101 protein-coding genes, 1 tRNA gene, 1 other RNA gene and 1 riboswitch (1 of these 104 only partly in view) are annotated in these 95357 nt (G+C 62.6%); of the genes, 58 read left to right on the top strand and 45 right to left on the bottom strand.

From position 1 onward, the window contains the following. The first annotated feature begins 241 nt into the window (after nt 1-241). Nucleotides 242-315: transfer RNA gene (locus RYZ20_RS05875), tRNA-Cys, on the top strand. 215 nt (nt 316-530) lie between these two features. Here RYZ20_RS05875 and lpdA read toward each other — a convergent pair. The 6 genes from lpdA to sucC form a co-directional block, all read right to left on the bottom strand. Then, nucleotides 531-1919: a dihydrolipoyl dehydrogenase gene (lpdA, locus tag RYZ20_RS05870; RefSeq protein WP_317671269.1), complete on the bottom strand. Its 1389-nt coding sequence runs from the start codon at nt 1917-1919 to the stop codon at nt 531-533. A gap of 108 nt (nt 1920-2027) precedes the next feature. After that, nucleotides 2028-3536 carry a 2-oxoglutarate dehydrogenase complex dihydrolipoyllysine-residue succinyltransferase gene (gene odhB / locus RYZ20_RS05865; RefSeq protein WP_317671267.1) on the bottom strand — a complete coding sequence of 503 codons (1509 nt, stop codon included), beginning with the start codon at nt 3534-3536 and terminating at the stop codon, nt 2028-2030. Between the two features lies 1 nt (nt 3537). Further along, nucleotides 3538-6540 carry a 2-oxoglutarate dehydrogenase E1 component gene (locus RYZ20_RS05860; RefSeq protein WP_317671265.1) on the bottom strand — a complete coding sequence of 1001 codons (3003 nt, stop codon included), beginning with the start codon at nt 6538-6540 and terminating at the stop codon, nt 3538-3540. Nucleotides 6541-6615: 75 nt separating this feature from the next. Then, nucleotides 6616-7014: a hypothetical protein gene (locus RYZ20_RS05855; RefSeq protein WP_317671263.1), complete on the bottom strand. Its 399-nt coding sequence runs from the start codon at nt 7012-7014 to the stop codon at nt 6616-6618. Nucleotides 7015-7163: 149 nt separating this feature from the next. After that, nucleotides 7164-8051, bottom strand: coding sequence for a succinate--CoA ligase subunit alpha (sucD, locus tag RYZ20_RS05850; RefSeq protein WP_317671261.1), 888 nt, complete (start codon nt 8049-8051; stop codon nt 7164-7166). Between the two features lie 4 nt (nt 8052-8055). Beyond that, complete coding sequence (sucC, locus tag RYZ20_RS05845) at nt 8056-9249, bottom strand: ADP-forming succinate--CoA ligase subunit beta (protein ID WP_317671259.1); 1194 nt, start codon at nt 9247-9249, stop codon at nt 8056-8058. Between the two features lie 232 nt (nt 9250-9481). On the opposite strand from sucC, the gene RYZ20_RS05840 reads away from it, so the two are divergent. After that, on the top strand, nt 9482-10573 hold the full coding sequence (locus RYZ20_RS05840) for a glycosyltransferase family 2 protein (RefSeq protein ID WP_317671257.1): 1092 nt from the start codon (nt 9482-9484) through the stop codon (nt 10571-10573). A gap of 53 nt (nt 10574-10626) precedes the next feature. On the opposite strand, the gene mdh is transcribed toward RYZ20_RS05840, so the two are convergent. Next, entirely contained in the window at nt 10627-11589 is a 963-nt protein-coding gene (gene mdh / locus RYZ20_RS05835; protein ID WP_317671255.1) for a malate dehydrogenase, read from the bottom strand. Nucleotides 11590-11842: 253 nt separating this feature from the next. On the opposite strand from mdh, the gene RYZ20_RS05830 reads away from it, so the two are divergent. The 12 genes from RYZ20_RS05830 (at nt 11843) to RYZ20_RS05775 (ending at nt 21250) form a co-directional block, all read left to right on the top strand. Then, complete coding sequence (locus tag RYZ20_RS05830) at nt 11843-12577, top strand: sulfite exporter TauE/SafE family protein (protein WP_317671360.1); 735 nt, start codon at nt 11843-11845, stop codon at nt 12575-12577. Nucleotides 12578-12678: 101 nt separating this feature from the next. Beyond that, complete coding sequence (locus RYZ20_RS05825; protein WP_317671253.1) at nt 12679-13542, top strand: HpcH/HpaI aldolase/citrate lyase family protein; 864 nt, start codon at nt 12679-12681, stop codon at nt 13540-13542. Nucleotides 13543-13554: 12 nt separating this feature from the next. Further along, nucleotides 13555-14100, top strand: a complete 546-nt coding sequence (locus RYZ20_RS05820; protein WP_317671251.1) for an NnrU family protein — start codon at nt 13555-13557, stop codon at nt 14098-14100. A gap of 12 nt (nt 14101-14112) precedes the next feature. Then, nucleotides 14113-14316, top strand: coding sequence for a DUF1737 domain-containing protein (locus RYZ20_RS05815; RefSeq protein ID WP_317671249.1), 204 nt, complete (start codon nt 14113-14115; stop codon nt 14314-14316). A gap of 24 nt (nt 14317-14340) precedes the next feature. Then, entirely contained in the window at nt 14341-15378 is a 1038-nt protein-coding gene (locus RYZ20_RS05810; protein WP_317671247.1) for a MaoC family dehydratase, read from the top strand. Between the two features lie 102 nt (nt 15379-15480). Beyond that, entirely contained in the window at nt 15481-16320 is an 840-nt protein-coding gene (locus tag RYZ20_RS05805) for a class I SAM-dependent methyltransferase (protein ID WP_317671245.1), read from the top strand. A gap of 128 nt (nt 16321-16448) precedes the next feature. Next, entirely contained in the window at nt 16449-17270 is an 822-nt protein-coding gene (locus tag RYZ20_RS05800) for a glycosyltransferase (RefSeq protein WP_317671243.1), read from the top strand. A 275-nt stretch (nt 17271-17545) separates the two neighbouring features. After that, nucleotides 17546-17929 (top strand): succinate dehydrogenase, cytochrome b556 subunit, encoded by a 384-nt coding sequence (sdhC, locus tag RYZ20_RS05795; protein ID WP_317671241.1) that lies wholly within the window; start codon nt 17546-17548, stop codon nt 17927-17929. A 10-nt stretch (nt 17930-17939) separates the two neighbouring features. After that, nucleotides 17940-18341: a succinate dehydrogenase, hydrophobic membrane anchor protein gene (locus tag RYZ20_RS05790; protein WP_317671239.1), complete on the top strand. Its 402-nt coding sequence runs from the start codon at nt 17940-17942 to the stop codon at nt 18339-18341. Nucleotides 18342-18358: 17 nt separating this feature from the next. Next, on the top strand, nt 18359-20164 hold the full coding sequence (gene sdhA, locus RYZ20_RS05785; protein ID WP_317671237.1) for a succinate dehydrogenase flavoprotein subunit: 1806 nt from the start codon (nt 18359-18361) through the stop codon (nt 20162-20164). Further along, nucleotides 20164-20454: a hypothetical protein gene (locus tag RYZ20_RS05780; protein WP_317671235.1), complete on the top strand. Its 291-nt coding sequence runs from the start codon at nt 20164-20166 to the stop codon at nt 20452-20454. The genes sdhA and RYZ20_RS05780 overlap by 1 nt, the downstream gene beginning before the upstream one ends. 16 nt (nt 20455-20470) lie before the next feature. Further along, a complete protein-coding gene (locus RYZ20_RS05775; RefSeq protein ID WP_317671233.1) occupies nt 20471-21250 on the top strand; it encodes a succinate dehydrogenase iron-sulfur subunit in 780 nt (259 codons plus the stop codon). Between the two features lie 53 nt (nt 21251-21303). On the opposite strand, the gene RYZ20_RS05770 is transcribed toward RYZ20_RS05775, so the two are convergent. Next, a complete protein-coding gene (locus RYZ20_RS05770; RefSeq protein WP_317671231.1) occupies nt 21304-22167 on the bottom strand; it encodes a YiiX/YebB-like N1pC/P60 family cysteine hydrolase in 864 nt (287 codons plus the stop codon). Between the two features lie 190 nt (nt 22168-22357). On the opposite strand from RYZ20_RS05770, the gene RYZ20_RS05765 reads away from it, so the two are divergent. Both RYZ20_RS05765 and RYZ20_RS05760 read left to right on the top strand, forming a co-directional pair. Then, on the top strand, nt 22358-22501 hold the full coding sequence (locus tag RYZ20_RS05765) for a hypothetical protein (RefSeq protein ID WP_317671229.1): 144 nt from the start codon (nt 22358-22360) through the stop codon (nt 22499-22501). Nucleotides 22502-22559: 58 nt separating this feature from the next. Next, nucleotides 22560-23420, top strand: coding sequence for an urea carboxylase-associated family protein (locus RYZ20_RS05760; protein ID WP_317671227.1), 861 nt, complete (start codon nt 22560-22562; stop codon nt 23418-23420). Here RYZ20_RS05760 and RYZ20_RS05755 read toward each other — a convergent pair. Next, nucleotides 23417-23767 carry an ArsR/SmtB family transcription factor gene (locus RYZ20_RS05755; protein WP_317671225.1) on the bottom strand — a complete coding sequence of 117 codons (351 nt, stop codon included), beginning with the start codon at nt 23765-23767 and terminating at the stop codon, nt 23417-23419. The genes RYZ20_RS05760 and RYZ20_RS05755 overlap by 4 nt on opposite strands. 226 nt (nt 23768-23993) lie before the next feature. Between RYZ20_RS05755 and RYZ20_RS05750 the strand changes: the two genes are divergently transcribed. From RYZ20_RS05750 to RYZ20_RS05730, 5 genes are all read left to right on the top strand, one after another. Further along, complete coding sequence (locus tag RYZ20_RS05750; RefSeq protein WP_317671223.1) at nt 23994-24335, top strand: AtpZ/AtpI family protein; 342 nt, start codon at nt 23994-23996, stop codon at nt 24333-24335. A gap of 2 nt (nt 24336-24337) precedes the next feature. After that, nucleotides 24338-25105 carry a F0F1 ATP synthase subunit A gene (locus tag RYZ20_RS05745; protein WP_317671221.1) on the top strand — a complete coding sequence of 256 codons (768 nt, stop codon included), beginning with the start codon at nt 24338-24340 and terminating at the stop codon, nt 25103-25105. Between the two features lie 56 nt (nt 25106-25161). Next, nucleotides 25162-25398: a F0F1 ATP synthase subunit C gene (locus tag RYZ20_RS05740; protein WP_009157477.1), complete on the top strand. Its 237-nt coding sequence runs from the start codon at nt 25162-25164 to the stop codon at nt 25396-25398. A 74-nt stretch (nt 25399-25472) separates the two neighbouring features. Further along, the gene (locus RYZ20_RS05735) at nt 25473-26033 is read left to right on the top strand and encodes a F0F1 ATP synthase subunit B' (RefSeq protein WP_411572315.1); all 561 of its coding nucleotides are present in this window, start codon (nt 25473-25475) and stop codon (nt 26031-26033) included. A gap of 4 nt (nt 26034-26037) precedes the next feature. Further along, the gene (locus RYZ20_RS05730; protein ID WP_317671216.1) at nt 26038-26592 is read left to right on the top strand and encodes a F0F1 ATP synthase subunit B; all 555 of its coding nucleotides are present in this window, start codon (nt 26038-26040) and stop codon (nt 26590-26592) included. A 52-nt stretch (nt 26593-26644) separates the two neighbouring features. On the opposite strand, the gene RYZ20_RS05725 is transcribed toward RYZ20_RS05730, so the two are convergent. The 4 genes from RYZ20_RS05725 to RYZ20_RS05710 form a co-directional block, all read right to left on the bottom strand. Next, nucleotides 26645-27424, bottom strand: coding sequence for a FadR/GntR family transcriptional regulator (locus RYZ20_RS05725; protein ID WP_317671214.1), 780 nt, complete (start codon nt 27422-27424; stop codon nt 26645-26647). An 82-nt stretch (nt 27425-27506) separates the two neighbouring features. Beyond that, nucleotides 27507-28172 (bottom strand): YiaD family glycine zipper/OmpA-like lipoprotein, encoded by a 666-nt coding sequence (locus RYZ20_RS05720; RefSeq protein ID WP_317671212.1) that lies wholly within the window; start codon nt 28170-28172, stop codon nt 27507-27509. Between the two features lie 113 nt (nt 28173-28285). Further along, nucleotides 28286-29128 (bottom strand): methylated-DNA--[protein]-cysteine S-methyltransferase, encoded by an 843-nt coding sequence (locus RYZ20_RS05715; protein ID WP_317671210.1) that lies wholly within the window; start codon nt 29126-29128, stop codon nt 28286-28288. Between the two features lie 68 nt (nt 29129-29196). After that, nucleotides 29197-30132: a Hint domain-containing protein gene (locus tag RYZ20_RS05710; protein ID WP_317671208.1), complete on the bottom strand. Its 936-nt coding sequence runs from the start codon at nt 30130-30132 to the stop codon at nt 29197-29199. Nucleotides 30133-30274: 142 nt separating this feature from the next. Between RYZ20_RS05710 and nth the strand changes: the two genes are divergently transcribed. Then, nucleotides 30275-30919, top strand: coding sequence for an endonuclease III (gene nth, locus RYZ20_RS05705; protein WP_317671206.1), 645 nt, complete (start codon nt 30275-30277; stop codon nt 30917-30919). Beyond that, a complete protein-coding gene (locus RYZ20_RS05700) occupies nt 30916-31902 on the top strand; it encodes an adenosine kinase (RefSeq protein WP_317671204.1) in 987 nt (328 codons plus the stop codon). Before nth ends, RYZ20_RS05700 begins: the two co-directional genes overlap by 4 nt. A 24-nt stretch (nt 31903-31926) precedes the next feature. On the opposite strand, the gene RYZ20_RS05695 is transcribed toward RYZ20_RS05700, so the two are convergent. Then, nucleotides 31927-32745 (bottom strand): sulfotransferase family protein, encoded by an 819-nt coding sequence (locus RYZ20_RS05695; RefSeq protein WP_317671202.1) that lies wholly within the window; start codon nt 32743-32745, stop codon nt 31927-31929. Between the two features lie 152 nt (nt 32746-32897). Between RYZ20_RS05695 and RYZ20_RS05690 the strand changes: the two genes are divergently transcribed. From RYZ20_RS05690 to RYZ20_RS05680, 3 genes are read left to right on the top strand one after another with little or no spacing between them, the layout of a single operon-like run. Next, nucleotides 32898-34472 (top strand): DUF5928 domain-containing protein, encoded by a 1575-nt coding sequence (locus tag RYZ20_RS05690; protein WP_317671200.1) that lies wholly within the window; start codon nt 32898-32900, stop codon nt 34470-34472. 11 nt (nt 34473-34483) lie between these two features. Further along, on the top strand, nt 34484-34864 hold the full coding sequence (locus RYZ20_RS05685; protein WP_317671198.1) for an HIT domain-containing protein: 381 nt from the start codon (nt 34484-34486) through the stop codon (nt 34862-34864). Nucleotides 34865-34871: 7 nt separating this feature from the next. Beyond that, the gene (locus RYZ20_RS05680; RefSeq protein ID WP_317671196.1) at nt 34872-35792 is read left to right on the top strand and encodes a cation diffusion facilitator family transporter; all 921 of its coding nucleotides are present in this window, start codon (nt 34872-34874) and stop codon (nt 35790-35792) included. Here RYZ20_RS05680 and RYZ20_RS05675 read toward each other — a convergent pair. Further along, nucleotides 35789-36544, bottom strand: a complete 756-nt coding sequence (locus RYZ20_RS05675; protein WP_317671194.1) for a hydroxypyruvate isomerase family protein — start codon at nt 36542-36544, stop codon at nt 35789-35791. The genes RYZ20_RS05680 and RYZ20_RS05675 overlap by 4 nt on opposite strands. Further along, on the bottom strand, nt 36545-37141 hold the full coding sequence (locus RYZ20_RS05670) for a DUF1285 domain-containing protein (protein ID WP_317671192.1): 597 nt from the start codon (nt 37139-37141) through the stop codon (nt 36545-36547). 69 nt (nt 37142-37210) lie between these two features. Here RYZ20_RS05670 and RYZ20_RS05665 point away from each other — a divergent pair, with 69 nt between their 5' ends. From RYZ20_RS05665 to RYZ20_RS05650, 4 genes are read left to right on the top strand one after another with little or no spacing between them, the layout of a single operon-like run. Beyond that, nucleotides 37211-38227, top strand: coding sequence for an AAA family ATPase (locus RYZ20_RS05665; RefSeq protein ID WP_317671190.1), 1017 nt, complete (start codon nt 37211-37213; stop codon nt 38225-38227). Continuing rightward, a complete protein-coding gene (locus RYZ20_RS05660) occupies nt 38224-39117 on the top strand; it encodes a DUF58 domain-containing protein (RefSeq protein WP_411572314.1) in 894 nt (297 codons plus the stop codon). The genes RYZ20_RS05665 and RYZ20_RS05660 overlap by 4 nt, the downstream gene beginning before the upstream one ends. Further along, nucleotides 39117-41852 carry a DUF4159 domain-containing protein gene (locus RYZ20_RS05655; protein WP_317671188.1) on the top strand — a complete coding sequence of 912 codons (2736 nt, stop codon included), beginning with the start codon at nt 39117-39119 and terminating at the stop codon, nt 41850-41852. The genes RYZ20_RS05660 and RYZ20_RS05655 overlap by 1 nt, the downstream gene beginning before the upstream one ends. Further along, entirely contained in the window at nt 41849-43954 is a 2106-nt protein-coding gene (locus RYZ20_RS05650; RefSeq protein WP_317671186.1) for a hypothetical protein, read from the top strand. Before RYZ20_RS05655 ends, RYZ20_RS05650 begins: the two co-directional genes overlap by 4 nt. On the opposite strand, the gene RYZ20_RS05645 is transcribed toward RYZ20_RS05650, so the two are convergent. Next, nucleotides 43951-44649: a DUF599 domain-containing protein gene (locus RYZ20_RS05645; RefSeq protein WP_317671184.1), complete on the bottom strand. Its 699-nt coding sequence runs from the start codon at nt 44647-44649 to the stop codon at nt 43951-43953. The genes RYZ20_RS05650 and RYZ20_RS05645 overlap by 4 nt on opposite strands. Nucleotides 44650-44730: 81 nt before the next feature. Here RYZ20_RS05645 and RYZ20_RS05640 point away from each other — a divergent pair, with 81 nt between their 5' ends. The 5 genes from RYZ20_RS05640 to RYZ20_RS05620 all read left to right on the top strand — a co-directional run bounded on the left by RYZ20_RS05640 (nt 44731) and on the right by RYZ20_RS05620 (nt 49980). Continuing rightward, nucleotides 44731-46164, top strand: coding sequence for an FAD-linked oxidase C-terminal domain-containing protein (locus RYZ20_RS05640; protein ID WP_317671182.1), 1434 nt, complete (start codon nt 44731-44733; stop codon nt 46162-46164). A 21-nt stretch (nt 46165-46185) separates the two neighbouring features. Continuing rightward, nucleotides 46186-47262: an FAD-binding protein gene (locus tag RYZ20_RS05635; RefSeq protein ID WP_317671180.1), complete on the top strand. Its 1077-nt coding sequence runs from the start codon at nt 46186-46188 to the stop codon at nt 47260-47262. After that, nucleotides 47262-48548 (top strand): glycolate oxidase subunit GlcF, encoded by a 1287-nt coding sequence (gene glcF, locus RYZ20_RS05630; RefSeq protein ID WP_317671178.1) that lies wholly within the window; start codon nt 47262-47264, stop codon nt 48546-48548. Before RYZ20_RS05635 ends, glcF begins: the two co-directional genes overlap by 1 nt. Nucleotides 48549-48618: 70 nt before the next feature. Beyond that, entirely contained in the window at nt 48619-49407 is a 789-nt protein-coding gene (locus RYZ20_RS05625) for a trypsin-like serine peptidase (protein WP_317671176.1), read from the top strand. A gap of 120 nt (nt 49408-49527) precedes the next feature. After that, nucleotides 49528-49980: an Hsp20 family protein gene (locus tag RYZ20_RS05620; RefSeq protein WP_317671174.1), complete on the top strand. Its 453-nt coding sequence runs from the start codon at nt 49528-49530 to the stop codon at nt 49978-49980. A gap of 45 nt (nt 49981-50025) precedes the next feature. Here the strand turns inward: RYZ20_RS05620 and RYZ20_RS05615 are convergent, their stop codons facing one another. Then, the gene (locus tag RYZ20_RS05615; RefSeq protein ID WP_411572313.1) at nt 50026-50370 is read right to left on the bottom strand and encodes a winged helix-turn-helix domain-containing protein; all 345 of its coding nucleotides are present in this window, start codon (nt 50368-50370) and stop codon (nt 50026-50028) included. A gap of 135 nt (nt 50371-50505) precedes the next feature. Here RYZ20_RS05615 and RYZ20_RS05610 point away from each other — a divergent pair, with 135 nt between their 5' ends. The 4 genes from RYZ20_RS05610 to RYZ20_RS05595 all read left to right on the top strand — a co-directional run bounded on the left by RYZ20_RS05610 (nt 50506) and on the right by RYZ20_RS05595 (nt 55108). After that, the gene (locus RYZ20_RS05610; protein WP_317671170.1) at nt 50506-51696 is read left to right on the top strand and encodes an MFS transporter; all 1191 of its coding nucleotides are present in this window, start codon (nt 50506-50508) and stop codon (nt 51694-51696) included. Between the two features lie 9 nt (nt 51697-51705). Further along, on the top strand, nt 51706-52320 hold the full coding sequence (locus RYZ20_RS05605; RefSeq protein WP_317671168.1) for a glycosyltransferase family 29 protein: 615 nt from the start codon (nt 51706-51708) through the stop codon (nt 52318-52320). A 73-nt stretch (nt 52321-52393) separates the two neighbouring features. Then, nucleotides 52394-53416 carry an aspartate-semialdehyde dehydrogenase gene (locus tag RYZ20_RS05600; protein WP_317671166.1) on the top strand — a complete coding sequence of 341 codons (1023 nt, stop codon included), beginning with the start codon at nt 52394-52396 and terminating at the stop codon, nt 53414-53416. 105 nt (nt 53417-53521) lie between these two features. Next, on the top strand, nt 53522-55108 hold the full coding sequence (locus RYZ20_RS05595; protein WP_317671164.1) for a DUF4139 domain-containing protein: 1587 nt from the start codon (nt 53522-53524) through the stop codon (nt 55106-55108). A 2-nt stretch (nt 55109-55110) separates the two neighbouring features. Here RYZ20_RS05595 and RYZ20_RS05590 read toward each other — a convergent pair whose 3' ends face one another. Both RYZ20_RS05590 and RYZ20_RS05585 read right to left on the bottom strand, forming a co-directional pair. Continuing rightward, nucleotides 55111-55530, bottom strand: a complete 420-nt coding sequence (locus RYZ20_RS05590; RefSeq protein WP_317671162.1) for a hypothetical protein — start codon at nt 55528-55530, stop codon at nt 55111-55113. Between the two features lie 29 nt (nt 55531-55559). Continuing rightward, nucleotides 55560-56231, bottom strand: coding sequence for a carbonic anhydrase (locus RYZ20_RS05585; protein ID WP_317671160.1), 672 nt, complete (start codon nt 56229-56231; stop codon nt 55560-55562). A gap of 173 nt (nt 56232-56404) precedes the next feature. Between RYZ20_RS05585 and RYZ20_RS05580 the strand changes: the two genes are divergently transcribed. The 6 genes from RYZ20_RS05580 to RYZ20_RS05555 all read left to right on the top strand — a co-directional run bounded on the left by RYZ20_RS05580 (nt 56405) and on the right by RYZ20_RS05555 (nt 62392). Next, on the top strand, nt 56405-56785 hold the full coding sequence (locus tag RYZ20_RS05580) for a hypothetical protein (RefSeq protein ID WP_317671158.1): 381 nt from the start codon (nt 56405-56407) through the stop codon (nt 56783-56785). Between the two features lie 60 nt (nt 56786-56845). Continuing rightward, nucleotides 56846-58261 carry a leucyl aminopeptidase family protein gene (locus RYZ20_RS05575; RefSeq protein ID WP_317671156.1) on the top strand — a complete coding sequence of 472 codons (1416 nt, stop codon included), beginning with the start codon at nt 56846-56848 and terminating at the stop codon, nt 58259-58261. Next, nucleotides 58258-59103, top strand: a complete 846-nt coding sequence (locus tag RYZ20_RS05570) for a C40 family peptidase (RefSeq protein ID WP_317671154.1) — start codon at nt 58258-58260, stop codon at nt 59101-59103. Before RYZ20_RS05575 ends, RYZ20_RS05570 begins: the two co-directional genes overlap by 4 nt. Before the next feature lie 67 nt (nt 59104-59170). After that, complete coding sequence (gene pseB / locus RYZ20_RS05565; RefSeq protein WP_317671152.1) at nt 59171-60169, top strand: UDP-N-acetylglucosamine 4,6-dehydratase (inverting); 999 nt, start codon at nt 59171-59173, stop codon at nt 60167-60169. Further along, nucleotides 60169-61311, top strand: coding sequence for a UDP-4-amino-4,6-dideoxy-N-acetyl-beta-L-altrosamine transaminase (pseC, locus tag RYZ20_RS05560; protein ID WP_317671150.1), 1143 nt, complete (start codon nt 60169-60171; stop codon nt 61309-61311). The genes pseB and pseC overlap by 1 nt, the downstream gene beginning before the upstream one ends. Next, nucleotides 61304-62392, top strand: coding sequence for a glycosyltransferase family protein (locus tag RYZ20_RS05555; RefSeq protein WP_317671148.1), 1089 nt, complete (start codon nt 61304-61306; stop codon nt 62390-62392). The genes pseC and RYZ20_RS05555 overlap by 8 nt, the downstream gene beginning before the upstream one ends. Here RYZ20_RS05555 and pseI read toward each other — a convergent pair. The 6 genes from pseI to RYZ20_RS05525 all read right to left on the bottom strand — a co-directional run bounded on the left by pseI (nt 62389) and on the right by RYZ20_RS05525 (nt 66680). Beyond that, entirely contained in the window at nt 62389-63444 is a 1056-nt protein-coding gene (gene pseI / locus RYZ20_RS05550; protein ID WP_317671146.1) for a pseudaminic acid synthase, read from the bottom strand. The genes RYZ20_RS05555 and pseI overlap by 4 nt on opposite strands. Nucleotides 63445-63484: 40 nt before the next feature. Beyond that, a complete protein-coding gene (locus RYZ20_RS05545; protein WP_317671144.1) occupies nt 63485-64111 on the bottom strand; it encodes an ElyC/SanA/YdcF family protein in 627 nt (208 codons plus the stop codon). Continuing rightward, nucleotides 64098-64664 carry a formyltransferase family protein gene (locus RYZ20_RS05540; RefSeq protein WP_317671141.1) on the bottom strand — a complete coding sequence of 189 codons (567 nt, stop codon included), beginning with the start codon at nt 64662-64664 and terminating at the stop codon, nt 64098-64100. Before RYZ20_RS05540 ends, RYZ20_RS05545 begins: the two co-directional genes overlap by 14 nt. Further along, entirely contained in the window at nt 64661-65347 is a 687-nt protein-coding gene (gene pseF / locus RYZ20_RS05535; RefSeq protein ID WP_317671139.1) for a pseudaminic acid cytidylyltransferase, read from the bottom strand. The genes RYZ20_RS05540 and pseF overlap by 4 nt, the downstream gene beginning before the upstream one ends. Then, the gene (locus RYZ20_RS05530; RefSeq protein WP_317671137.1) at nt 65340-66245 is read right to left on the bottom strand and encodes a lysophospholipid acyltransferase family protein; all 906 of its coding nucleotides are present in this window, start codon (nt 66243-66245) and stop codon (nt 65340-65342) included. The genes pseF and RYZ20_RS05530 overlap by 8 nt, the downstream gene beginning before the upstream one ends. Nucleotides 66246-66332: 87 nt before the next feature. Continuing rightward, nucleotides 66333-66680 carry a DUF2794 domain-containing protein gene (locus RYZ20_RS05525; protein WP_317671135.1) on the bottom strand — a complete coding sequence of 116 codons (348 nt, stop codon included), beginning with the start codon at nt 66678-66680 and terminating at the stop codon, nt 66333-66335. A 342-nt stretch (nt 66681-67022) separates the two neighbouring features. Between RYZ20_RS05525 and RYZ20_RS05520 the strand changes: the two genes are divergently transcribed. After that, nucleotides 67023-67457 carry a c-type cytochrome gene (locus RYZ20_RS05520; protein WP_317671133.1) on the top strand — a complete coding sequence of 145 codons (435 nt, stop codon included), beginning with the start codon at nt 67023-67025 and terminating at the stop codon, nt 67455-67457. A gap of 42 nt (nt 67458-67499) precedes the next feature. Here the strand turns inward: RYZ20_RS05520 and RYZ20_RS05515 are convergent, their stop codons facing one another. Continuing rightward, entirely contained in the window at nt 67500-67841 is a 342-nt protein-coding gene (locus RYZ20_RS05515; RefSeq protein ID WP_317671131.1) for a hypothetical protein, read from the bottom strand. Between the two features lie 72 nt (nt 67842-67913). Between RYZ20_RS05515 and RYZ20_RS05510 the strand changes: the two genes are divergently transcribed. Then, the gene (locus tag RYZ20_RS05510) at nt 67914-69044 is read left to right on the top strand and encodes an S-(hydroxymethyl)glutathione dehydrogenase/class III alcohol dehydrogenase (RefSeq protein WP_317671129.1); all 1131 of its coding nucleotides are present in this window, start codon (nt 67914-67916) and stop codon (nt 69042-69044) included. Nucleotides 69045-69092: 48 nt separating this feature from the next. On the opposite strand, the gene thiQ is transcribed toward RYZ20_RS05510, so the two are convergent. The 3 genes from thiQ to thiB are packed head-to-tail and all read right to left on the bottom strand — an operon-like array spanning nt 69093 to nt 72272. After that, entirely contained in the window at nt 69093-69788 is a 696-nt protein-coding gene (gene thiQ / locus RYZ20_RS05505) for a thiamine ABC transporter ATP-binding protein (protein ID WP_317671127.1), read from the bottom strand. Beyond that, a complete protein-coding gene (locus RYZ20_RS05500) occupies nt 69772-71316 on the bottom strand; it encodes a thiamine/thiamine pyrophosphate ABC transporter permease ThiP (protein WP_317671125.1) in 1545 nt (514 codons plus the stop codon). Before RYZ20_RS05500 ends, thiQ begins: the two co-directional genes overlap by 17 nt. After that, nucleotides 71292-72272, bottom strand: a complete 981-nt coding sequence (gene thiB, locus RYZ20_RS05495; protein WP_317671124.1) for a thiamine ABC transporter substrate binding subunit — start codon at nt 72270-72272, stop codon at nt 71292-71294. The genes RYZ20_RS05500 and thiB overlap by 25 nt, the downstream gene beginning before the upstream one ends. A gap of 41 nt (nt 72273-72313) precedes the next feature. Continuing rightward, nucleotides 72314-72422: riboswitch (TPP riboswitch) on the bottom strand. An 88-nt stretch (nt 72423-72510) separates the two neighbouring features. On the opposite strand from thiB, the gene aroC reads away from it, so the two are divergent. From aroC to RYZ20_RS05480, 3 genes are all read left to right on the top strand, one after another. Beyond that, nucleotides 72511-73611, top strand: a complete 1101-nt coding sequence (gene aroC, locus RYZ20_RS05490; protein WP_317671122.1) for a chorismate synthase — start codon at nt 72511-72513, stop codon at nt 73609-73611. A 65-nt stretch (nt 73612-73676) separates the two neighbouring features. Next, a complete protein-coding gene (locus tag RYZ20_RS05485; protein WP_317671120.1) occupies nt 73677-74288 on the top strand; it encodes a glutathione S-transferase family protein in 612 nt (203 codons plus the stop codon). 66 nt (nt 74289-74354) lie between these two features. Further along, entirely contained in the window at nt 74355-74987 is a 633-nt protein-coding gene (locus RYZ20_RS05480) for a TetR/AcrR family transcriptional regulator (protein ID WP_317671118.1), read from the top strand. 78 nt (nt 74988-75065) lie between these two features. Here the strand turns inward: RYZ20_RS05480 and RYZ20_RS05475 are convergent, their stop codons facing one another. The 5 genes from RYZ20_RS05475 to RYZ20_RS05455 form a co-directional block, all read right to left on the bottom strand. Then, a complete protein-coding gene (locus tag RYZ20_RS05475; protein ID WP_317671354.1) occupies nt 75066-75854 on the bottom strand; it encodes a cytochrome c1 in 789 nt (262 codons plus the stop codon). Between the two features lie 14 nt (nt 75855-75868). After that, nucleotides 75869-77182 carry a cytochrome b gene (gene petB / locus RYZ20_RS05470; RefSeq protein WP_317671116.1) on the bottom strand — a complete coding sequence of 438 codons (1314 nt, stop codon included), beginning with the start codon at nt 77180-77182 and terminating at the stop codon, nt 75869-75871. Between the two features lie 11 nt (nt 77183-77193). Continuing rightward, nucleotides 77194-77754: a ubiquinol-cytochrome c reductase iron-sulfur subunit gene (petA, locus tag RYZ20_RS05465; protein ID WP_317671114.1), complete on the bottom strand. Its 561-nt coding sequence runs from the start codon at nt 77752-77754 to the stop codon at nt 77194-77196. 268 nt (nt 77755-78022) lie between these two features. Then, entirely contained in the window at nt 78023-78739 is a 717-nt protein-coding gene (locus tag RYZ20_RS05460) for a response regulator (RefSeq protein ID WP_317671112.1), read from the bottom strand. After that, entirely contained in the window at nt 78739-79239 is a 501-nt protein-coding gene (locus tag RYZ20_RS05455; RefSeq protein ID WP_317671110.1) for a MarR family winged helix-turn-helix transcriptional regulator, read from the bottom strand. The genes RYZ20_RS05460 and RYZ20_RS05455 overlap by 1 nt, the downstream gene beginning before the upstream one ends. Before the next feature lie 155 nt (nt 79240-79394). Here RYZ20_RS05455 and RYZ20_RS05450 point away from each other — a divergent pair, with 155 nt between their 5' ends. Continuing rightward, nucleotides 79395-80264 carry a branched-chain amino acid aminotransferase gene (locus tag RYZ20_RS05450; protein ID WP_317671108.1) on the top strand — a complete coding sequence of 290 codons (870 nt, stop codon included), beginning with the start codon at nt 79395-79397 and terminating at the stop codon, nt 80262-80264. Between the two features lie 48 nt (nt 80265-80312). Here RYZ20_RS05450 and RYZ20_RS05445 read toward each other — a convergent pair whose 3' ends face one another. From RYZ20_RS05445 to RYZ20_RS05405, 9 genes are all read right to left on the bottom strand, one after another. Next, nucleotides 80313-80504 carry a hypothetical protein gene (locus tag RYZ20_RS05445; protein WP_317671106.1) on the bottom strand — a complete coding sequence of 64 codons (192 nt, stop codon included), beginning with the start codon at nt 80502-80504 and terminating at the stop codon, nt 80313-80315. 70 nt (nt 80505-80574) lie between these two features. After that, nucleotides 80575-81504 (bottom strand): DMT family transporter, encoded by a 930-nt coding sequence (locus tag RYZ20_RS05440; protein WP_317671104.1) that lies wholly within the window; start codon nt 81502-81504, stop codon nt 80575-80577. Beyond that, nucleotides 81501-82538, bottom strand: coding sequence for a tRNA epoxyqueuosine(34) reductase QueG (gene queG / locus RYZ20_RS05435; RefSeq protein ID WP_317671102.1), 1038 nt, complete (start codon nt 82536-82538; stop codon nt 81501-81503). Before queG ends, RYZ20_RS05440 begins: the two co-directional genes overlap by 4 nt. 43 nt (nt 82539-82581) lie before the next feature. Continuing rightward, the gene (gene fzlA, locus RYZ20_RS05430; protein ID WP_317671100.1) at nt 82582-83247 is read right to left on the bottom strand and encodes an FtsZ-binding protein FzlA; all 666 of its coding nucleotides are present in this window, start codon (nt 83245-83247) and stop codon (nt 82582-82584) included. A 96-nt stretch (nt 83248-83343) separates the two neighbouring features. Continuing rightward, complete coding sequence (recR, locus tag RYZ20_RS05425; protein ID WP_317671098.1) at nt 83344-83943, bottom strand: recombination mediator RecR; 600 nt, start codon at nt 83941-83943, stop codon at nt 83344-83346. A gap of 3 nt (nt 83944-83946) precedes the next feature. After that, on the bottom strand, nt 83947-84291 hold the full coding sequence (locus tag RYZ20_RS05420) for a YbaB/EbfC family nucleoid-associated protein (RefSeq protein WP_317671096.1): 345 nt from the start codon (nt 84289-84291) through the stop codon (nt 83947-83949). Nucleotides 84292-84301: 10 nt separating this feature from the next. After that, entirely contained in the window at nt 84302-86116 is a 1815-nt protein-coding gene (locus RYZ20_RS05415; protein ID WP_317671094.1) for a DNA polymerase III subunit gamma/tau, read from the bottom strand. Nucleotides 86117-86186: 70 nt separating this feature from the next. Beyond that, nucleotides 86187-86285, bottom strand: an RNA gene (gene ffs, locus RYZ20_RS05410) — signal recognition particle sRNA small type. Between the two features lie 64 nt (nt 86286-86349). Then, nucleotides 86350-88356 (bottom strand): bifunctional 2',3'-cyclic-nucleotide 2'-phosphodiesterase/3'-nucleotidase, encoded by a 2007-nt coding sequence (locus tag RYZ20_RS05405; protein WP_317671092.1) that lies wholly within the window; start codon nt 88354-88356, stop codon nt 86350-86352. A gap of 223 nt (nt 88357-88579) precedes the next feature. Between RYZ20_RS05405 and nudC the strand changes: the two genes are divergently transcribed. Next, a complete protein-coding gene (gene nudC, locus RYZ20_RS05400) occupies nt 88580-89533 on the top strand; it encodes an NAD(+) diphosphatase (RefSeq protein ID WP_317671090.1) in 954 nt (317 codons plus the stop codon). A 45-nt stretch (nt 89534-89578) separates the two neighbouring features. Next, nucleotides 89579-90049: an SRPBCC family protein gene (locus RYZ20_RS05395; protein WP_317671088.1), complete on the top strand. Its 471-nt coding sequence runs from the start codon at nt 89579-89581 to the stop codon at nt 90047-90049. Here RYZ20_RS05395 and RYZ20_RS05390 read toward each other — a convergent pair. Next, nucleotides 90046-90882, bottom strand: coding sequence for a prephenate dehydratase (locus RYZ20_RS05390; RefSeq protein ID WP_317671352.1), 837 nt, complete (start codon nt 90880-90882; stop codon nt 90046-90048). The two genes, RYZ20_RS05395 and RYZ20_RS05390, sit on opposite strands and share 4 nt — an antisense overlap. Before the next feature lie 169 nt (nt 90883-91051). Between RYZ20_RS05390 and RYZ20_RS05385 the strand changes: the two genes are divergently transcribed. The 5 genes from RYZ20_RS05385 to RYZ20_RS05365 all read left to right on the top strand — a co-directional run. Next, nucleotides 91052-91429, top strand: a complete 378-nt coding sequence (locus RYZ20_RS05385) for a c-type cytochrome (RefSeq protein ID WP_317671086.1) — start codon at nt 91052-91054, stop codon at nt 91427-91429. Between the two features lie 137 nt (nt 91430-91566). Next, the gene (locus RYZ20_RS05380; protein ID WP_317671084.1) at nt 91567-92100 is read left to right on the top strand and encodes a c-type cytochrome; all 534 of its coding nucleotides are present in this window, start codon (nt 91567-91569) and stop codon (nt 92098-92100) included. A 152-nt stretch (nt 92101-92252) separates the two neighbouring features. Next, entirely contained in the window at nt 92253-94124 is a 1872-nt protein-coding gene (locus RYZ20_RS05375) for an extracellular solute-binding protein (protein WP_317671082.1), read from the top strand. Between the two features lie 34 nt (nt 94125-94158). Then, a complete protein-coding gene (locus tag RYZ20_RS05370; RefSeq protein WP_317671080.1) occupies nt 94159-95313 on the top strand; it encodes a microcin C ABC transporter permease YejB in 1155 nt (384 codons plus the stop codon). After that, nucleotides 95313-95357, top strand: the 5' portion of a protein-coding gene (locus RYZ20_RS05365) for an ABC transporter permease (protein WP_317671078.1). 1062 nt of this gene lie beyond the right edge of the window; 45 of the gene's 1107 nt are visible here — the first part of the coding sequence; it begins with the start codon at nt 95313-95315; its stop codon lies beyond the right edge, outside the window. Before RYZ20_RS05370 ends, RYZ20_RS05365 begins: the two co-directional genes overlap by 1 nt.

Here is a 95357-nt window from a genome sequence, read left to right as displayed (position 1 = left end):
GACGTCCTGGCGCGGCTGCCGGACTTGCCCGTCTCGCGCCTCCCCGAATTGCTGCCGTGGCACTGGAAAACACAACAGGACGCCCTCAACGCACCCTGACCGTGGCCTTCGCCGGATGTTTACGTTTAGACGCCGTCCAACCGATCAGGTGAAGCCCATAGCATCAGCCACTTCGGCACAGGGTTTTCGGGAATATCGGCTTGCAGGCGGTTTTTCCATCGTGTAGACGAAGCCTATCTGCGGCGAGTGGGCAGGTAGGTTATGCAGCGGATTGCAAATCCGTCTAGAGCGGTTCGATTCCGCTACTCGCCTCCAGATTTCTTCCTGAAATCATTGGAATATGCCCAGAGTGACGCGGAGTTTTCTGCCCGTCGCCAAGCGCGCAGATTGATGGCTTCGACGGCTCTTGACACCAGCGATCGGGGCGCCGGGTTCAAAGATGTCCAGCCAGCGCGTCTGGGTTTTGACGGAAAATAAACAGAAAAAGGGTGGCCGGGTGGCCACCCCCCATTTTGAACTATCAGCTCTTTTCAGGCGTGGATTGCGCCGTCGCCACAGGCCAGCGCGGCTTCGCGCACGGCCTCCGAATAGGTCGGGTGCGCGTGGCAGGTCAGCGCGATGTCCTGAGCCGAGGCGCCGAACTCCATCGCGACACAGATCTCGTGGATCATGTCACCCGCTGCCGGGCCGATGATGTGGCAGCCAAGAATACGGTCGGTTTCCTTGTCCGCGATCAGCTTGACGAAGCCGTCGCCCTGGAACACGGCCTTGGCGCGGCCGTTGCCCATGAACGAGAACTTGCCGACCTTATAGGCGCGGCCCTCGGCCTTGAGCTGCTCTTCGGTCTGGCCGACGCTGGCGACCTCGGGGGTGGTATAGATCACGCCCGGGATCACACCGTAGTTCACATGGCCATGCTTGCCCGCGACAACCTCGGCGACGGCCATGCCTTCGTCCTCGGCCTTGTGGGCCAGCATCGGACCGACGATCGCGTCACCGATGGCGTAGATGCCTTTGACGTTGGTCGCCCAATGCGCGTCGGTCTTGACCTGACCGCGGTCGGTCATCTCGACGCCCAGTTCGGCAAGGCCCAGACCGTCGGTGTAGGGCTTGCGACCGGTTGCGACCAGAACGACCTCGGCATCAATCGAATGCTCGCTGTCGTCCTTGCGCAGCTTGTAGCTGACGGTGTTCTTGTTCTTGCCCTTGGCAACGCCCTGAACGGCAGCGCCCATAACGAACTTGATGCCCTGCTTGGCCAGCAGCTTCTGGAACGACTTGGCGACCTCGGCATCCATGCCGGGCGTGATGTTGTCGAGGAATTCGACGACCGTCACGTCGGCGCCAAGACGCTTGTAGACCGAGCCCATCTCAAGCCCGATCACGCCTGCGCCGATCACGACCATCGATTTCGGGGTTTTCTTGAGCGACAGCGCACCGGTCGAGGTGACGATGGTGTCTTCGTCAATCTCGATGCCCGGAAGGCTCGAGGGAACCGAGCCGGAAGCGATGATGATGTTCTTGGCCGAGTGGACCTCCTCGCCGACCTTCACCTGACCGGCCGCCGGGATCGAGCCCCAGCCCTTGAGCCAAGTCACCTTGTTCTTCTTGAACAGGAACTCGATGCCCTTGGTGTTGCCGTTGATGACGTCCTGCTTGTAGGCCTGCATCTGCTCCCAATCGACCGAGGGGGATTTGCCCTTCAGGCCCATCTTGGCGAAGTTATGCTCGGCTTCGTGCAGGCTGTGGGTCGCGTGCAAAAGCGCCTTCGAGGGGATGCAGCCCACGTTGAGGCAGGTGCCGCCAAGGGTCTCGCGGCCCTCGACACAGGCGGTTTTCAGGCCAAGTTGCGCACAGCGGATCGCACAGACATAGCCACCCGGGCCACCACCGATCACGATTACGTCGAAGTCTGCCATTGGAATAGTCCTTTGACTGGTCGCGGGGAGCCCCGCGCGCCCGATGCCGTTCGGCCAGTCGGGCGAAGATGGAAGAAGGGGCGGCGCAAGGGCCGCCCCGAAGTGCGATTACAGGTCCAGCAGCAGGCGGCGCGGGTCTTCCAGCGCTTCCTTGACGCGGACGAGGAAGGTCACGGCGCCTTTGCCGTCGACGATGCGGTGGTCATAGCTGAGCGCCAGATACATCATCGGGCGGATCACGATCTGACCGTTCACCACGACCGGACGATCCTGGATCTTGTGCATGCCAAGGATACCCGACTGTGGCGGGTTCAGAATCGGCGAGGACATCAGCGAGCCATAGACACCACCGTTCGAGATGGTGAAGGTGCCGCCCTGCATTTCCGCCATCGAGAGCTTGCCGTCACGGGCGCGCTTGCCCTTTTCAGCGATCGCTTTCTCAATCTCGGCGAATGACATCTGGTCGGCGTCGCGGATAACCGGAACCACAAGGCCGGTCGGCGTGCCAGCAGCCACGCCCATGTGGACGTAGTGCTTGTAGACGATGTCGCCGCCGTCGATCTCGGCGTTGACTTCGGGCACTTCTTTCAGCGCATGGCAGCAAGCCTTGGTGAAGAAGGACATAAAGCCCATGCGGACGCCGTGCTTCTTCTCGAAGCTGTCCTTGTATTCGTTGCGCAGCGCCATGATGCCCGACATGTCCACCTCGTTATAGGTGGTCAGCATCGCGGCGGTGTTCTGCGCGTCTTTCAGGCGGCGTGCGATGGTAGCGCGCAGGCGGGTCATCTTGACGCGCTCTTCGCGGGCGGCGTCGGACGGGTTGCCCGGAGCGCGCGGAGCGGCTGCCGGAGCAGGCGCAATCGACACAGCCGGAGCGGCCGAGGCATTCGCCACGTCTTCTTTCATCACGCGGCCATCTTTGCCCGTGCCCTGAACCGATGCCGGATCAATGCCCTTTTCCGCCATCAGCTTTTTCGCGGACGGTGCGTTCTCGACGTCTTTCGCGCCCGATGCTGCCGGAGCAGCGGCAGGGGCGGCAGCCGCCGGAGCGGCGGCGACGGAACCAGCCGCAGCGCCTTCGGCCACAACGGCCAGCTTGGCCGAGGCATCAACCGTGGTGCCCTCGGGGGCCACGATTTCGGTCAGCACACCTGCGACGGGCGAGGGAACCTCGACCGAGACCTTGTCGGTTTCAAGCTCGCACAGCATTTCGTCCTGCGCGACAGTGTCGCCCACTTTCTTGAACCAGGTGGAGACCGTCGCTTCAGCAACGGATTCGCCCAACGTCGGAACCATAACGTCAGTCATTTTGACCTCATTGGATTGGGGCGCTGCGGCGGCGCCGGAATTTTGTTTGGGGGCCGGGGCGGCGGCTGCCGCACCCTCGGTAATAACAGCAAGAAGGGCATCAACGCCGACGGTCACGCCTTCGGCTGCGACGATCTCGCCCAGGGTGCCAGCCACGGGGGCGGGCACTTCGACGGTGACTTTGTCGGTCTCAAGCTCGCAGAGCATTTCGTCAACGGCGACCGCGTCACCCGGTTTCTTGAACCAGGTGGCGACGGTGGCTTCGGTCACGGATTCGCCCAGGGTGGGCACACGGACTTCGGTGCTCATATCAGCCCTCCAATGCTTCGTTGACCAGCGCTTCCTGCTCGGCCTTGTGGCGGCTGGCCAGACCCGTTGCNGCTTCCTGCTCGGCCTTGTGGCGGCTGGCCAGACCCGTTGCGGGCGAGGCCGAGGCCGCACGACCGGCATAGCGGGCGCGCGTGTGTTTCGCTTCGATCTTGGTCAGAACCCACTCGATATTCGGCTCGACGAAGGTCCAGGCGCCCTGGTTCTTCGGCTCTTCCTGACACCAGATCACCTCGGCACCCTTGAAGCGCGACAGTTCGGTCACCATCGAATGCGCAGGGAACGGGTAGAACTGTTCGAGACGCAGGATGTAGACGTCTTCGAGGTCGCGCTTGTCGCGCTCGGCCAGCAGGTCGTAATAGACCTTGCCCGAGCAGATCACGACGCGCTTGACCTTGGCGTCGGCGGCCAGCTTGAACTCCGAGTTGCCCTGATGCTGCGGATCGGCGTCGTCCCACATCACGCGGCGGAAGAACGAGCCGGTGGTGAATTCGTCAGCCGACGAGGTGCACAGCGGGTGACGCAGAAGCGATTTCGGCGTCATCAGGATCAGCGGCTTACGGAAGTTGCGGTGGATCTGGCGGCGCAGGATGTGGAAGTAGTTCGCCGGAGTCGAGCAGTTCGCAACGATCCAGTTGTCTTCCGCCGAGAGCTGCAAGAAGCGCTCTAGGCGCGCCGAGGAGTGCTCCGGGCCTTGGCCTTCGAAGCCGTGCGGCAAGAGGCACACAAGGCCCGACATCCGCAGCCATTTCCGCTCGCCCGAGTTGATGAACTGGTCGAACATGATCTGCGCGCCGTTCGCGAAGTCACCGAACTGGGCTTCCCACATGGTCAGCGCGTTCGGTTCGGCCAGCGAATAGCCATACTCGAAGCCCAGAACCGCGTATTCCGAGAGCGCCGAGTCGATCACCTCGTAACGCGACTGGCCCGCACGGATATGGTTGAGCGGGTAGTAGCGATCTTCGGTGGTCTGGTCGATCAGCCCCGAGTGACGCTGCGAGAAGGTGCCGCGCGTGCAGTCCTGACCGGCAAGGCGAACCGGGAAGCCCTCTGTCAAAAGCGAACCGAAAGCCAGCGCTTCGGCGGTCGCCCAGTCGAAACCCTTGCCATTTTCGAACATCGCCTTCTTCGCATCAAGCTGGCGCGCGACGGTTTTGTGGATGTCGAAATTCTCGGGGTAGGAGGTCAGCGCGGTGCCGACTTCCTTGAAGGTCTCGGGCGAAACCGAGGTGACGCCAGCGTCATACTCGGCGGTTTGGCGATCGAGGTGCGACCAGCGCCCGTCCAGCCAGTCCGCCTTGTTCGGCTTGAACTGTTTGCCGATCTCGAACTCTTCGTTCAGATGCGACTGGAACGCGGCCTTCATGTCCTCGATCTCGCCTTCGGGGATAAGCCCGTCCGCGACAAGACGCTCGGTATAAAGCTGGAGCGTGGTCTTGTGGCCCTTGATGTTTTTATACATCGCCGGGTTGGTGAACATCGGCTCGTCGCCTTCGTTGTGACCGAAGCGGCGGTAGCAGAAGATGTCCAGAACCACGTCCTTGTGGAACTTCTGGCGGAACTCGGTCGCGACCTTGGCGGCGTGCACCACGGCCTCCGGATCATCGCCGTTGACGTGGAAGATCGGGGCTTCCACCACAAGCGCGTTGTCCGTCGGGTAGGGCGACGAGCGCGAGAAGTGCGGCGCGGTGGTGAAGCCGATCTGGTTGTTCACGACGATATGCATCGTGCCGCCGGTGCGGTGCCCTTTCAGGCCCGAGAGCGCAAAACATTCCGCCACGACGCCCTGACCGGCAAAGGCCGCGTCACCGTGCAGAAGGATAGGCAGAACCGCGATGCGGTCTTCGTCGTTCAACTGGTCCTGCTTGGCGCGGACCTTGCCCAGAACGACCGGGTTCACCGCTTCAAGGTGCGAGGGGTTAGCGGTCAGCGACAGGTGAACCTTGTTGTCATCGAACGAGCGGTCCGACGAGGCACCGAGGTGATATTTCACGTCGCCCGAGCCATCCACGTCATCGGGCTTGTAGGAACCGCCCTGGAATTCGTGGAAGATCGCGCGGAACGGCTTGCTCATCACGTTGGCCAGCACGTTCAGGCGACCGCGGTGGGGCATCCCGATGACGACTTCTTTCAGGCCAAGCGCGCCACCGCGCTTGATGATCTGCTCCATCGCCGGGATCAGTGCTTCGCCGCCATCAAGGCCGAAACGCTTGGTGCCCATATATTTGACGTGCAGGAACTTTTCGAAGCCCTCGGCCTCGACCAGCTTGTTCAGGATCGCACGGCGGCCTTCACGGGTGAAGGCGATCTCTTTGCCAAGCCCCTCGATCCGCTCTTTCAGCCAGCTTGCCTCCTCGGGGTCCGAGATGTGCATGTATTGCAGCGCGAAAGTGCCGCAATAGGTGCGCTTGAGCACGTCCATGATCTGACGCATCGAGGCGATTTGCAGACCAAGCACGTTGTCGATGAAGATCGGGCGATCCATATCGGCATCGGTAAAGCCATAGGCTTTCGGGTCCAGCTCGGGGTGGAGCGCGCTGTCACGCATCCCAAGCGGGTCGATGTCCGCGATCAGGTGGCCACGGATACGGTAGGCGCGGATAATCATCAGCGCGCGGATGCTGTCCAGAACGGCGCGCTTTACGGCCTCGTCCGAAACCTCGACGCCCTTCTCGGCGGCTTTCGCTTTGATCTTGTCGCCTGCACCTTTCAGCTCTTTCGCGGCCGGCCATTCGCCGGTCAGCGCGCCGGTCAGGTCGTCCGACGGCATCGGCGGCCAGTCGGGACGGTCCCACGACGCGCCCTGCGCCGACTTGGTCACGGCAAGCTGGTCATCGCCCAGAGTTGCAAAGAAATCGGCCCATGCGGCATCAACAGAGGACGGGTCCTGTGCGTAGCGCGCATAAAGCTGTTCGACGTAATCCGCGTTTGCCCCTTGCAGGAAGGAGGAAGCGTGGAACGTGTCGTTCGGAGATTGATCGTTCATGGTGTCACCTGGCTAACGGTGGTCGGTTGAGTGGCGGATACGGGCCGCACTTGTAATTTTTTAACTGGCGGGGCCTTACTGGCAGAAAACCTGGTTGTTGGTTCCGGGGGCGCCGGAGGCGGAGACCTGCGACAAGTTGGCCGAACCAAGAACCTTGCCCTGCGAGCGGCAATATTCGGCGGCAAGGCGCATCTGTTCGTCCGGCGTGAGTTGTCGGTCGGTCGTGAAGACTGCTGCCCCGGTGTAAGGGTTGATCACGGTTACCCCGACGCGCGCGGGCGCGGAAGGTTGGCCCGCGGGGGCTGCGGCGACAGCGACAGTTGCTGCGCGGTTCACACCGTCAGAATAGGTCGTCGGAGAATAGATCTGGGGCACGGCCACATAGCTGCTCATGCCGGTGTTGCCGGTTGCACCGCAGGCGGAAAGCGAGGCGAGGGCCGCAGCGGCCAAGGTCATACGAAGCGCAATCATCATAATCTCTCTCCCGTAACGGCAACATGCCGTGGCCTTCAAGCTGGGCTCGAAAGGGCAAAGCAGAGGTCGGCTCTGATTTGCGCTTGCGAGCGGGTGGTTGCGAGGCACCCAAGGGGGAGGGGCCGGCCCGAAGGCCGACCCCGAAAGACTTATTCGCCTTTGATCGCTTTCATCACGGCTTCGCCGAGGTGCGCGGGGCTTTCCGCGACGACGATACCGGCCGAGCGCATTGCCTCGATCTTCGATTCCGCGTCACCTTTGCCGCCCGAAACGATGGCGCCAGCGTGGCCCATGCGACGTCCGGGAGGAGCCGTGCGGCCAGCGATGAAGCCAGCGGTCGGCTTCCAGCGGCCTTTCTTCTTCTGCTCTTTCAGGAACTCTGCGGCTTCTTCTTCCGCCGAGCCACCGATTTCGCCGATCATGATGATCGAGGTGGTTTCCGGATCGTCCAGGAACATGTCGAGCACGTCGATATGCTCGGTCCCTTTGATCGGGTCGCCGCCGATGCCAACAGCCGAGGACTGGCCGAGGCCAAGATCGGTGGTCTGCTTCACGGCCTCATAGGTCAGCGTGCCCGAGCGCGAAACAACGCCGCACGAGCCGCGCTTGTGGATGTGACCCGGCATGATGCCGATCTTGCAGGCGTCCGGCGTGATGACGCCGGGGCAGTTCGGGCCGACGAGGCGCGATTTGCTGTCCATCAGCGCGCGCTTCACGCGCATCATGTCGAGGACCGGGATCCCCTCGGTGATGCAGACGATCAGCTCCATCTCGGCGTCGATCGCTTCGAGGATCGAGTCAGCCGCGAAGGGCGGGGGCACATAGATCGCGGTCGCGTTCGCGCCGGTCACATGCTTGGCTTCGTGGACCGAGTTGAACACCGGCAGGTTCAGGTGGCTGGTGCCGCCTTTGCCGGGCGTCACGCCGCCGACCATCTTGGTGCCGTAAGCAATCGCTTGCTCGGAGTGGAAAGTGCCCTGCGAGCCGGTGAAGCCCTGGCAGATGACTTTGGTGTTTTCGTTGACGAGGACTGCCATTTTCTTAGCCTTTCACCGCTTTCACGATTTTCTGGGCGCCGTCGGCGAGGTTATCCGCCGCGATCACGTTAAGGCCCGACGTCGCAATGATCTCTTTGCCGAGTTCGACATTGGTGCCTTCAAGGCGCACAACGAGCGGCACCTGAAGCCCGACCTCTTTCACGGCAGCGATCACGCCTTCGGCGATGATGTCGCAGCGCATGATGCCGCCGAAGATGTTCACAAGGATGCCCTTCACGTTCGGGTCCGAGGTGATGATCTTGAAGGCTTCGGTCACTTTCTCCTTGGTGGCGCCGCCGCCAACGTCAAGGAAGTTCGCCGGCTCTGCGCCATACAGCTTGATGATGTCCATCGTGGCCATTGCGAGGCCAGCGCCGTTCACCATGCAGCCGATTTCGCCGTCGAGCGCGATGTAGTTGAGGTCGTATTTCGAGGCCTCAAGCTCTTTCGGGTCTTCTTCGGTTTCGTCGCGCAGCGAGGCGATGTCCGAGTGGCGGTAGACAGCGTTGCCGTCGAAGCCGACCTTGGCGTCGAGAACCTTGAGGTTGCCGTCTTCCATCACGATCAGCGGGTTGATTTCCAGCATCTCCATGTCTTTGTCCATGAAGGCGCGGTAGAGGTTGCCCAGAAGCGCAACCATCTGCTTGACCTGACCGCCTTCAAGCCCCAGCGAGAAGGCGACGCGGCGGCCGTGGTAGGGCATGTAGCCGGTGGCCGGATCGATGGTGAGGGTCAGGATCTTCTCGGGGGTCGATGCGGCGACCTCTTCGATGTCCATGCCGCCCTCGGTCGAGCACACGATCGACACGCGCGACGAGGCGCGGTCAACCAGCAGCGCGAGATACAGCTCGCGGGAAATGTCGGAACCGTCTTCGATGTAGATGCGGTTAACCTGCTTGCCAGCCGGGCCGGTCTGGTGCGTCACCAGCGTCTTGCCGAGCATCTGCTTGGCCATTGCTTCGGCCTCTTCGACCGACTTGGCAAGGCGAACGCCGCCCTTTTCACCGGCTTCGGGCTCTTTGAATTTGCCCTTGCCGCGGCCGCCGGCGTGGATTTGCGCCTTGACGACCCAGAGCGGGCCGTCAAGCTCGCCAGCGGCGGTTTTGGCTTCGTCCGCTTTCAGAACTACGCGGCCGTCGGAGACCGGGCAACCGTAGCTCTTGAGGAGCTGCTTCGCCTGATATTCATGAATGTTCATGGCATTTTCCCATGCTGGTGCGATTTGGTCGGTTTTTGTCACAGAGAGGTCGTGTAACAAAACGATAAATGCCCTTCGGGGCGGTTTGGGCAGAGAAAAGAGGATTTTGTGATCACAGGTTTTGCGGGTGTGATCACATTTTACAGATTGTTGACCAGATCAGGTAAAGATTACGACTCACTTGGATGTTCCGGCCCGTTCGGGGTAAGGATTGCAAAAAGGTGGTGCTGGTTTGAGTAACAATCGGAAAACAGATGCGGGTTTGCCGCGGTGGGGTGTGGTCGCGATGGTGGATGAACCAGCGGCGCTTCTGGCGGCCTACGCGGCGCATCATCTGGCCGTGGGCGCGTCCGAGGTCTGGCTGTTTCTTGATCGCCCGAACCCGCAGGCCGAGGCGCTGCTTGGCGATGTGGAGGGGGTGCGGCTCCATCATTCGGGCGATGACGGCTGGGCGCGGGCGTGGAAGAACAAGCGCCCTGCGCGCCATCAGGGCCGCCAGAAATACAATGCCACGCGCGCGTTGCGGGAAACCTCATGCGAGTGGCTGTGCCATTGCGACGCGGACGAGTTCATTGTGCCGCTGGCGGGCCGTGATCTGGCGCGGGATCTGGCGCATGTGGGAGAGCAGAAGGCATGGGTGCGGCTGGATGTCGAAGAGCGCTGCTTTATCGGTGACAGGGCAGGGATGGATGCGGGCCAGTCGATCTTTCAGGGGGCTTTTCGCAAGCCGTGGCGTGATAGCCCCGAGGCGCGGGAGGCCTTCTATGGCGAGCGCGCGCTCTATATCGACCGTGGTGTCGGTGGGCATGTGGCGGGCAAGTCGATCACCCGCTCGGGGCGCGATTATGTGATCGGGGTGCATTATCCGCTGTCGCATTGGGACAGTTCGACCAATGATCTGCCCTATCGCCCCGCCAATGCCGCCGTGCTGCGCCATTTCGACGGGCTGACGCCTTTGCATTACCTGCTCAAGATGCTGCGCCGCGCGACCACCGAATACAAGGGGCAGCCGGTCCCCTATGGCGCGCCGCGCAAGGCGCAATTCGCGCGTGTGGCCGAAATAGCCGCCGACCCGCGGGCGCTGTTGGCGCAGTGGTGGAACGTGCAGGGCGTGTCGCCCTTCGAGGCGGCGGAACTGGGAACCAGCGGGCTTTTGCTGCAGGACGACGCGAGGATCGAGGTCCATGTGGCCGCGCTTTTCGGGGCGCAGGTTGATCTGTCCCCCGCAGCCTTTGATGCGGCCTTGATCGAGCACGAGGCCGATCTGATTGCGCGGGCTAAGGCGCAGTTCTGCTTTGATCCGGCGCCTTTGATGATGCGCTAAAGCAAAACGGCGCGCCATAAGGGCGCGCCGTTTCGTTTCCAGAGGCCGGATACTCAGGCCAGCGTCGGGTCGATGCCTTTGCAGGCGTCTACGAGGCCTTTGACCGCGTCAACCGACTTGTCGAACATCGCCTGCTCGTCTTTGTTGAGCTTGATGTCGATGACTTTCTCGATGCCGTTAGCGCCGATCACGGTCGGAACGCCGACATACATGCCGTTCAGGCCAAGAGCGCCGTCAACGTAGGCTGCGCAGGGCAGAACGCGCTTTTGGTCTTTCAGATAGGCTTCAGCCATTTCGATGGCCGAGGTTGCCGGAGCATAGAAGGCCGAGCCGGTTTTCAGCAGGCCGACGATTTCTGCGCCGCCATCGCGGGTGCGCTGGATGATTGCATCCAGTTTGTCCTGCGTGGTCCAGCCCATTTCGACGAGGTCGGGCAGCGGGATGCCGCCAACGGTCGAGTAACGTGCCAGCGGCACCATGGTGTCGCCGTGGCCGCCCAGAACGAATGCGGTGACGTCGCGCATCGACACGCCGAATTCGACCGAAAGGAAGTGGCGGAAGCGCGCCGAATCCAGAACGCCAGCCATGCCGACAACCTTGTTCGCGGGCAGACCCGAGAACTGCTGGAGCGCCCAGACCATCGCGTCAAGCGGGTTGGTGATGCAGATAACAAAGGCATTCGGAGCATATTTGCCGATGCCTTCGCCGACCGACTTCATGACCTTGAGGTTGATGCCAAGCAGGTCATCGCGCGACATGCCGGGCTTGCGCGGCACACCAGCGGTCACGATGCAGACGTCTGCGCCAGCGATGTCGGCGTAGTCGTTGGTGCCTTTGAATACGCCGTCGAAGCCTTCGGAGGGGCCGGATTCAGCGATGTCGAGGGATTTACCCTGCGGCGTGCCTTCCGCGATATCGAACATCACGACATCGCCGAGTTCTTTGATTGCAGCCAGGTGGGCGAGCGTGCCGCCGATTTGACCGGCGCCGATAAGGGCAATCTTGGGTCGGGCCATTTGAGTCCTCCAAAGTCAGGATGAATGGGTTGAAACTGACGCGCATGGGTTAGCCTCTTAAGGGGCTTGTGGCAAGGGCGCTGCGCTGCGGCACGGGCTTTGTATGCCGTTGTGCACCAAAAAATGCGGAAAATACTTGCGAAAAATTCCTCAAATCCGCGCTGGCCTTCGGGCGGGGTGGGCCGCTAAGGGGGATGTTAGCGCCGAAACCTTGCAAGGGCAGGCCGGGCGATTCTGGGGGGGCGGGATGGAGCTGGATACGATAGGCTGGGTGCTGGCGGTGATCGCCGCAATGTCGGTCGGACTGTCGAAGGGCGGGCTGCCGGTGATCTCGGGGATCGCGGTGCCGTTGCTGGCGCAGGTGATGAGCCCCGTGCAGGCGGCGGGGCTATTGCTGCCGGTCTATATTGTCTCGGATATGGTCGGGCTGTGGGCCTATCGGCGCGAGTTCGACCGCCGTGTTTTGCTGATCGTCGCCCCCGCCGCGCTGATCGGGATCGGCTTTGGCTGGGCGACCGCCCATATCGTGCCGGAACGCGCCGTGTCGATCCTTGTCGGGCTGATCGGCACCGTCTTTGCGCTGAACGCGATTTTCCGTAAACCTGTGGTGGCCGAACCGCGCTGGCCACAGGTCGGGAAGGGTGTGTTCTGGGGCGCGCTTTCGGGGTTTACGTCCTTCGTCAGCCATTCGGGCGGGCCGCCGTGGCAAGTTTACGCGCTGCCTTTGGGGATGACCAAGGCGGTGTTCGCGGGCACCTCGACGGTGCTGTTTGCCTTTATCAATCTGGCGAAACTGCCGCCCTATTTCTTTTTGGGGCAGGTCAATCTTGGCAGCCTTGAGATCGCGGCCGCGCTGATGCTGCCCGCCGCAATAGCGGTGCTGATCGGGGTCTGGGCGGTGAAGGTGATCCCGCAAGTTCTGTTCTTCCGTATTGTGATCTGGGCGTTATTGCTGATCTCGCTGCGGCTGATCTGGACGGCGATCTGACAAGAACGACGCAGGGTTTTTCTGCGTTGCGGCAAATCGGGGGTTGCTGAATCTGTCTTTGCGGTGTTCTTTGGCGCAACATTGTTGCGGAGGAAAGAATCATGGCCCATCGTCCCTATCGCTCGGTTCTCTATATTCCCGGCTCGAAAGAGCGCGCGCTTGAAAAGGCGACGGGGCTGGTGTGTGACGCGATCATCTTTGATCTCGAAGATGCCGTGGCGATTGACGAAAAGGTCAATGCGCGCGCTCTTTTGGCCGAAACGCTGAAAACGGCGGATTACGGCCAGCGGGCGCGGATCGTGCGGGTCAACGGGCTGGACACCGAATGGGGCGCCGACGATCTGCGCGCCTTTGCTGCGGCGATTGCGGGCGGTGCCAAGGTCGACGCGATCCTGATCCCGAAGGTCTCGAAAGCCGCTGATCTGGACGCGGTTGCCGCGCTGATCCCCGACGTTCCGCTTTGGGCGATGATGGAAACCGCGCTTGGTATGCTGAACGCCCATGAAATTGCGTCCCACCCGCGCCTTGAAGGCATGGTGATGGGCACCAATGACCTTGCGAAAGAGATGCAAACCCGCTTCCGCGCCGATCGTCTGGGCCTTCAGGCGGGGCTTGGCCTGTGCCTTCTGGCCGCCAAGGCCGAGGGGAAAATCATCGTGGACGGCGTCTATAACGCCTTCAAGGACGAGGACGGTCTGAAAGTCGAATGTGAACAGGGCCGCGACATGGGCTTTGACGGCAAAACCCTGATCCACCCCGCGCAGCTTGAGGTCGCGAATGCGGCCTTTGCCCCCTCGGAGGCCGAGGTCGATCTGGCCAAGCGTCAGATCGCCGCGTTCGAAGAAGCCGAAAAGAATGGCCTCGGGGTTGCGGTCGTGGATGGAAGGATCGTCGAGAATCTGCATATCGTGACCGCGCGGCAGACCTTGGCGAAAGCGGAGGCGATTGCCGCGCTCAACAGCTAAGAGGCAATCGACATGGCAGTTCTTATCCTCGGCGTCCTTTTGTGGTCGCTCGCTCATCTGGGAAAACGCATCGTTCCGGGCTTTCACCGCTCGCTCAAGGGGGCAGAGCGCCCGATGGTGACGGGGATGGTTGTCGTCGGCACCGTGCTGATGGTGATCGGCTACCGTATGACCGATGGCGCCGTGATCTGGGGGCGCTCGCCCGCGCTGGTGGGGATCCAGAACTTGCTGATGCTGGTCTCGGTTTACCTGTTCGCGGCGGCGGGGATGAAGACCGCTATCGCTCGCAAGATCCGCCACCCGATGCTGATCGGCACGGCTCTGTGGGGCTCGGCGCATATTCTGGTGAACGGCGATGTGCCAAGCTTTGTTCTGTTTGGCGGGATCGCGATCTGGGCGCGCCTTGAGATGATGCTGATCAACAAGGCCGAACCGAAATGGACGCCGCCCGCTGCGAAGGCAGCGAAATTCGAGGTGATCGCAGTGGTCGCGACGCTGGTGCTTTATGGCGCGATTGCGGGGCTACACTACGCGCTTGGCTATCCGGCTTTCGGCTAAGGGAGAGAACAGATGCAACTATACCGTTTTCTGTCCGCCGATGACACGAGCGAGTTCTGCCACAAGGTCACGGCCGCTCTGAACAAGGGCTGGTCGCTGTATGGCGATCCGCAATACGCCTTTGATGCCGCCAAGGGGATCATGCGCTGCGGTCAGGCCGTGGTGAAAGAAAAGGACGGGGAGTATTCCCCCGAGATGAAACTGGGCGAGCAATAAGCGCGCCGCAACGGAGGAACGATCATGGCCGCAAAGACCAATCCGGGCCGCTTTTTCGAGGATTACAAGGTTGGCGATGTGATCCGCCATGCCGTGCCGCGCACCGTGGCCGAGGGGGAGCGCGCGCTTTATCACGCGCTCTATCCGGCGCGCCACGCGCTCTATTCTTCGGACGAGTTTGCGGGGGCTTGCGGCCTTGAGGGCAGCCCGCTGGATGATCTGGCGGCCTTCCATGTGGTCTTTGGCAAGACGGTGCCGGATGTGTCGCTGAACGCGGTCGCGAACCTTGGCTATGCCGAAGGGCGCTGGCTGAAGCCGGTGTATCCGGGCGACACGCTGCGCTCGGAGTCGCAGGTGATCGGCGTCAAGGAAAACTCGAACGGCAAATCGGGCGTTGTTTATGTCCGCACGCGCGGCCTGAACCAGATGGACGAGGTTGTGCTGGAATACGTCCGCTGGGTGATGGTGCGCAAAGGCAATCTGGATGCGCCCGCGCCCGAAACCGTGCTGCCCGAGCTGGCGAAAGTTGTCGATCCGGCGGACATCGTGCTGCCCGAGGGGCTGACCTTCGCGGGCTATGATTTCGATCTGGCAGGCGAGCCGCACCGCTGGGGCGACTACGAGATCGGCGAAAAGATCGACCACGTCGATGGTGTCACGATCGAGGAAGCCGAGCATATGATCGCCACGCGCCTGTGGCAGAACACCGCCAAGGTGCATTTCGACGCGACCTTCCGGGACGATGGCAAGCGGCTGATCTACGGCGGGCATGTGATCTCGATGGCGCGCGCACTCAGCTTCAACGGCCTTGCCAACGCGCAGATGATCGTTGCGCTGAACGGCGGCGCGCACGCGAACCCGTGCTTCGCGGGCGACACCGTCAAGGCCTGGTCCGAGGTTCTGGACAAGGCTGAAACCGACGACCCGAGCGTTGGCCTGATCCGCCTGCGTCTTGTGGCGGTCAAGCAAGGGGCCGGGGCGTTTGCGCTGCGTGGCGACGACGGAAAATACGCGCCCGAGGTCTTGCTGGATCTGGATTACTGGGCGGTGATGCCGCGCTAAGAGCGTGCGGGATCGTAGTTCCAAGAAAGAGCCGGAGCTAGCAGGGGGTTAACCAGTTCCCGATACAGTTTCTGGCACATCTCCTCTCGCCTCGGGCTACGAATGCGCCGCTTTGAACAGTCAGAAGCTCTGAAATGGCTGCCGCCTATGCCGGAAGCCTTTGGCGGTCGATACCTGCTGGGCGGTTACTCCACCCGGCGGATCGACCGGATCATGTGGAAATACCTCGTCCGGCGAAACAACTGCGAGCGGGCGTGGGTGCGTATTTTGCAGCACATGCCCGAAACCCTGAATTCCGAGCCGCTGGATATTCTGGAGCTTTCAACCGCGCATGGCGCCATGCTTGAGGTTTGGCGCCACTATGGCCATCGCGTCGCCGGAACGGACTTTGCCTGGGCCACAGGGGATGCCAAGATCCAGCGCAAGGGCACCAAGAAGCCCTGGCAGTTTCAAGAGATGGAACTCCTGCGGGCGCAGGAATCCGAGTGCGAGCGCGCGGACGAGGTTGACGGCTGGCCCTATCAGCCGATCATCGAAAGCCTTGGGCTTGATGTGACTTTGCACGATGGCGGGCAGCTACCTTATCCGTTCAAGGACAAGAGCTTCGATTACGTCTGTGCCTATCAGGCGATCGAAGCCTATGCCGATCCGGCGCGCTGGCCGGAAATCGTTGACGAGATGGTGCGGATTGCGCGCAGGTGCGTTGTTTTGGGGTTCAACCCGCCCGAAGTCGCGATGCGCGCCGATGAAGAGATGTGGGGGCGGTGCCGCGCCGCATGGGACGATATGATGACCTACAACCGCAATGGCTTCGAGATCGACGTGTTCCAGCTGGGTGAAACCCGCGCGGGAATGCACCCGATTTTCTGCAAGTTTCGTGCGCAAGAAGACGCCGCCGGCGTGCCGGGCGAGACCCGAGAGCGGTCGGCTGATGCGCTTTAGGGGACACAGCTAAGTCAGAGCGGCCTTGATAAGGGGTTCTTTCGTTGAATGATGCCGCAACCGGGTGCTATCCTTTATATGATAGATGTATTTTGATCCAGGTTTAAAGGTTACATTGCATGTTGCGTGTGTTTATTCAGACCCGGTTTTCATTTCTGGGGCGCAGTGGCTGGAAGTCAGAGGCTTCGCAGGATCCGGCGCTGCTTTTTTCTGACGAGCGGTTGGAGGCACGCTTCGCCATGTTCGAGGCGATGACTGTCCCCTCGCTGCTGGCGCAGGGCGATGATGATTTCCATTGGGATGTTCTGAGCTCCGAGCAGATGCCGGCCCGATGGCAGCGGCGTTTGCGCGAAATGGTGTTGGACCGGTTCAAGGGCCGGGCCGAGGTCCATTTCGAGCCGCCTGCGAAAGCGGGGCGTTATTTTCGCAACTATCAGGCGCGCCGCTTTGACGGGGATGGGGCCGTGCCTCTTGGCGCGCAGGTCGTTCTGGATGATGACGATGCTTTGGCGACGGATTATGTGGCGCGGCTACGCAACGCGGGCGCCGAGGCGGCGCCGGAACTTGGAGAGGCGGGCTATACATATCTGTCCTTCCCGCTGGGATACTGGGTTCTTTTCGGAAAGAATTTGCGCACCGCGCCGCGTGTCGTGAAAATGCGCGAACGGTGCGTCAATCTTGGGCTGGCCGTTCTCGGGCCAGCAAACTTTGCGCAAAACCCGTATCTTACCGCCCATCGGGTCTTGCGCAGACGGCATCCGGTTCGATTTTTGTGCGGCGCACGACCGATGTATCTGCGCGCGGTGCACGGGCAGAACGACTCTGTTCCCGCGAGGCCGGACGGGGCTGTGCAGGTGTCGCAATTGCCCGAACATCAGCTCGCGCGGTTCCCGTCGCTACGCCCGTTTGTCGCGCTGGAAGCCCGCAGCAAGGGAGCCTCTGTTGCCTGAGAGGTGCCGGGCGCGGTGTGAAAGACTCGCTTTGGCGCGTGCGGAGTCCGGCGCGCTTGCGAGCGTTAACATGTGATCACGGGTGGAAAATTTGTGATCACAAAGATGATTTTTCGACCGGAAATGTAACGATTTCTCGACTTTGGGCGCATCGGGCGCGTGACTTGTGTGAATTATCGGCCTATTGAGAATATGCAATTCCGGCCAGCCCCGGACCGCGAGCGCCCATTCGCGCGCCCGCCCGTCCTCGGGGCATAGCGACAGAGGGACCCATTATGGCAGACGTGAAACGGGTGGAACGGCCCCTTTCCCCGCATCTCCAAATCTATCGCCCGCAGCTGACCTCGCTGACCTCGATCCTGACGCGGATCACGGGCAACGCGCTGATCGTGGGCGTAATTCTTGCCGCATGGTGGCTTCTGGCCGCGGCAACCAGCCCCGAATATTTTGAAGTGGCAAATGCTGTCGTGACCTCGTGGTTCGGCAAGCTGGTGTTCTTCGGCTCGATCTGGGCGGTCTGGTATCACTACCTCGCCGGTCTGCGTCACCTGTATTTCGACGCTGGCAAAGGGCTTGAGATCGCAACGGCCGAGAAACTCGGTCTGGCCTGCATTATCGGTTCGGTGGTTCTGACCATCGTCACTGTCATTCTGGTCTGAGGAGGCATTCATGCGTTACCTGACCGCACGCAAACGCGCCGAGGGCAAAGGCGCTTCGGGCACCGGCACCGAGCATCACTGGTATATGACGATGTCCGCCGTCGGGCTGGCATTCATCGTGCCGGTGTTCCTGTTCGTCTTCGGCTCGACCATCGGCGCCCCGCAGGAAGCCGTCATCGCGACCTTCTCGCGCCCCTTCCCGGCGATCCTGACCGCGCTTGTGACCGTCGTCGGTATGCGCCACTTCGCCAAAGGCGCGCAGATGATGATTGAGGATTACGCCCAAGGCTCTGCCCGCAAGGCCGGCATTATCGTCGCCTATTCGATTTCCTACGCTGTGACCGCGGTTGTGCTTTACGCACTCGCGAAGCTGACGCTGATCGGCTTCTTCCTTGGCATCATGGCGCACTGAGACGGGATTACTGACAGATGGCTGCTTATCAATACGAAACGCATGAATACGATGTCGTGGTCGTGGGTGCTGGCGGTGCCGGTCTGCGCGCGACGCTGGGCATGGCTGAACAGGGTCTCCGCACGGCCTGTGTGACCAAGGTTTTCCCGACGCGCTCGCACACGGTTGCCGCGCAGGGCGGGATCGCCGCGTCGCTTGGCAACATGGGGCCGGACAGCTGGCAATGGCACATGTTCGACACCGTCAAAGGGTCGGACTGGCTGGGCGATACGGATGCGATGGAATACCTCGCGCGCGAAGCCCCCAAGGCTGTTTACGAGCTTGAGCACTACGGCGTGCCGTTCTCGCGCACCGAAGAAGGCAAGATCTACCAGCGTCCCTTCGGGGGTCACACCACCGAATTCGGTGACGGTCCGCCCGTGCAGCGCACCTGCGCGGCGGCTGACCGCACCGGCCACGCCATCCTGCACACGCTGTATGGCCAGTCGCTGAAGAACAACGCCGAGTTCTATATCGAGTATTTCGCGATCGACCTGATCATGTCCGACGACGGGCAGTGTCAGGGCGTTGTCTGCTGGAAGCTCGACGATGGCACGATGCACGTCTTCAACGCGAAGATGGTTGTGCTGGCAACGGGTGGCTACGGCCGCGCCTATTTCTCGTGCACTTCGGCGCACACCTGCACCGGCGACGGTGGCGGTATGGTGATCCGCGCGGGTCTGCCGATGCAGGACATGGAATTCGTGCAGTTCCACCCGACCGGCATCTACGGCTCGGGTTGCCTGATCACCGAGGGCGCGCGCGGCGAGGGTGGTTATCTGACCAACTCGGAAGGCGAGCGTTTCATGGAGCGTTATGCGCCCCACTACAAAGACCTTGCGCCGCGTGACTATGTGTCCCGCTGCATGACGATGGAAATCCGCGAAGGCCGCGGTGTGGGCGAAAACGGCGACCACATCCACCTGAACCTGTCGCACCTGCCCGCCGAAGCGCTGGCAGAGCGTCTGCCGGGGATTTCGGAATCTGCGAAGATCTTCGCAGGCGTCGACGTCACGAAAGAGCCGATCCCGGTTCTGCCGACCGTGCACTACAACATGGGCGGTATTCCGACGAACTACTGGGGTGAAGTGCTCAACCCGACCGCAAAAGACCCGAACCGCGTTGTTCCGGGCCTGATGGCGGTGGGCGAGGCGGGCTGCGCCTCGGTCCACGGTGCGAACCGTCTGGGCTCGAACTCGCTGATCGACCTTGTGGTCTTTGGCCGCGCCGCCGCGATCCGCGCTGGCAAGGTTGTCGACAAGGACGCCGCCAATCCGGTGCTCAACCAGGCGTCGATCGACAAGGCCTTCGACCGCTTCGACGGTCTGCGCTATGCGAAAGGCGCGATCCCGACCGCAGAGCTGCGCCTTGAGATGCAGCGCACCATGCAGTCGGATGCCGCCGTGTTCCGCACCGACAAGACGCTGAAAGAAGGCGTCGAGAAGATGACGGACGTGGCCGCAAAGCTGGGCGATCTGGCCGTGACCGACCGGTCGCTGGTCTGGAATTCGGACCTGATGGAAACGCTCGAACTCACCAACCTGATGCCGAACGCACTGGCGACCATCGTCGGCGCAGAGGCCCGCAAGGAAAGCCGCGGGGCGCATGCGTCGGAAGACCACGCCACCCGCGACGACGAGAACTGGCGCGTCCACACCATCAGCCGCGTTTCCGGCAACAAGGTGGATCTGGAGTATCGTCCGGTCATCAAGGACCCGCTTACCACCGAAGCCGAAGGCGGCATCGACCTGAAGAAAATCGCGCCGAAAGCGCGGACGTTCTGATGGTGCGTGGGGTTGCATATGGCGCATTGCTGGCGGCGGGGTTCGCCCTTGCCGCTTGCGCTCCGCTTCCTGTCCATGAGGCAGAGCGGATTTGCGCCGAGCAAGCCATGCAAAAGCCGCTGAGTGGCGAAGCGAAGATGGGCATCAATCAGGATGGCAAGGTCATCAGCAACATCGATATGACGCTGAGCCTCTCCACCGATATGGGCCGCGACCCGAACGAGGTCTACACTCGCTGCGTTTATAACAGATCCGGTCAGCTTCCGACGCGACCGCTCTATTCCCGCTAACCGAAAGGGATGAACAATGGTTCAGTTCACGCTTCCCAAGAACTCGAAGATCCGCGTCGGCAAGACCTGGCCGAAGCCGGAGGGCGCGAAGAACGTCCGTAAATTCCAGATCTACCGCTGGGACCCGGATACCGGTGAAAACCCGCGTATCGACACCTACTTCCTTGATATGGATCGCTGCGGCCCGATGGTTCTGGACGCGCTGATCAAGATCAAGAACGAGATCGACCCGACGCTGACCTTCCGCCGCTCGTGCCGCGAAGGGATTTGCGGGTCGTGTGCGATGAACATCGACGGGATCAACACGCTGGCCTGTATCTATGGCCTCGACGAGATCAAGGGCGATGTCAAAATCTACCCGCTGCCGCACATGCCGGTGGTGAAAGACCTGATCCCGGACCTGACGCATTTCTACGCGCAGCACGCCTCGATCATGCCGTGGCTCGAGACCAAGACGAACCGCCCCGCGAAAGAGTGGCGTCAGTCGATCGAAGACCGCAAAAAGCTGGACGGTCTCTATGAATGCGTGATGTGTGCATCGTGCTCGACCTCGTGCCCAAGCTACTGGTGGAACAGCGACAAATACCTCGGCCCGGCGGCATTGCTGCACGCCTACCGCTGGATCATCGACTCGCGCGACGAGGCGACGGGCGAGCGCCTGGATAACCTTGAAGACCCCTTCAAGCTCTATCGCTGCCACACGATCATGAACTGCGCCAAGACCTGCCCGAAGGGGCTGAACCCGGCGAAGGCGATTGCCGACATCAAGAAGATGATGGTCAGCCGCGTCGTCTGATCGGCGGCTGGTTTCGAATCAGAAGGCCCGGGGGAAACCCCGGGCCTTTTGATTTATAGATTGGGCGGTTTCTGCGCCTCGTCCCACCAGAACTTCATATCGCGCAACAGCCCTTTGCGCCCGCTCTCGTGCCAGCGTTTGCCGGCCGTGCCGCTGAAATAGCTGACGAGCTTCATCGGCGAGCGCCCCGCGATTGCCAGCGCCACCACGTCATCGGGCAGGATCAGGTTATAGTCATACAGGCGCCGCTTGGGCATTTCGTGGCCGGGCAGGGCGATTTGCGCAAGTTCCGTGCAGTAAAGCTTTGAATGGTCCTCGCCCTCGAAGCGGAAGTCATAGTCCCGCCCGAGTGTCTCTATCACCTCGGCGGGGGCGCATCTGTCCGTGCCGCAGCCGGATTTGAGCCGCAGGATCGCCAAGGCATCGGTGGCCAGAGCGTGCGTTGCATCCGACAGGTGAACGCCATTTGTATCTGCCTCGATATAGGTTTTGCCCGCGCGAATATCGGCGTGATGGGGTGCGATCCTCGGGTCGTTCCAGAGACCGGAGCGCCGCAGGCTGGCCTCGTCGCCCAGATAGATCACCGCATGACCGAAAAGCCCCGGCAGTGTTTTCCCCGACAGCCGGTTTTTCGAACTGAGCACCAGCATGTCCATCGGCTGCAAACGAGCCTCGATGGCCTGCCGCGCGGAGGGCTTTTCAAGATAGCCCTCGCGGAACACCACATTGCCGAATACCGGTCCCAAAAGCGGCATCAGCGGGTCGGCCAGTTTCATCACGGGGGGCGGGTAGAACTCGGCATTGTCGCAGCAATGCGCCAGTTCCGTGCCCTTCAGTGCGACCGACACCTCACCTGGATCGGGGGGGGCGCAGGCCGCAAGGGCAAGAGCGGGCAGCAGGAACAACAGGGAGCGCATGGCAATCGGACGATGATTACTTTCCCCTGTCATACACGCTTTGCCACCAAGAGCAATTCGCGCGAATCAGAAAATCGTGAAAATGCCGCAATGCAGCATGATCATGGCGCATTTGCGTAAAGAGCGGAGGTCGCGCGCGCGGATCGGTTACTCTTCTGCGCAGGGAGGGAGTAACTATCGGAGTGTCCCCATGGCACAGAAATTGTCGTCCGTTCGCCTCGTGGCTGCAGTGATCGAATACTATGCGCCCGAACCCGCCACGCCGATCGCAGCCAGGCCCGATGAGCCGCTTTCAGCGCTTGACCAGATGTTCGGCTATTACGGCACGCGATAAATTCCTCTGGCCTCCGGTGGCATTCACCGTCAGGGTGGGCAAAAATCCAGAGGCCAGAATGAAACCCGATACCCCCGAACATCCCGCCCCGTCCGATGCTCAGGCGCGCCGCCAGGTGGCGCCGGTCATCTGCTACCCGGTCGAAACGCTGCCCAAGCCCGACGTCGCGGCCTATCGTGCCGCGCGTGAGGGCTGGGAGAAGATCGAGTCTGTCGTTGTGCCCGCGCGCGAGGCGGCCTGTTTTAACGTGCCCGCCGGATGTTTCTTCCGTATCGTCTCGATCGAAGGGCCGCAGGTGGGGGACCTGAATATCTGGTCGGCGGATATGAGCGAGCGGTTCTATTCGGGCAAGACCCGCGCGCTGCATGGCACGCATCTGTCCACCGGCGACCGGATGTGGAGCAGCTTTCCGACCCTGCGTCCGCTGGCGACGATCACGGATGACACGCTTGACTGGTATGGGTTCGACGACTTCGGCGGCTCGGTTCATGATGTGATCGGCACGCGATGCGATCCCTATACGCATTGCCTCTTGTCCGATGGCGGGCAATATCATCATTGCTGCCATTCGAACCTGACGCGGGCCGTCGCAAAGGCGCGGGGGATGACGCTGGAAGAGGCCGAGAAGCATGTGCATGACGTTCTGAACGTCTTTATGTGCACGGGCTTTACCCGCGATACGGGGCAGTATTTCATGAAGGCCAGCCCCGTGCGGCCCGGTGATTACCTTGAGTTCTTTGCCGAGACCGATCTGTTCGGTGCGATGTCGGCCTGCCCGGGCGGCGATTGTTCGTCGGAACATAGCTCGGACGAGGCCGCCTGCTACCCGATGCTGGTCGAGGTCTACCGCCCGAAATCGGCCCCCGCAGGTTGGCACGGGTCAGAGGTCAATCGCTACGACCGCAGCCACGGGGCTTAAGATTGCGCGTCGGGCTGGCCGAACTCGGCCTCTAAAAAGCGTTCGAACGCGTCCAGATCGACGGGTTCGAACTGCCCGAACCCCTGTATCCAGATCGTTGCATCACGCATCGCGTGGGGTTCAAGCTTGCACCACTTCACCCGCCCGCGCTTTTCCTGTGAGATCAGCCCGGCATCTGCCAGAATTGTCAGGTGCTTGGAAATTGCGGCAAGCGACATCTCGAACGGGGCCGCGACATCGGTCACGGCCATGTCGTCTTCCAAAAGCATCGTCAGGATCGCGCGACGGGTCGGGTCGGCGAGGGCGGCGAAGATCGCATCAAGGCTGGGGCGCGGCGCGTAGGACATTGGGATTTGATGACCTGCCGCGCACAAAACGTCAACCGATCGGTTGAATATAGAAAAACGGGCTGAATTCCTCCGCCTTGATGCCGCAGCGCGGAAGTCTCGCTGGCTGAATTTCGCAAAATCGTTTTTTAACAATGGGTTATGAAAGGGTTGGTCGGGCGCTAACGTAATTGACTCACGACCCTGTGACGTCTATCAAACGCGCAAGTTTCTGCGGGGGCTGACCATGTCCAATCACCGCTCTGATGAGCCTGATCCCGAACGCCTTGCGGCGCTGGAAAAACGGATCTCGGAGGTGAAGCGGGCGAGGGAGCCCGCCAAGCCGCAGATCGAAGACCAGATGTCTCAGGCGAATATGGCCTGGCGGATGGTCATCGAAATGGTTTCGGGGCTGGGGATCGGCTTCGGCATCGGATACGGGCTTGATGTGCTTTTGGGCACGCAGCCGTGGTTGATGGTGCTGTTCACGCTCCTCGGTCTGGCGGCAGGGATCAAGGTTATGATCCGCTCCGCACAAGAGATGCAAAAAGAAGCGGCCGCGACAGCAGCCGATGAAGAGGGAAAATAGACGTGTCGGAAGCTACTGGCGAAGGTCTCGCGTTCCACCCGATGGATCAGTTCATCGTGAAGCCGCTCTTCGGAGAAGGTGCGGTTCACTGGTATACCCCCACCAATGCTTCGCTGTGGATGGCGGTGACCGTGGTCGCGATTTTCCTTCTGCTGGTGATCGGCACCCGTGGTCGCGCCATTGTGCCGACCCGCATCCAGTCGATTGCGGAACTGGCCTACGGCTTCATCCACAAGATGGTCGAAGACGTTGCGGGCAAGGACGGTCTCAAGTTCTTCCCCTATATCTTTACGCTGTTCCTGTTCATCGTGTTCTCGAACTTCCTGGGCTTGCTGCCCAAAGCGTTCACCCCCACCTCGCATATTGCTGTGACGGCGGTTCTGGCGGTTCTGGTCTTCGCGACCGTGACCATCGTTGGCTTCGTCAAGAATGGCGCAGGCTTCCTGAGCCTGTTCTGGGTCTCGTCGGCACCGCTGGCGCTGCGCCCCGTGCTTGCCTTGATCGAGGTGATCTCTTACTTCGTGCGTCCCGTCAGCCACTCCATTCGTCTTGCGGGTAACATGATGGCTGGCCACGCTGTTATAAAAGTGTTCGCAGCCTTCGCGCCGCTGATCCTCATGTCGGGCATCGGGATTGCCGTGACGCCGCTTTCGATCCTCGCGATCACGGCGATGTACGGTCTCGAAGTCCTCGTGGCCTTTATTCAGGCCTATGTGTTCACGATCCTGACCTGCGTCTATCTGAAAGACGCGTTGCATCCGCATCACTAAGGTCCGGGTCCCCGAAAACCTAATTCTGCCAATTCCAACCTCAAGGAGTAACGAACATGGAAGGCGATATCGTACAAATGGGTGCTTACATCGGCGCTGGCCTGGCCTGCATGGGCATGGGTGGGGCTGCTGTTGGTGTGGGCAACGTTGCCGGCAACTTCCTGTCGGGCGCTCTGCGCAACCCGTCGGCCGCTGCTGGCCAGACCGCGACCCTGTTCATCGGCATCGCGTTTGCGGAAGCTCTGGGGATCTTCTCGTTCCTCGTCGCGCTTCTGCTCATGTTCGCCGTCTGATCCCTTTTCGCATCCTTGCGGTCGGATGGGCCTGAACAGGCCCATCCGGTAATTGAAGGGTCCAGGGGGACGACATGGCTAACGAACACGAAGCGGCCGAAATGGCACATGACGCGGCAGCCGCAGCTGGCCACGCCGCCGAATCCGCCGGTATGCCGCAACTCGACTTCTCGACCTTCGGGAACCAGATCTTCTGGCTCGTCGTTGCACTGGTCGTGATTTACTGGGTGCTTTCCCGCATCGCTCTGCCGCGCATCGCTTCGGTGCTGGCGGATCGTCAGGGAACGATCACCGGTGATCTGACTGCTGCCGAAGAGCTGAAGGGCAAAGCGGAGGCAGCGGAAGCCGCCTACCAGAAGGCGCTGGCTGATGCCCGTGCCGAAGCTCAGAAAATCGCCGCCGAGGCGCGCGCCGACATTCAGAAAGAATTGGATGTCGCGATTGCCAAGGCTGACGCCGAGATCGCAGCGCGTGCGACTGAATCGGAAGCCCGGATCAACGAGATCCGCGCCGGTGCAGTTGAGGCAGCAGAGACTGTTGCCAAAGACGCCGCCGCCGAAATCGTTGCCGCTCTGGGTGGCAAAGCCGACGCGAAAGCCGTGGCTGCCGCTGTCAGCGACCGGTTGAAAGGGTAAGATGATGAAGAAACTTTCTGTCCTTCTCATTCTCGCCGCTCAGCCCGCGCTGGCTGCTTCTGGCCCGTTCTTCTCGCTGCGGAACACCGATTTCGTGGTGACGATCGCCTTCCTGCTGTTTGTCGCAGTGGTTCTTAAGGCGAAGGTTCCGACGCTTCTGGGCAATATGCTCGACAAGCGTGCCGCGGGCATCAAGGCCGATCTCGAAGAGGCCCGTGCGCTGCGCGAAGAGGCTCAGGCTGTTCTTGCGACGTATGAGCGCAAGCAGCGTGAGGTTCAGCAGCAGGCTGACGAGATCGTCGCTGGCGCCAAGCGTGACGCGATGTCGGCTGCCGAGCAGGCCAAGATCGAGCTGAAAGCTTCGATCGCACGCCGCCTGAAGGCTGCCGAAGATCAGATCGCTTCGGCGGAAGCTGCGGCGCTTAAAGAAGTCAAGGACCGTGCGGTTACGGTGGCTGTTGCAGCCGCTGGCGACCTGCTGGCCAAGCAGATGACGGCGAAAGATCGGGCTGGCCTGATCGACGTGGCCATCGGCGAAGTAGAGCAGCGTATGCACTAAGCGCACTGTCAAAACAATCGAAAAACCCGGCCTTGGTGCCGGGTTTTTTGTTTTAGCGATGTAGTTTTGCGGTTTGTTTCGCCGAGAGGCGCAGGCGTGCGGTGGCCTCGTTTTTCTCGGATTTGCGCTGCTCGCTCATCGCCATGTCGACGAAATCCATATGCGCGGCGACGGCCGCGCGGGCGGCGGCCCCGTGGCGGGCCTGAATCGCTTCGTTGATCGCGCGGTGCTGTTCCAGCAGGGAATCCCGCGTCGAGCGGTTCCGGAACATGACCGAGCGATTGTAGAACACGCCCTCGGACAGCAGGTCGAACATCGCGCGCATCATATGCAGCATGATGACATTATGGCTGGCCTCGATAATCGCGATGTGGAACTGCGCATCCAGCGCGGCCTCATCGGCGGGATTGCGCTTTTCGTGAGCCACTTCCATCTTGTCGAAGATCGTCTGGATGACCTCCAGATCGGTGTCGGAACCCAGATGCGCGGCGCGTTCAGCGGCCAGCCCCTCAAGATCGCGACGGAAGGAAATATAGTCGAATACCGCCTCGTCATTGGTGGCGAAAAGCCGGATAAGCGCAGGAGAAAAGGCCGACCCAAGAACCTCGGCCACATAGATGCCGGCGCCCGCGCGGGTCGTCAGAAGTCCCGCTTCCTGCAACTCGGCAATGGCTTCGCGCAGCGACGGGCGCGACACCCCAAGCCGTTCGGACAGCTCTCGCTCGGAGGGCAGCCGCTCTCCGGGGCGCAGAATTCCCTTGAGAATCAGATCCTCGATTTGCCGGACCACGGCGGAGGCAAGTTTCTCGGATTCGATTTTCTGAAACGGCATAATCCTCTCCCATCTGGTAAAAGATTATGACCGGAAACAGAAATGAGCAATGGGAAAGACCCCCGAAGGGGCCATCCGTTGGTTACTGGTTCGGGATGATGACGAATTCGACGCGCCGGTTTTGCGCGCGGCCGTCTGCCGTCAGGTTCGAGGCGACGGGGTAATCCTCGCCGCGCCCGATCGAGGAGACCCGGCTGCTGGTGACGCCCGCCGAGATCAGCACATAGGCGACCGAATCCGCGCGGTCTTCGGACAGGCGCTGGTTGTAGCCCGCGTCGCCCGTGTTGTCGGTATGGCCGATCACTTGCAGATGTGTGTCGGGATAGCGGTTAAGGCTGGCCGCCAGCGTGTTCAGATCTGCGCGCAGGGCAGGCCGGACAGAGGCGCTGTCGACATCGAACAGCACATCTTGCGGCATTGTCACGACAAGGCGGTCGCCGGTGTTGACGATACGCACGCCATCGGTGGTCAGGCTCTGTTCAAGCTCCTGCGCCTGCCGGTCGAGGTTCGCCCCGATCGCGCCGCCGATCATCCCGCCGACTGCGGCGCCAAGCGCGGTTTTCGCGAAACGGTCGTCATCACCGCCGGCTGTGTTGCCGATGATGCCACCGATCACGGCCCCTGCAATCGCCGCCTGATTGCGGTTTGCATTCGGGTTGAGGCTGCCATCCGGGTTGCGGTTGTCCATGCAGCCCGCCAACAGAATTGCAGAGCTTGCCAGAAGCGGCAGGATTACTCGGGTCGTCATACGCTTATGCCTTTCACGGTCGCCCCCTTTGGCGGGGCTTTCATCCGTGTCTAGCGCAGATCACGGGCGGGATGCCACTGAACTTGCCGCGAGCGGGCGGATTTTCGCGCGTTTCAAGCGTCGGCGCGGGCGGCCTCCCATGCCAGCAGTGCGCGCTTGACCGGCAACCCCCAGTGATAGCCGCCAAGTCCGCCCGATTTGCGCAGGGCGCGATGGCACGGGATGAGATAGGAGATCGGGTTGCGCCCGACGGCGGTGCCGACGGCGCGCACCGCGCGGGGGGAACCGATGGCGCTGGCGATGTCGGAATAGGTGGTGACCTGGCCCGAGGGAACGGCGAGCAGCGCTTCCCAGACCTTGATCTGGAACGGCGCACCGACCAGCAAAAGCGGGGCTTGGCCGGAGGCCGTGAAAATGGCCTCGACCCAAGGGGTGATCTTGGCGGGGGCGTGGAGGAAGGTGGCTTCGGGCCAGCGGTGTGCGAGGTCACGGAAGCAGGCGTCCTCTCCCATATCCGCGCAAAACCCCATGCCACAGATGCCGCGTGCGGTCGCCATGACGATGGCGGGGCCGAAGGGCGTGTCGAATGTTCCCCAATTGATAACAAGGCCGCCGCCTGCACGGGCAAACTCGCCCGGGGTCATCGCCTCCCATCGAAGCAAAAGATCATGGAGTCGGCTGGTGCCTGAAAGCCCCGCCTCATGTGCGACCGTCTCGAGGGGCAGGCGCTTCGCCAGCAGATGCTTGGCCAGATCGAGGGTCAGGTATTGCTGATAGCGTTTGGGCGAGACGCCGACCCAAGCCGAAAATACCTTCTGGAAATGCGCGGCGCTCAATCCAAGGCGCGCGGCCAGTGTGTCAAGCGAAGGCGGCGCGCCATTCTCCTGTGCCGCGTCGATTTCGGCAATGGCGCGCGCGATCAGCTTATAGTGGTATCGGTCTTCGGCAGGTGTCATGGCGGCCCTCGTTTCGGCCCCATACTAGGACCTGGGCGCAGACGGCGCGACCCGAAAGCTGTGCTTTGTCAGGCGGCGATAAGGTTTTTGCGCGCCGAGCGTTCGCGTTTGAACATGGCAACCTCCCAATCGGCCATCCAGCCGCGGGCCGGGGCTTCATGCGGATTGATCAGGCGCGGCCCCAGAACGCCGCGCACCCTGTCGGGCAGGAGCGAGATATAATTGGGGTCCGCATGGACGGAGCTGACCCAAAGCCCGTTCGCCAGAACAATTTCAGGTGCGTCAAAAAGCAGCGTATACATCATCTGCTTTCCCTCGGCGGGGGCAGGATCGGCACTCAGATGTTCGATCCGCGCCAGCATCTCGTGTTCGGCAAACCAAAGCTCCAGCTCGGTTCCGGCCAACAGAACTCCGAGGGCGGCGGAGGCGGTGAGGGGCGCATTGGGGTAATTCGCGCCGAACTGGTCTGCAGGGACCGCCAGCGGGCGCGTCTCGGGCGGAGAGCGGCGCGGCACTACATGCTGGCCCAGCCACAATAGCGGTTGATAGCCGTTGTCGCGGGTCAGAATGCGATCCCCGGGGCGCAACCAGTCGATTGCCTGTGGTCCTTCGTCGGTCGCGATCATCGTGCCGGCACCAAGCGCGGGCAGTTCGGCAATTTCTTCGGGACTGGCGGGGCGCGCGCCAATAAATGAGGGTTTTACCTCGGTATAAGGGATTCCAGACTCTATCGGGCGCGAAGGCAGATACATTTGAAGGCTGCCGCCGATCTCGATCCGGTCAAGGCGGATCGCTTCCCCCTCGCGCTCAAGCGAAATCGGCATATCGGCGGTCATCAGCCCTTCGGCCCGCACATGCCCTTGCGCGTCCAGAATGCGGGCGTGGCGTCCGTCGGCCAAAAGCTCCAGCCCCTCGGTCTCGGCGCTGAAATCGGGGTCGAGAACCCATGTGCCCGTGCTCCGATCATTGCGAAAGGCCTGCGCGGGAAAACCGAATTGAGACATCACGATCCCTCTTGTCCGTCTTCGGGCAGTTTTGCCCGCACAGAGCAAACAGGACGTTAACGGGCGCAAAAAATTGTCGTCAATTCGAGGAAAATCGACGCACCCTCTTGTCGCCTGCAACGGGTGAGGGCATAGCGGGTAGATGGCAAAACAGCTTGATTATATGGTGCTCAAAGAGGTGTTCGCGCGGTTCGAGGCCGCCGACCCTTGCCCCAAGGGCGAACTGGACCACACCAACGCCTATACGCTTTTGGTGGCGGTGGCCCTGTCGGCGCAAGCGACCGATGTGGGCGTGAACAAGGCGACCAGGGCGCTGTTCCCGATTGCCGACACGCCGCAGAAGATGCTGGACTTGGGCGAAGAGGGGCTGATCGAGCATATCAAGACAATCGGCCTGTTCCGGCAAAAGGCCAAGAATGTCATCAAGACCGCGCAGATACTGGTCGAGAAATACAACGGCGAGGTGCCAAGCTCGCGCGCTGCGCTGACCGGATTGCCGGGCGTCGGGCGCAAAACCGCGAATGTGGTGCTAAGCATCTGGTGGGGGCATCCGGCGCAAGCGGTCGATACCCATATCTTCCGTGTTGGAAATCGCACGGGCATCTGCCCTGGCAAGGATGTCGAGGCGGTCGAGCGCGCCATCGAAGATAACGTGCCGGTCGAATACCAGCGCCATGCGCATCATTGGCTGATTTTGCACGGCCGTTACCTTTGCGTTGCGCGCAAACCGAAATGTGGAGCCTGCCCGATCCGGGATCTGTGCCTGTTCGAGGAGAAAACCCAGTGAAAAACTATCAGGTCGTGGGCATCGGCAATGCGATTGTCGATGTGATCAGCCAGTGCGACGATGCGTTTCTGGCCGCGAATGGCATCGAAAAGGGCATCATGCAGTTGATCGAGCGGGACCGCGCCGAAGAGCTGTATGCCGCGATGCGCGATCGCACGCAGGCGCCGGGTGGCTCGGTCGGGAATACACTGGCGGGGCTTGGCAATCTTGGGCTGCGCACGGCCTATATCGGGCGGGTGCGCGACGATGCTTTGGGACGGTTCTTTCAGGCCTCGCTGGAGGCCGAGGGCACCGATTTTCCGAACCCGCCGGTCGCGGGCGGCGAATTGCCGACCTCGCGTTCGATGATCTTTGTCTCGCCCGATGGCGAGCGCTCGATGAACACCTATCTGGGCATTTCCGCCGAGGTCTCGACCGAGGATGTGCCGCTTGAGGTCGTGGAAAGCACCGAGCTGCTGTATCTTGAGGGCTATCTGTTCGACAAGGATCACGGCAAGGCTGCGTTCCTGAAGGCGGCGCAGGGCACGCGGCGCACGGGCGGTCGCGCGGGGATTTCGCTCTCGGACCCGTTCTGCGTGGACCGCCACCGCGACAGCTTCCGCCGCCTGATCCGCGACGAGATGGATTATGTGATCGGCAATAATCACGAGTGGGAGGCGCTGTATCAGACCGATCTGGAAAGCGCGCTTAAGCAGGCGTCGGGTGAGTGCCGGATGATCGTCTGCACCCGCTCGGGCGACGATGTGGTGCTGATCCGCGAAGGCGAGCGGGTCGAGGTGCCAGTGCACCGCATCACGCCGGTCGATGCGACAGGCGCGGGCGACCAGTTTGCGGCCGGGTTCCTCTATGGCTATGCGACGGGATGCTCGCTTGAGGTGTCGGGCAAGATGGGCGTGATCGCCGCAGCCGAGGTCATCAGCCATTACGGCGCGCGCCCCGAGGTTGATGTGCTGGAGCTGTTCGCCCGTAAGGGTCTGGCATAAGAAAGGGGGCTGACGCCCCCTTAATCAATTCCCGAGTTTCGCGTGCACCTCGGCGAGGTCCACTTCACCGATCGGATATTTGTTGTCCGGGTCGTCGAAATCATAGTGGAACAGCTGGAAATCCTTTTTGTAGATTTCCCAGACCAGATGGCGCGAGAGATCGTCGAAATACTCGCTCACTTTATGCGCGCGTTTTGGCCCGTGCCCTTCGGATTCGTTAAAGCGCGGCACGTCGTCCAGGCCAAGCTTCACCGGCGTCTCGGTGTTGTCCAGAACGACCTGCATCCCTTCGTTGAACTTCTCGGTGAAGAAGATGTGGTCGTAGTGCCCGCCATTGCAGATGAAGGTCGAGATATGGCCGGACATGGCCGACCAGTGGATGTCAGGCTCCATCGGGCGGCGCCAGCGGATGGTGTCGCGCGCGAAGAGCAGAAAGCGGCGGAATGACTGGATCTGGTCGAAGTCGAAATCGTCCTCGGGGCTGCCAACCTCGATCCCGTATTTCTGGATCAGTTGCGGCACAAGATTGCCGCGATAGCGTTTGCCGTTGCGCTGGATGCCGCAAATCTTGTCGAAGAACGACGACAGAATGCGCGCATAGGGGTTGCGCACGCAGGTAAATGCATAGGACTTATGCGCCTTCACATTGTCCTCGATCGGCTTCTGGCTTGCCTCGATCGACCATTTGTGCAGCCCGCCGGTTGCGTCGTGAATGTCGCCGTCAAAAAACGTGCCATGATCGGAATAATACATGATCTGCCCGATGGACGAGCAGGCACATTTGGGAACGACACGGTAGACCATGCTTTCGCTTTCGGTCATCCAGGTGCCAGGAAAACCCATATTTTCTTACCTCCAGAACGCAACTTTTGTTGCGCAAACCATACTTAGGAAACAATAATCCCCTAAAGAGCAAAGAAATGCTTACTTTTCAACGGTTATTAAAGCTAAACATGCCAAGGGTCAGGTAGGAATAAGGGCAGGCTGTTTCCAAGATGGCAAAAATCGCCTTCATAATGCTCACGCATAAAGACCCCGAGGGGTTGATCCAGCAGGCGCTGCGCCTGACGGCGATGGGCGACTATGTGTCGATCCATTTCGATGCGCGTGCGAAACCGTCGGATTTTGCACGCCTGCAAACGGCTCTTGGGGGCAATCCGGGCGTGGTCTTCGCCAAGAAACGGGTGAAATGCGGCTGGGGGGAGTGGTCTCTGGTCGAAGCGACGCTTGAAGCGGTGAAGGCCGCGGTGGGCGCGTTTCCGGATGCGACACATTTCTACATGCTTTCGGGCGACTGTATGCAGATCAAGACGGCGGAATTCGCGCATCAGTTTCTGGATGCCGAGAGCGTCGATTACATCGAGAGCTTTGACTATTTCAAATCCGACTGGATCAAGACCGGCTTCAAGGAAGAGCGGCTGATCTATCGCCATTGGTTCAATGAACGCACGCAGAAACGGCGGTTCTATTTCGCCTATGAGCTCCAACGGCGTCTGGGGATCACGCGCGCTGTGCCAGACGACATCGAGATGATGATAGGCTCGCAGTGGTGGTGTCTGCGGCGGCGCACCATCGAATGGGTGCTCGATTTTTGTAAGAACCGCCCCGATGTGATGCGGTTTTTCCGCACGACCTGGATCCCCGACGAGACGTTTTTCCAGACCATCGTGCGCCATGTGGTGCCTGAAAACGAGATCCGCACCCGCACGCTGACCTTCCTGATGTTCACCGATTACGGTATGCCGGTGACGTTCTATAACGACCACTACGACCTGCTTTTGTCGCAGGATTTCCTGTTCGCGCGGAAAATCAGCGCCGAAGCCTCGGACCTGAAAACCCGTCTGGGAGAGCTGTGGGGGCAGAGCGGCGTGCATTTCCCGATCTCGAACGAGGGGCGCTCGCTGTTCAAGTTTCTCTCGGGGCGCGGGCGGATCGGGCGGCGGTTCGCGCCGCGCTTCTGGGAGACCGAAGCCAGCCTCGGGCGCGAGAACACGCTGATGATCGTCGTGTGCAAGAAGTGGCACGTTGCCAAGCGGTTCGTCGATCAGGTCCGCCAGCGCACCGATATTCCGGTGGCCGAGTATATCTTCAACGAAGAGGGCGGCTTGCCGCATCTGGGCGGGATCGAATCGACGCTGGAGAAACGCCACCGCCACCGGCGCGCGCTGCTGCGGATGTTGTTCGACTATAACCGGACCGAGCGGCTTGTGGTCTGTATCGACCCCGGCAATTTCGACCTTCTGGAGGATTTTACCTCTGACAAAGCCAAAGTGCGTATTCTGGAAATCGAGTGCGATTTCTCCGAGGAGTATCTTGTCGGCCACGCGCGGCGCGTCGGGCTGGCGGGAGAGCGTACGCCCGAGGATGTTCTGGTCCGGCTTCTGCCGACGATCCGCTATGATCTGCGGCTAGAATCCGACCGGATGCGCGATGCGGGCTTTCCGTCCTATATGCGGATGCGCGAACAGGACAGCGCCGACCAGAATACCATGCCGATCGCGCGCTTCCTTGGCTGCGATCCCGATATCGCATATGAAATCGCCACGACAGACCACCTCTTCGTCGATTAAGGAGCGCTCCCATGGCCTATGCCTATGACGACCAGAACATCTTTGCCAAAATCCTGCGCGGCGAAATTCCCAACAATACCGTGCTGGAAACCGATCATACGCTGGCGTTCGGTGATATTTCGCCCAAGGCGCCCGATCATGTGCTGGTGATTCCGAAGGGGCCGTATGTTTGCTACGATCATTTCTGTAATGCGGCCAGTGATGCCGAGATCGTCGATTTCACCCGCGCTGTGGGCAAGGTCTGCGCGATGATCGGGGCGGAGCCCGGAAATGGCGGCAACGGCTTCCGCGCGATCACCAACGCAGGCGAGGATGGAGTGCAGGAAGTGCCGCATTTCCACCTGCATATTCTGGCCGGCCGCCCGCTAGGCCCGATGCTTCTGATGCGCTGAGGCCGATATGCCGCACGACCATCACCACGGGCACGGCGGGCACCATCACGGGCTGGATGCACATTCCGGCGACCGGCGGGTCGCTTGGGCGGTGGCGATCAACGTCGGCCTGACGGTGGCGCAGATCGCGGGTGGGCTTGTGGCGGGGTCTGTCGCGCTGATCGCGGACGGGGTGCATAATTTCTCGGATGCAGCGGCGCTTGTGCTGGCGTTTGGCGCGCGGCGTCTGGCGCGGCGCGGCGCTGACAGCGCGATGAGCTTTGGCTGGGCGCGTGCCGAGGTGGTGGCAGCGCTGATCAACTATGTCTCGCTGGTGATTGTCGCCCTTTGGCTGATGGCCGAGGCGGCAGGGCGGTTGATTGACCCGCCCGGTGTCGAGGGCTGGATCGTTATCTGGCTTGCGGCTTTGGCGCTGGTGATCGACCTTGGCACGGCGGCGCTGACCTTCAGCCTGTCAAAGCAAAGCGTGAATATCCGCGCAGCCTTCTTGCACAACCTTGCCGATGCGGGGGCGTCTGTGGCGGTGATCTTTGGCGGCGTGGTGATCCTGCTCTATGACTGGCGGCTGGTGGACCCGCTGCTGACCATCGGGATTTCGCTGTTTATCCTGTGGCATGTGGCGCACGACATCCGGCCCGTTTTGCGCATCCTGATGCTGGGCGCGCCAAGCCCGCAAGACAGCCCCGAGATCGCGGAACACTTGGTCGCGCTTGACGGCGTCGAGGCCGTGCATCACCTGCATCTGTGGCAGATCGACGAAAAGCGCAGCTCGCTGGAGGCGCATCTGGTGCTGGCCGAGGGCGCGGATTTCCGCGATGTGATTGCGCAGGCCAAGCATATGCTGGAGGCCGAGTTCGGTCTGATCCATGTGACCCTTGAGCCCGAGACCCGCAGCTTCGGGTGCGCAGATCGGGCGGGGGGCTGCTAGCCGCGCGGCAACCAGCCCAGACCTTCGCGCGTTTCGCCTGCGGGGCGGTATTCCGCGCTGACGAACCCGTCATAGCCCTGCGCGTCGAGCATAGCGAAAAACGCCGGATAGTCGATTGGTCCGCCGGTTGGTTCTGACCGCTCGGGTGTTTGCGCGATTTGCACATGAACCGCGCGCTCGCCATGCGCACGCCAGACCGCCATCGCGTCTCCGGTGATTTTTTGCGCGTGATAGGCGTCGAATTGCATGTTCACATTCGGCGCACCGACCGCGTCGATGATCTCTGCTGCCAGATCAAAATCGTTCAGATAATACCCCGGCCAGTCGCCACTGTTCAGCGGTTCGATCGTTAACGAAATATTGGGCGCCTTTTCCGCGGCCCATTGCAGGTTCTCGATGAAACAGGCGCGCGCCTCGGGGCCGCTCGTCTCTCCGGTCATGATATGGATGTGCAGAGGCTTCAGGACGGCCGCATAGCGCAGCACACGCGCAAAATCGCGCCGGAAGCGCTCGGCGCTGGCGGGGATGGCGGCGTAGCCCGGCTCGCCTCCGGTGTAATTCGGAGGCGGTGCATTCATCAGAACGAATTGCAGATCCTCGAAGACCAGAGCGTCGCGCATGTCTTGCGCGGGGCAATCGTAGGGGAAAAGCACCTCGACCGCGTCAAACCCCGCTGCCTTGGCAGCCGCAAAGCGGTCCATGAACGGCAACTCGGTAAAGAGCATCGACAGATTCGCGCAGAATTTTGGCACTTACAGCTCCGCCATCGGGATAATCGGGAAAAACTGCCCGCGCGACCACAGCCCGAGCCAGTCCTGCCCCTCATGGGCTGCGGGGCGGGCGATGTCTACAAGCCGGTAAAAGGTTTTCCGGTCGATTTTAGCTTCCAGTCCGCGGCGCACATGCAGATAGGGCTGCGGCTCGTCATCCTCCAGCCGGATAACGCGGATCGCATGATCGGGGCCGGCTGTCACCTCGTCGCCGACATTGGTCGTGAAACGCAGCACCTGTTCGGCGCCCTTGCCCGAGATGTCGCAATCCACTGCAATAAAGGGCGCATCCTCGACGCGGATGCCCACCTTCTCGACCGGGGTCACAAGGAAGAACTTGCCGTCTTCGAGCTTCAGCACCGAGGCGAACAGCCGCACCAGCGCCTCGCGCCCGATCGGAGTCCCCAAATAGAACCAGGTGCCGTCGCGCTTAATCTCCATGTCCAGATCGCCGCAAAACGGCGGATTCCACAGGTGGACGGGCGGCGGCCCCTTCTTCGCGGCCTTGCTGGCAGCGGCAGCGATGCCGTCGGCATTCGGTCCCTTCACGGGCTTTTGTGGGGGCTTCTTGTCGCTCATCTGTCTTTCCGGTTTGTTTGCCGGTCAATATCTGGTTTTCTAAAGATAGTTCGCCCCGAGGAGTTTGTCATGGCTGATACTGATGAATTGATTGATGAAATCGAAGCGCTGGGCGCCAAGCTGCAAAAGGCGCGCCATTCGATCAACCGCCGGTTCATCGGGCAAGAGCGCGTGGTCGAGCTGGTTCTGGCCGCTTTGCTGTCGGGCGGGCACGGGCTTTTGGTCGGCCTGCCGGGGCTTGGCAAGACGATGCTGGTCGATACGCTGTCCACTGTGATGGGGCTTGGCTCGAACCGGATACAGTTCACGCCCGACCTGATGCCCGCCGATATTCTGGGCTCCGAGGTGCTGGAAACGGCCACTGATGGCAGTCGCGCGTTCCGGTTTTTGCAAGGGCCGGTGTTCTGTCAGCTTCTGATGGCCGACGAGATCAACCGTGCCAGCCCCCGCACCCAGTCGGCGCTGTTGCAGGCCATGCAGGAGCGCGAGGTGACGATCGCGGGCGAGCATCGCCCCCTTGGCCGCCCGTTCCATGTGCTGGCGACGCAAAACCCGATCGAGCAAGAGGGCACCTACCCGCTGCCCGAGGCGCAGCTTGACCGCTTCCTTGTGCAGATCGATGTCGATTATCCTGACCGCGAGACCGAGCGGCAAATCCTGCTGGCGACCACTGGCGCAACGGCCGACGAGGCGCATCAGGTGTTCGCCGCTGACGAACTGATTGCAGCGCAGGCTTTGGTGCGTCGGATGCCGGTTGGCGAAAAGGTCGTCGAGCATATCCTCGATCTGGTTCGGGCCTGCCGCCCGGGAGAGGAGGGCGGCTCTGATCTGGCGCGCGACGCGCTGGCCTGGGGGCCGGGGCCGCGCGCAGCACAAGCGCTGATGCTGACGGTGCGGGCGCGGGCGCTGATCCACGGGCGGCTTGCGCCAAGCCTTGAGGATGTTGTCGCGATGGCTGGGCCGGTTCTCGTTCACCGCATGGCGCTTGGCTTTGCGGCGCGTGCGCGGGGCGAGACCTTGGCTGGCGTGATCGCGCGCATCTCGCAAGAGGTGCTGGGTGTCTCGGGCGCCGAGGTTGCTGCGTGACTCAACGCCCTGATAGCGGCGCTGCGCTTCAGTTGCGCCGCGCGGCCGAGGCGCAGGCTTCGGTCTTGCCGCCATTGCTGGTGGCGGCCGAGCAACTGGCCGCGACCGTTCAGCTTGGCGCGCATGGCCGCCGCCGCGTGGGCGTGGGCGAGGAGTTCTGGCAATACCGCCCCGTCCAGCACGGCGAAGACGCGCGGTTTATCGACTGGCGCCGCTCGGCGCGCTCGGATGCGCAATATACCCGCGAACGCGAGTGGCAACTGGCGCAATCGGTGTATCTTTGGGCTGATGATGCGGCCTCGATGCAGTTTGCGGGTGATGGCAACGGACCGACCAAGGCGGAGCGCGCGCGGCTTCTGGCACTGGCGCTGGCGGTTCTGATGACCCGCGGGGGCGAGCGCGTGGGCCTGTCCGGCCCGCTTGCGCCGCCGCGTCCGGGGCGGGCGCAGCTTTTGACGATTGCGCAGGTTCTGGCTGGCGCTTCGAGCGAGGCCGAGTTGGGCGCGCCCGAAGTGGCGGGGATTTCAGCGCAATCGCGTGCGGTGTTCCTGTCGGATTTCTTCGGTGATCTGGATCATCTGCGCGCGTCAGTGGGCGCATTGGCGGATCGCGGTGTGCAGGGCGTTATGCTTCAGGTGCTGGCCCCCGAAGAAGAGGATTTCCCGTTTCAGGGCCGCACCATTTTCGAATCCGTCGGCGGCACGCTACGCCATGAAACGCGCAAGGCGGCGGATCTTCGCGCGCGCTATCTGGACCGTCTGGCGGCACGGCGCGAGGCTTTGGCGCATCTGGCGCAAACGGCGGGGTGGCAGTTTTCGACGCATCACACCGGCTCGCCCGCGCAGGGCGCGCTATTGTGGCTCCATGCCGCTTTGGGGAGGGGCGCCTGATGTGGATGCTCGGTCCCATTGGATTTACCGCGCCGTGGCTTATGCTGGGGCTGATCGGCCTGCCGATCCTGTGGTTTTTGCTGCGCGCCGTGCCGCCCGCGCCGGTGCGGCGGCGGTTTCCCGGTGTCGTTCTGCTTTTGGGGCTGCGCGACGAGGATGCGCAGGCCGAGCGCACGCCCTGGTGGCTGTTGGCGCTGCGGATGCTGGCGCTGGCGGCGGCGATCATCGGCTTTGCGGGGCCGGTTCTGAACCCCGAGGTTCGCGCGGCAGGTGAAGGGCCGTTGCTGATTGTGGCGGATGCCAGCTGGGCCTCGGCGCGCGACTGGCCGCGGCGGCAAGACCGGATGGAACAGGCTTTGGTTGAGGCGCAAAACGCGGGCCGTCCGGTGGCGTTTGTGCGGCTTAGCGCGCCGCCTGCCGTGCAGATGAAATTCGGTGATCCCGCCGATCTGCGTCAGCAGGTGAAGGGGCTTTCCCCGCGCCCGTGGGAGCCGGATGCCACCGACCTCGCGCTTTTGCCGGAGGGGCGTTTTGACACCCTGTGGCTGTCTGACGGGATGGAGCGCCCTTCGCGCGCGGCGCTTCTGGCGGCCTTGCAAGGGCGCGGCGCGGTCAGCGTCTGGCAACCCGCCGCGCCCGTTCTGGCGCTTGGGGCGCCGGTTATCCGCGAGGGCGCTCTGGCCCTGCCGGTTCTGGCGACGCGCGCGCCTCTGGCCCCTCCGGAGGTGGTCGCAATCGGTCTGGACCCGACGGGCCTTGAACGCGAACTGGCGCGGATGGCGGTCGCCTTTGATGGCGGCACGCGGGCTGAGGCCCGTTTCGACTTGCCGCCAGAGTTGCGCAACCGGATCACGCGGTTCGAGATTTCCGGCCAGCGCTCGGCTGGGGCCGTTAGCCTGACCGACGATGCGGTAAAGCGGCGCAAGGTGGCGTTGGTTGCGGGTGGCCCTCCGCGCGAGGGGCTGGAGTTGCTCTCGCCGCTTCACTACCTGCGCGAAGCCCTGCGCCCAAGCTCCGATCTGATCGAGGCGTCGCTGGAAGACGTGCTTCTGGCCAAGCCGGATGTAATTATTCTGGCCGATGTCAGTGAGTTGGCCGACCCTGACCGCCTTGCTGAATGGGTCGAGGAGGGCGGGCTTCTGGTGCGGTTTGCGGGGCCGCGGATGGCGGCAGGCACGACGCAGGACGACGATCTTCTGCCAGTGCGTTTGCGCGTGGGCGGGCGCTCGGTCGGCGGCACGATGAGTTGGGAAAGCCCGCGCGCGCTGGCGCCTTTCCCCGAAGGATCACCCTTTGCGGGGCTGGCCGCGCCCGAAGATGTGACGGTGGCGATGCAGGTGATGGCCGAGCCTTCTCCGGAACTGGCCGAGCGCACGATCGCCGCGCTTGCCGATGGCACGCCGCTTGTGACGCGCGCGGCCTTTGGGGCGGGAGACCTGGTGTTTTTTCATGTAAGCGCGAATGCCGAGTGGTCCTCGCTGCCGCTGTCGGGGCTGTTCCCCGCGATGCTGGAGCGGCTGGCAATTTCGACCCGCTCCGGCCCTGCCGAGACGAGTGACATGGCGGGCACGACCTGGGTTCCGCAGCAGTTGATCGACGCTTTCGGGCGGCTGGAGGGCGCGGAAAAAGCCGCCGGTGTCGCGGGCGAGGATCTGGCCGGCGCACTGCCGGGGCCGGACCTGCCGCCCGGTCTTTATGCCTCTGACGAGCGGGTGATTGCGCTTAATGCTTTAGCGCGGGATCGCAGTTTAGCGCCTGCGCTCTGGCCTGCGAGTGTTCCGCTTGAGGGTAATGAGGCTCCGCGTCAGATGCCGTTGAAAGGGGCGCTTCTGGCGGCGGCATTGGGCGTTCTGCTGCTGGATGCATTGGCGACGCTGATGCTGTCGGGGCAGCTTGTGATGCGACGCGCGACGGGTGTTGCGGCGTTGGCCCTGATGCTGGCGGGCTTTGGCACGGATCGCGCGCAGGCCGACGGGATGGAGGAAGCCCGTGCCATAGCGGCGGCCTCGGATGTCGTGCTGGCCCATGTGGCGACGGGTAATGCCGAGGTGGATCGCATCGCTGAAGCCGGGCTTCGCGGGTTGTCGAGCACGGTCAGTCGCCGGACAGCGGTTGAACCGGCAAAGCCGATGACGCTCGATCTGGAGACCGACGATCTGGCGCTGTTTTCGCTGATTTACTGGCCTGTAACCGAGGATCAGCCCGCTCCCTCGGCGCGTGCCTATCTGAAGCTCAACCGTTATTTGCGCGGCGGCGGCATGATCCTGTTTGACACGCGCGACGCCGATCTGGCGGGCTTTGGCGAGGCTACGGCGACAGGGCGGCGCTTGCAGGCGTTGGCGGCGCCTTTGGATATTCCGCCTCTGGACCCGATCCCGGCGGACCATGTGCTGACGCGCGCCTTCTATCTGCTGCAAGAGTTTCCGGGGCGTTATTCCGGCCCGATCTGGGTCGAGGCCGCGCCGCCGGATGCCGAGCTTGCCGAGGGGATGCCGTTTCGCAACCTCAATGACGGGGTGACGCCCGTTGTGATCGGCGGCAATGACTGGGCCGCAGCCTGGGCGCAGGATGCGCAGGGGCTGCCGATGTTCCCCGTGGGGCGCGGCCTGACGGGCGAGCGTCAGCGCGAGATTGCGCTCCGCTTTGGGGTCAATCTGGTGATGCATGTGCTGACGGGGAACTACAAATCCGATCAGGTCCATGTGCCTGCGCTTTTGGAAAGGCTGGGGCAATGAGCGGGCTGTCGGTGATCTTTGCGCCGCTGGTGCCGATGGCGGTTCTGCTGGCGCTGGCGGGGCTGGCGGCGGTGGTTTTGGCCCTGTCGGTCTGGCGCGGGCAACGCGGCTGGCCCTTGCGCGCGCTGGCGGCGCTGGCCTTGCTTGGGGCGATGGCGCAGCCCGCTCTGCAACGCGAGGAAACCGAAGCCCTGTCGGATATTGTTCTGCTGCTCGACGACCGGACGGCCTCGCAATCCCTGTCTGACCGAGGCACTCAGTCCGATGCGGCGATCAAGGGGCTGGAGGCGCAGCTTGCCCGCCTGCCGAATGTCGAGTTTCGCAAGATCACCGTGCCGGATGGCGCCGAAAACGCAGGCACGGAAATAGGGGCTGCGCTTTCCGGGGCGCTCGCCGCCGAGCCTCGTGCGCGCGTCGCAGGGGTATTGGTCGTCTCGGACGGGCAGGCGCATGACGCGGGCCTGATGCCCGATCTGCCCGCGCCCTTGCAGCTTTTGCTGACGGGGCGCGCGCAAGACTGGGACCGTCGCTTGCTGATCCAGACGGCCCCCGCCTTCGGGATTATCGGCGAGGAAACCGCGATCCGCCTGCGGGTCGAGGATATGGGCGCGGTGCCTGCCACGCTTGGGACCACCGCGCAGATCAGCATCGCGATAGATGGGGGCGAACCGTCGAGCTATGACGTGCGCGTCGGGCAGGATCTGGAGCTGCCGCTGACGCTCTCCCACGGCGGGCAGAATGTGGTGCAGTTCGCGCTTGCGCCCGTGGAAGGCGAACTGACCACGCGCAACAATGAGGCGGTGGTGCAGATCAACGGGGTGCGCGACCGGCTGCGGGTTCTGCTGGTCTCGGGCGAGCCGCACGCGGGCGAGCGCACATGGCGCAACCTTCTGAAGTCGGATGCGGCGGTTGACCTTGTGCATTTCACCATTCTGCGCCCGCCCGAAAAGCAGGATGGAACGCCGGTCTCGGAGCTGTCGCTGATCGCCTTTCCGACGCAGGAATTGTTCATCGAGAAGATCGACGAATTCGACCTCTTGATCTTTGATCGCTATGGCGCGCGGGGCATCCTGCCTGCCGCCTATTTCGCCAATATCCGCGCCTATATCGAACGCGGGGGGGCGGTGCTGATTTCGGCTGGTCCCGAGTTTGCCACCGTTGAAAGTCTTTATCAGACCGCGCTTGAGGAAATCATGCCAGCGCGCCCGACGGGGCGGGTGTTGTCGCAAGGGTTCTTGCCGCGTCCGACCGCGCTTGGCCTGCGCCATCCGGTGACGGCGGGGCTTGAGGGCGCGCCACCCCCTGCCGGGCAAGACGCCCCCGAGGGCGCATCCCATTGGGGCCGCTGGCTGCGCCAGATCGAATTGACCAACCCCACCGGAGAGGTCGTGATGGAGGGCGCTGAGGGCAACCCGCTTTTGGTCCTGTCGCGGGCGGGCGAGGGGCGCGTGGCGCTTTTGGCGTCTGATCAGGCTTGGCTTTGGGATCGGGGGTTCGAGGGCGGTGGGCCGCAACTGGAACTGCTGCGCCGCATCGCGCATTGGGCGATGAAAGAGCCGGAGCTTGAGGAAGAGGCGCTGTATGCGGCGGTCGAACCCGGCAGTCTGACGCTGACGCTTACACGCCGCACGATGGCCGAAACCGCCGCGCCTTTGACGATCACGGGGCCGGAGGGGCAGAGGTGGGAAGTGCCCCTGGCCGAGGACGCACCGGGCCGTTTTACCGCGCGCTGGAGTGCGCCCTCGGCGGGGCTTTACCGCTTTGCCGATGCCGATCTGGAGCGTGTTGTTGCGCTTGGCCCTGCCGCACCGCGCGAGTTCGAAAACACCATCGCCAGCGCGGAACCCTTGAGTGCGGCTATCGCGGCCTCGAATGGCGGGGTGACGCGGCTTGAGGACGGTGTGCCGCAAATCCGGTTTGTGCGTGAGGGACGCGCGAGTGCGGGGCGGGGTTGGATTGGCCTCACGCGGCGCGGGGCCGAGGCGACGGTGGATCTGCGGGTCAAGCCGCTGATGCCTGCATGGGCGTGGCTGGTGCTGGTCGGCGCGTTTGTTCTGGGGGCGTGGCTCATCGAAGGGCGCAGCCCGCGGTCGCGCGCCTAGCTTGGCGGGTTTTCCAGCAACGCCTGTCGTGCGGTCGAGGCGAACTCGCGCCGCCACAGCATCACCGTGGTGAACAGCGCCGCCGCTGCCAGTGCCGCCGGCCCCAGAAGCCACGCCAGTGAGGCCAGCGCGAAATAGACCGAGCGTAGCCCGCGGTTAAAGCTTTTGGCGGCATTGATCGCAAGCCGCGCTGCCTGATCCGCGCGCGGATAGGCCAGCGGGTCGGTGATGTCGTTGGGCACTGCCGCCATCGCAATTGCGGCATAAGAAAACAGCCGGTGGGACCAGACGAATTTCAAAAACGCATTGGCCCCAAACAGCACCGCCGTCAGAATCCGCGCCTCCCACAGCACATTCGGCCCCTGATCGAGGGCGAATTCATTGGCCAGATCGGACAGGCGCTCGGGGTTGCCGATCAGCGCCAGCCCGCCGCCGATGGCAATCAGCGCGGTCGAGGCGAAGAAGGTCGTCGATTGCCGCAGCCCGTCCATCATGGCCGAATCAAAGATGCGCGGCTGGCGGGTGACAAGCTGGCGCATCCATTCGCGCCGGTAGCCCTCCATCAACACGCCGACCGAGGGGCGGTTGGCGGGCGGGTGCTCGGTCGTCCAGCCGATGCCGAGCCAGCACAGCACCAGAAGCCCAAGGGCTGCAAGGTCATACAGGTTGAACGGGCCGATCAGAAGGTTTGTCATGGCGCCAGATTAGCCAATCAGATGAATGCTTGCCAGATGGGATTATTGGTTATATTTTCTTACCAAACGGGAGGTGGTCGCATGGAGATGCCCAAAGCCAGCGCGCTTGTTTTGTCGCGCAAGGACCAGATCGTCGCGCGGTTGCGCGCGGTGCTGCCCGATGATGCGGTGATTGATGATCCGGCGGAAACACGCGCCTATGAATGTGATGCGCTCTCGGCCTATCGCTGCCCGCCTTTGGCTGTGGTGCTGCCGCGCACGACCGACGAGGTCGCCGCCGCGCTGAAGGTCTGTTTCGAAGAACGCGTGCCGGTGGTGCCGCGTGGGGCGGGGACATCGCTGGCGGGTGGCTCGATGCCGACCGAAGATTCGGTGGTGGTCGGGCTTGCGCGGATGAACGCCGTGCTGGAGACCGATTACGAGAACCGCTTTATCCGTGTCGAGGCAGGGCGCACCAACCTGTCGGTCACTGGCGCGGTCGAGGCGGACGGCTGGTTCTATGCGCCCGATCCCTCGTCGCAGCTTGCCTGTGCGATCTCGGGCAATATCGCGATGAATTCGGGTGGCGCGCATTGCCTGAAATACGGCGTGACGACGAATAACCTGCTGGGGGTGACGCTGGTCACGATGGCGGGCGAGGTGGTCGAAATCGGCGGGCCTTATAGCGATGCGGGCGGGCTGGATTTGCTGGGCGTTGTCTGCGGCTCGGAAGGGCAGCTTGGCATCGTGACCGAGGCTTGCCTGCGCATCCTGCCCAAGCCCGAAGGCGCGCGCCCCGTGCTGATCGGGTTCAACTCGAACGAGGTGGCGGGCGCCTGCGTGGCCGACATCATCAAGGCGGGCGTTCTGCCGGTCGCGATCGAGTTTATGGACCGCCCCTGTATCGTGGCGACCGAGGCGTTTTGCCATGCGGGCTACCCCGATTGCGAGGCGCTGCTGATCGTCGAATGCGAAGGCTCCGAGGCCGAGATCGACGAGCAACTTGGCCTCGTGCGCGAAATCGCGATGCGCCACGATCCGGTGGAATTCCGCGAGGCGCGTGACGCCGATGAGGCGGGCCGCATCTGGCTGGGTCGCAAATCGGCCTTTGGCGCGATGGGGCAGATCAACGATTACATGTGCCTTGATGGCACGATCCCCGTGTCGTCCTTGCCCGAGGTGCTGCGCCGCATCGGGGAACTGTCGCGCGAGTTTGGTCTGGATGTGGCCAACGTGTTTCACGCGGGCGACGGCAATATGCATCCGCTGATCCTGTATAATGCCAACAAGCCCGGCGATCAGGAAAAATGCGAAGAACTGGGCGCTGCGATCCTGACGCTTTGCGTCGAAATGGGCGGCTGCCTGACCGGCGAGCACGGTGTCGGTATCGAGAAGCGCGATCTGATGACCGTGCAATTCGCCGCTGTCGACCTTGAAGCGCAGATGCGGGTGAAAGACGTGTTCGATCCGCGCTGGTTGTTGAATCCGGCCAAGGTGTTTCCCCTGTCTGTCAGCGCGCCGCGGCGCGAAGCCTGATCTAACCGCGAGACCGATGTCATGAGAATTGAGACCGAACAGCAATTGGCCGAAGCGATCCGCAGCGCGCAAGGGCCGCTCGCGATTGTGGGGGGCGGCACGCGGCCGGTGGGGCAGGGTGCTGGGGCGCGCCTTGAGGTCGGGATTTCCGGCATTACGCTTTATGAACCGGGTGCTCTCACGCTGGTTGCGGGGGCGGGCACGCCACTTTCTGAAATCGAAGAGGTCATCGCCGCTCAAGGCCAGCGCCTGCCGTTCGAACCCGCACGGTGGGGGACGGTTCTGGGTGCCTCGGGCGAAAGCACCATCGGGGGTGTCGTGGCGGCGAATGTCTCGGGGCCGCGCCGTGTGCAGGCGGGTGCTTGCCGCGATAGTCTGATCGGGGTGCGATTTGTCGATGGCGCGGGCGAGACTGTCAAGAACGGCGGGCGCGTGATGAAAAACGTGACCGGCTATGATCTGGCCAAGCTGATGGCGGGAAGCTGGGGCACTTTGGGGGTGCTTAGCGAGGTGTCGTTCAAGCTGCTCCCCGCCGCGGTGGCGCAGGCGACCATCGTTCTGGACCTGTCCGCCGAGGCGGCGCAGCCTGCGCTGTCGGCCGCGCTTGGGTCGCCCTTCGATGTGTCGGGTGCGGGCTGGTTGCCCGGGATTGGCGCGATTGTGCGCATCGAGGGGCTGGCACAATCGGTTGCCTATCGGGCGGAACGTCTGCGTGACTTGCTGGCGGTTTTCGGCCCTGCGCGGATCGAAACCCACAGATCCGCCGAGCTTTGGCGTTGCTTGCGCGATCTGGTGCCGTTCGAGGGCAAGTCGGGCGATCTGTGGCGGCTCTCGGTCAAACCCTCCGAGGCGCCCGACATCCTGCGCCGGATCGGCGGCGAGGTCATGCTGGACTGGGGCGGTGGCCTGATCTGGGCGCTGGTGCCAGAAGGCACCGACCTGCGCGCCAGAGCGGCCCCCTACACCGGTCACGCGACCTGCTTGCGCGGGCAGTCGCCTGCGTTCGAGCCCGAACCCGCACCCGTTGCCACACTGACCCGCGCCCTGCGCGCGCGCTTTGATCCGCGCGGCATTCTGAACCCCGGAAGGATGGGCTGATGCAGACCTATTTTACGCCCGAACAACTGGCCGATCCGGGGATCGAGCGCGCCAACCAGATCTTGCGCTCTTGCGTGCATTGCGGGTTTTGCACCGCGACCTGTCCGTCCTATCAGGTGCTTGGAGACGAGCTGGACAGCCCGCGCGGGCGGATCTATCTGATCAAGGAGATGCTGGAAAGCGGCCGCCCGGCGGATGCGCGCACCGTCAAGCATATCGACCGTTGTCTCAGCTGTCTGGCCTGCATGACGACCTGCCCGTCGGGCGTGCATTACATGCATCTGATCGACCACGCGCGGGTTCATGTCGAAAAGACCTACAAACGTCCGCTGATGGACCGCCTGCTGCGCTGGACGCTGGCCAAGATCGTGCCTTATCCGGGGCGGTTCCGGCTGGCGATGCTGGGGGCCAGGATCGCGCGGCCCTTTGCGGGGCTGCTGCCCGATCCGCGGTTGCGCGCGATGGTGGCGATGGCGCAAAAGACCCTTCCGCCGGTGTCGCGCAACGATGACGCCCAGACCTTCCCCGCGATTGGCCCGCGCAAATACCGCGTGGCGTTGCAAATCGGCTGTGCGCAGCGCGCGCTCAATACCGACATTAATGACGCGACGATCCGCCTGTTGCGCCGCCTTGGCTGTGATGTGGTGATCCCGCGCAAGCTGGGCTGCTGCGGGGCGATGACGCATCACATGGGCCGCGAAACCGAGGCCCATGCGCAGGCGGAAAACAACATCCGCGCCTATCTGTCCGAAGGCGATCTGGATGCGATCATCATCAACACCTCGGGCTGCGGCACGACGGTCAAGGATTACGGCTATATGTTTCAGGACCGCCCCTTGGCTGGGGAGGCCGCGAAAGTGGCCGGGCTGGCCAGGGATGTGACCGAGTTTCTGGCGCAGATCGGCCTGCCCGAAGGCGCGCCAAAGGGGCTGCGCGTTGCCTATCACGCGGCCTGTTCGCTGCAACACGGGCAGAAGGTCAAGACCGCGCCGAAAGATCTGCTAAAGAAGGTTGGCTTCGAGGTGGTGGAACCTGCTGACAGCCATCTGTGCTGTGGCTCGGCGGGGACGTATAATCTGCTCCAGCCCGAGATTTCTGCCGATCTTAAGGCGCGCAAGGTCCGCACACTTGAGGCCAAGGCGCCCGATCTGATCGCGGCGGGGAACATCGGCTGTATGGTGCAGATCGGCTCGGGGACCGAGGTGCCGATCGTCCATACGGTCGAATTGCTGGACTGGGCGACGGGCGGGCCAAAGCCGCCAGCGCTGGCCGCCGCAGGGAAATAATCCGCCGCGCCATATTCTCGCCCCATGACAAGGCTAGAGCCGGGGGCGGGATTGCTTTATCGGATGGTTCATGCGCAGCGTATTCGCCTTGCTTGTTTTCGTGCTCGCCCTTGGCTTCGGGGGCGGCGCGCGTGCGCAATCCGCGCTGCAAACCCTCTCGACGGGCGATGCGACGCGCGGCTGGGAGGCGGTCGGGCGGCTGAACCTTGGCAAGGGCAGCTTTTGCACCGGAACCCTGATTGAACCCGATCTGGTTCTGACGGCGGCGCATTGTCTGTTCGATCCGGCGACCGGCAAGATGTTCACAGCCGACCAGATCGAGTTCCGCGCGGGCTGGCGTAACGGGCGCGCGGTCGCCTATCGCAAGGTGCGCAGCGCTGTGGCACATCCCGATTACGCCTATCAGGGAGCCGACCGCTTTGATCGCGTTGCCTGGGATATTGCGCTGGTGCAGCTGGCGCAGCCGATCCGCCTGCCTCAACTGGTGCCGATCCCCCTGTCGCACGCACCGAAAGCGGGCGATCAGGTCGGTGTGGTATCCTATTCGCACGACCGTGCCGAGGCGCCCTCGTTGCAAAAGCGTTGCGAGGTGATCTCGCGCAACAGTGGCGTCGTGCTGATGGATTGCAACGCCGATTTCGGGGCGTCCGGCTCGCCCGTGTTCTCGGTTGCGTCGGGGCATCCGGAAATCGTCTCGGTGGTGTCGGCCAAGGCGCAGTTCCGCGAAAAGGATGTGACCCTTGGCACGTTGATCGACCACGTCGCCGATCTGCGCGCGGCGCTTGAGGCGCGCAACCCCGGCGATAACGCGCGCCAGATGATCCGCTCGGGCGGCGCCAAGTTTATCCGCGCCAACTAGGCTTGAAACGCCGCTCCTCCCTTCCCATCTCGGTTTTGTCGCGGTGCCATGACGGGCCGCGATGATTTCCCTGCCCCGATAAGGGGAGGGCCAACCGACATCGCTCTGGAGAGGATGACAATGCGAACTTTTGATCTTGCCCCGCTTTACCGCGCAACCGTTGGCTTCGACCGTGTGGCCGATATGATGGACCGTGTGCTGTCGGCCGATGTGCCACAGCCGACCTATCCACCCTATAACATCGAGAAACTTGATGAAAACGCCTACCGGATTTCGATCGCGGTGGCGGGGTTCTCGGATGAGGAACTGGGTGTTGAGCTGCGTGAAGGCGCGCTGATCGTGACCGGCCGCAAAGCCGAGGGCGAACCCGAGAAAACCTATCTGCATCGAGGCATCGCGACCCGCGCGTTCGAGCGCCGCTTTGCGCTGGACGATCACCTGAAAGTCACCGGCGCCAGCCATGTTGACGGGATGCTTCATGTCGATCTGGTGCGCGAAGTGCCCGAGGCGCTCAAGCCCCGCCGGATTGATATTGCCGGATCGGCCCCCAAAGCGGCGACAATCGACGCCTGATTTCGGAAAATTCATGGCGCGCGGGCGGCAACTCCCGCGCGCTTTCTATTGCGCTGCAAGCAGCGCCTTGATCCGCGCAATGTCCTCGGCTCCGGCCTCAAGGACGGTCGCTTCGAGGTTGCGGTAAGCGGCCAGAACCTCGTGTCCCGTGGGCGTCAGATGCGCGCCGCCCCCTTTCGCGCCACCCCGCGCGCTTTCGACCAGAGGCTCGCGAAACCCCGCGTTCATCGCCTCGACCAGTTGCCAGGCGCGTTTATAGCTCATCCCCATCTTACGCCCCGCCGCCGAGATCGAGCCTTCGGACGCAATCGCCTCCAAAAGCGCAGCCTTCCCCGGCCCGAGCATCAGCTCGCCGAAATAAAGCCGCAGCATCAGACGCGTGAGGTCCATCGGGATCATCCTTTCGTTTCGGCTATCCTGTCGCGCGCGCACGCGGCTTGCAAGCCGAACTCCCCTTGCGCTGTCCGGCAAGTTTGGGCAGCTTGGCGGCCAGAAGGGGGATAGCGGACCCCCAAGAGGGATATTATGCGTCTGACGATCGGCTTCTTCGTGCTGGGATATATGCTCAGCCAGTTCTATCGCGCATGTCTGGCGGTGCTGACGCCGGTTCTGAAAGAGGAGCTGGGAGCCACGGCGGGCGACCTCGCGCTGGCGCTTGGGCTTTGGTATGTGACCTTTGCGCTGATGCAAATTCCGGTCGGAGAGGCGCTGGACCGGATCGGGCCGCGCCGGACCTCGGGCGTTTTGCTGGCGGTCGGCGGCGGTGGCGGGGCGGCGATGTTCGCGATGGCCTCGGGTCCGGTGGATGTGCAAATCGCGATGGCGCTGATCGGGATTGGCTGCTCGCCGGTGCTGATGGGGGCTTATTTCATCTTTGCGCGCAGCTTTCGACCCGCGCTGTTCGGCACGCTGGCGGCCTCGATCATCGGGGTGGGCAGCCTTGGAAACCTGTTGGGCGCGACGCCCCTGGCGGCCTCGGTCGAGGCCTTTGGCTGGCGCGAAACGCTTTGGGCGCTGGCTGGGGTCACGCTGCTGGTCTCGGCCGGGGTTTTCCTGTTTGTGCGCGACCCCGAGCGAGTCCAGGCGCCTTCGGGCAAATCCGGCTCGATTCTGGATGTGCTGAAAATCCGCGGACTGTGGCTCATGCTGCCGCTGATGATGATCAACTATTCGGCCTCGGCGGGCATTCGCGGCCTCTGGGCAGGGCCGTATCTGGCGGATGTCTTCGGGGCTGATGCCGCGCGGATCGGCACAGTGACGCTGGCGATGGGGATCGCCATGACGCTTGGCAATTTCATGTATGGTCCGGCGGACCGCCTGTTCGGCTCGCACCGGCGGGTGGCGATTGTCGGCAATACGGGGCTGGCGATCGGGCTTGTGCTGTTGTGGCTGCAACCCGATGCGGGGTTGATGCAGGCGGCGCTTCTTTTGGCGATGGTCGGGCTGTTGGGGCAGACCTTCCCGGTGCTTATGGCGCATGGGCGCGCGTTCATCCCGCCGCATCTGACGGGGCGGGGTGTGACGATGCTCAATATGTTCTCGATCCTCGGGGTGGCGCTGATGCAGTTCGGCTCGCGCGGGGTGTTCGAACGCGCCTCGGAGACCGGCACACCGACCGAGGCTTATAGCGGGCTGTTCCTGTTCTTCCTTGTGCCGCTGGTGATTGGTCTTTCGATCTATCTGTTCAGCCGCGACAACCCTGACGCAACCCGTTAGAACAGGCCCATGACCCGATTTGAGTTCCTTCTGAACCGGACATTGCGGCGCGAGGTGGCGTTGATGGGGCTGTCGGTGCCGCAAGAGCGGTTACTGGCCGCGCTGGAGGAGAAATCCGTTGCGCTGGTTGGCAATGCGCGCGCGCTGGTCGAGACAACGCACGGGGCGGCAATTGACGGGCATGACTTGGTGATCCGCATCAACCGCGCGCCGATGCCATCGCCGCAAAGCCACGGCGCCCGCACCGACTGGCTGGCGCTGGCGACCTCGCTACCTGCGGATGACCGCCAGAGGATCGGGGCGGCGCGCTATCTGTGGATGAGCCATAAGCGCAAGCGGCTGGATTGGGAAACCGCCTCGAGCGAAGGGTTTTACCTGCATCCGCTGGCCGATTACCGCGCGATGAAAGCGGAGCTTGGCGCCCAGCCGACGACGGGGGCGATGATGATCGCACTGCTGTCGCGGTCCCGCCTGTCGCGGCTAACCCTTTTCGGGTTCGACTTTTTCGCCTCGCTTTCGCTGTCGGGGCGGCGCACGGCGGATAAGGTTCCGCATGACTTTGCCGCCGAAGCTTCTTTCGTGCGGGCGTTGATTTCGGGCGACAGCCGCATCATTCGTGCGTGAAGCGTAAAGAATCCCTTTTAAATCGGCACACAAAGCGCTAAAGGCGCTTGTTCTTTTGAGCAAGGAGGGCCTGATGGGCTATAAAGTCGTCGTCGCTGGCGCCACGGGGAATGTGGGTCGCGAAATGCTGAATATTCTGGCCGAGCGCCAGTTTCCTGCGGATGAGGTTGTCGCTCTGGCTTCGCGCCGGAGCCTTGGCACCGAGGTCAGCTATGGCGACAAGACCCTGACTTGCAAGGATATTGAGGGCTTCGATTTCTCGGGCTACGACATCGCCTTCTTTGCAATCGGCTCGGATGCGACCAAGAAATACGCGCCCATCGCAGCATCGCAGAAATGCGTCGTGATCGACAACTCGTCGCTCTATCGCTACGACCCGGAAATCCCGCTGGTCGTGCCGGAAGTGAACCCCGAGGCGGTGGATCGCTACACCAACAAATATATCATCGCGAACCCCAACTGCTCGACCGCGCAGATGGTTGTGGCGCTCAAACCCCTGCATGACCGCGCGCGCATCAAGCGTGTTGTCGTCTCGACCTACCAGTCGGTGTCGGGCACGGGCAAAGAGGCAATCGACGAGCTGTGGAACCAGACCAAGGGTCTTTACGTCCCCGGTCAGGAAGTCGCGCCGAGCGTCTACCCCAAGCAGATCGCCTTCAACGTGATTCCGCACATCGACGTCTTCCTTGAGGATGGTTCGACCAAGGAAGAATGGAAGATGGTCGCAGAGACCAAGAAGATCGTGGACCCCTCGATCAAGCTGACCGCGACTTGCGTGCGTGTGCCGGTATTCGTTGGCCACTCGGAAGCGATCAACATCGAGTTCGAGGACCATCTCGACGAGGCCGAAGCCCGCGACATCCTGCGTGAAGCACCGGGCGTCATGGTGATTGATAAGCGTGAGGCCGGTGGCTATGTGACGCCGGTGGAATGCGTTGGCGATTACGCGACCTTCATCTCGCGCATCCGTCAGGACAGCACCATCGACAACGGTATCAACCTGTGGTGCGTGTCGGACAACCTGCGCAAAGGCGCGGCGCTGAACGCGGTCCAGATCGCGGAAACTCTGGGCAAGCGTTGCCTGAAAAAAGGCTGATCCTCGCGATCACCTGACCTGAATGTGAGGGCGCCGTGATCCGGCGCCCTCTTGCTTTTTCGGGGTATTGGTTCAAGTCTGCAGGCAGTTTTTCGGAGGACTGTTATGCGTAGCCTGACCCTTGCCCTTTTGCTGAGTTCCGTCCCTGCGGCGCTTCTTGCCGACGTGATCGAAGCCCCCTCGAACGTGACCGCCGTGACCCTGTTTCCATGGGGCGCGCAGGTGGTGCGCGAGGTGCGCGTCGAGGCGCCTTCGGGCGTGCATCAGCTGATAGTTCCCGACCTGCCCCAAGGCACCGATCTGTCGCGCCTGCGGGTGGCGGGCGAGGGGATCAGGATTGGCAATGTGACACTGATCGACGAGCGTCCGCCCGCGACCGAAGAAACCCTGCGCCCCGAGGTCGAGGCCGCGCGCGCCGAAGTGGATCGGCTTGAGGCCGCGTTGCGCAAGGGGCAGCAAGGCGTGGCGGTGATCCGCACCAGGGCCGATGCCGCGCACGACCGGATCGAGTTTCTGAAAGGCGCCTCGACCAGCGCCGTTGCCGCCGATGCGCTGAGCGCGTTCTCGCGCGCCATCGGGGACGAGGTGCTGGCCGCGCGGCAAGAGGCGTTGCAGGCGGATGCCGAGGCGGATGAGGCCGCCCGTGGGCTGAAGCCCGCCGAAGAGGCGCTTGAGGCTGCGCGAAAGACGCTCGCGGCGCTGGAGCATCCGGCACAGGATCATGATCTGCTTCAGGTGACCTTTGAAGGCACGGGCGTGTTGCGGGTGACCAGCTATACCGATGCGGCGTCCTGGGCGCCCGCCTATGATCTGCGTCTTGCGCGCGAGGAGGGGCAACTGGTGCTGGATCGCTATGTCTCGGTCTCGCAGGCATCGGGCGAGGATTGGCGGGGCGTGGACCTGACGCTATCGACCGCGCGCCCGTCCGAGCGGAGCAACCCCTCTGATGTGCCGCCGCGCCGCGTTTGGATGACGGATGAAAAGGCGTTCAAGCCGATGGTTTCAGGCTCGGCGCGGATGGCGGCTGATGCTGCCCCCGAGCCAATTCTGGCCGAGGCGATGGAGGCCAGTTTCGACGGCTTGCAGGTGAATTATCGCCTTGGCGCACCGGTCGATCTGCGCGACGGGGTCGAGGGGCTGCGGCTTTCCCTTGGCGCGATCGCGATGGAGGCCGAGGTCTATGCCGAGGCCGCGCCCTTGTGGGACCAGACGGCCTTTCTGGTGGCCGAGGCACAGAACTCCAGCGGCGAGGTGCTGTTGCCGGGCGAGGTGCAGCTTTATGTGGACGGTGCCTTGGCAGGTGGCAGCTATCTTGATCTGGTGCCGACCGAAGGCGCGATCCATCAGGGTTTTGGTGCGATCGACGGGCTGCGGCTGAAGCGGTTGATGCCCGAAACGATGGAGGGTGACACGGGCGTTCTGTCGAAATCGAATACCCGCAAAGAGGTGGTCGAGATGGTGGTCGAAAACATGACGCCGCTGGATTGGTCCGTGCGCCTGATTGACCGGCTCCCCTATTCCGAACAGGAAGACCTTGAGGTTCAGACCCGCGCGGTGCCGCCGGTCAGTGAAACCGATGTCGATGACAAGCGCGGGGTTGTCGCGTGGCGCTTTGAGCTACCTGCGGGCGCAAGCAAATCCGTGCGCAGCGAAACCGTCATGACATGGCCGCTCGATCAGGTCTTGCGCTGAGGTCAGCCCGCGCGCTGCGAATGGAAGCGAGCCTTGGCAGTGCCGGGGTAGACCGCGCCCGGAAAGGGCGCGCGAAACCGCAGGCACAGGTCGCCGTAATCGGGGCCAAGCGCCGACAGCCAAAGGACGAACCGGTCCTGTGGCCAGCTATGCAGCGCCAGCCGGTCCTCTGCATGCAGACGCAGCACAAAGCCGTTCCGCCTGAGTGCGATCTGGAGGTCCAGCCAAGACCCCGCCTCTGACAGCAGGTTGCGGACGAGGTGCGGCGGCGGCTTTGCAACCGTCTGCGACAGCCCCTCGCTCAGGGTCTGCCGGATCACCTCGGCGGGCGGTTTTCCCCCCGCATGCGCCAGCGCTGCGATCTTGTCGATCAGCACTTGCGGCAGGCGCATCGTCACCAGTCTGTCAGCATCATGTCCCATCAGGGCAGAGTGGCCCGAGTCGGATTAAATCATGGTAAATCTGTGCTGCGACCGACAGGCGAAAAGATGTTTTGTGCGGCCTCATATTGATAGAGGTTCCCCTCGCCAATATCGACGCGCAGCCCATGGAGCGTCATCCGGTCGTCGTCGAGCGCCTCTTTGATGAAGGGGAAGGTCATCAGGTTCTCAAGGCTGACCTTGACCGCCTCTTCCTCCAGTGCCTTCTGGCGCTGTTCCTCGGGCAGGTCGCGCACGCGCTCATAGCCCGGGCGCAGGATGTTCAGCCAGCTGCCGACGAAGGAGTTGGGTGCCGAAAGTTCGGGGTCGGTGCCTTCGCACATCGCGCAGCAGCCCGTCACGCCGCCGCAGTTCGAATGCCCCAGCACGATCAGATGCGCGATCTTGAGGTTCTTGACCGCGTATTCAACCGCCGCCGACGTCCCGTGGTGGTCGCCATCGGGGTTAAAGGGCGGCACGAGGTTCGCGATGTTGCGGTGGATGAAGAACTCGCCCTGATCGGCGCCGAAGAACCGCGTCACATGCACGCGCGAGTCGCAGCACGAAATCACCATCGCGCGGGGGCGCTGCCCTTCGTCCGCAAGGCGGCGATACCAGGCGCGGTTCTCGGTGTAGGTGGTCGCTTTCCAGCCCTGATAGCGTTCGATCAGATAACCGGGCAGGGGCCGCACATGCTGTTTCATCCGTTGGTCTCCAGAACAGGTTCGCGCAGATGTAGAGCGGTTGGACCGGTTTTTCGAGAGGTTTCAGGGTAAAAAACCGACCGGGGAAACCTTTTCTTGAGATATAGGTGGCAGGCTCCGCCTTGGGTGAGCCGCGCATGGTGATGCGTGGCCTGAAAGGAAGGGATACCGGGGTGGCAACTATTACCAAATGCCGCTGCGACGAAGGGGTTCGGCTTGATCCGGACCGGATTGTCGCGCTTTACGCAGAGCTTGGCCCGACAGGAGCCGAGCAACTGATCAGTGTCGCGATGGAGGATATGGCGGTCGCGCTCAGTGTGCTTGAAAAGGCCGCGCTGAAGGGCATCTACAGCGAGTTGGTGGATGCGGTGGATGCGCTTGATCCTTTGGCGCGTCAGGTCGGGATGGATGTGCTGGTGCGTGTCGCGCGTGATCTTCTGGACTGCGCGGCGCGCTGCGATACGGTCGCCGAGGCGGCGGTTCTGGCGCGGTTGGTGCGTCTTGGGGATCGCTGCCTGACGGCGGTCTGGGATTTGTCCGATATGCGCGTTTAGGGGGCTTGCGGGCGCGGAGGGGGGCGTTAGGCTATCGTCGTAACTCATTACGGAGATTGCATGATGTTGCCCGCGCCCCGCCCCGATCGCCCCGCGATGCGTTTTGCCGAAACCGACGGGGCGGCGAAGCCCTTGTATGTGGTTCCGGCGGATGGGCAGGACGCGGTTTTGTCGGGTTTGCCCGCAGCGCAGGCCGCTTGGGTTCGTGCGCAGGGATTTTCCGCCAAGCCGGGCGAGTTGTGTCTTTTGCCCACGCCGGATGGCTCGGTTGCCGGGGCGTTGGTGGGGTTTGGCTCGCCTCAGGCCCGCGCGCGCGGGCGGTTTCATCTGGCCAATGCTGCGGCCGCGCTTCCCGAGGGGAACTGGGTGCTGGCGGGCGATCTGCCCGAAGGGGCGGCGGCGGAAGCGGCCCTTGGCTGGCTTCTCGCGGGCTATCGCTTTGCCGCCTATAAGGATGCCGCGCCGCCCAAGGCCCGCCTTGTCTGCCCCGAGGGCGTGGATGCCGCGCGGGTCGAGGCAATGGCTGCGGGCGAGGCATTGACGCGCGATCTGATAAACACCCCCGCCAATGATATGGGGCCGGAGGAGCTTGAGGCCGCCGCGCGTGCCTTGGCGGATGCCCACGACGCTCAGGTCAAGGTGGTCAAGGGCGAAGACCTGCTGGCGCAGAACTTCCCGCTGATCCACGCCGTCGGGCGCGCTTCGCCCCGCGCGCCGCGCCTGATCGAGCTGAACTGGGGAGAGGCCGGTCCGGCGATCACGCTGGTCGGCAAGGGGGTCTGCTTTGATACGGGCGGTCTGAACCTGAAGCCCGGCTCTTCGATGGGGCTGATGAAAAAGGATATGGGTGGGGCGGCGACCGTTCTGGGACTGGCGCATATCATCATGTCTCTGGGCGTGAATCTGCGGTTACGCGTGCTGATCCCGGCGGTGGAAAACGCGGTTTCGGGCGATGCCTTCCGCCCGCAGGATGTGCTGCGCGCGCGCAAGGGGCTGACGGTCGAGGTCAATAATACCGATGCCGAGGGGCGGCTGGTTCTGGCCGATGCGCTGGCGCTGGCGGATGAGGCGCAGCCAGATCTGTTGATCTGCATGGCAACGCTGACGGGGGCAGCGCGGGTGGCGCTTGGGCCGGACGTTCCGCCGTTCTACACCGATGACGAACCGCTGGCGGCGGCACTGGCCGAAAGCGCGGTGTCGCAGGCAGATCCGCTTTGGCGGATGCCCTTCTGGGCGCCCTATGAGCCGATGATCGAGCCGGGGATTGCGGACCTTGATAACGCGCCCTCGGGCGGGATGGCGGGGTCGATTACGGCGGCGCTGTTCCTGCGCCGCTTTGTCACCGACACCCCGAGGTTCGCGCATTTCGACATCTACGGCTGGCAACCGGCGGCGGCGCCCGCGCGCCCCAAAGGCGGCGTGGGCCAGGGCGCGCGCGCGATCCTTGAGGCCATCGAAACGGTGTTCGGCCTATGAGTGGGGTAAAACGCGACCGGCGCCTGACGCCGTTTTCGGGGCGGATCGCGCATCGCACGTTGCAAGGGGTGGTGTCGTCCCTGGTCTTCACCGAAGGCGAGGCGGCGCGGATCATTGCCCCCGTGACGGACCTGTGTGCCGCCCCCGATGGCGCGCGCGACCGCCAGCTTTTATTCGGGGCGGCGGTGCTGATTATCGAACGCCGCATGGCGTGGACTTTCGTTCAAGCGCAGGCGGACGGCTATTGCGGTTGGGTGGCATCGGACGCGTTGGGCAAGCCGCTGGAGGTGACGCACCGCGTCAGTGCGGCGGCGACACATGGTTACCGTACGGCCTCGATCAAGGCGGGCGAAGTGCGCAAACTTTCGCTCGGGGCTACGGTTACGGTGTTCGAAGACGATGGGCCATTTGCCGTGACCGAGGATGCCTGGATTCCGCGCCAGCACCTGCGCCCGCTGGAGGCGCCCGAAGATGATCCGGTTGCGGTGGCCGAGCGCCTGCTGAATGTGCCCTACCTCTGGGGCGGAAACTCGCATGACGGGATAGATTGCTCTGGGCTGGTGCAGGCGGCGCTGATGGCGTGCGGGCTGGCCTGCCCTGCGGACAGCGATATGCAATGGGCGGCCCTTGGGGCGCTTTTGCCCGAGGGCGCGCCCCTTCAGCGTGGAGATCTGCTGTTCTGGAAAGGTCATGTCGCGCTGGCGTGCGATGCGACGCGCCTGATCCATGCGAATGGCCACACGATGAGCGTGGCCTATGAGGGGATTGCCGAGGCCCGTGCGCGGATTGACGCCGCAAGCGAGGGCACATGGCTTGGTGCGCGGCGGATCGCGCGGGCCTAACCGCTGGACAGTCCGGCTCAAGACCGCTAGCACAAACCCAAGGAATTTCGAGGACGGAGGCATCCCGATGTTGGCCAATAGCACGATCCTGATCACCGGTGGCACAGGGTCTTTCGGCTCACGCTTCGTTCCGATGACGCTGGAGAAATACAATCCCAAGCGCATCATCATCTATTCGCGCGACGAGATGAAGCAGTGGGAAATGGCCAAGACCTATGGCGATGACCCGCGCGTGCGGTTTTTCATCGGCGATGTGCGCGACCGGGAACGGCTGTATCGCGCGATGGACGGGGTGGATTATGTGGTCCACGCGGCGGCAACCAAGATCGTGCCGACCGCCGAATATAACCCGTTCGAATGCGTGAAAACCAATATCAACGGCGCGATGAACGTGATCGACGCCTGCATCGACAAGGGCGTGAAACGCTGCGTTGCGCTCTCCACCGACAAGGCATCCAGTCCGGTGAACCTGTATGGCGCGACGAAACTGGCCTCGGACAAGCTGTTTGTGGCGGGGAATTCCTATGCGGGGTCCAAGGACTGCCGCTTCTCGGTCGTGCGCTACGGCAACGTGATGGGTTCGCGCGGCTCGGTCATTCCGTTCTTCCTGACGCTCAAGGATAAGGGCGTGCTGCCGATCACCGACGGGCGCATGACCCGCTTCATGATTACGCTTGAACAAGGGGTCGAGCTGGTCTGGCACGCCTTTGAGGATATGGTCGGCGGCGAGGTCTATGTGCGCAAGATCCCCTCGATGAACATTCTCGACATTGCCAAGGCCGTCGTGCCCGATGCCAAACACGAGGTCATCGGTATCCGTCCGGGCGAAAAGCTGCACGAGCAGATGATCGGCCCCGAGGATTCGGCGCATACCTACGAATATGCCGACCACTTCAAGATCATCCCTGCGATCCACAACTGGTCGAAAGACCCTGTGCGGATCAAAGAAGGCAAGCCGGTTCCGGAAGGGTTCGAATATTCCTCCGAGAAGAACGCGGACTGGATGGGCGTTGAAGAGCTCCAGAAATGGATCGCTGACAACGCCGAAAAGATCGGAAAATTCTGATGATCCCCTATGGCCGCCAGGATATTTCGGATGACGATATTGCTGCGGTCGAGGCGGTTCTGCGTTCGGATTTCCTGACGCAAGGGCCAGCCGTGCCGCGCTTCGAAGCGGCGATCATGGCCGAGACAGGGGCGGGCTATGCGCTGGCGGTGAATTCCGCCACCTCGGCCCTGCATATCGCCTGTATGGCGCTGGATCTGGGGCCGGGGGACTGGCTTTGGACGGTGCCCAATACCTTTGTCGCCTCGTCCAATTGCGGGATTTACTGCGGCGCGGAGGTCGATTTCGTGGATATTGATCCCGCGACTTATGTGATGTGCCCCAAAGCGCTGGAGGCCAAGCTGGTGCAGGCCGAGGCTGCCGGCAAGCTGCCCAAGGTTCTGATCCCTGTGCATTTTGCGGGTCAAAGCGCCGATATGGCCGCGATCGGGGCGCTGGCGCGGCGCTATGGCGTGCGCGTGATCGAGGATGCCAGCCACGCAATCGGTGCGCGCTATCAGGGCGCGCCCGTCGGCAATTGTGCGCATTCCGACATCTGTGTGTTTAGCTTCCATCCGGTCAAGATCGTCACAACCGCCGAAGGTGGCGTGGCGACGACGAATGACGCGGGCCTTGCGCAGCGGATGGATCTGCACCGCTCGCACGGGGTCACGCGTGATCCGGCGCTCTTGCAGGGCGAAAGCGCGGGCGGGTGGTATTACGAACAAGTCGCCCTTGGCTATAACTACCGCATGACCGAGATGCAGGCGGCCCTTGGTGTTAGCCAGATGACGCGGCTCACGCAGTTTGTCGCCCGCCGCAACGCGCTTGCAGCGCGCTATGACGATCTGCTGGCGGGGCTGCCGCTGACGCGTCCAGCGCAGCATCCCGACAGCTATTCGGCCTATCACCTGTATCCTGTGCAGGTCGAAGACCGCGCCCGCGTCTTCGCCTATCTGCGCGAGAACGGGATCGGTGTGAACGTGCATTATATCCCCGTCCACACGCAGCCCTTCTACCGTGCGCGCGGGTTCGACTGGGGGGATTTCCCGGCCTCGGAAGGCTATTACAATCGCGCGATCAGCATCCCGCTTTATGCCGGTCTGACCGAGGCCGATCAGGACCGGGTTGTCGCGGTTTTGGCCGAGGCGCTGAATGGCTGAGAAACCGCTTCTTCTGGCCTATCTGAACGGGATGCCGGATTTTGAAAGCACCTATCCGGTGCTCGCGCGGCTGCACCATCGGGGGCATGTGCGGGTGCGCGCGCTGGTCTATTCGAAACTCCTGCGCAAGGAGCGCCGTCTTCAGCCGGTGTTCGAACGGATGGGCTTTGCGCCCGAGCCTGCCTCGAAACTGCGCATGAAACTGTTGTATCAGCGCGATATTCGCGAAGCGGATGCGGTGTTGACGATTGCCGATCCGAACTGGGACACCACCACGCGCAAGCAGCGTGGCACCTATATGAAGAAGATCGGCAAGCCTTCGATCTTTTTGCAGCACGGCGCCTATCAGGTGGGGGTGAATGCGCGGCGGATCGAGGGCGAGATGGCGTATTTCTCGGATCAGCTTTTGTTCTGGGAACCCCTGGGCGAGAACCGCGCGCTGTTTACCCCCGAAACGGCCGCCAAGGTCGAGGTGGTGGGCTTTACCAAGGAAAACATCCTGCCGCAGAACCGCTTTGGCCCCGAGGTCTCGGACTGGGTCGCGCGCTATCCGCGCAGGCTGTTGGTGTGTCAGTCCTTCCGCTGGGGGCAGGGGCGCTACACCAAGGACCACATCGACCACTTCTATGACCTGCTGGATCAGGCGCTGACGCGGAACCCCGACCTTGGGATCATCATCCGCTCGCACCGCGGCAAGGTGCGCAAAAGCCACCGCACGCATGACCGCGATCTCGCGCGCAAGCATCCGAACGTTTTGTTTTCGCACTACTATTCCGGGCCGCTGGCAAAGGCCACGATCCATGACGCGATCGACCTGGTGCACGGGATGATCTCGCCCACTTCGACGACGGTTCTGGATTGCCTCTATTCGGGCAAACCCGCAGCGGTCTTTGCCGAGAACCTTCCGCTGTTTGCGGAACTGCCCCAGATCGGTGATCTGGCGGGGTTCGAGGCTTTTGCTGCCGCGATGAAAACCCCCGATCCGGTTTATGACAGCGTGCGCGCGCGGTTTGGCGTGCTGGACGACAACCTTGACCGCGCCGCCGCGGCGATTGAACGGCGGATGCTGAAGCGCGCTTAGCCCCGCGCGATCATCGACCAGTCGAAGGGCTCGCCGTGGCTTAGGGCGCGCGCCGCGCGCTTCCCCAAAACATCCGGCAGGTGCTTTGGCGCAAGGCCAAGGCCGGGCCGGATCGAGCGGACATGCGCTTCGGTCAGCACCTCGCCCGCAGCGACATCCGCCACCACATAAAGCGAGCGTCGGAATTGCGCATTCGCCCCGCCCACGCCCTTGCGGTCATAAATTGGCGCGCCCAAGGCGCCATGCGCCATGCGGCAATCGTCCACAAGCTGTTTGAATTCATGAGGTTCAAGCGAGAAATCCGCGTCCGGCCCACCATCAGCGCGCGCCAGCGTCATGTGCTTTTCGATGATCCTGGCGCCCCGTGCGATCGAGGCCACCGCAACCGCCGATCCAAGCGTGTGATCCGACAGGCCAACCTGCACGCCGAAAGCCGAGGCCAGCGCCTCGATCGTGCGCAGGCGCATGTCTTCGGGCCGCGCAGGGTAGGCCGAGACGCAATGCAGAAGCGACACGCAGTCCGCCCCGCCCTCGCGTGCGGCGCGAAGGGCGTCCTCGATCTCGGCGTAATTGGCGATGCCGGTCGACATGATCAACGGTTTGCCGGTCGCGGCGACCTTGCGGATCAGCGGCGTATCGACCAGTTCAAAGGAAGCGATCTTATAGGCGGGCGGGTCCAGCGTTTCGAGGAAATCCACGGCCGTCGGATCGAAGGGCGAGGAAAACACATGCAGCCCGTGGCCACGCGCGCGGGCAAACAGCGCCTCGTGCCAGTCCCACGGCGTCGAGGCCTCTTGATAGAGGTCATGGAGCGAGCGCCCGTCCCACGGGGTCCCTTTGATTATGAATTCAGGTCGGTCGGAAGCGATGGTGATCGTGTCGGCGGTATAGGTCTGGAGCTTGACCGCATCGGCCCCTGTTTTCGCCGCCGCATCGATCAGCGCCAGCGCGCGACCCAGATCGCCGTTATGGTTCCCCGAAAGCTCGGCGATGATATAGGGTGAATGCCCCGGTCCTATGGCGCGACCCGAAATGGAAAAAACGTGGGACACTGAAAGACCTCCGTCGGAGAAACTGCTGGTAGACTTCATATCAATCCGGTTGGCACGCAACAAGCGCAGGGGCTAATTTCGACCAATCGAATGGCCGCTCGCCAAGTGCTACGCCATTATAGAACGGGTGTTCCGTGCGCATGCGCGACACATACCCTTTCAGGTCGCCTGCAGAAACCCCATTAAATGTGTTCTTAAAGGCCTTGATCGAGGCCAGTTCGCTTTCATGCCTCTTGGCCGGATCTGGTGTTTTCGCTCCATGGACAGTTATATCTTTACCCCAAACGGCTTCAAAAACCTGCTGGGTTCGAGTGACATGGTAATCCGAGGTAGTCACAACGGGCAGAACATGAGCGAAATCCGGCCAATAGTCGGCTGCCGAGAAAACCGCATCTCCGACAGTATCCCGAGAAAGCAGGTTACATCTTAGGGGAATGTCTGGGCATAGCCCGCGTTGCTCGGCCTCAATTTTCATTGCGACAGAGATCGGCAGATTGCAGTCGTTCCGGTAGTCCCATCCCATAAAGACGACCTCTGATGCCTTAATGTCCTGTGCGACTCTGCACCCTAGCTCAAGACGCCCCCGCGTCTCCTCGTTTAGGACGCCATTTGCGTCCATCAGATTGGCGAGGACGATGACGATTTTCTTCGGTTTATTCGTGGTCATAGCGGTCACGGGCCTCCTTTGCCTGCATGTCCCAGTGAACCCATTCAGGCAAGTCGCGAGATTTATGCGCTGTTCCTGCTCCCTCTTGAGGGGTGAGCGTGACCTGGTTGGCTATCCATTTCGGAAAAACCTCCTCAAACAGCGACTCAATTTCTGAAACAAGTCGGCTCTGGCTGTCCCGAAGGGTTATCCGGTCGTCGTCGAATTGGACTTTACGCTGTTCAAGAATTGGACCGGTATCCAACCCTGCATCAATTTCATGCAGGCTTACTCCGTGAGGCGTGCGCTCTACCCATGCCCAGAAATTTGGATGTGCGCCGCGGTTGAACGGAAGTAAGGAAATATGCAGATTGACGATTGGCTTCTGGGCGGTTCGGATTACTTCCTTTCGAAGGATATGCCTGTAACCAAAACTGATAATCCGGTCAAAACCGGATAGGTCGCTTACTGCTCCGTGGATGTGCTGCACTGAATGTCCAAAGTTTTGGAGCCAATCTATCAGTCGGGTTTGGTCGGGACCGTAACCGAGAAATGCAAGAGACATATTGCTCATTTGGAGTGTTCCAATAGGGCGAACATCCGCTCGGCGCGCGCCCAGTCGTCGGGGGTGTCGATGTCAACGGCGCGCTCGGGCGGAATTTCGACGCCTGCGGCCCCGTCCCAGACGCGGGCCATCGGGTCGGACCATGTGGCGGCGCTTGCCCAGTAGAACTGGCCCACGTCGAAATAGGCCGGTTCAAGGTCTTGCGAGCGCATCGGCATCGCCTCGGGGCGGTCAGGGCGCAATTCGCCGTTCCGCAGGCGGTAGGCGCGTTCGATGGGGGTCGCGTAGCGTCCAACCGACAAGACCCATTTCGCGCCTGCGCGAAGGAGCGCTGCCCCCTCTTGCAGCGCCTCAGGGTCAAGCAACAGCGCTGTCGCATAGATGCAGCAGACGGGCGTATCGGCGGGCAGATCAAGGCGGGTGACCGCATCGCGGATCACCTCGGTCGTGCCGGTGTGATCGTCGGACAGTGCGGGGTCGCGCAGAAACGGAACCTCGGCACCAAGGGCGCGGGCGGTATCGGCGATTTCGGGGTCGTCGGTGGTCACGACGATCCGCTCAAACAGGCCGGATGCCTGCGCCGCCGCAATCGGCCAGCCAATCGCGGGCTTGCCAACGAAGGGCTTGATGTTCTTGCGCGGGATGCGTTTCGACCCGCCGCGCGCGGGGATGATGGCGATGGCGTTACGCATGTCCTGCCCCCTTGGGTGGTTTCTTCCAGCGGCGATGCGTCCAGAGCCATTGCTCCATATGCGTGCGCACCCGCGCCTCGAGGCTGTCGTTAAGCGCCTGCGTCATGGTGATCTCGTCGCTATGCGGAATGGGCGCCTCCAGCTCGACCCTGAAGGACAGCCCGTCGGGCTGGCGGATCACATAGATCGGGATCAGGAGCGCGTCATATTTCAGCGCCAGTTGCGCCGCCGAAACCGCCGTATAGGCGGGCAGGCCAAAGAAATGCAGCTCTTCGCCCTTGCGCATATGCTGGTCGGTCAGCATCGCAAGCACATTACCGTTGCGCAGGTGCTTGACCATCTGCGCCATGCCGCGGCGCGAGCGTTCGTAAAGGGGGGTGGCCAAGGTTTCGATGGCGTTCAGGTAGCGCTGGTGAAACGCGCGGTTGTTCATCGGACGGTAGAGACCGCCGACCGAGTATCCGCGCAGCGACATGCCCACGCGAAACACATCGTAATTCGCGAAATGCCCCGAAACGGCGATGACGCCTTGCCCGCGCGCGCGGGCCTGTTCGAACGCGGCAAGACCCGGACCTTCGAACGGCGTGGCGCGGCAAATTTCGGTGAATTCGGCGGGCGAGAAGATCTCGGCCATGAAGCGGCCCAGATTGTCGGGAACCTGTCGCGCAAGGCGGGTTTTCTCGGCCTCGGGCAGCTCGGGCATCGCCAGATCAAGATTGGCACGCACCCGCTTGCGCATCCCGATCAGGGGGGCGGCGATGCTCTGCACCAGCCAGCCCGCAAACGGCACCCGCCAGCGATAGGGCAGCAGCCGCAACAGACCCAAAGCGCCGCCGATCAGGGCGTCCTCCAGTCGTTCGCGCAGCGTGAGGGGGGGATTCCCCGCTGCCTTGGCCATGCACGCTCTCCGCCGTTGCCTTGGGTTATGACCGGCCAAAAACAAAAGGCCCGCCCTTATGTTAGCTATATAGCCACTTGGCTGGCGTCAATCTATGGGGCGGATGAGTTTGCGTTCGAGCACGCGCAAGACAACCGCCAGATCATGCCCGCGTTTCAGGATCTGCCCGTCCATGCCAAGCACCGCATAAAGCCCCTGCCGGTTGCGCAGCGCGGGGACCTTCTCGATCCGGTAGAGCGGGTGTTCGGCTGCGCGACGGAAAATCGAAAACACCGCCTTGTCGCGCAGAAAGCTCATGGCGTAGTCGCGCCATTCGCCGGCAGCGACCATCTTGCCATAAAGCGAAAGGATCACGCCCAGTTCCAGCCGGTCGAAGGCGACCTGCTCGGGGGCGCTTTGCGGGCGCGGAAAGGGGGTCGGGGGCTGCACCGTCATAAGAAAAGGGTACAGCGAGCGGGCCGCAAATCAAGGCTCAAAAGTCTGAGCGTGGTTAAGGGCGTCTTGACAGCGTTAACCCTGTCTTTGTTTGGCCGCAAAAAATCCCTCAAATTGTCAGCACCCGAGCCGAATATCGCCCCTTTCCTGAGGGATACAAAGGTCAGCGGAAAACGCTAAAGACCCCGGCAAAGCGGTTAACAGCCCCCACCCAGTCCGCTTTGCCGGGGCGCTTTCATTGCATCGCCAGGACGTCACGCGAAGTTTATAGCGCGGGCAGAAATCGGTCTGGTCCTCGGAGTGTTGCGGGCTATGGTGCGGCGAACCCGAAACGAGGCCCGAATGAAACTCTCTGTCAAATTGCTGGCTGTCGCGCTGATCTGTGTCGCAGGCGTGGCGCAGGCCAAGCTGCAACCCCATCACCCGCTGGTCAAAGCCCGTATCGCGAATATGGAGACCTTCCGCAGCAATTTTGCGGTGCTGGGGAATATGGCCAAGGGCAAGCTGGATTTCAACGCGACGCAGGCCGCGACGGCGGCGGCTTTGCTGCGCGAAAACGCCCCCAAGATCGTGACCACCTTCGAGACCGAGGCGCATGATCCGGCTTCCGAGACGAGTGACGCGGTCTGGGTGAATTTCGAGGATTTTGCCGCCAAGGCCGAACGTCTGGTCGAGGCGGTCAACGCAATCGACACCACGTCGCTGGATACGCTGCGCGACGGGGTGACGCAGATCGGGACGGCCTGTAAATCCTGCCACGACGACTACAAAAACTAAAAAAGCGCCCCGCTCAAGCCATTGAAGCGGGGCGTTTATTTATTAGCCGCAGTCGATGTTCCAGATGTTGCCCGCAGCATCAATGCGGAAGACGACGCGCTGCGGATCGTAGGACTGATCCTCGAAGCCGCGCCATTCGATGACGCGATGCGGGCGCGTGATGGCCAGCGTATCAAGCGCCGTGCGCGGCTGCCCCAGAACCGAAATATAGTCGATCGCGTGGCAAGTGTCGGGCGTGCGCTCTTGCAGCCCGCTGTCGGTGGTAGCGACGCTTGGCGTCATTTGCGGCGCAGGCATCACGGGCGCGGGCGCCTCTTCGACGGCGGGGGATTGGCACGCTGCAAGCAACAGACCTGCCGCGATGACGTAAACTCGGTTGAACATGTCGCACCCGTTCCTTGATTTTTGCCCTGCTCTCGCGCAGGTTCCTTTCATCTATACAAGGAGGAATTTGCGATGAGAACCCGTGCCGCCGTAGCGATTGCCCCGGGCCAGCCGCTTGAGATCATGGAAGTGAACCTTGAAGGGCCCAAAGCGGGCGAGGTTCTTGTTGAAATCAAGGCCACCGGCATCTGCCACACCGACGAGTTCACATTGTCCGGAGCGGACCCCGAAGGGCTGTTCCCGTCGATTCTGGGGCATGAGGGCGCGGGCGTCGTGATCGAGGTTGGCGAGGGCGTGACCACGCTCAAGCCCGGCGATCATGTGATTCCGCTTTATACGCCCGAGTGCCGCGAATGTCCCTCCTGCCGCTCGGGCAAGACGAACCTGTGCACGGCGATCCGCAACACGCAAGGTCAGGGGCTTATGCCCGATGGGACCACGCGCTTTTCGATGCTCGATGGCACGCCGATCTATCACTACATGGGCTGCTCGACCTTCGCGAACCACACGGTCATGCCCGAGATTGCACTGGCGAAAGTGCGCGAGGATGCTCCGTTCGAGAAGATCTGCTACATCGGCTGCGGTGTCACGACCGGCATTGGCGCGGTGATCAACACGGCCGGAGTCGAGATCGGCTCGACCGCGGCGGTGTTCGGCCTTGGCGGCATTGGTCTCAATGTCATTCAGGGGCTGCGCATGGCGGGGGCCGATATGATTATCGGCGTCGATCTGAACGATGGGAAGGCCGAGATGGCGAAGAAATTCGGCATGACGCATTTCGTGAACCCGTCCAAGATCGAAGGCTCGGTCGTGCAGGAAATCGTGAACCTGACGAAGAAGGGCGACGACCAGATCGGCGGCGTGGATTACTCGTTCGACGCGACCGGCAACGTCAAGGTGATGCGCGATGCGCTGGAATGTTCGCACCGCGGCTGGGGCGTGTCGGTGATTATCGGTGTGGCACCGGCAGGGGCTGAAATCTCGACCCGCCCGTTCCAATTGGTGACGGGCCGTGTCTGGAAAGGCACCGCGTTTGGCGGTGCGAAGGGGCGCACCGATGTGCCGAAATTCGTGGATTGGTACATGGATGGCAAGATCGAGATCGACTCGATGATCACGCACACCATGCCGCTGGAAAAGATCAACGACGCCTTCGACCTGATGCATAAGGGCGAGAGCATCCGCTCGGTCGTGATCTACTGATCCGCGCAGCAACTAGACCTACAAGCGGGGGCCAGACGGCCCCCGTTTTTATTTGCCCAGATAGGTTTGCAACGCCTCGGGCGGGTTGGTCAGCAGGGCGTCAGTGTCTTGCGGCGGAAGCGCCTCGCCATCAGCCACGAGGATAGTTTCGGGGCAAAGGGCGCGGGCGTCCTCGGGGTCGTGCGAAACCATCAGAAGCGTTGTGCGGTGTTCTTGCGCAAGCGCACCCACCAGCGCCAGCATCTCGGCCTTGAGCGCGGGGCCAAGCGCCGAAAACGGCTCATCCAGCAGCAGCAAGGGACGCGCTCGCAAAAGCGCGCGGGCCAGCGCAACACGCGCCTGCTGCCCGCCCGAAAGCGCGGACGGTTTGCGGGGGCCAAACCCCGCAAGCCCCGTGCGTTCCAGCGCCGCTTCGATCTGGGCGTTGTGCGCGGCAGACAGCTTCAGGCGCGGATCAAGGCCAAGCCCAAGGTTCTGCGTGACGCTCAGATGCGGAAACAGGTTTTGATCCTGAAACAGGATTGAGAGAGGCCGCGCGCCGGGGGGCATATCGGTGATGTCCTTGCCATCCCAGCGGATTGCTCCGGTGGTGGGCGCGATAAACCCCGCGATCGCGTTCAGAAGCGTCGATTTGCCCGCGCCCGAGGGGCCGATCAGCGCAACCCGTGCGCCGGTTCGCACTACCAGATCGGCGCGCAGATGAAACGCGCCTTGGGTCAGGTGCAGGTTATCGAGGGTCAGCATGATGTCCGATCCGGTCCAAAGCCCAAAAAAGCGCGAATGACAGGGCGATCAACAGCACCGCCGCCGCTGCCGCCTGATCCATCCGATAAGCCCCCATCAGTTGAAAAAGCGCAAGCGGAAGCGTCTGCGTGCGCCCGTCCGAAAACAGGGTGATGACGCCAAGGTCTCCCATCGAAAACGCCGCCGCCAACCCTGCGGAAAACCCCAAGGGCTGCGCCAGTCGCGGCAGGGTCAGATAGCGCAGGCGCGCCACCCCGCGCAGGTCCAGCGCGGAGGCAAGACGGTCGTAATTGTGCTGCAGATACTGCGCGGCAGGGATCAGGATACGCACGGCAAAGGGCACCGAGAGCACCGCATTCGTCAACAGCGTCACCGGAATCGCAAGGCTTGTGGGGTTCACGAAGGCCCGCGCGATCAGGAAGGCTCCGGCCCCCATCACCAGCGCCGAAGCAGATAGGGGCAGCATGGCGGACAGCTCGGCCCAACGGTGCCGCGTGGCGGTCAGTGCCAGCGGCAGGGCCAGCGCAAGGGTCAGAATCGTCGACCCCGCCGCCACCGCAAGCGAGGTGCCCGCCGCGCGCCAGATCGAGGGTGGCAGATCGGCGAGTGCCGGAAGCCCGCGCAGCACAATCGCGCCGATCGGCACCAGCAAAAATGCCGCCGCCAGAACGATCATCGCAGCATCGGGCAGGGGGCTTGCGGGGGTAACGCCTTCGGGCATCGGCTGCGGACGATCAAGCCCCGCCCCAAACCCCGAGGGCAGCGTCATCCGCGCCGTTACCATGAGTGCGCCGACGCACAGCGCGACCTGCACCAGCGCCAGCGTTGCCGCGCGCCCCATGTCGAAATCGAAGCGGAACGCCTGATAGATTGCAAGCTCTACCGTGGTCGCCTTCGGGCCTCCGCCAAGGGTCAGGGCAATCGCGAACGAAGTCAGGCAGACCAGAAAAATCGCCAGAAACGCGCCGGGAAGAACCGCGCGCAGCATCGGGGTTTCAAGGTGGCGGCGCATCTGCGCGGGGCCGAATCCAAGGCTCGCGGCAAGGCGCACCCGCTCGGTCGGGATGGCGCGCCAGCCATGCAGCACCATGCGCGTCGCCAGCGGCAGGTTAAAGAACACATGCGCCGCGATCACCCCATGCGCGCCGTAGATCGACACCTCGGGCAGGCCAAGCCAGCCAAGGCCTGTATTCACCAGCCCCTTGCGCCCGAAAACCGCGATCAGCCCCATCACGGCGGCGATGGTCGGCAGGATAAAGGGCGCGCCCATCAGCGAGATCAGCAGGCCACGCCCTCGGAAATCGCGTCGGTGCAAGGCGCGCGCCAAGGGGATTGCGAAGGCGCAGGAAATCGCAGCCGAGACCGCGGCCTGCCAGAGCGTGAACCACAGCGCGTCCAGATCGCGCGGCGTCAAAAGGCCGAACCCTCCGGCGCGGAGTGCCACCGCGCCGAGAGGGGCCAGAACAAGCGTTGCCAGCAGCAGGGCCGCCAGCGCCGCCGGGATCAGTTCCCGAACGCGGCGAGCCATTCTTCAAGGGCCGGGCCGCGCAGAGCCTCTGCCTCGTCTTCGGTGTAGAAGCTGGTTTTCGCCGGACGCGGAAGCGCTGCAAAACCTTCGGGCAGGAAGCCCTCTTTGATCACCGACGGATAGGACCAGTTGGCCGTCGCGATCATGCCCTGGAACGCATCCGAAAGGACGTAATCCATGAAGGATTGCGCAAGCTCGGGCGTGTCGGTGGTTGCGGTCTGGGCAACGAGTTCGGTGTAAAGGTAGTGCCCTTCGGGGAAGATCGCGGCGGCCTTGGTGTCGTCCTCTTCGGCGATGATGTGATAGGCGGGCGAAGTGGTGAACGAGAGCACCATATCGACCTCGCCATCGGTGAAGAGGCCGTAGCTCTCCGACCAGCCGGGCGTCACCGTCAGAACCTTGGGCGCGAGTTTCGCCCAAGCCTCACCGGCCTTGTCACCATAGACCGATTTGACCCACAACAGCAGCGCCAGCCCCGAGACCGAGGCGCGCGGGTCCTGAATCGCCAGCTTTACATCCGCGTCCAGCAATTCGGCAAAGCTTTGCGGCGGGTTCGGCAGGCGCGTCTTGTCATAGATGAACGCGGTTTCCGCCCAGTCGAAGGGCAGGAAAGTGTCGTCAGCCCATTCAATCGGCAGGGTGAGCGTCGAGAGATCCGCGTTATGGGGCGCGAAAACGCCCAGTTTGCGGGCGCGTGCGGTCTCGTCGGTGTTCAGGCCGATCACCACATCCGCCGCGGTCTTGTCGCCCTCAAGCATCAGGCGCGGCATCACATCACCCGCGACAAATTCAAGGTCACAGCCGCAGCTAGCCTCGAACCCCGCCTCAATGGCCGGACCCGGCCCCCATTCCGAGGTGAAATAATCGGGCGCATAGACAGTAAGCACAGGGTTCTCGTCGGCCAGCGCCGGAGTGGCAGCCGCAACAAGACCCGCAAGCATCAGAGTTTTCTTCATGGTTCGCTCCTTCGCTGACGGGCGGGGTCAGGCGGGCGAGTGAAATGGCCCGATACCTTCCCTCCGCCGGTCTTAACCGGTTCAGGTTCAACGGGTTCGCTTGCGCATCTCAGCCTGTCCGAAATCGGTCAGGCACCCCGAGGTGCGGCTGAACATAGTGTCCTTGCGCGCCCGTGCAAGGGGAAAGCGCTTGGATTCGGCCTCTTTCAAGGCTAATCGGAGGGCAAAGGAGAGACCCATGAGCTTCAACACCTTCGGCCATATCTTCCGTGTGACCACCTGGGGCGAAAGCCACGGGCCTGCGCTTGGCGCGACCGTCGATGGGTGCCCGCCCGGTGTCGGGATTTCGGAAGAGTTCATTCAGGTCTTTCTGGATCGCCGCCGTCCGGGGCAATCCAAGGAAACCACGCAGCGGCAAGAGCCGGACCGCGTGAAAATCCTCTCGGGGGTGTTCGAGGGAAAATCGACCGGCACGCCTATCCAGCTGATGATCGAGAACACCGACCAGCGCTCGCGCGATTACGGCGAGATCGCGCGGCAGTTCCGCCCGGGTCATGCCGACATCACCTATCACCAGAAATACGGGCTGCGTGATTATCGCGGCGGCGGGCGGTCTTCGGCGCGCGAAACGGCGGCGCGGGTGGCGGCTGGCGGCGTGGCGCAGGCAGTTCTGCGCCATCTGGTGCCGGATCTGCAGATTACCGGCTACATGGTCCAGATGGGCGCCAAGCATATTGACCGCGCGCGCTTTGACCGCGACGAGATACTGCGCAACGATTTCTTTATTCCTGATGCGGATGCCGTGGCCGAATGGGCCGACTACCTGCACGCAATCCGCAAGGGGCAGAACTCGGTCGGTGCGATGATCGAGGTGGTGGCCGAAGGCTGTCCGGCAGGTCTGGGCGCGCCGATCTATGCGAAAATGGACACCGATCTGGCTGCCGCGATGATGTCGATTAACGCGGTTAAAGGCGTCGAGATCGGCGAAGGCATGGCTGCGGCGGAACTGACCGGCGTCGAGAATGCCGACGAGATCGTCATGGGTCCAAATGGCCCCGAGTTTCTGTCGAACCACGCGGGCGGCATTCTGGGCGGTATCACCACCGGCCAGCCGATCACCGTGCGTTTCTCGGTCAAGCCGACCTCGTCGATCCTGACGCCGCGCCGCTCGATCAATATCGCGGGCGAAGAGGTTGAGGTGATCACCAAAGGCCGCCATGACCCCTGCGTCGGCATCCGTGCGGTGCCGGTGGCCGAGGCGATGATGGCCTGCGTGATCCTTGATCACCTGCTGCTGGACCGCGCGCAAACTGGCGGGCAGCGCGGCACGATCGGCTAAGGCTTTTGCCAGCCTCGCAACTGTGCAATGCTCTGCGGGACGTAACCAGTCCACGCGGAGCGCAGATGATCCTTTACCATTCCCCGAATAGCCGATCCTCGACCATCGTGTCGCTGCTTCATGAACTTGGGGCGCGCGACAAGGTCGATGTGCGCGTCGTGTCGATCCCGCGGCAGGATGGGTCGGGCGGGCGCGACGCGGCAAACCCGCATCCCGAGGGCAAGGTTCCCTATCTGGTGAATGGCGAGGATACCGTGCGCGAACGCGGCGCAATCGTGGCCTATCTGTGCGAAGCCTTCCCCGAGGCCGGTTTGGCGCCGATGCCGGGCGAGGCCAAGCGCGGCGAGTTCCTCTCGTGGCTCTTCTATTATCAAGGCGTGCTTGAACCCGTGCTGGTTGGCCATGTCGCCGAGGTCAAACATCCGGCCTATTACGCAACCTTCCGCGATATGAAGACCCTGACCGCGCGCCTGACCGACGCCTTGCAGGGGCGCGACTTTCTGCTGGGCGATAGGTTCAGCGCGGCCGATCTGCTGATGTTCTCGCCCTTCGGGTTTTTCACGCAGATGACGCCCGACGTGCCGGTTATCAAGGATTGGGTCGCGCGTTGCATGGCGCGGCCCTCGATGGCCGAGGTCGCCCGGTGGGACGCGGAACTTCTTGCGCAAACGCTGTGACGCCACGTAGTCTTTCCCTGCTGAAGGCTTCGGTCTAAGATGGCCTGTAGAGTTTCGGGGGAGATGATGACCGACCAGTCGAAAACGCCGAAAATCCGCAAGGGGCGGAAGTTCGATCAGGTGCTTGAAGGCGCGCGCACGATTTTCATGCGTGACGGGTTCGAGGGCGCCTCGGTCGATGACATCGCGCGTGAGGCAGGGGTCTCGAAGGCGACGCTTTACAGCTATTTCCCCGACAAGCGGCTGCTGTTCATGGAGGTTGCCAAGGCCGAGTGCAACCGGCAGGCCGACGAGGCGGTCGAACTGGTCGAGGCCGAGAAGATGCCCGTCGCGGCGGTGCTGCGCTTCGCGGCCGAGCGGTTCATCGGCTATATGTCGACGACCTTCGCGCTCCAGACCTACCGGATTTGCGTGGCCGAGGCCGACCGCTTCCCGCAGCTCGGACATGAGTTCTACCACTCCGGTCCCGAACTCGTGCGCAAGCATATGGTGGACTATCTGCACAAAGCCGTCGCCAATGGCGAGTTGCAGATCGAGGATTTCGAACTGGCCGCCGATCAGTTTGCGGAACTGTGCAAGGTCGACATCCACAACCGTCTGGTCTTTGGCATCGGCGAGTGCTGCGCGCCCAGAGACCGTCAACGGATCATCGACGGCGCGGTCGAGATGTTCCTCGCGCGCTATGGGGTGCGGGGCTGACAATCGGCCCCGATCTGAACGTCGCAAATAAAAAACGCGCCCCGAAGGGCGCGTTTTCTGTTTCAGGCCATCAGGTGCTTAGTGCTTGCCCTTGTGGGGTGCCCAGATGCGCTTGTTGGTCAGATAGAGCAGCGTGGTCAGCAGGCCGAGCAGCAGAACGCCGACAAAGCCCCATTGCTTGCGTGCCATCATCTTGGGTTCAGCGGTCCACATCAGGAAGGCCGAAACGTCTTCGGCCATCTGGTGAACGCTGGCCTCGGTGCCGTCTTCATACTCGACCAGCTCTTCCGAGAGCGGCGCGGGCATCGAGATCAGGCCACCCGGGAAGGTGTGGTTCTCGTAGAAATACGAGCCAGCCATCTCGACTTCCTCGCCGGTGTAGCCGGTCAGGACCGAGTAGATATACTCGGGGCCACCGATGCCGTTAACCAGCTGCGAGATACCCGTGCCGTAGGGGCCGTGGAAGCCCGCGCGGGCCTTTGCCATCAGCGACAGGTCCGGCCCCATGCCCTCGCCCTTGCGGGTCGGGAACATGTCGGTTTCCTTGCGCGGACGCGACTCGTCGGTCTCGGGGTCGTAGACTTCGTCCAGTTCGGCGGCATAGGCACGCACCCAGTCCGCGTCCATCTGCGGGCCACCCTCGTCAGCGAGCGAGCGCAGCGGCACGAATTTCAGGCCGTGGCAGGCCGAGCAGACCTCCCGGTAGACCTGAAAGCCGCGACGGAGCTGCTGCTGGTCGAAGGTGCCAAAGGGGTTCTCGAACGAGAAATCCAGATTTTCGACATGGCCTTCAGAGCCAGCAGCGAATGCCGCACCAGAGCCCAGAACGAGCGCGGAAACGGCAGAGATCAGAAGTTTTTTCATGATTTCGGTCCTGTTCCTTACTCGGCTTTGGTGCCGTAATGGTTGTTGAAGTCTTCTTCGATCGTTGCCGGCATCGGCAGCGGTTTCTCGATCACGCCCAGAAGTGGGAGGAGCACGAAGAAGTAGGCGAACCAGTAGGTTGCACCGATCAGCGAGATGTAGGGATAGATCCCGTCGGTCGGCATCGCGCCCACCCACATCAGCACGACAAAGTCGATGGCCAGAAGCCAGAACCACCATTTGAACATCGGGCGGAATTGGCCCGAGCGGACTTTGGAGGTGTCGAGCCACGGAGCCAGCGCCATCGCGATGATTGCGCCGAACATCGCGATCACGCCGAAGAACTTGGCGTCGACGATGCCGAAGGTCAGCTTGTTCACAAGGATCACGGCCCAGACGTCAGCGGTGAAGGCACGCAGGATCGCGTAGAACGGCAGGAAGTACCATTCGGGAACGATGTGTGCGGGCGTCGCCAGCGGGTTTGCCTCGATGTAGTTGTCGGGGTGGCCGAGGTAGTTCGGCATGAAGCCAACAACAGCAAAGAAGATGGCCAGCACGAGAACGAGGGCGAAGAGGTCCTTGATCACGAAATAGGGCCAGAAGGGCAGGGTGTCTTTCTCGGCTTCGGCTTTGGAGCCGCGACGCACGTCAACACCGGTCGGGTTGTTGTTGCCCGTGGTGTGGAACGCCCAGATGTGCAGGCCGACAAGCGCGGCAATCACGAAGGGCAGCAGGTAGTGCAACGAGAAGAAGCGGTTCAGCGTGGCGTTATCCACTGCCGGCCCGCCAAGGAGCCATGCCTGAATATCCGGGCCGATGCCCGGGATCGCGCCGAAGAGGCCGGTGATAACGGTTGCGCCCCAGAAGGACATCTGACCCCACGGAAGCACATAGCCCATAAAGGCGGTGCCCATCATCGCAAGGTAGATCACCATGCCGATGATCCAGGTGACTTCGCGCGGCGCTTTATACGATCCGTAGTAGAGGCCGCGGAAGATGTGGATGTAGACGGCAAAGAAGAACAGCGAAGCGCCGTTTGCGTGCATGTAGCGCAGCATATAGCCGCCGTTCACGTCACGCATGATGTGTTCGACCGACGCAAAGGCCAGATCGACGTGCGGGGTGTAGTGCATCACCAGAACGATGCCGGTGACGATTTGCAGCACAAGGCAGAAAGCCAGGACGATACCCCAGATCCACCACCAGTTCAGGTTCTTGGGGGTGGGGATCATGATGGTGTCATAGACGAGGCCGACGATCGGAAGGCGCTCGTGCAGCCACTTTTCTGCGCCCGTTTTGGGCTCGTAATGGTCGTGCGGAATACCAGACATAGAGTTCCTCCTCAGCCCAGCAGAATGGTGGTGTCATCGGTGAACTGGGCCACCGGAATGTCGAGGTTGCGCGGCGCGGGCCCCTTGCGGATACGGCCGGCCGAGTCGTAGTGCGAACCGTGGCAGGGGCAGAACCAGCCGCCGAAGTCACCCGACATATTGCCGATCGGCACGCAGCCGAGGTGGGTGCAAACACCGATCATCACCAGCCATTCGCCAGCTTCGTCCAGTGCGCGGTTCGCGTCCGACGCGTCAGCGCCCGGCTTGTTCGCGTTCTCGGCCGACTGGTCGATCAGCGTGCTGATGTCGACTGCGCGGGCCTCGGTGATCTCTTCTTCCGAGCGGCGGCGGATGAACACCGGCTTGCCGCGCCATTTGACGGTCAGCTGGGTGCCGGTTTCGACGCCCGAGATGTCGACGTAGATCGACGACATCGCCTTGACGTCGGCGGATGCGTTCATCTGGTTCACCAGCGGCCAGACGGCCGCACCGGTGACCACCGCGCCGGTTCCGGCGGTGGCGAAGTAGAGGAAATCCCTCCGGGTGCCTGCGTTATCTTCTGCGTGGGACACGTGTATTCTCCCTTCCCTAGCCTGGTTAAGGCCGATAGCACGTTTCGGGCCGCACCAAAGTGCTGCCGAACATGGCCGCTCTTTAGCAATCACGCTTGCGTCAGTCCAGCAATCAATGGCCTTTGGGCTTGGCCCTTTTGACGCATCTTGGATTTATTTTATCGGATTTTGCCGAAACGCCACATTTGACAGGCGCTAACGCCGTTCTGGCAGGGTGTGACCGCCATTTTGTCAGGGGTTCGAAAGAGGTTGCGGCCTGCGACCCGACTCAGTCAGGGGCGAGCATATAACCCATGCCGCGCACGGTTTGCAGGTAGCGCGGCTCGCGCGGGTCGGGCTCGATCTTGCGGCGCAGGCGGGTGATCTGCACGTCGATGGCGCGGTCTCCGGCACTGTCCTCGGGGCCGGTGCGGTCGCGCCCCAACTCGTCGATCAGCTCGGCGCGCCCGATCACCTCGCCCGCGCGGGCGGCGAAAATCCGCATCAAAGCGGCTTCGGTCGCGGTCAGGCGCACGGGGTCTTCGCCCGCGAACATCTCGCCCCGGTTCTGGTCATAGCGCAGCGCACCAAGATGCAGGAATTTCGGCCCCGTCGGGGTTTCATGCGGCACGCGGCGCAGGATCGCGTTTATCCGCAAGAGCAGCTCTTTCGGCTCAAAGGGTTTGGGCAGGTAGTCGTCGGCGCCAGCCTCCAGCCCTTCGATCCGGTCGCGGGTCTCGCCGCGCGCGGTCAAAAGCAGAATGGGGGTGCTCAGCGTCCGGCGCAGATCGCGCGTCAGGCTTAGCCCGTCTTCGCCCGGCATCATCACGTCGAGCACCAGCATGTTGAATTCCAGCCCTGCCAGCAGCCGCCGCGCATGGGCGGCATCGCGCGCGGCTGTCACCAGAAAACCGTTACGCATCAAGAACTTTTGCAGCAACCCGCGAATGCGTTCATCGTCATCGACGATCAGAAGGTGCGGGGCGTGCGTGTCGTGCCCGCCCATCAGGCACCGTCCTTCATATTCTGGTAAAGGCGCAGCTGTTCGCGGTCCATCATCGCTTCAAGCACCTGCCGGAACCCCGCCACCGCCTGCGGACCCGCGGCGCGATAGGCGGCACGCATCCGGCCGCGTTGCGCCTCGGAGAGTTCGCGCTCCAGCGTGGCGCCAACCTCGGTCAGATGCAGGCGCCGTTCGCGCTTGTCCTTTTGGCCGATGCGGCTTTCGACCAGGCCGTCTTCGATCAGGGTCCGCAGCACGCGGTTCAGTGATTGCTTGGTAACGCCCAGAACATCGAGTAGAGTGGTCACCGTCAGCCCCGGCTGGCGGTTGATAAAGTGGATCGCGCGGTGATGCGCCCGCCCGTAGCCGTGCTTTTCGAGGATGCGGTCGGGATCGGCGGTAAAGCCGCGATAGGCAAAGAACATCGCCTCGATGCCTTTGCGCAGCTGCTCGTCGGTCAGGAACAGAAGGGTCTCCCCTCCGGCGGCTGTCGTGTCGACCATATCCTACCTCATTCGCTTTTTAGCGATTTTACGTCAGTCTTGTTGACTTTCCAAGAATCAATTGTTACCGAATTCCAGATTTCGCGCAACATTGTGTCCGAAGCGGACCGATTTGGCGCAATTTTTGAAAATCCGGATGCTCCAAGGAGGAACTCATGGCCGGTGCATATGACGATCGCGATGGCAAAATCTGGATGGATGGCAAGCTCGTCGAATGGCGGGACGCCAAGGTCCATATCCTGACCCATGCCCTGCATTACGCCTCGAGCGTGTTCGAGGGAGAGCGCTGCTACAACGGCAAGATCTTCAAATCGCACGAACATAACGTGCGCCTGAAGAAATCCGCGAACCTTCTGGATTTCGACATTCCCTATTCGCTGGAGGAAATCGAAGCCGCGAAATACGCGATGCTCGAGGCGAACGGCTGGACCGACGCCTATGTGCGTGCGGTGGCATGGCGCGGCGCGGGTGAGGATATGGGCGTCTCGGCGCGTCGGAACCCCGTGCGTCTGGCCATCGCAGGATGGGAGTGGGGCAACTACTACGGCGACGCCAAGATGAAGGGCGCCAAGCTTGACATCTCGAAATGGCGCCGCCCCGATCCGGCGACGATCCCGTGCGAGGCGAAGGCTGCCGGTCTGTACATGATCTGCACCATGTCCAAACACGCCGCCGAGGCGAAGGGCTGCTCGGACAGCCTCATGCTCGACTATCGCGGCTATGTGGCCGAGGCGACGGGCGCCAACGTGTTCTTCGTCAAGGACGGCGAAGTGCATACGCCGCTGGCGGATTGCTTCCTGAACGGCATTACGCGCCAGACCGTGATCGGGATGCTGAAGGAAAAGGGCATCACCGTGCACGAGCGCCGGATCAACCCGATGGAGCTTGCAGGCTTCGAGCAGTGCTGGCTGACCGGCACCGCCGCCGAAGTGACCCCTGTTGGCCAGATCGGTGACTTCCACTTTGAAGTGGGCGCGCTGACGCGGGACATCTCGGACAGCTACGAAAAGCTGGTCCGCGCCTGAGGCGACAGGATCTGATGCGAAAGGCGCCCCGCGGGGCGCCTTTTGTCATTAGGCCGTCTGGCCCCGTTCGATACGGGCATAGGCGCGGGCGCGGGTGTTTTCGTGCGTGCGGCCCTCGGGGCGCGAGACCAGCGCCTTGACCGCCGGATGCAGGCCAGCGCGGCGATCAAGCTCCAGATAAGCCTTCATCCGCATATCCTCGGCTTTCGGTGCGAAATTGTCCTGCGACTTGCGTTGCATGGCAGCTCCTCCTGTTTTGCCAGAGCGCGAGTATAGCCGGATTTCGCGATTCCTGCAAAACGTGTGCCGCTTACCCCGATGGGCTGATCGCCTTGCGGGCCTTGGCGCGCTCCAGCCCAAGCTGGCGCTCGCGCCAGATAATCATCGCGCCCGCCAGGATTACGATCCCCGCCCCGCCCAGCATCGGCAGGGTCGGCACTTCGTCAAAGGCGACATAGCCCACCCCAAGCGCCATCAGCATCGAGGCATATTCGAACGGCGCCACGATCGAGGCATCGGCGGCGCGATAGGCCGAGGTCAGGAAAATCTGCGCGACACCGCCGATCAGCCCCGCCAGAACCAGCAAAGCGGCGGTGGCGGGCGAGGGGATCACCCAGCCAAACGGCAGCGTCACCAGCGACAGTGCCGCCGCCGTGCAGGAAAACCAGAAGACGATGGCCGATGTGGTTTCGGTTTTCGTCAGCTTGCGGATGAAGATCTGCGCCAGCGCCGCAAAAACAGCGCCCATAAGCGTTACAACCGCCCCAAGGGCCGCGCGATGGTCGCCGATGCCCGACAGGCGCGGGCTGAGGATAATCAGCACCCCGATCATCCCGAGCGCGACCGCGCTCAAGCGGAAGGCGCGAACCTCTTCGCCCAGAAACATCGCTGCGAAGACGACGACGAGGATGGGGGCGGCATAACCGATGGCTGTCACCTCGGGCAGGGGCAAAAGCCCGATGCCGGTGAACATCAGCCCCATCGCAGAGGTGCCGATGATGCCGCGCCAGATATGGCCCATCGGGCTGGCGACGCGCAGGCCGGTTGACAGATCGCCGCGCGCCAAAAGCCAGACGACCGTGATCGGGATAGCAAAGAAAGACCGGAAAAAGACCATCTCGCCCGAGGGCACCTCGTCAGCCGCTATTTTCAGGAGCGCGGACATCGCGATGAAACAAGCGACCGAGCCGAGTTTCAACCAGATCCCAATGGCGGTTCCTGATAGCGGCGCGCGGCTCATGGGGTGGCCTCGTTCAGGCGCGCAAGCGCCCAACGGGCGGCGTCGCGGACGGTCTCGTCTTCGGCTTCAAGATGGGTTTGCGCGGCGGGAATAAGCCCTGCATCACCGGAATTTCCGATGGCATAGAGGATGTTACGCAAAAAGCGGTTGATCCCGATCCGCTTGATCGGAGAGCCGGAAAACAGCGCCCGAAAGCCGGCGTCATCCAGCACCGCAAGCTCGGCCAGAAGCGGCTCACCCACCGCGTCCGAATAGCGCATCTCGCGGGCGGTTTGCGCAAACTTGTTCCACGGGCAGGCGGCCAGACAATCGTCGCAGCCGTAAATCCGGTTGCCCATCCGCGCGCGCAACTCGGGCTCGATCGGGCCGTTGTGTTCAATCGTCAGGTAGGAAATGCAGCGGCGCGGGTCGAGGCGATAGGGCGCCAGAAAGGCATCTGTCGGGCAGGCATCAAGGCACGATGAGCAACTGCCGCAATGGCTGATCTCGGGCGCATCGGCGGGCAATTCGACGGTGGTGAAAATTGCGCCGAGAAAGAACCAGTTGCCCAGATCGCGCGCCAGAAGGTTGGTGTGCTTGCCCTGCCAGCCAAGCCCTGCGGCTTGCGCGAGCGGCTTTTCCATCACGGGTGCGGTATCGACAAAGACCTTGATTTCGGCCCCCGGCGCCTGATCGAGCAACCAGCGCCCGACACGTTTGAGGCGCTTTTTCACAAGGTCGTGGTAATCCTTGCCGCGTGCGTAAACCGAAACAGCGGCGCGCTCGGGGTGGGCCAGAACGCCGGTCGGGTCGGTCGCGGGTGTATAGCTTTCGGCCAGCATGAGGACCGAACGCGCCTCGGGCCAAAGCTCGGCGGGGTTGCCGCGCCATCCCATCCGCTCGGCCATCCAGCCCATCTGCCCGTGCAGGCCATCGGCGACGAATGCCTCCAGCCGCGCGGCGGTTTCAGGCACCGCATCTGGCCGCGTGATCCGCGCTTTCGAGAACCCTTCCTCAAGGGCTTTCGCGATCAGCCGGTTTTTGAGCGTGTCCAACGGGCGGCCCTTTCGGCGGCTAGGGGCGGGGTGCCGCCCGCGATCAGAAATCCAGCTCGGTATATTGCGGCGCGGGCGGCAGGCCCGGCACCTGATCGGCCAGAAGCGAGCGGAACGCGGGGCGCGATTTGATCTTCGCATACCAGTCGCGCACGGTCTCTGAACGGTTCCAGTCCACGTCTGAAACATAATCCAGACACGACAGATGCGCGGCGGCCGTAAAATCGGCCAGCGTCATCACATCGCCCGCCAGCCAGCGCCGCTGCTCCAGCAGCCAGCCCATGTAATCAAGATGGAACTTGATCGCGCTCAGCCCCTCTTTCACGGTTTTCGAATCCGGATAGCCCTTGCGCTGGATCTTTTTCCAGACGCGTTCGCCCATGATCTTGCGGGTTACTTCGGCGTTGAATTTATCGTCGAACCACGCGCAAAGGCGCCGCACCTCAAAGCGCGCGTCGGGTTTGCGCGGGATCAGTTGCGGCTCTGGGTGGGTTTCGTCCAGATACTCGCAAATCGCCTGACTTTCCGCGAGCGTCTTGCCGTCGATTTTCAGGATCGGCACGCGACCGGCCGGATTGCGGCGCAGAAACTCGGGGTTTTGCTCCCAGTAACGCTCTTCGACCAGTTCGACCTCGATCTTCTTTTCCGCCAGCGTCAGGCGCACCTTGCGGCAATAGGGGGAGAGGGCGACGTGATATAGGCGGTTCATGGGCAACCTGAAAGCGAAACGGTGAGTTCATCCCCTGATAGCGGGCCGCGGGTGGGGGATCAATGCTCGCCCGCGCGGATTAGCCGTTTGCGCGGGTCAAAAGCTTTTGCGCGCGCGCAGGGCGGCCTGGATCGTGCCGTCGTCAAGGTAATCCAGCTCGCCTCCGATCGGCACGCCCTGGGCTAGGCTGGTGATGCTGATCCCTGCGCCCTCTAGCGCGTCGGCGATGTAATGCGCGGTCGTCTGGCCCTCGATGGTGGCGTTCAGCGCAAGGATCACCTCGCGCACGCCCTCGTCGCGCACCCGCGCCAGCAGCTTCGGGATGCCAAGCTCATCGGGGCCGACGGCGTCCAGCGCCGAAAGCGTGCCGCCAAGCACATGGTAGCGGCCTTTGAAGGCCTGCCCGCGCTCCATCGCCCAGAGGTCCGCGACATCCTCGACCACGCATAATTCGCCCGTGGCGCGGGCCAGATTTTCGCAGATGTCGCAGATATGCCCCGTCGCGATATTGCCGCAGGTCGCACATTCGCGCACCGTTTCGGCAACATGGGCCATGGTTTGCGCAAGCGGCGCCATCAACTGCCCCCGCTTGCGGATCAGATGCAGCACCGCACGGCGCGCCGAGCGCGGCCCAAGCCCCGGCAGCCGCGCCAGAAGCGCGATCAGGGCTTCGATCTCGTCGCTCGCGCGGCTCATCGTTTAGACCGGAAGGTCCATGTTTTCTGGCAGGCCCAACTCGCGCAGCAGGTTCTGCTGTTCCTGCACTTCGCGCGCCTTGGCCTTGGCCTGCGTATCCTTGATCGCGGCAAGGATCAGGTCTTCGACCACCTCTTTTTCCGAGGCTTGCAGGATCGAGGGATCAATCGACAGACCCGTCAGCTCGCCCTTGGCGGTGGCGGTGGCGGTCACAAGGCCTGCGCCTGCCTCACCCGTAACCGCGATCTTGGTCAGGTTTTCCTGCAGTTCCGCCATGCGGGTCTGCATTTCCTTGGCGGCTTTCATCATCTTGGCCATATCGCCAAGCTGGCCCAAACCTTTGAACATATTGCTCTCCTCAGCTATCCTCGAAGGGGTCCCATTCGTCTTCGACCTCGTGCAGCATCTCTGCATCGAGTTCGAGCGCAAGGGCTTCGGGCGTGGTAATATCCTCGAATTTTGCGGCAGGGAAGGCGTCGAAGACAGCTTTTATCAGTGGGTTATCCATCGCCTCGGTCTCTTGCGCGCGCCGGTCTGCGTTGCGCATCTCGGCGATGGTCTCGCCGCCGCCCTCAAAGACAACGGAAACGCCCCACCGCGCGCCGGTCCAGCCCTGAAGGCGCTGGCCAAGCCGCGCGGCCAGATCACGCGGCGCGTCCTCGGTCGGTTGAAACTCGATCCGGCCCGGTGCGTAATGGGCAAGGCGCAGATAGGTCTCGACCTCGACCAGAAGCGTCATGTCACGCATCCGCTGGATCAGTTCGACCACCGCGTCGAAGGTTGCGAAACGGGCAAGCTGATGCTCGGTCTGGTTGGCAATCGCGACCGCCGCGGCACCCCCTTGGGCGCGGGCGGGCGCGTGGCTGCGCATCGTGACGATCCCGTGCACGGGACCGCCGCCGCCCATCATCGGCCCGCGACCGGCAGAGCCGCCGCCGCCACCAGAGGGCGCGCCGCCCGCAGGGCCACCCTCGGGTCCGGTGGGCGCCGGGCCTTTTTGCACCTTGGCCAAAAGCTGTTCCGGCGTCGGCAGGTCGGCAACATGGGTCAGGCGGATCAGCGCCATTTCGGCAGCCATCATGGCGTTCGGGGCGCTGGCGACCTCTTCCAGCGCTTTCAGCAACATCTGCCAAAGCCGCGTCAGCACCCGCATCGGAATTTTCTCGGCCATGGCCTGACCGCGTGCGCGCTCTTCGGGTGGCACGGTCGGGTCTTCGGCGGCCTCAGGAGTGATCTTGATGACCGAAATCCAATGCGTGATCTCGGCCAGATCGCGCAAGACCGCCATCGGGTCAGCGCCATCGGCATATTGGCTGGCCAGTTCCGAGAGCGCATCCGCCGCATGGCCTTGCAAGATCATGTCAAACAGGTCCAGCACCCGCGCGCGGTCAGCCAGACCCAGCATCGCGCGCACCTGATCGGCGGTGGTTTCGCCCGCGCCATGCGCAATCGCCTGATCCAAGAGCGACAACGCATCGCGGACCGAGCCTTCGGCGGCGCGCGTAATCAGCGCCAGCGCATCCGTTGCGATCTGCGCGTTCTCCAGCCCCGCGATGCGCGAGAGGTGGTCGATCATCACCTCGGGTTCGATCCGGCGCAGGTCGAAACGCTGGCAGCGCGACAGAACCGTCACCGGAACCTTGCGAATTTCGGTGGTCGCGAAGATGAATTTCACATGCGCAGGCGGTTCTTCCAGCGTCTTGAGCAGCGCGTTGAAGGCGCTGGTCGAGAGCATGTGAACTTCGTCGATGATATAGACTTTGTAGCGGGCCGAGGCTGCGCGGTAGTGCACGCTTTCGATGATTTCGCGGATGTCGCCCACACCTGTGCGCGAGGCGGCGTCCATCTCCATCACGTCGACATGGCGGCCTTCCGCGATGGCTTTGCAATGCTCGCATTCAAGGCAAGGCTCGGTCGTGGGGCCGCCCGCGCCATCGGGGCCGACGCAGTTCAGCCCCTTGGCGATGATCCGCGCGGTGGTGGTTTTGCCGATGCCACGAATCCCCGTCATGATGAACGCCTGCGCAATCCGGTCGGCGGCAAAGGAGTTCTTCAGAGTGCGCACCATCGCCTGCTGCCCGATCAGGTCGGCGAAGGTCGCGGGGCGGTATTTGCGGGCCAGAACCTGATAGGCAGCGCCAGTGGCAGAGGGTTCGGCGGGCAGATCGGACATGCGGGTGGCTCCTGAAACTTCCGCCGCAGTCTAGTCGGCGGGGCGGGCAAGTCAAACCGATCCGGGGAAAAGGTGAGAGGCTGGACATCGACCCAAGCGGGGCTCGTTGCGGCTGCTTCCTTCCGGACCTGACCGGGTTGGCGAGGCGCTCGCCCGCGCCAACCTCTCGGGGGCTGATATAGGGAAGGGGAACCGGATTCGCAAGGTTCTCCTTCGGGTGGGGGCAAAACTGTTCAGCCAAGCTCCGACGAGGCGCTCTCGGCCCCGTGTTCCGCAGGCCGGAGCTGTGGCTCGTCCGCCGGATTCTGGCTGAAATCAAGGCACAGACGCAAGAAACCCTCGGTGGTCCGCCCCAAAGGTTCGGGCAGCAGGTTCGCGATTTCATTCAGGCAGTGCTGCGCCTTGGGGGAGGTCTCGAAAACCGCGCTGCATCGGGGCATCGGCGTGAAACGCCAGATCGGCTTGATTTCAGGGGTAACAACGGGGCGTCGACCGACCAGCCCGATCAACACCTCGCGCGCCAGTGCGGGCGGGCCGAGTGAAACCGGGCGCATCTCGCCGGACACGAACCCGCCCGCACCAGAGCTGCGGTAGGAATTGGTGACAAGGATGAACCGTTGGCCGGGTTTTACGGGCGAACCGTTGTAGCACAGCGCGCGCAGCCGTGAGGCGTGGCAGTTTTCCAGCGTTCCGTCCGGCGCATAGCGTCGTGGCTCGCGCAGGTCGAAAGCATAGGTCAGCCCGTCCAGCACATCGAAGTTATAGCTGGGGAACTCGGGGTCGAGCAGCGGGCGGTCCGGTTGCCCGGGTGACAGCGTGTTGAACGCGCCCGCCGAACGCTCCAGCCAGTCGGCCAGATCGGCGCCCGTCACCTCGAGCGCGGTGATCGCGTTTGTGTAGACATAGATGTCATCGACATTGGCCATCACGATCTGGCCCGAAGGGATGTCGACATAATAGCCCGCGCCACCCCGTCCGCCGCATTTGAATGGCGAAACCGCCGAGATGATCGGCAAACCTTCTTCGGGCTGGCCCTTCAGGCGTCTTGCGGCGAACTGCCGTTGCGCGTTCGCCAGAAAGATAAGAGTTGGATCGACGGAAATCTGCGAGAAATAGCTGTGCACCCGCGCCGTCAACCGCCCCAGAGGGCGCCGCATGTGGCGCAGGGTCTCGTGATGAGCCGGTTCCAGCGCCTCCAGAATGCCCTCGGCTTCGGGCAGCGCGGTCACATGCCCGTTCTCGGGGCTGGTCTGGCGGATGGGGCGCAGCTCGCACTCGAACCCCGCCAGCGTCCATTTCCCGTCAGGGGTCTGATCCAGACGCAGGTCCATCACCCCCAGATGCGAGCCCCATCGCCCCGCATTCAGGGCGGGTTTGCCGTTCAGAGTGCCCTTGATCGGGTCGATGCCGGGGAAGGCCGGGTCATCCGCGTTGGGGAAAGGCAGGTGCGTATGGCCGCACAGCAGCACGTCGATGCCGTCGATTTCGGCCAGCGCGAGGGCGGCCTGTTCAAGCTCGGGGGCGCTGCGTTGGGCCTGTGTGAGGGGCGTAATGCCGGTATGGGCCAGCGCGATGACAAGATCGGGTTTTTGCGCCAGAAGGGCGGGCAGATGGCTGCGTGCAGCCTCGACGAATGGCTGGCTGGCAAGTTTCCCCTCGGTCGGAGCCTGCGCCCAAAGCGCAGTCTGGGGCGGCAGAAAGCCGATCACCCCTATGCGCATCCGGTGCGTGTCGCCATCGGTGTCGGTGAAATCGCGTTCAAGAATGGTCCAGGGCTTTACGATCAGGGCGCTTGTCCCGTCGCTCTGGCGTTCCCGCGCATTCGCGCTGACAAAAGGAAAACCGGCGCCCGAGATCACCTTGCGCAGAAAGCCGATGCCATAATCGAAATCGTGGTTTCCGAGCGTGGCCGCATCATAGCGCGCAAAATTGAACGCCTCGATCATCGGATGGCGTTCATGCTGGTTGAGGCCGCGCTTTTCCCCCCAGAACTGCGCCATCGGTGTGCCCTGAAAGGCGTCGCCATTATCAAACAACAGCACATTCGGGGTTTCGCGGCGGGCGGCGTCGATCAGGGTGGCGATGCGCGAGAAACCGGTGGCGGAGCAGGGGCTGTCCTTGAAATAGTCATAGCCGTGCGCGTGCCCGTGCAGATCCGTGGTCTCCAGAACCCGCAGCCGCATCGACGCAGGCGCGGGTGCCGTTTCGCCAGAACCGAGCCGGTCAGGTTTGGGGTTCATTGTCTATCTCCTGCAGCGGCTCTATTGCATTTAGGGGCGAAGATTTAATTTTCTCTTTTAATTAATCCGACAATTTACCAATTCGCAACCATAGGTTGTCGAGCAATCCAATTGATATTGAAAAGGTTGAGTTAACGGGCAGGGTTGAGGCGCGCGCTGCCTCTGCTACAAGCTGAATTTCAGTCGACCCTTGGCTGGCGGGGCCGGATCTGGAGGACAAACGGTGGAATATGACATGGCCTTTGTGGGCGCGGCGCTGGAGCGTGTTGCGCATCTGCGGACCGATCCCCAGGCGCTTTCCGCGCTGCAAGAGGCCGCGCAAACCCGCCTTTGCCTGTTCTGGAAGGGGCGCCCCGCATTTACACCCGATGGTGGCCTTGTGTGGGTCGCGCCGGGGCATCCGGTTCTGACGGATGCGCGTGAGGCGCCTCTGTTTCTGGGGATGCAGGACGGGCAGGCACTTTTCGCGGCGCAACTGACCGGTTTCGAGCCGGAGGGCGCGCAGCCCGACACCAAAGCCTTTCTGGACACCAGCGAACAGGTGCATCCGGCCTTGGGTGATGGCATGGTCTTTGCCGAGTTGCGCGCGCGAATGGGGACGCTGACGCCGCTTGAGGCCGAGGTCGCCGCTACCGCGCGGGCCACCTTTGAATGGCACCGGACACATGCCTATTGTTCGCGTTGCGGGCAGCCGTCCGAGGTGGTGCAGGCGGGCTGGGTGCGCAAATGTCCGTCCTGCGGGGGGCTGCATTTCCCGCGCACCGATCCGGTTGTCATCATGCTCGTGACGCGCGGCAATCAGGTTTTGCTGGGGCGTTCGCCGTTCTGGCCCGAAGGAATGTATTCCTGTCTTGCCGGCTTCATGGAGCCGGGTGAGACGCTGGAAGCCGCTGTCCGTCGCGAGGTGGCCGAGGAGACCGGTGTGCGGGTCGGGCGGGTTGACTATTGCGCCTCGCAGCCCTGGCCTTTCCCCTCGTCGCTGATGCTGGGCTGTCGCGCCGAGGCCGTCTCCGACGAGATCACCATTGATCCCGCCGAGATCGAGGGTGCGATCTGGGTCAGCCGCGAACGGCTCATGCAGATATTTGCGGGCGCTGATAGCGTGATCCGTCCGCCACGGCAGGGCGCAATTGCAGCCTGGCTGATGCATCGCTGGCTTGCGGATCGCTCAATTTAACGGCAGGGTCCGGTGATCGGGCGTTATTAGCCTTTAAGGACCAGTATGAAGTTTTCGACCCGCACGGATATTGCCGCTCCGCAGGATTTTGTTTTCGACCAGCTTGCGGATTTCGCGAGCTTCGAGCGCGCGGCGATGCGCCGCGGGATAAAGCTGTCGCGCCTTGACACGTTACAGGCTCCTGCGGCGGGTATGTCGTGGGATGTCGCCTTCCGGCTGCGCGGGAAAGAGCGTCAGGTTGTTGTCGATGTGCGCCGTTTCGAGCGGTCCTCGGCGCTGGAGTTTGCGGGCACTTCGTCGAGCTTCGAGCTTCGGCTGACGCTGACAGTCGTGGCCGTCGCGCCCGGACGTGCGCGGCTTCAGGTCGAACTGGAGGTTAAGCCGCGCACGCTGGCGGCGCGGCTGATGATCCAGTCGGCAAAGATCGGGCGCAAGACGCTGGACCGCAAGTTTGACGACCGTGTCGCGACATTCGGCACCGAGATCGAACGCCGCGCGGCACAGGCCCGCGTTTAACGCTCGTCGCGCAGGGCTGCCGCCGGATAGACGCCGAGGATTTCCATATACGAGGTGAAATAGCTTAGCTCGTCCAGCGCAAGCTTCACATTCGCGTCGTCGGGGTGGCCCTCGATGTCGGCGTAGAACTGCGTCGCGGTGAAGCTGCCGTTGACCATATAGCTTTCGAGCTTGGTCATGTTCACGCCATTCGTGGCAAAGCCGCCCATCGCCTTATACAGCGCGGCGGGAATGTTGCGCACGCGGAAGACAAAAGTCGTCATCATCTTTTCGGCGCGGCGGGTCAGATCGGCCTCGGGCGACATGATCAGGAAGCGCGTGGTGTTGTCCTGCTTGTCCTCGATATGGCGGGCTAGGCAATCAAGACCGTAAATCTCGCCCGCCAGTTCCGAGGCCAGCGCGGCAACCGATTTGTCGCCCATCTCGGCCACAATCTTGGCCGATCCGGCAGTATCCGCGCCCACTTCGCGGTGAAGCGCGTGCTTTTGCAAGAAGTTGCGCACCTGCCCCAGAAGGACAGTGTGGCTCATTGCGGTTTTCACATCTTCCATCGTCGCGCCTTTGACGGCGAGCAGGTTGATATGCACGCGCACAAAGGCTTCGTCGATGATCTTCAGTCCCGATTCCGGCAGCAGGTGGTGGATGTCGGCCACGCGTCCGTAGGTCGAGTTCTCGACCGGCAGCATCGCCAGATCGGCCTGTCCGCTGCGGACCATCTCGATCGTGTCTTCGAAGGTGCGGCAGGGGATCGCCTCCATGCCGGGGCGCGAGTCATGGCAGGCCTGATGCGAATAGGCGCCCGGCTCGCCCTGAAAGGCGATGCGTCCGCTGATGCCTTCGATTTTGCGCGTGCTCATGTGGGCCTCCTGCGTCATGGTTCCCTTCGCTATATCGGGACGTGCCGGCCGAGAAAAGTCCGAATGGCGGGCAGGGTGGTTGGCATGGGGGGCTTGCGTTGCAGTCGAATTATTCCATATCTGGAATATGAGATATGGAGACCGCATGATCCGCGCGACAATAGCTGTTGTTCTGATGACCCTTTCCTCGCCCGCCGCCGCGCTTGATCTGACGCAGGCCAGTGCGGCGAATGGCGCGCAGATATTCGACCGGAAATGCTCAACCTGCCATGATGTGACGGGGCAGACAGTCTCGGGGCCACCGCTGAACGGGGTGGTCGGGCGCAAGGTGGCCTCGGTCGAGGGCTTTCCCTATTCCGATGCGATGCGTGGCCTTGATGGCGCATGGACGCCCGCGCTTCTGGACAGCTATCTGGTCAAGCCCCGCCGGATGCTGCCGGGCACGGCCATGTCCTTCGGCGGCCTGAAAAAAGACACCGACCGCGCCGATCTGATCGCATGGCTTTCGGGGCTGCGACCGTGACCAGAGGAGCGCATCGGGCGGGATAAATGGCCCCGATTGCAGTGAATTAGCGCTACCGGCCCGAGAATCTCCCTTGATATTAACGTCCCAAACGGGATACATGCCCCAAACTGAACAGCCAAATTCAGGGAAGAGCCATGTTCAACACTATGAATTTCACGAAGGTTGCCGGAAGCGTTCTGGGCGCGTTCCTGTTCCTTCTTCTTGTCAGCTGGGCTTCGACCTCGCTGTTCACTATCGCTGAGGATGCGCATGGCGAGGGAGACGCCGAGCATGTCGCGATGAGCGCACGTCCGGGCGATTTGCTGGATGACGGCGCGGCAGAGGCTGAAGCCGAGGAAGAAGCGGTCGTCGAGATCGTTCTGGGCACCGGCGATGTCGCCAAGGGCGAAAAAGTCTTCGGCAAGTGCAAGGCCTGCCACAAGCTCGACGGCACTGACGGCACCGGCCCGCACCTGAACGGTGTTGTCGGGCGCGCGGTGGCTTCGGTCGCGGGCTTTGGCTACTCGGATGCGGTGGTTTCGCATGGCGGCGAGTGGACGCTCGAAGAGCTGGACGGCTGGCTCGCCAACCCGAAAGAATTCATCCCCGGCAACAAGATGTCCTTCGCGGGCCTGAAAAAGCCGGAAGACCGCAACGACCTGATCACCTATCTGCAATCCGTGCAGTAAGCGTTTAGTGTTGCCAGAAATCGAAAGGCCGTGTCCCTCGGGGCGCGGCCTTTTGCATTGGTTCACGCGAAAGCAACTTGAAGCGCGGGGGAAACCCCCTTTACCTAGTCGCCAGAAGTTTCGCATGAGGAGGCGACGGGCGAATGGTCAGCATGGCACGGGCGGTCACGCAATCGGGGTTTGGCAGGGTTGCGGGGGGGGCGCTGGTGGCCTTCGGGCTGTGGGCGGCGCTGGCGCAGGGCTTGCGCGCCGAGGAAACCGTCACCGCGCATGGCATCGCGACCCTTGGCAGCCTGAAATATGCGGCTGATTTCACCCATCTCGACTACGTCAATCCGGAGGCGCCCAAAGGCGGCGAGATTGCCGAATGGACCGCAGGCGGATTTGACAATTTCAACCCCTACACGCTGGAAGGTCGTGCCGCAGCGCTATCCTCGGCCCCGCATGAAAGCATGTTTGCCGGCACCTCTGACACGGTAAGCGAGGCTTATTGCCTGCTGTGCGAAACCATCGAATACCCCGAAAGCCGCGACTGGGTGATCTTTACGCTGCGCGAGGGCGTTACCTTCTCGGATGGCACACCTATGACGCCAGAAGACGTGGTGTTTTCCTACGAGACCTTCCGCGATCACGGGCTGTCCTCGTTTCGGGGCGTGCTGGAGCAGCAGGTCGCGGGCGCCGAGGTGCTGGACAACGCCCGCGTAAAATTCACCTTCAAGCCCGACTATCCGCGCCGCGACATTATCCAGACGGCAGGGGGCATTCCGGTCTTCTCGAAGGCGCAATTCGCGCGCGACGGGATCAGCCTTGATAAATCCTCGGACACGCCGCTGATCGGCACGGGGCCGTATATGTTCGGCTCGGCGCGCGATAACCGCTCGGTCACATGGGTGCGCAACCCGAATTATTGGGGTGCTGACCTGCCGATCAACAAGGGACGCAACAATTTCGACGCGATCCGCATCGAATATTTCGGCGATTACAACTCGGCCTTCGAGGCGTTCAAGGCGGGCGATTATACCTTCCGCAACGAGGCCAGCTCGATCCAGTGGGCGACTGGCTATGATTTCCCCGCCGTGCAGAACGGGCAGGTGAAAAAGGTCACGCTGCCGGACGGAAATATCGCTTCGGGGCAGGGGTTCTTGTTGAACCTGCGCCGCCCGCAATTGCAAGACATCCGGGTGCGCGAGGCGTTGGGGCTGGCGTTCAATTTCGAATGGTCGAATGCGACGCTGTTCTACGGGATTTATTCGCGGGTGAACTCGATCTGGGACAACTCGGAACTTGCCGCCAACGGCAAACCCGAGGGAGAGGAGCTGGCGCTTTTGCAGCCATTGGCGGCTGACCTGCCGGACGGTATCCTGACCGATGATGCGGTTGTCTCGCCGGTTTCGGGTGAAAAGCAGTTCGACCGCAAGAACCTGCGCCGCGCGGGCGAGTTGCTGGATGCGGCGGGCTGGAATGTCGGCAGCGACGGGATGCGCCGCAACGCCGCCGGAGAAACCCTGCGGATCGAGTTTCTGAACGACAGCCAGACTTTTGACCGCGTCATCAACCCCTTCGTCGAGAACCTGCGCCAGATCGGCGTTGATGCGGTGCATACCCGCGTGGATGACAGCCAGTATGAAAACCAGCGCCGCAGCCATGATTTTGATGTGATCACCGGCCATCTTGGCCAGGATTACATTCCGGGCGCGGGGTTGCAGCAGTATTTCGGCTCGAAATCCGTGGGCGATGTGTTCAACGCGATGGGGCTGGCGAACCGGTCGGTGGACCAGTTGATCCGCAAGGTCGAAGAGGCGCAAACGAAAGCCGAGCTTCTGCCCCGCGTCCACGCGCTCGATCGTGCGTTGCGGGCGATGTATTTCTGGGTGCCGCAGTGGTTCAAGGCCGAACACACCGTCGCCTATTACGATATGTTCGAACATCCGGCAGAGCTGCCGCCCTATTCTCTGGGCGAGTTGGACTTCTGGTGGTATAACGCCGAAAATGCAGAAAAACTGAAAGCCGCGGGCGCGTTCTGATCCGTGGGGCAACGATAAAGGGCAGAAAAGCACAATGGGCGCCTATATCCTCAGGCGGTTGCTTCTGATTATTCCGACGCTGATCGGGATCATGATCGTCAACTTCACGCTGACCCAGTTCGTCCCCGGCGGGCCGATCGAACAGATCATCGCCCGTGTCGAGGGCGAGGCGGATTCAATGCGCAACATCGCGGGCGGCGGCGACGCGGGCGCGGGGCAGGGCGGCGTCGAGGAAAGCGGCTATCAGGGCGCGCGCGGGATCTCGCCCGACCAGTTGGCGCAGCTTGAAATCGACATGGGGTTTTCGCGCCTTGCCTGTGATGCGGGCTTTGCGGGCGAGCCAAGCGTGCGCGCGCCCGAATGCCGTGCCGAGAAAATCCCCGCCGTCACGCGGTTTTTCATCATGATGGGGAACTATCTGACCTTCGATTTCGGCAAGAGCTTCTTCCATTCGCAAACGGTGGTGGAGCTGGTTCTGGACAAGATGCCGGTGTCGATCACGCTGGGGCTGTGGTCGACGCTGATTGCCTATCTGGTCTCGATTCCCTTGGGCATTCGCAAGGCGGTCAAGGACGGCACGCCCTTTGATACCTGGACTTCGGGCGCGATCATCATCGGTTACGCGATCCCGGGCTTCCTGTTCGCCGTGATGCTGATGGTGCTGTTCGCGGGCGGATCGTTCTGGAAGATATTCCCCTTGCGCGGACTGACCTCTGACAATTTTGCCGATCTGACCCTTGCAGGGCAGGTGCTGGACTACCTGTGGCATATCGTGCTGCCGGTCATCGCGATCACGATTTCCTCTTTCGCGACGATGACGTTGCTGACCAAGAACTCGTTTCTGGACGAGATCAACAAGCAATATGTGCAGACCGCGCGGGCCAAGGGGCTGGCGGAGTCGCGCGTGCTTTATGGCCATGTGTTCCGCAACGCGATGCTGATCGTGATCGCGGGTTTTCCGGCAACCTTCCTTGGCGTGTTCTTTGGCTCGTCGATCATCGTCGAGACGATCTTCTCGCTCGACGGGCTGGGGCTTTTGGGCTTTCAGGCGGCGGTGGAGCGGAACTACCCGGTGATATTTGGCACGCTTTACGTCTTTGGCCTGATCTCGCTGGCGGTGAATATCCTTTCGGACCTGATGTATGTCTTCGTCGATCCGCGCATTGATTTCGAGCGGAGGGCAGGCTGATGGCGCTTTCCCCCCTAAATCAACGGCGCTGGCGCAATTTCAGG

The sequence above is a fragment of the Pseudothioclava alba genome (genome assembly GCF_033100795.1).
Classification (GTDB): Bacteria; Pseudomonadota; Alphaproteobacteria; order Rhodobacterales; family Rhodobacteraceae; genus Pseudothioclava.
The sequence above is the reverse complement of the archived record's forward strand: the minus strand, read 5'-3'. Positions and strand labels throughout refer to the sequence as shown.

Coding starts and splice junctions, on each gene's coding strand:
- lpdA (WP_317671269.1), bottom strand. CDS start 1,919: ATGGCAGACTTCGACGTAATCGTGATCGGTGGTGGCCCGGGTGGCTAT.
- odhB (WP_317671267.1), bottom strand. CDS start 3,536: ATGAGCACCGAAGTCCGTGTGCCCACCCTGGGCGAATCCGTGACCGAA.
- RYZ20_RS05855 (WP_317671263.1), bottom strand. CDS start 7,014: ATGATGATTGCGCTTCGTATGACCTTGGCCGCTGCGGCCCTCGCCTCG.
- sucD (WP_317671261.1), bottom strand. CDS start 8,051: ATGGCAGTCCTCGTCAACGAAAACACCAAAGTCATCTGCCAGGGCTTC.
- sucC (WP_317671259.1), bottom strand. CDS start 9,249: ATGAACATTCATGAATATCAGGCGAAGCAGCTCCTCAAGAGCTACGGT.
- mdh (WP_317671255.1), bottom strand. CDS start 11,589: ATGGCCCGACCCAAGATTGCCCTTATCGGCGCCGGTCAAATCGGCGGC.
- RYZ20_RS05825 (WP_317671253.1), top strand. CDS start 12,679: ATGGCCCATCGTCCCTATCGCTCGGTTCTCTATATTCCCGGCTCGAAA.
- RYZ20_RS05820 (WP_317671251.1), top strand. CDS start 13,555: ATGGCAGTTCTTATCCTCGGCGTCCTTTTGTGGTCGCTCGCTCATCTG.
- RYZ20_RS05815 (WP_317671249.1), top strand. CDS start 14,113: ATGCAACTATACCGTTTTCTGTCCGCCGATGACACGAGCGAGTTCTGC.
- RYZ20_RS05810 (WP_317671247.1), top strand. CDS start 14,341: ATGGCCGCAAAGACCAATCCGGGCCGCTTTTTCGAGGATTACAAGGTT.
- RYZ20_RS05805 (WP_317671245.1), top strand. CDS start 15,481: ATGCGCCGCTTTGAACAGTCAGAAGCTCTGAAATGGCTGCCGCCTATG.
- sdhC (WP_317671241.1), top strand. CDS start 17,546: ATGGCAGACGTGAAACGGGTGGAACGGCCCCTTTCCCCGCATCTCCAA.
- RYZ20_RS05790 (WP_317671239.1), top strand. CDS start 17,940: ATGCGTTACCTGACCGCACGCAAACGCGCCGAGGGCAAAGGCGCTTCG.
- sdhA (WP_317671237.1), top strand. CDS start 18,359: ATGGCTGCTTATCAATACGAAACGCATGAATACGATGTCGTGGTCGTG.
- RYZ20_RS05780 (WP_317671235.1), top strand. CDS start 20,164: ATGGTGCGTGGGGTTGCATATGGCGCATTGCTGGCGGCGGGGTTCGCC.
- RYZ20_RS05775 (WP_317671233.1), top strand. CDS start 20,471: ATGGTTCAGTTCACGCTTCCCAAGAACTCGAAGATCCGCGTCGGCAAG.
- RYZ20_RS05770 (WP_317671231.1), bottom strand. CDS start 22,167: ATGCGCTCCCTGTTGTTCCTGCTGCCCGCTCTTGCCCTTGCGGCCTGC.
- RYZ20_RS05765 (WP_317671229.1), top strand. CDS start 22,358: ATGGCACAGAAATTGTCGTCCGTTCGCCTCGTGGCTGCAGTGATCGAA.
- RYZ20_RS05760 (WP_317671227.1), top strand. CDS start 22,560: ATGAAACCCGATACCCCCGAACATCCCGCCCCGTCCGATGCTCAGGCG.
- RYZ20_RS05755 (WP_317671225.1), bottom strand. CDS start 23,767: ATGTCCTACGCGCCGCGCCCCAGCCTTGATGCGATCTTCGCCGCCCTC.
- RYZ20_RS05750 (WP_317671223.1), top strand. CDS start 23,994: ATGTCCAATCACCGCTCTGATGAGCCTGATCCCGAACGCCTTGCGGCG.
- RYZ20_RS05740 (WP_009157477.1), top strand. CDS start 25,162: ATGGAAGGCGATATCGTACAAATGGGTGCTTACATCGGCGCTGGCCTG.
- RYZ20_RS05735 (WP_411572315.1), top strand. CDS start 25,473: ATGGCTAACGAACACGAAGCGGCCGAAATGGCACATGACGCGGCAGCC.
- RYZ20_RS05730 (WP_317671216.1), top strand. CDS start 26,038: ATGAAGAAACTTTCTGTCCTTCTCATTCTCGCCGCTCAGCCCGCGCTG.
- RYZ20_RS05725 (WP_317671214.1), bottom strand. CDS start 27,424: ATGCCGTTTCAGAAAATCGAATCCGAGAAACTTGCCTCCGCCGTGGTC.
- RYZ20_RS05720 (WP_317671212.1), bottom strand. CDS start 28,172: ATGACGACCCGAGTAATCCTGCCGCTTCTGGCAAGCTCTGCAATTCTG.
- RYZ20_RS05715 (WP_317671210.1), bottom strand. CDS start 29,128: ATGACACCTGCCGAAGACCGATACCACTATAAGCTGATCGCGCGCGCC.
- RYZ20_RS05710 (WP_317671208.1), bottom strand. CDS start 30,132: ATGTCTCAATTCGGTTTTCCCGCGCAGGCCTTTCGCAATGATCGGAGC.
- nth (WP_317671206.1), top strand. CDS start 30,275: ATGGCAAAACAGCTTGATTATATGGTGCTCAAAGAGGTGTTCGCGCGG.
- RYZ20_RS05695 (WP_317671202.1), bottom strand. CDS start 32,745: ATGGGTTTTCCTGGCACCTGGATGACCGAAAGCGAAAGCATGGTCTAC.
- RYZ20_RS05690 (WP_317671200.1), top strand. CDS start 32,898: ATGGCAAAAATCGCCTTCATAATGCTCACGCATAAAGACCCCGAGGGG.
- RYZ20_RS05685 (WP_317671198.1), top strand. CDS start 34,484: ATGGCCTATGCCTATGACGACCAGAACATCTTTGCCAAAATCCTGCGC.
- RYZ20_RS05680 (WP_317671196.1), top strand. CDS start 34,872: ATGCCGCACGACCATCACCACGGGCACGGCGGGCACCATCACGGGCTG.
- RYZ20_RS05670 (WP_317671192.1), bottom strand. CDS start 37,141: ATGAGCGACAAGAAGCCCCCACAAAAGCCCGTGAAGGGACCGAATGCC.
- RYZ20_RS05665 (WP_317671190.1), top strand. CDS start 37,211: ATGGCTGATACTGATGAATTGATTGATGAAATCGAAGCGCTGGGCGCC.
- RYZ20_RS05655 (WP_317671188.1), top strand. CDS start 39,117: ATGTGGATGCTCGGTCCCATTGGATTTACCGCGCCGTGGCTTATGCTG.
- RYZ20_RS05650 (WP_317671186.1), top strand. CDS start 41,849: ATGAGCGGGCTGTCGGTGATCTTTGCGCCGCTGGTGCCGATGGCGGTT.
- RYZ20_RS05645 (WP_317671184.1), bottom strand. CDS start 44,649: ATGACAAACCTTCTGATCGGCCCGTTCAACCTGTATGACCTTGCAGCC.
- RYZ20_RS05640 (WP_317671182.1), top strand. CDS start 44,731: ATGGAGATGCCCAAAGCCAGCGCGCTTGTTTTGTCGCGCAAGGACCAG.
- RYZ20_RS05635 (WP_317671180.1), top strand. CDS start 46,186: ATGAGAATTGAGACCGAACAGCAATTGGCCGAAGCGATCCGCAGCGCG.
- glcF (WP_317671178.1), top strand. CDS start 47,262: ATGCAGACCTATTTTACGCCCGAACAACTGGCCGATCCGGGGATCGAG.
- RYZ20_RS05625 (WP_317671176.1), top strand. CDS start 48,619: ATGCGCAGCGTATTCGCCTTGCTTGTTTTCGTGCTCGCCCTTGGCTTC.
- RYZ20_RS05620 (WP_317671174.1), top strand. CDS start 49,528: ATGCGAACTTTTGATCTTGCCCCGCTTTACCGCGCAACCGTTGGCTTC.
- RYZ20_RS05615 (WP_411572313.1), bottom strand. CDS start 50,370: ATGGACCTCACGCGTCTGATGCTGCGGCTTTATTTCGGCGAGCTGATG.
- RYZ20_RS05610 (WP_317671170.1), top strand. CDS start 50,506: ATGCGTCTGACGATCGGCTTCTTCGTGCTGGGATATATGCTCAGCCAG.
- RYZ20_RS05605 (WP_317671168.1), top strand. CDS start 51,706: ATGACCCGATTTGAGTTCCTTCTGAACCGGACATTGCGGCGCGAGGTG.
- RYZ20_RS05600 (WP_317671166.1), top strand. CDS start 52,394: ATGGGCTATAAAGTCGTCGTCGCTGGCGCCACGGGGAATGTGGGTCGC.
- RYZ20_RS05595 (WP_317671164.1), top strand. CDS start 53,522: ATGCGTAGCCTGACCCTTGCCCTTTTGCTGAGTTCCGTCCCTGCGGCG.
- RYZ20_RS05590 (WP_317671162.1), bottom strand. CDS start 55,530: ATGGGACATGATGCTGACAGACTGGTGACGATGCGCCTGCCGCAAGTG.
- RYZ20_RS05585 (WP_317671160.1), bottom strand. CDS start 56,231: ATGAAACAGCATGTGCGGCCCCTGCCCGGTTATCTGATCGAACGCTAT.
- RYZ20_RS05575 (WP_317671156.1), top strand. CDS start 56,846: ATGATGTTGCCCGCGCCCCGCCCCGATCGCCCCGCGATGCGTTTTGCC.
- RYZ20_RS05570 (WP_317671154.1), top strand. CDS start 58,258: ATGAGTGGGGTAAAACGCGACCGGCGCCTGACGCCGTTTTCGGGGCGG.
- pseB (WP_317671152.1), top strand. CDS start 59,171: ATGTTGGCCAATAGCACGATCCTGATCACCGGTGGCACAGGGTCTTTC.
- pseC (WP_317671150.1), top strand. CDS start 60,169: ATGATCCCCTATGGCCGCCAGGATATTTCGGATGACGATATTGCTGCG.
- RYZ20_RS05555 (WP_317671148.1), top strand. CDS start 61,304: ATGGCTGAGAAACCGCTTCTTCTGGCCTATCTGAACGGGATGCCGGAT.
- RYZ20_RS05545 (WP_317671144.1), bottom strand. CDS start 64,111: ATGACCACGAATAAACCGAAGAAAATCGTCATCGTCCTCGCCAATCTG.
- RYZ20_RS05540 (WP_317671141.1), bottom strand. CDS start 64,664: ATGAGCAATATGTCTCTTGCATTTCTCGGTTACGGTCCCGACCAAACC.
- pseF (WP_317671139.1), bottom strand. CDS start 65,347: ATGCGTAACGCCATCGCCATCATCCCCGCGCGCGGCGGGTCGAAACGC.
- RYZ20_RS05530 (WP_317671137.1), bottom strand. CDS start 66,245: ATGGCCAAGGCAGCGGGGAATCCCCCCCTCACGCTGCGCGAACGACTG.
- RYZ20_RS05525 (WP_317671135.1), bottom strand. CDS start 66,680: ATGACGGTGCAGCCCCCGACCCCCTTTCCGCGCCCGCAAAGCGCCCCC.
- RYZ20_RS05520 (WP_317671133.1), top strand. CDS start 67,023: ATGAAACTCTCTGTCAAATTGCTGGCTGTCGCGCTGATCTGTGTCGCA.
- RYZ20_RS05515 (WP_317671131.1), bottom strand. CDS start 67,841: ATGTTCAACCGAGTTTACGTCATCGCGGCAGGTCTGTTGCTTGCAGCG.
- RYZ20_RS05510 (WP_317671129.1), top strand. CDS start 67,914: ATGAGAACCCGTGCCGCCGTAGCGATTGCCCCGGGCCAGCCGCTTGAG.
- thiQ (WP_317671127.1), bottom strand. CDS start 69,788: ATGCTGACCCTCGATAACCTGCACCTGACCCAAGGCGCGTTTCATCTG.
- RYZ20_RS05500 (WP_317671125.1), bottom strand. CDS start 71,316: ATGGCTCGCCGCGTTCGGGAACTGATCCCGGCGGCGCTGGCGGCCCTG.
- thiB (WP_317671124.1), bottom strand. CDS start 72,272: ATGAAGAAAACTCTGATGCTTGCGGGTCTTGTTGCGGCTGCCACTCCG.
- aroC (WP_317671122.1), top strand. CDS start 72,511: ATGAGCTTCAACACCTTCGGCCATATCTTCCGTGTGACCACCTGGGGC.
- RYZ20_RS05485 (WP_317671120.1), top strand. CDS start 73,677: ATGATCCTTTACCATTCCCCGAATAGCCGATCCTCGACCATCGTGTCG.
- RYZ20_RS05480 (WP_317671118.1), top strand. CDS start 74,355: ATGACCGACCAGTCGAAAACGCCGAAAATCCGCAAGGGGCGGAAGTTC.
- petB (WP_317671116.1), bottom strand. CDS start 77,182: ATGTCTGGTATTCCGCACGACCATTACGAGCCCAAAACGGGCGCAGAA.
- RYZ20_RS05460 (WP_317671112.1), bottom strand. CDS start 78,739: ATGGGCGGGCACGACACGCACGCCCCGCACCTTCTGATCGTCGATGAC.
- RYZ20_RS05455 (WP_317671110.1), bottom strand. CDS start 79,239: ATGGTCGACACGACAGCCGCCGGAGGGGAGACCCTTCTGTTCCTGACC.
- RYZ20_RS05450 (WP_317671108.1), top strand. CDS start 79,395: ATGGCCGGTGCATATGACGATCGCGATGGCAAAATCTGGATGGATGGC.
- RYZ20_RS05445 (WP_317671106.1), bottom strand. CDS start 80,504: ATGCAACGCAAGTCGCAGGACAATTTCGCACCGAAAGCCGAGGATATG.
- RYZ20_RS05440 (WP_317671104.1), bottom strand. CDS start 81,504: ATGAGCCGCGCGCCGCTATCAGGAACCGCCATTGGGATCTGGTTGAAA.
- fzlA (WP_317671100.1), bottom strand. CDS start 83,247: ATGAACCGCCTATATCACGTCGCCCTCTCCCCCTATTGCCGCAAGGTG.
- recR (WP_317671098.1), bottom strand. CDS start 83,943: ATGAGCCGCGCGAGCGACGAGATCGAAGCCCTGATCGCGCTTCTGGCG.
- RYZ20_RS05420 (WP_317671096.1), bottom strand. CDS start 84,291: ATGTTCAAAGGTTTGGGCCAGCTTGGCGATATGGCCAAGATGATGAAA.
- RYZ20_RS05415 (WP_317671094.1), bottom strand. CDS start 86,116: ATGTCCGATCTGCCCGCCGAACCCTCTGCCACTGGCGCTGCCTATCAG.
- RYZ20_RS05405 (WP_317671092.1), bottom strand. CDS start 88,356: ATGAACCCCAAACCTGACCGGCTCGGTTCTGGCGAAACGGCACCCGCG.
- RYZ20_RS05395 (WP_317671088.1), top strand. CDS start 89,579: ATGAAGTTTTCGACCCGCACGGATATTGCCGCTCCGCAGGATTTTGTT.
- RYZ20_RS05385 (WP_317671086.1), top strand. CDS start 91,052: ATGATCCGCGCGACAATAGCTGTTGTTCTGATGACCCTTTCCTCGCCC.
- RYZ20_RS05380 (WP_317671084.1), top strand. CDS start 91,567: ATGTTCAACACTATGAATTTCACGAAGGTTGCCGGAAGCGTTCTGGGC.
- RYZ20_RS05375 (WP_317671082.1), top strand. CDS start 92,253: ATGGCACGGGCGGTCACGCAATCGGGGTTTGGCAGGGTTGCGGGGGGG.
- RYZ20_RS05370 (WP_317671080.1), top strand. CDS start 94,159: ATGGGCGCCTATATCCTCAGGCGGTTGCTTCTGATTATTCCGACGCTG.